Below are 114,301 nucleotides of genomic sequence, written 5' to 3' on the forward strand. Positions count from 1 at the left end.
CCGACGCGGGTGAACTTGATCGCGTTGTCCAGCAGGCACTCCAGGCATTGCGCGAGTTTGGCACTGTCGCCGTGCAGGCGGTCCGGCAGTGTCGGCAGCACGTCGACCTTGAAGTCCAGCGACTTGCTCGCCGCGTTGCCATCGAACTGAATCCGCAACGCCTCGACCACCCCGCGCAGGCTGAAACTGCCCGGCGTCGCCTTGAGCTTGCCGGCCTGCAATTCGGTCAGGGTGAGGATGCCGTTGACCATGCGCATCATGTCCCGCGCGGAACCGGCGGCAGTCTGCTGGTATTGCTCCAGTTCCGGATCGAGCTCGACGGTCTGCATCAGCTCCAGCGAACCGATCACCCCGTTCATCGGTGTGCGGAGTTCGTGGGTCAGGGTCGCGAGAAATTCGTCCTTGAGCTTGTTGCTGTGGGCCAGTTGCTGGTTCAGCACTTCGAGCTTCTGGCCGGCGTCGAACAGGGTCTGCGCCTGTTGTTCACGCATCGCGTTGATGCGGTCGGCCAGGGCCAGCGACAGCAGCGCCACTTCAATGGCCGAACCGATCTGACTGGCGTACATGGTCAGGAACACATTCGGCAGCAAGCCCAGGACCATCATGGTGTTGACGATGCCGCCGATCAGGAACGCCGACCAGGCAATGATGAAATAACGCGCCACCCGCAGGCCGCGCCACCAGGCGAGGATCCCGGCGGCGAAGATCACCACGGTAAAGGTCAGGGCCAGGGTCGTCGCCAGACGCAGGGCCAGGCCATAACTGGTCATCAACGACAGACCGATCACTACGGCACCGAACGCGATCAGGGCGATCAGCAGGCGATCGAGCCAGCGGCTGTGGTTCTTCGTCTGCAGGAAACTGCGGGCGAACTGGCTGCCGAACAGCCCCGCGCAACCAATGAAGAACGGCGTGGCAGCGTTGGCCCACCAAGGGTTGTCCGGCCAGAAATACTCGACCGCCGCACCGTTGACCGACAGCTGATAGAGGCCGAACGAGGCGATATAGAAGATGTAATAGAGGTAACTGGTGTCGCGCACGCTGAGATAGATGAACAGGTTGTAGACCAGCATCCCCAGCAGCACGCCATAAATGATCCCCAACACGTACAGGCGCACTGGCTGATCTTCGAGGTACGCGGTGCTCGACCACAATGTCACCGGCGCCTGGATCGAGCCTTCGCTGGACAACCGCAGATAAACGGTGCGTTGCTGATCCGGCTTGAATGCCAGGTCGAACAGGTAATTGTTCTGGCGGATCTCGCGACTGGCGAACGGCAAGGCGTCGCCGGTCTGCCGCACCAGACGATAGTCACCGGCCGCATCGGGCAAATACAGATCAAGATGATCGAGCGGCGGATACGCCAGCTCCAGCAACCAGCTGCGCTGCGCCGACGCATTGGTCGGGCGGTAATGCAGGTCGATCTTCAGCCAGAACGCCGAGCGCGAATAACCGGCATTGAGCGTGGCTTTGTCATGAGGTTTGAAGTTTCCGGCGGCGGCTTGCGCGCGGACGTCGGCAATGCTCGCCTGACCGCTCGGGTCTTCGAACACTTGCAGGGATCGACCCAGCGGGAGGCTCTGGGTGAACTCATCGAACTCGACGGCGCTTGCCAGGAGGGGCAAGCAGAACAGCAACATCAACAAATAGCGCATTGAAGCCCCAGCGTGGCTTGTCCGGTTGTGTCAGGAAGCCCCCCATTCCCTTTGAGATGACGTAAAACCGGTATTACCTGTTATTGGTTTGGATCCACTCTAGCATAGCCGTTGATGGCCATTGAGCACCATGGAAATTTTTCCTACAAAGGCTCTAGAACGGGCGTTCCAGAGCAGAGCGCCGGGCTAGAGCTGTTTGCTCGGTCAGATTGCGCCAAACGTTACCGATCCCGCTACCCGTGTTATCGGCCGGGCGCTGCGCCACAACACCCGAAAAACAGGTTTGGTGGTAAGCTCGCGCACCATGAATATCTACAGCTCACGCCCCGTTGTCCTCTGTCTCTCCGGCCACGACCCCAGTGGTGGCGCCGGCTTGCAGGCAGATATCGAAGCCCTGCTCGCTCAGGGTTGCCATGCGGCTCCGGCCGTCACCGCCCTGACCGTGCAAGACACCGTCAACGTCACTGACTTTCGCGTCCTCGACCGTGAGTGGGTACTGGCCCAGGCCAATGCCGTGCTCAACGATTCCGAAGTCGCGGCAGTGAAACTGGGCATGCTCGGCTCCCTGGAAATGGTCGACACCGTCGTCGAACTGCTCCAGGCGCACCCGCACTTGCCGGTGGTCTGCGACCCGGTGCTGCGCGCCGGCGGCGGTGGACGCCTGGGCAAGGATGAAGTCGGCTACGCCATGCGCGAACGCCTGCTGCCGCTGTCGATCATCGCCACCCCCAACCTTCCCGAAGCCCGGATCCTCGCCGAACTGCCAGAAGGCACCGCGGACGAGTGCGCTGAAAAACTGTTGCCGTACATCAAGAACCTGCTGATCACCGGCGGTCACGGCGACGAAACCGAAATCCACAATCGCCTGTACAGCCGCGACGGCCTGCGCGAAACCTTCAAGTGCCAGCGTCTGCCGGGCAGCTATCACGGCTCCGGCTGCACCTTGGCCAGCACCCTCGCCGGCCGACTGGCTCAGGGCGAAAACCTTGCCAGCGCCGTGCGTACTGCGCTGGATTACACCTGGCGCACCCTGCGCGATGCCGAACAGCTGGGCAAAGGCCAGTTCGTGCCGCGTCGCCTGCCGCTGGATTTCTGTTCCTGATGTTTCGAGCCTGAGGTCTGCGCGATGAAACTACGTGGCCTGTATGCCATCACCGACAGCCAGTTGCTGGCCGGCAAGTTTCTGTCCTACGTGGAGGCGGCGCTGGAAGGCGGCGTCACCCTGCTGCAATACCGCGACAAAAGCAGCGACGAGGCCCGCCGCCTGCGTGAGGCCGAAGCCCTGCGCGATCTGTGTGAACGCTACAAGACGCAACTGATCATCAACGATGACGCCGAACTGGCCGCACGCCTGAACGTCGGCGTGCACCTGGGCCAGACCGACGGCCCGCTGTCGCCGACCCGCGCCCTGCTCGGTTCCAGGGCGATCATCGGTTCGACCTGCCACGCGCAACTTGAACTCGCCGAACAAGCCGCCAAAGAGGGTGCGAGTTACGTCGCCTTCGGTCGCTTCTTCAATTCCAGTACCAAACCCGGTGCACCGAGTTGCAGCCTCGATCTGCTCGACGAGGCCAAACGCACCCTGCACCTGCCGATCTGCGCGATCGGCGGCATCACCCTCGACAACGCTGCGCCGCTGGTGGCCCACGGCGTCGATCTGCTGGCCGTGGTCCATGGCCTGTTCGGCGCCGACAGCACCGCCGAAGTGACCCGCCGCGCCCGCGCCTTCAATGAATTATTAAAAGTCTGAGAGCCCGATCATGTCTCGTTCCGAAACCCTGTTTGCCAACGCCCAGAAACACATTCCCGGTGGCGTGAACTCGCCGGTGCGCGCGTTCAAGAGCGTTGGTGGCACGCCGCTGTTCTTCAAGCACGCCGAAGGCGCCTACGTCACTGACGAAGACAACAAGCGTTATGTGGATTACGTGGGTTCCTGGGGCCCGATGATCCTTGGCCACAGCCACCCGGACGTACTGGACGCGGTGCGCAACCAGTTGCAGCACGGCCTGTCCTACGGCGCGCCGACCGCGATGGAAACCGAGATGGCCGATCTGGTCTGCTCGCTGGTGCCATCGATGGAGATGGTGCGCATGGTCAGCTCCGGCACCGAAGCGACCATGAGCGCGATCCGTCTGGCCCGTGGTTTCACCGGCCGCGACAGCATCATCAAGTTCGAAGGCTGCTACCACGGTCACTCCGACAGCCTGCTGGTCAAGGCCGGTTCCGGCGCACTGACCCAAGGCGTACCGAGCTCGGCCGGCGTGCCGGCAGCATTCGCCAAACACACTTTGACCCTGCCGTTCAACGACATCGACGCGGTTGAAAAAATGCTCGCTGAAGTCGGTCAGGACGTCGCGTGCATCATCGTCGAGCCAGTGGCCGGCAACATGAACTGCGTACCGCCGGCGCCGGGTTTCCTCGAAGGCCTGCGCAACCTGTGCGACAAGCACGGCGTGGTGCTGATTTTCGACGAAGTGATGACCGGTTTCCGCGTCGCCCTCGGCGGTGCCCAGGCTTACTACGGCGTGACCCCGGATCTGACCACCTTCGGCAAGATCATCGGTGGCGGCATGCCGGTCGGCTGCTTCGGGGGCAAGCGCTCGATCATGGAGCGCATCGCACCGCTGGGCCCGGTCTATCAGGCGGGCACCTTGTCCGGTAACCCGCTGGCGATGGCTGCCGGCCTGACCACCCTGCGCCTGATCAGCCGTCCGGGTTTCCACGCCGAGCTGACCGACTACACCACGCGCCTGCTCGACGGCCTGCAACAGCGCGCCGATGCCGCCGGCATTCCGTTCGTGACCACCCAGGCGGGCGGCATGTTCGGTCTGTACTTCAGTGGTGCCGACGACATTGTTACTTTTGAAGACGTGATGGCCAGCGATGCAGCGCTGTTCGGCCGCTTCTTCCACTTGATGCTGGAAGGTGGCGTGTACCTGGCGCCGAGCGCCTTCGAAGCCGGCTTCACCTCGATCGCCCATGGCGAGGCCGAGCTGAAAATCACCCTCGACGCCGCCGAACGCGCCTTCGCCAAGTTGAAGTAAAACGCTTCGCCGCTGACGTTGGCCATTGCCAGCGTCAGCGTTCTCCTACATCCGCGCGCTTTTTCCGACACTCCTGCCAAAAATCTCCCATAAAGTGGGCGATATATTTCCCGCGCAGCAGAAAATCGAGTAAAGACTTTGTAAGGATGGCCCTGCTTATTTCATAATGCGCGCTTATTGGATCCCTAGACGGGTCCGCGCGCCCTTCAGAGGTAAGTCGATTCCCATGAACCGCACCGGCCGCACCCTTGCCTTGGGCTGCCTGTTGCTCCTTCAGCCGCTGCTCGCACATGCACAAGCAGGCGGCAACTCGTTGTTGATACCGGCGATGGGTCGCTGCACCCTCAATACTCAGCCGCAAGATGTCACGCAGGCCCTCGCCGCCTGCCAAAAGGCAGCGGATGAAGGGGATGCGCAAGCGCAATACGAGTTGGGTGAGTTCTACTATGACGGCAAGAACGCGCCGCGCGACCTCAATCAAGCCCTGAGCTATTTCGAAAAGGCCTCGCTGCAAGGCCACGCCCAGGCGCAATTCAAGCTCGGCACCATGTTCTTCCACGGCGAAGGCGTGCAGGCCAACAACATTCAGGCGTACATCGTGCTGAAGATGGCGGCGGTCAATGGCGCTGAAGACGCGCTCGACACCGCCGACGAAGTGTCCGAAAAAATGTCCCGCGAAGAACTGGAAACCGCAACCCAGGTGCTCGGGCAAATTTTCCGTAAATACCTGATGGAACTGCAGAGCGCCGACGGGCGTACGCCGTTCTCGCCCCTTCCCTGATTTCTCTATAGATTTTTCTGGCCTCTTCGCGAGCAAGCTCGCTCCCACATTGGAATGCATTCCCCTGTGGGAGCGAGCTTGCTCGCGAATGAGGCGACTCGATCTTACGGTTTACTTCTCGGGCATCGGCACCGGGAACGGCATCACGTTGCCGACGCCGCCACGGGCTTCGGTGATCTTCGGTGTCCCCAGCCGCTCCACTTCATCGATGCGCACGATCGAATGCATCGGCACAAAGCTGCGCACCACGCCTTCGAACTGCGCCTTGAGCTTTTCTTCGCTCGGGTCGACGACAACTTGCGTGCGCTCGCCAAAGACGAACTCTTCCACTTCCAGGAAACCCCACAGATCACTTTGATAGATCTGCTTGGCGTACATTTCGAACACCTGGCCCTGGTTGAGGAAAATCACCTTGTAGATTGGAGCTTCGCGTTTGGTCATGGCGGGCGGACAACATCGGGGTAAAAATGAGGGCGCGAACTATAGCATAGCCACCGGACGCACAGCGGTAGGAACCTGGGGACATGTTCCCTATAATGCGCGGTTCTTTGAACCACGTGACGACCCTATTCCATGGCCAAGAAGCTTTACATCGAAACCCACGGTTGCCAGATGAACGAGTACGACAGCTCGCGCATGGTCGATCTGCTGGGCGAACACCAGGCCCTGGAAGTCACGGCGCGCGCCGAAGATGCCGACGTGATTCTGCTCAACACCTGCTCGATCCGCGAACGCGCCCAGGACCGGGTGTATTCTCAGCTCGGCCGCTGGCGCGAACTGAAACTGGCCAATCCGGACATGGTGATTGCCGTCGGCGGTTGCGTGGCCAGCCAGGAAGGCGCGGCGATCCGTGATCGCGCCCCGTACGTCGACGTGGTTTTCGGTCCGCAGACCCTGCACCGTCTGCCGGAAATGATCGACGCCGCGCGTATCAGCAAGCTGCCGCAAGTCGACGTCTCGTTCCCGGAAATCGAAAAGTTCGACCACCTGCCCGAGCCGCGCATCGACGGCCCGAGCGCCTACGTGTCGGTGATGGAAGGCTGCAGCAAGTACTGCACGTTCTGTGTAGTGCCTTACACCCGCGGCGAAGAAGTCAGCCGGCCGTTCGACGACGTGATCGCCGAGATCATTCATTTGGCCGAAAACGGCGTGCGTGAAGTGACCCTGCTGGGCCAAAACGTCAACGGTTATCGCGGGCTGACCCACGACGGTCGCCTGGCCGACCTGGCCGAACTGATCCGCGTGGTCGCGGCAGTCGACGGTATCGACCGCATCCGCTACACCACCTCGCACCCGCTGGAATTCTCCGACAGCCTGATCCAGGCACACGCCGAAGTGCCGGAACTGGTGAAGCACCTGCACTTGCCGGTGCAGTCGGGCTCGGACCGGATCCTGGCCGCGATGAAACGCAACCACACCGCGCTTGAGTACAAATCCAAGCTGCGCAAACTGCGCGCCGCCGTGCCGGGCATCTGCATCAGCTCGGACTTCATCGTCGGTTTCCCGGGGGAAACCGAGAAAGATTTCGAACAGACCATGAAGCTGATTGCCGACGTCGGTTTCGATTTTTCCTACTCGTTCGTCTACAGCCAGCGCCCAGGCACCCCGGCCGCCGATCTGCCCGACGACACCCCGGAAGAACTGAAGAAAGAACGCCTGAACGCCTTGCAGCACCGTTTAAATCAGCAAGGCTTCGAGATCAGCCGACAAATGGTCGGTTCGGTCCAGCGGATTCTGGTGACCGACTATTCGAAGAAAGACCCCGGCGAGTTGCAAGGGCGCACCGAGAATAACCGTATCGTCAACTTCCGCTGCGATAATCCGACCCTGATCGGCCAGTTCGCCGACGTCCACATCGACGCGGCGCAACCGCACTCGCTGCGCGGCTCGCTGATCCAGTAACAGCGCAAGGAGACCGCGCCAGAGGGCTGAATCGGTGCCAGGCTTTTTAAGAGCTTTCGCACCCACGCCGCTGGCGTTATCCTTGATTTCATCCCAATTGCCCCAGGGCGGCTAAATACGACCTTGAACGCACCCATAGAACCTCATCGTTTCATCCTCGAGCCCTTTGAGGCTCGCCGCTTCGCCAATCTGTGCGGGCAGTTCGACGAGCACCTGCGGCTGATCGAACAGCGCCTGGCCATCGAGATCCGCAACCGCGGCAATCAGTTCGAGCTGATCGGCGAACCCAAGCACACCACTTCCGCGGAAAACCTGATTCGCCGCCTGTACCGTGAAACCAAGGGTTCAGAGCTGTCGCCGGATATGGTTCACCTGTTCCTCCAGGAATCGGCCGTCGAGCAACTGGACAACCACGCCCCCGCCGAAGCCTCCGTCGCCCTGCGTACCAAGAAAGGCATGATTCGCCCACGCGGCTTGAATCAATTGCGCTACGTGAAGGAAATCCTCGGCAACGACATCAACTTCGGCATCGGCCCGGCCGGTACCGGCAAGACCTATCTGGCGGTGGCCTGCGCTGTGGATGCGCTGGAACGTGAGCAGATCCGCCGCATCCTGCTGGTGCGTCCGGCGGTCGAAGCGGGTGAAAAACTCGGCTTCCTGCCCGGCGACCTGTCGCAGAAGATCGACCCGTACCTGCGCCCGCTCTACGACGCGCTCTACGAGATGCTCGGCTTCGAATACGTGGCCAAGCTGATCGAACGTCAGGTGATCGAAGTCGCACCGCTGGCCTACATGCGCGGTCGCACGCTGAACAACAGCTTCATCATCCTCGACGAAAGTCAGAACACCACCGTCGAACAGATGAAGATGTTCCTGACCCGGATCGGTTTCGGCTCCACGGCCGTGATCACCGGCGACATTACCCAGGTCGACCTGCCACGCGGCACCAAGTCCGGACTTCATCACGTCATCGAAGTCCTGAAAGATGTGCCGGGCATCAGCTTCACCCACTTCCAGCCCAAAGACGTGGTGCGCCATCCGTTGGTGCAACGCATCGTCGAAGCCTACGAGCGATTCGAGACGCGACTGGCCGATGAAGCGCCAAAGGACACTCGCCACGATGCTTGAGCTTGATCTGCAAATCGCGACCCAAGCGTCTGCGCCGACCGAGGAAGAATTCCGCCAATGGTGCGAACTGGCCCTGCGCCAGCGCACTGCCGACTCGGAAATGACCATTCGTCTGGTCGACGAAGAAGAAGGTCGCGAGCTGAATCACACCTGGCGCCACAAGGATTACGCGACCAACGTCCTGTCCTTCCCCGCCGAAGTGCCCGACGAGTTTCTCGACATCCCGCTGCTGGGCGATCTGGTGATCTGCGTGGCGGTGGTCGAACGCGAAGCCGCCGAGCAAGGCAAGGAACTGAAGGCCCACTGGGCACATCTGGTCATTCACGGCTGCTTGCATCTGCTGGGTTACGACCATATAGATGACGAGGAAGCCGAAGAAATGGAAGCACTGGAACGCGAGTTGCTTGCCGAATTGGGTTATCCCGATCCGTACGCGGACGACGAAACCGAAACATCCCCTACTGTTACAACAAAGGATTCAGAGTAATCGCTATGAGCGAAGATCGATCGAGCAACGGGCAAAAGTCATGGCTGGGTAAACTGACCCAGGCTTTTGCTCACGAGCCGAAGAACCGCCAGGAGCTGCTTGAGCTGCTGCGCGATGCACATCAGAACAAACTGCTGGACAGCGAAGCGCTGGCCATCGTCGAAGGCGCCATCCAGGTGGCTGACCTGCAGGTACGCGACATCATGGTGCCGCGCTCGCAGATGATCAGCATCAAGGCGACCCAGACACCCCGCGAATTTCTCCCTGCCGTGGTCGACTCGGCCCACTCGCGCTACCCGGTCATCGGCGAAAGCCATGACGACGTGATGGGCGTGCTGCTGGCCAAGGATCTGCTGCCGCTGATCCTCAAGGAGAATGGCGACAGCTTCAACATCAAGGACCTGCTGCGCCCGGCCACGTTCGTGCCGGAGTCCAAGCGTCTGAACGTGTTGCTGCGTGAATTCCGCGCCAACCACAACCACATGGCCATCGTCATCGACGAGTACGGCGGTGTGGCGGGTCTGGTGACCATCGAAGACGTGCTTGAGCAAATCGTCGGCGACATCGAAGACGAGCACGACGTCGAAGAAGACAGCTACATCAAGCCGCTGCCCAGCGGTGATTTCCTGATCAAGGCCCTGACGCCGATCGAGAACTTCAACGAGTTCTTCGATAGCGAATTCTCCGACGACGAGTTCGACACCGTCGGCGGGCTGGTGATGAGCGCGTTCGGGCACTTGCCAAAACGCAACGAAATCACTGAAATCGGCGCCTATCGTTTCCGCATCCTGAACGCCGACAGTCGTCGGATTCATTTGCTGCGACTGACGCCAATCGCTCGTTAATTCTAAGGACTGAAATGCGCTGGACAACCCGCCCCGGCTGGCCCGGTAACCTGCTGGCCGTGGCGGCCGGTGCAATCACCACCTTCGCGCTGGCCCCGTTCGATCTCTGGCCGCTGGCCCTGCTGGCGGTCGGCCTGTTCTATGCAGGGCTGCGAGAGCTGAGCCCGCGCCAGGCCTTGGGTCGCGGCTGGTGCTTCGGTTTCGGCCTGTTCGGCGCCGGCACCAGCTGGATCTACTACAGCATCCACCACTTCGGCGGCGCTTCGGTGCTGCTGGCCGGGTTCCTGATGCTGATCTTCACGGCGGCCATTGCCTGGTTCTTCGCCCTGCCCGCCTGGCTCTGGGCGCGCTGGTTGCGGCGTAACGAAGCGCCGGTGGCCGATGCCCTGGCCTTTGCGGCGCTGTGGGTGGGTCAGGAAGCGTTTCGTGGCTGGTTCCTCACCGGTTTCCCGTGGCTGTACTCCGGTTACAGCCAGCTCAATGGTCCGCTGGCCGGGCTCGCGCCGGTGGGCGGCATATGGCTGGTATCGTTTGTCCTGGCGCTGACCGCTGCACTGATCTACAACGCACCGCGCCTGCTGCAAACCCGCCGCAAAGCCTTCATTGCTGCCGGCGTGGTATTGCTGATCGGGCCATGGGCGGTGGGCATTGCCTTGAAAGGCCACGCCTGGACCAGTCCGTCAGGCGCACCGCTGAGCGTTGCCGCCATTCAGGGCAACGTCGCGCAAAGCATGAAATGGGATCCGGCCGAGCTCAACGCGCAACTGGCGCTGTACCGCGACCTGAGTTTCCGCTCCAAACCGGTGGACCTGCTGATCTGGCCGGAAACCGCCGTGCCAGTGCTCAAGGAGTCCGCCGAGGGCTACCTGAACATGATGGGCACCTTCGCCGCCGAGCGTAAATCGGCGCTGATCACCGGCGTACCGATCCGCGAGATGGTCCGTCACGAAAAACGCTTCTTCAACGGCATCACCGTGGTCGGCGAAGGCGATGGCACTTATCTGAAACAGAAACTGGTGCCGTTCGGCGAATACGTACCGTTGCAGGACATCCTGCGCGGGCTGATCGCGTTCTTCGACCTGCCGATGTCCGACTTCGCCCGCGGCCCTGCCGATCAGGCCCTGTTGCAGGCCAAGGGATATCAGATTGCACCGTTCATCTGCTACGAAGTGGTGTATCCGGAATTCGCCGCGGGCCTGGCGGCACGCAGCGATTTGCTGCTGACGATCAGCAACGACACCTGGTTCGGTACGTCGATCGGCCCGTTGCAGCATCTGCAAATGGCGCAGATGCGCGCGCTTGAAGCCGGACGCTGGATGATCCGCGCGACCAACAACGGCGTGACCGGGCTGATCAACCCGTTCGGGCAGATCACCGAACGCATTCCGCAATTCGAACAGGGCGTGCTCTACGGCGAAGTGGTGCCGATGCACAACCTGACGCCGTATCTGCAATGGCGCTCGTGGCCGCTGATCGTCCTGTGCGTGGTGCTGTTCGGCTGGGCGCTGATGACCAACCGGATGTCCAAGACTCTCTGAGAGATCCCCCCGCTCCCACAGGTGAACGCTGTGGGGGCGGGCTTGCTCGCGAAGGCGCCGTCAAGGACACCCCATCAATCGGCGGCGCCACGCCCTCGGTAGAACAGCGAGTAACCGATCTGCCCCACCGCCTCGTTCATCAACTGCCCGCTCTGCCAGATCGACTTGAATTCCGGCAGCCAGCCGCCAAACGGTCGCGCATTGTCAGTGCCAAGGAAACCGACCGGCGCCGGCACCACTTCAAATCCAGCCTGTTGATAACTCCACACCGCTCGCGGCATGTGCCAGGCCTGGGTCACCAGCACGATACGTTTGACGCCTTCCGGCAACAGCATCCTGGCGCTGAATTCGGCGTTTTCCCACGTAGTGCGGCTCTCCCCTTCCTGCCAGCGCACCGTCACACCGAAATCATCGCGCAACGAATCGGCCATCAATTTCGCTTCGGTCGGCGGCGTACCGTAATGCAGGCCACCGCTGGTCAGAATCGGAAGTCCGGACGCCTTGGCCAGTCGCGCCGCGTAACGCTGCCGTTCAAGCCCGACACCGGTCGGCTGATCTTCGCCCCAGGCCACATCGCCGCGCTCGCGACCGGAACCCAGCACCACAATCGCATCGGCGCGCTGTGCCAGATCTGCCCATGCTTCGCGGGCCAGCGGCGGCTCGCGCTCCAGAGCCTTGGCGCCCCATTGCACGACCACCGGCAGACTCATCAGCAAAAACCCGCCAAAACCCAGGGCAAAACACAGCCCGGCCAGTCGCGGCCGCGAACGTCGCAGCCACCAGGCCGCCAGCAACAGCAGCAAAAGAAGGCCGGGCGGCAACAGCAGTTGTTTAATGAAATAACGAAAAGGCATCGAGCATCTCCAAAGATGCCCGAAGCCTAAGTGGGTTGATACAGCGCGACAACCAGTAGGGTCGGATCCTGTTGAAAAAGATCCGCTTTTTGACCTGCCATGCGTTTACTTGGCCTGCAGAGTCCGAACCTTGACGGCGTCTCTGCCGGGCGCCTTGTCCTTGAGCCAGATGACTTTGGCCGTATGGGCTGCATCGAGTTGTTTCACTGCTTGTGACAGGTATCCGTGGGTTTCACGCTCACTGCGATCCAGATAGGCCTTGACCAGTTTGAACTCGGCGGGACTCAAGCCACGCAATTCCAGCTCCAGGGGGCGCTCGTCGCGCAGCCTTCCTGCGGTTTTTGCTGCGTCCAGGGCCATCCCCAGACGATCGATCAACCGCTCGTACAACTCGGGTTTGGTAACGTTTTTTTGCTGTGACTCCACCATCCCTCACCTCATTGAAGATAAGACTCACTCCCCAGTTAGAGCTTAGCTTCGCTGCACAAACCGGCTGCACGCCGCGACCAACGGCCCTCGCCGCGATTTGAGCCGGTCAAACGGCTGCAATCAGGGTTTCCCTAGGCCAAGCGCGGTCATGTATGCTACGGCGCTTCCTGTAACTCCACTTCCAGCTCGTCCGGCACGCCCCGAACGTCGCATTGAAGAGGATTAGGCCACCCCTATCCAGTACAAAAGTAGCCATGCACGAACAATATCAACCCCGTGAAATCGAAGCCGCCGCCCAGTCGTTCTGGGACGAGCAAAAGTCCTTTGAAGTCAGTGAACAGCCAGGCAAGGAGACTTACTACTGCCTGTCGATGTTCCCTTACCCCAGCGGCAAGCTACACATGGGGCACGTGCGCAACTACACCATCGGCGACGTGATCTCCCGCTACCAGCGCATGCTCGGCAAGAACGTTCTGCAACCGATGGGTTGGGACGCCTTCGGCATGCCGGCGGAAAACGCCGCGATGAAGAACAACGTGGCCCCGGCCAAGTGGACCTACGAAAACATCGCCTACATGAAATCCCAGCTGCGCAGCCTGGGCCTGGCGGTGGACTGGTCCCGCGAAGTCACCACCTGCAAACCGGATTACTACCGCTGGGAACAATGGCTGTTCACTCGCCTGTTCGAAAAAGGCGTGATCTACCGCAAGAACGGCACCGTGAACTGGGACCCGATCGACCAGACCGTTCTGGCCAACGAGCAGGTGATCGACGGTCGCGGCTGGCGTTCCGGCGCGCTGATCGAAAAGCGCGAAATCCCGATGTACTACTTCAAGATCACCGCCTACGCGGATGAGCTGCTGGAGAGTCTCGACGAACTGACCGGCTGGCCCGAGCAGGTCAAGACCATGCAGCGCAACTGGATCGGCAAGTCGCGCGGCATGGAAGTGCAGTTCCCGTACAACGTCGAATCGATCGGCGAAAGCGGCACCCTGAAAGTCTTCACCACCCGTCCGGACACCCTGATGGGCGCAACCTACGTTGCCGTGGCAGCCGAACACCACCTGGCGGCTCTCGCCGCGAAGAACAACCCTGAGCTGCAAGCGTTCATCGCCGAATGCAAGGGCGGCAGCGTCGCTGAAGCCGACGTCGCCACTCAAGAGAAGAAAGGCCTGCCGACCGGCCTGTTCGTCGAGCACCCGCTGACGGGCGAAAAACTGCCGGTGTGGGTCGCCAACTACGTGCTGATGCACTACGGCGATGGCGCGGTCATGGCTGTGCCGGCGCACGACGAGCGCGATTTCGAATTCGCCCACAAGTACAACCTGCCGGTCAAATCCGTGGTCCGCACCAGCTCCGGTGAAACCAACCCGGCGCCATGGCAAGACGCCTACGGCGAGCACGGCACGCTGATCAACTCCGGCGAATTCGACGGCCTGGACTTCGCTGGCGCGTTCGACGCCATGGAAGTCGCCCTGATCAAGAAAAACCTCGGCGCCTCGCGCACCCAGTTCCGCCTGCGCGACTGGGGCATCAGCCGTCAACGCTACTGGGGCTGCCCGATCCCGATCATCCACTGCGATGCCTGCGGTGACGTGCCGGTGCCGGAAGATCAACTGCCGGTCGTCCTGCCGGAGGACGTGGTGCCGGACGGCGCCGGTTCGCCGCTGGCGCGCATGCCCGAATTCTACGAGTGCACCTGCCCGAAATGCGGCCAGCCTGCCAAGCGTGAAACCGACACCATGGACACCTTCGTCGAGTCGTCCTGGTACTACGCCCGTTACGCCTCGCCGCACTTCGAAGGCGGTCTGGTGGAAAAATCCGCGGCCGACCACTGGCTGCCGGTAGATCAGTACATCGGCGGTATCGAGCACGCCATTCTTCACCTGCTCTACGCGCGTTTCTTCCACAAGCTGATGCGCGACGAAGGCCTGGTGAGCTCCAACGAGCCGTTCAAGAACCTGCTGACCCAGGGCATGGTGGTCGCCGAGACTTACTATCGTCGCGAAGCCAACGGCGCCTACACCTGGTTCAACCCGGCTGACGTGGAACTCGAGCGCGACAGCAAGGCCAAGGTCATCAGCGCCAGGCTGATTGCCGACGGCCTGCCGGTGGAAATCGGCGGCACCGAGAAGATGGCCAAGTCGAAGAACAACGGCGTCGACCCTCAGTCGATGATCGATCAGTTCGGTGCCGATACCTGCCGTCTGTTCATGATGTTCGCCTCGCCACCTGACATGAGCGCTGAATGGTCCGACTCCGGCGTGGAAGGTTCGCACCGTTTCCTCAAGCGCGTATGGCGTCTGGCTCAGGCCCACGTCACTCAGGGCCTGCCGGGCAAACTGGATATCGCCAGCCTGAATGACGAGCAGAAAGTCATTCGTCGCGCGATCCACCAGGCAATCAAGCAGGCCAGCCATGACGTCGGCCAGAACCACAAATTCAACACCGCCATCGCTCAGGTGATGACGCTGATGAACGTGCTGGAAAAAGCCGCGCAAGCGACCGAGCAGGATCGCGCACTGGTTCAGGAAGGTCTGGAAACCGTGACGCTGCTGCTGGCTCCGATCACACCGCATATCAGCCACGAGTTGTGGAACCGCCTGGGCCACGCCGATCCGGTGATCGACGCCGCCTGGCCGGTGCTGGACGAAAGTGCGCTGGTGCAGGACAGCCTGACTCTGGTGATCCAGGTCAACGGCAAGCTGCGTGGCCAGATCGAAATGCCGGCCGCCGCCACCCGTGAAGAAGTCGAAGCGGCAGCCCGCGCCAACGAAAACGTGCTGCGTTTCGTTGACGGCCTGACGATTCGCAAAGTGATCGTAGTACCCGGGAAACTGGTCAATATCGTCGCCAGCTAATTGGATCGGGCGTCAGGTGAGCCTGACGCCCAGTAAAACCTTTCGGGCCACAGAGTCGGCCCACATGGTTTCAAGGGGAGCAACACAATGATCAAACGCAATCTGCTGGTGATGGGCCTCGCCGTCCTGTTGAGCGCCTGCGGTTTCCAGCTGCGTGGTACCGGCACCAACGAACTGTCGATCAAGGAGCTCGATCTGAGCGCCCGCAACGCCTACGGCGAAACCGTGACGCAACTGCGTCAGGTGCTGGAGGCCAGCGGCGTCAAGATCGTTTCCGGCGCACCGTACAAGCTGTTCCTGGCCGATGAGCAGGAAAACCAGCGCATCCTCAGCTACGCCGGTGCCGGTCGTACTGGTGAGTACCAGGTGAGTACCGTGCTCTCATACGACATCCGTGGCGAAAACAACCTGCTGCTCAAAAGCGACAAGCTTGAAGTGCAGAAGGTGTTCATTCACGACGGCAACAACCTCGTGGGTTCCGACCAGGAAGCCAACGATGCCCGCCGTGAAACACGTCGCGAGCTGGTACAGCGCATGATGCTGCGTCTGCAACAACTGACGCCGGCTCAGCTCGACGCTCTGCAGCAAACCGCCAACGCGCGGGCCAAGGCCGAAGCCGACGCCCTCGAAGCGGCGCAGAAGGCTGAAGCGGAAACCCCGCGTCAGTCGCCGCTCGAACTGCCGCAGCAGTAAGACGTTCGGGGCGCTCAGGCGCCCCGTTCGCCCTCTCTTATGAAACTCGCTCCCGCCCAACTCGGCAAACACCTGCAAGGCGCCCTTGCGCCGGTCTACATCATCAGCGGCGATGACCCGCTGCTGTGCCAGGAAGCCGCCGACGCCATTCGTTCCGCTGCCCGCCAGCAAGGATTCGACGAACGTCAGGTCTTCGCCGCCGACGCCAATTTTGATTGGGGAACGCTGCTGCAGGCCGGCGCCAGCATGTCGCTGTTCGCCGAAAAACGCCTGCTGGAACTGCGCTTGCCTTCCGGCAAGCCTGGTGACAAGGGCGCCGCCGCACTGATCGAATACTGCTCGCGCCCCGCAGAGGACACGGTGCTGTTGATCAGCTTGCCCAAGCTGGACGGCAGCGCGCAGAAGACCAAGTGGGGCAAGGCGCTGGTGGAAGGTCAGCAGACCCAGTTCGTGCAGATCTGGCCGGTGGACGCCAACCAGCTGCCGAGCTGGATTCGTCAGCGTCTGTCTCAGGCCGGCTTGTCTGCCAGCCAGGATGCGGTGGAACTGATTGCCGCGCGGGTCGAAGGCAACCTGCTGGCCGCTGCGCAAGAGATCGAAAAGCTCAAGCTGATGGCCGAGGGCGGGCAAATCACCGTCGAAACCGTGCAGGCGGCCGTCGCCGACAGTGCGCGCTTCGACGTGTTCGGCCTGACCGACGCAGTGCTCAACGGCGAACCGGCTCACGCCCTGCGCATGCTCGAAGGGCTGCGCGGTGAAGGGGTCGAGCCGCCGGTGATCCTTTGGGCTCTGGCCCGGGAATTGCGCCTGCTGGCCAACATCTCATTGCAATACAGCCAGGGAACGCCGCTGGACAAGTGCTTCAGCCAGGCCAAACCGCCCGTCTGGGACAAGCGCAAACCGCTGATGAGCAAGGCCCTGCAACGCTATTCGGCGCAACGCTGGGCGCAATTGCTGCTTGAAGCACAGCGCATCGATGCGCAGATCAAGGGGCAGGCAGCCGGTTCGCCGTGGATGAGCCTGAGCCGGTTGGCGCTGCTGATGGCCGGTCAGCGCCTGACATTGCCTGCCGAATGAAATCCGGGATCGCGCTGCGATCCCGTTTTTTATCAAGTCCGTTTCCTACAGAACATTGCGCCCTCGGTCCTATAGACAGACGCCCGAGATCGGCAGATTATCTGCCGCGCATAACCTCACTCAATCGAGAGCATCCTCATGAGCAAAAAGCCATCGAAACATGGCCACAACAAGGCCAAATCCATCGTCGCCCAACCCCTGTTCCGCAGCCGCCAGGAACGACCCACCAAGGGTAAAGGCAGCTACCGCCGCGAAGCCTTCCAGTCTGACAGCTGGGAGGCTTCTTACTTTCTGGCCGCTTGAAGCGCAGCACCCCTTCCTCATGTTAAGGTCTGCACCTGATTCGTATTCCCTGGACCTGTGCATGCCCCTCAGTCTTTCCCGTCGTTGGCCCTTGCGCCAACTGATCGCTGCCTCCAGCTTCGTACTGCTTGTCGCCTGCGCGGAAAAACCTACCGCCGCCGACGCTCAACCGCTTCAGACCGCTCCCGTTGCCACAGCCCCAGCGGTCATCCCGCCGGTAGTGCCGTCCGGTGACAACCTCGACCTGCAACCGACCCAGACCTTTGCCGAATGGCAAGCGGGTTTCCGCAAGGACGCGCTGGCCGCCGGCATCCGTCCAGACCTGTTCGACCGCGCCTTCGCCAATGTCAGCTTCGACGCCAGCGTGATTCGTGCCGACCGCAGCCAGCCGGAATTCGCCCGGCCGGTCTGGGAGTACCTGGATGGCGCGCTTTCGCCCTTGCGCGTACGCAAAGGCCAGGCGCTGATCAGCCAGTACGCCGACATCCTGCAAAGCATCGAACAGCGCTATGGCGTCGATCGTCAGGCGCTGGTGTCGGTGTGGGGGATGGAAAGTAATTTCGGCCAGTTCCAGGGCAGCAAATCGGTGATCAACTCGCTGGCCACCCTGGCCTATGAAGGTCGCCGTCCGGGCTTTGCCCATGCGCAGCTGATCGCGGCACTGCAGATCCTGCAGCAGGGCGACATCACCCCCGAGAAAATGCTCGGTTCCTGGGCTGGTGCCATGGGCCAGACCCAGTTCATCCCGACCACCTACAACACCCACGCCGTGGATTTCGACGGTGACGGTCGCCGCGATATCTGGGGCAGCCCGGCCGACGCCTTGGCCTCCACCGCGCATTACCTGCAAAGCTCCGGCTGGCAGCGTGGCCAGCCGTGGGGCTTCGAAGTGCAACTGCCGAGTGGTTTCAACTACACCCTGGCCGACGGCGCGATTCGTAAAAGCGTCGCCGAATGGCGGCAACTGGGCGTGATCCTGCCGAACGGCGGCCAGGTGCCGGCCGGCGCCGAGCAACTGTCCGCTGCCCTGCTGCTGCCGGCCGGCTATCGTGGCCCGGCGTTCCTGATCCTCGATAACTTCCGGGCGATCCTCAAGTACAACAATTCGTCGTCCTATGCCTTGGCCGTCAGTCTGTTGTCCGAGCGCTTCAACGGCGCCGGCCTGATCAATGGCACCTGGCCAAAAGATGACCTGCCGTTGAGCCGCACCGAGCGGATCGAACTGCAAAACCTGCTGACCGCGCGCAACTACGACGCCGGTGCGGCGGACGGGATCATCGGCGCCAATACGCGCAAGGCTATCCGCAGTGCGCAGCAGTCATTCGGCTGGCCGGCGGATGGTTACCCGACGCACAAGCTGCTGGAAAGCCTGCGCAACCAGTAAAAGCATCGCGGGCAAGCCCGCTCCCACAGGTTTAGAGGGGTTCGCAGTATCTGCGTACGACCTGAAAACTGTGGGAACGGGCTTGCCCGCGATGACTGACTATCAGGCGATTAATCCCTACGCATTGATCACCACATCCTGCTCCAGCATCAACTCCTTCTTCCCGGCATCCAGTCGAACCAGCGCCCCCAGTGGCAACGTCAGGTTCGGATCGCAGTGCCCGCTACGCCAGCCGGACAGCACCGGAATCCGCAGTGGTTCAAAAGTCTGCTTGAGCAAGCGGTTCAAGGCCTCGACATCCACGCCCGCCACGTCCCCGACCAGCACGCCACGCAATCTGGCCAACTTGCCTGCCAGACGCATTTGCGTCAGCAAACGGTCGATCCGGTACAACGGCTCGTTGATGTCCTCGATGAGCAGAATCACCCCTTCGACGTCGATTTCGTAAGGCGTGCCCAGAGTCGCGGCGATCATCGCCAGATTGCCGCCCTGCAAACGTCCGTGGGCAATGCCCGGCTCCACGGTGGTCAATGGATAAGCTGCCGGATGACTCAGTACACTGCCGGCCTTCAACTGACCGCGCAGCATGGCGAAGAACGACGTCACCGTCGGCGGCTCCTTGTCCCCCAGCAGATCGGCATTCAACAACGGCCCGTGAAAGGTCACGAACCCGGCGTAGCGACTGATGGCTAGGTGCAGCGCGGTGATGTCGCTGTAACCGACGAAGGGCTTGGCATGACGGCTCAACAGATCGTAGTCGATCCGGTCCAGCAACCTTGGCGTGCCGTACCCACCGCGCAGGCAAATGATTGCATCGACCTCTTCGTCAGCAAACGCCGCATGCAGATCATTGAGCCGCACCTCGTCGCTGCCGGCCAGATAACCGTCCTTCTCGTAGACGCCGGGGAACACCCGCAAACCGTAACCCCGGGCGCGCATCCACTGAACGGCCTTTTCGGTATCGAGCGTGCCGGGGCCGGCGGGCGCAATTACGCCTATCAGCCCTTCCGACGGCAGCGCGGGCACAGGCTTGTGCGGAAAAAGGGTATGGGTCGGTCGAACGGTCATCCATGGATCTCCCTGTGTGAAGTCATGCTCACACAGTAGTCAGGAACGGCGACAAACAGAAGAGGCCCGGCCGCGCCGCAGATTGCAGGAAAAGTCAGTAACGAGTGTAAGCCAGACAAAAAAATGCCCGCCGGACGATAAACCCCGGCGGGCATTTTCTCATTCAGCGCTGAATCAGGAACCGAGCAGCTCGGCCTTGACAAGTTTCGCCTGTTCGTCGGCATGGTACGAAGAACGCACCAATGGGCCGGACGCAACGTTTTTGAAGCCCATCTTGTAACCTTCCTCGGCGAACCAGGCGAAGGTGTCCGGGTGTACGAAACGCTGCACCGGCAAATGGCTGCGGGACGGTTGCAGGTACTGGCCCAGGGTCAGCATGTCGATATCGTGTTCGCGCATGCGCTTCATGACTTCGATGACTTCGTCGTCGGTCTCGCCCAGACCCAGCATCAGGCCGGATTTGGTCGGGATGTGCGGCATCATCTGCTTGAAGCGTTGCAGCAGGGTCAGCGACCACTGGTAGTCCGAACCCGGGCGCGCAGCCTTGTACAGGCGCGGTACGGTTTCCAGGTTGTGGTTGAACACATCCGGCGGCTCGGCGGCGGTGATTTCCAGGGCGATGTCCATGCGGCCACGGTAGTCCGGGACCAGGGTCTCGAGTTGCACGTTCGGCGACAGTTTGCGGATTTCGCGGATGCAGTCGGCAAAGTGCTGGGCACCGCCGTCACGCAGGTCGTCGCGGTCAACCGAGGTGATCACCACGTACTTGAGTTTCAGGTCGGCGATGGCGATGGCCAGGCTTTCCGGCTCGTTGACGTCCAGTGGCTTCGGACGACCGTGGCCAACGTCGCAGAACGGGCAGCGACGGGTGCAGATGTCACCCATGATCATGAAGGTCGCGGTGCCGCCGGAGAAGCATTCGCCCAGGTTCGGGCAGGACGCCTCTTCGCAGACGCTGTGCAGCTTGTGTTTGCGCAGCAGGCTCTTGATGCGGTCGACTTCCGGCGAAACCGGGATGCGCACGCGGATCCAGTCGGGTTTCTTCGGCAGTTCGGTGGTCGGAATGATCTTCACCGGGATGCGTGCAACCTTCTCGGCGCCGCGCAGCTTGACGCCGGCTTCAACCTTGGGACGCGGGGCCGGGCGCTCGGTCACGTCGAGCGTCGGGATCATGGTTTGCACTGCATCAGTAGTCATATCAGTCGATTCCGCCCGTCAGGGTCGTCTGCTCAGCATAGTCGAGGTGTTTGACGAGCTGCGCGCGCAGCCGGGCACTTACCTCGGCAAATTCAATCGATCCTGCGTGCTCGCTCAGCTGGGTCATCGCCAGCCCGGCATAGCCGCAGGGATTAATCCGTCGAAACGGTTCCAGGTTCATGTCCACGTTCAGGGCCAGGCCATGAAAGGAACAACCGTGGCGAATCCGCAAACCCAGAGAAGCGATCTTCGCTCCGTCGACGTAGACGCCGGGAGCATCCGGCTTGGCCACGGCGGTCACACCGTAACTGGCCAGCAGTTCGATCAGGCAGCGCTCCATGCGGCTGACCAGATCGCGCACGCCGAAACCGAGTCGGCGCACATCCAGCAGCAGGTACGCCACCAGTTGGCCGGGGCCATGGTAGGTCACCTGACCGCCGCGGTCGACCTGCACCACCGGAATATCTCCCGGCAGCAACAGGTGCTCGGCCTTGCCGGCCTGACCCTGGGTGAACACCGGCGGGTGTTCAACCAGCCAGATTTCATCCGGGGCCGTGGTGCCACGCTCGTTGGTAAAACGTTGCATGGCCTGCCAGACCGGCTCGTAAGCCATCTGGCCGAGTTCGCGAAAGCCCAGCGTGCCCGGCATCACAACACCATGTGTACGAAGCCGGTCGCCCGCAGTTCGCTGTTGATGTTGTACAGCTGATCCTGGTCGGTCGCGACGATGTGCAACTGGATGGTGGTGTACTTGCCGTTGCTGCTTTGACGCTCGTCGACACGCTCATCATTGATGCTGGCGTGTTTCTTGACGATGTCGATGATCTTGTCTTTGTTGCCGACGCCCGTATCGCTGATCACCTTAACCGGATAATCAACCTGGGGAAATTCGATCTTTGGCGCCTTTACTTCGGTATCGGTCATGGCGTAACGGCCTCGTAAGCGTAAGCCCGGTAACGAACAAGGCCCCGCTCCGGACAGGAACGGGGCCATGCAGGTCAACTCAAATCAGTTGAACAAGCCGTAGAAGAATAGACGGATGCTATCCCACATGCGGCGGAAGATACCACCCTCCTCGACAGCGTCCAGAGCGATCAGGTCGGCGCTGTGCACCACCTTGTCGTCCAGTTTCACTTCGACTTTACCGATCACGTCGCCCTTGGCGATTGGCGCGGTCAGTTGCGGGTTCATGGTCATGCTGGCCGCAAGCTTCTTCAGCTGGCCTTTCGGCAGGGTCATGGTCAGGTCTTCAGCCAGGCCGGCCTTGACTTGGCTGGTGGTGCCTTTCCACACCGGAGCCTGAGCCAGTTCGGTGCCCTTCTGGTAGAAGGTCTGGGTTTCGAAGAAGCGGAAACCGTAGGTCAGCAGCTTCTGGGTCTCGGCGGCACGGGCCGCTTCGCTGTTGGTGCCGAACACTACGGCGATCAGGCGCATGCCGTCGCGTACGGCCGAGGACACCATGCAGTAGCCGGCTTCTTCGGTGTGGCCGGTTTTCAGACCGTCGACGGTCTTGTCGCGCCACAGCAGCAGGTTGCGGTTAGGCTGTTTGATGCCGTTCCAGAAGAACTCTTTCTGCGAGTAGATCGCGTAGTGAGCCGGGTCTTCGTGGATGATCGCGCGAGCCAGGATCGCCATGTCGTGAGCCGACGAATAGTGCTCAGGGTTCGGCAGACCGGTCGGGTTCATGAAGTGGGTATTGGTCATGCCCAGATCGGCGACGGTCTTGTTCATCAGGTCGGCGAAGGCGTCTTCGCTGCCGGCGATGTGTTCAGCCACCGCGACGCTGGCGTCGTTGCCGGACTGAATGATGATGCCGTGCAGCAGGTCGCTGACCGTGACCTGCGAGCCGACCTTGATGAACATCCGCGAACCGCCGGTGCGCCAGGCGTTTTCGCTGACGGTCACCGGGTCGTTTTCACCGATCTGGCCGCGACGGATTTCCAGCGTGGCAATGTACGCGGTCATCAGTTTGGTCAGGCTGGCCGGTGGCAGACGCTGGTCACCGTTGTTCTCCACCAGCACGTTGCCGCTGTTGGCATCCATGAGCACGTAGGATTTGGCGGCCAGTTGTGGTGGCGACGGCATCATCTCGGCCGCGAACGCGGCAGGCGAGAGGAGCAGCGGGACTAGCAGACACAGGCGTTTGGCAAAGGTGGTGATGTTCATCCGTCTCTCGAAATCGCTAATGGAAACTGCCCAAGGGCAGAATTTAATCAGATGTCTTTCAGGCTTTGCCCGAAACCTGCCTGCGCGACGATCATGCTGCGTTAAAAACAGATTCGGAATGCTCATGTAGGTCCCCTACACTCCGCTTCCTCACCTGTTTTTGCCTTGCCTGATCGCCGCTCGGCGAGCTTTCGAGCAAACCCTGCGAGCATCGCGTGTTCAGTTGCTCACTCCAGTCACCCTTGCCGGGCTTTTGTTCTTCGACGAGCCAACAACCTGGTTCACCCCCCAATCGCTGGTAAACCGTCAATCAAGTCCTACGTTTACTCGGTGACCACACTTGGCGAACCCAGGTTGGCCAGGCGCACGCTGTTCTGTACCTGGGCAATTTCACCCGGCGAACCGATCGGTCCCAGGCGAACCCGGTGCAGGGTCTGCTGATTGCGCACGATCGAGCTGATGAACACCGGAGCGCTCACCATCCCGCTGAGCTTCGACCTCAGGAGTTCTGCAGCGTCCGGGTTGGCGAACGCGCCCACCTGCAGATACTGGCCAGACGCTGGTGCAGAAGCGTTTTTTTTTGCATCGAGCTGAACTGGCACGACGGCCGCGGCGTGCTGCTGCGGCGGCGGGGTCCATTGTTCGACGGTGCCCGCCGAAGCCGTGATCACCGGGGCGCTATTCTGCGCGACTTGCGGCTCGTTGAGCATCAAGGGCGCCGGACGGCCCTTCGCGGCCCACCACTGCTGCGGGTCGATGCCTTCGACCTTGACCCGCGCGGTGCCGATTTCGGCATAACCGAGCTTCTTGGCGGCGGCGTAGGACAGGTCGATGATCCGGTCCGAATAGAACGGCCCACGGTCATTGACCCGCAGGATCACGCTCCTGTTGTTGTCCAGGTTGGTCACCCGAACGTAACTCGGCAGCGGTAGTGTCTTGTGGGCGGCGCTCATGCCGTACAGATCGTAGACCTCGCCGTTGGCGGTGTTCTGACCATGGAACTTGGTCCCGTACCAGGACGCGGTGCCGGAGGCCACGTAAGTCTTGGATTCCTGCAACGGGAAGTAGGTCTTGCCCAGCACGGTGTAAGGGTTGGCCTTGTACGGTCCGGTGTGCAGGGTCGGCGTGGCGTCCGGGATGCGCGACACATCGACGTCCCACCACGGCGCGCCGTCCTTGTGGGCCCGGTTGATGTCCAGGCCCGGCTGCGAACGCACGGCGGTGGTCGGCTTCTGGCTCGGCGAACGGCTGGTCGAACAACTGGCGACCAACACCGCCAACGCAGCGAAGGCCACCAGTTTCAGGGGTTTATTGATAGGCAATGCCCGCATTACTTGACGCCCCGTGCTTGTACCAGCTGTTCAGACAGTTGATGTACGGCCATGGCGTACATCACGCTGCGGTTATAACGCGTGATCGCGTAGAAATTCTTCAGGCCCATCCAGTATTCCGGACCGTTGTCGCCTTCCAGGCGGAACGCGGTGACCGGCATGTCATCGCGCAGCGCATCATGACTCGACCAGCCCAGCGCTCGCAACTCCCCGACGGTTTTCGTCGGCTCGATGCCGGTGGTCAGGCCTTCATCCACCTGCTCGCCGCGCACATCCGCGCGACTGACCACCGGCTCGCCGGCGACCCAGCCGTGACGCTTGAAATAGCTGGCGACACTGCCGATCGCGTCATCCGGGTTGTTCCAGATATTGATGTGGCCGTCGCCGTCGAAATCCACCGCGTAGGCGCGGAAACTGCTCGGCATGAACTGCGGCAAACCCATCGCCCCGGCGTAGGACCCCTTGAGGGTCAGCGGGTCGACCTGCTCTTCGCGTGCCAGCAGCAGGAACTCACGCAGCTCCTTGCGGAAAAATTCGGCACGGGGAGGATAGTCGAAACCCAGCGTGGACAAGGCATCGATCACCCGGTAATTGCCGGTATTACGTCCGAAAAAGGTCTCAACGCCGATGATCGACACAATTACCTGGGCCGGAACGCCGTATTCCTGCTCGGCGCGGGCCAGGGCGGCCTCGTGCTGACGCCAGAAGTCCACACCGCGGGCAATGCGCGCGTCGGTGATGAACATCGGCCGGTATTCTTTCCACTGTTTGACCCGTTCGGCGGGTTTGGAAATGGCGTCGAGAATCGCCTGCTTGCGTTGGGCTTCGCGGAACACGGCCATCAGCTGTTCGCCGGCGAAACCGTAGTCGCGGGTCATTTCACCGACGAATTCGGCCACCTGGGGCGAGCCTTCGTAATCGCCGGCCAACGCTTCCTGCGCGCTGCCAAGGATGCCTACCAGGCCGAGCCACGGTGCGTATCGTGTCGCCCAGTCACGCATTACTTGCATTGAACTCTTCACCTTATTCAAACCTGTGCGATCCACTTGCGATGGGTATGGATCGACATCAAAACCCCAAACGCTGACAGCAGCGTCACCAGCGAAGTTCCGCCGTAGCTAATGAACGGCAACGGCACCCCCACCACCGGCAACAGGCCACTGACCATACCGATGTTGACGAAAACGTAAACAAAAAACGTCATGGTCAAAGCGCCGGCCAGCAATTTGCCGAACAGCGTCTGCGCCTGGGCGGTAATCACCAGGCCACGACCGATCAGCAACAGATAGATCAGCAACAGTGCGCAGATACCCACCAGCCCGAACTCTTCACCGAGCACGGCGATGATGAAGTCGGTGTGGCTTTCCGGCAGGAAGTCCAGGTGCGACTGGGTGCCCAACAGCCAGCCCTTGCCGAATACACCGCCGGAACCGATGGCGGCTTTCGACTGGATGATGTTCCAGCCGGTGCCCAGCGGATCGCTTTCCGGGTCGAGGAACGTCAGGATCCGTTGCTTCTGGTAGTCGTGCATGATGAAGAACCACATCGCGACCGACACCGGAATCGCCGCCGCCAATACACTGAGAATCCAGCGCCAGCGCAACCCGCCCATGAAAAGTACGAAGGCGCCGCCGGCCAGAATCAGCAGCGAAGTGCCGAGGTCCGGCTGACGCACGATCAGGGCGAACGGCACACCGATCAGCAACAGGCTGATGCCGACATGCTTGAGCTGCGGCGGCAGCGTGCGCTTGGACAGGTACCAGGCGATCGTTGCCGGCATCAGGATCTTCATGAATTCCGAGGGCTGGAAGCGGATCACCCCGGGGATGTTGATCCATCGGGTCGCGCCCATGGCGTTGTGACCCATGATGTCCACCACCAGCAACAGCACCACCCCGATCACATAGCCGAGCGGCACCCAGCGTGCCATGAACCGCGGCTCGAACTGGGCAATGATGATCATCGACACTAGACCGATGCCGAACGACGTAGCCTGTTTGGCCAGCAGATCCCAGCTCTTGCCACTGGCCGAATACAGCACGAACAGGCTGCCGGCCGCCAGGATCAACAACAGCACCAGCAACGGGCCGTCGATATGCAAACGTTGCAACAGCGTCGCCCGGCGACGCATCACATCCTCGCTGGAGAGCATGCGATCGAAATTATTCATCACGGGCCGTAGCCTCCGCACTGATAGGGCTGGCGTATTCGGCTTTCAACCGTCCGTCCTGATCCAGCAGCCAGGCATCCATGACCTGCCGCACCACCGGTGCCGCGACGCCGGAACCGGACTCACCGTTCTCGACCATCACCGACACCACGATTTTCGGGTCATCCGCCGGCGCGAAACCGACGAACAGGGCGTGGTCGCGGTGGCGCTCCTGAACCTTGGAGCGGTCGTATTTCTCACCCTGCTTGATCGCCACGACCTGGGCCGTACCCGACTTGCCGGCGATCCGGTATTGCGCGCCGATCGAGGCCTTGCGCGCGGTGCCTCGGGCACCGTGCATTACCTGCTGCATGCCGTGGTTGACCTTGTTCCAGTCCGACGGGTCGCGCAGGATGATGTCCGGCATCGGATTTTCATCCTTCGGCTTCTCGCCTTCGATGGTCTTGGCCAGATGCGGGCGGTTCCATACGCCTTTGTTGGCCACCAGCGCCGTGGCCTGGGCCAGTTGCAGCGGGGTCGATTGCATGTAGCCCTGGCCGATCCCGAGAATCAGGGTTTCGCCGGGGAACCACGCCTGACGCCGGGTCGCGCGCTTCCACTCGCGGGACGGCATCAGGCCGGGGGATTCTTCGAACATGTCCAGCGAGACCTTCTGGCCGATCCCGAACTTGTTCATGTAGGCCGACAACCGGTCGATGCCCAGCTTGTGCGCCAGATCATAGAAGTAGGTGTCGTTGGACCGCATGATCGCCGTGTCGAGGTCGACGAAGCCGTCCCCGGTGCGGTTCCAGTTGCGGTACTTGTGGTCGTAGTTGGGCAGCATGTAATAACCGGGGTCGAACACCCGGCTCGACGCCGTCACCACGCCCGCGTCGAGACCGGCAATCGCCACTGCCGGTTTGATCGTCGAGCCCGGCGGGTAAAGACCGCGCAGCACGCGGTTGAACAGCGGCCGGTCAATCGAATCGCGCAGCTCGGCGTAAGCCTTGAAGCTGATGCCGGTGACGAACAGGTTCGGGTCGAAGCTCGGTTGACTGACCATCGCCAGCACTTCGCCGGTTTTCGGATCGAGTGCCACCACCGCACCACGTCGACCGCCCAGCGCGGCCTCGGCGGCTTCCTGCAATTTGATGTCGAGGCTCAGGACAATGTCCTTGCCCGGCACCGGATCGGTACGCTTGAGCACACGCAGGACCCGGCCGCGGGCATTGGTCTCGACCTCTTCGTATCCCACCTGACCGTGCAGCTCGGCTTCGTAGAAGCGCTCGATGCCGGTCTTGCCGATGTGGTGGGTGCCGCTGTAATTGACCGGATCGAGGGTCTTCAGCTCTTTCTCGTTGATCCGCCCCATATAACCCACCGAGTGCGCAAAATGCGCGCCCTGCGGGTAGTGACGGACCAGTTGCGCGACCACCTCGACGCCGGGCAGGCGGAACTGATTCACCGCGATCCGGGCGATCTGCTCTTCGGTCAGCTCGAACAGGATCGGCACCGGCTCGAACGGCCGGCGGCCCTGGCGCATGCGCTTTTCGAAGATCACCCGGTCTTCCGGCGTCAGCTCCAGTACCTCGACGATCACGTCGAGCACCTGCTGCCAGTCGCCGGAACGCTCGCGGGTCATGCTCAGGCTGAAGCTCGGACGGTTGTCCGCCACCACCACGCCGTTGCGGTCGAAAATCAGGCCACGGGTCGGCGGGATCGGCTGAACGTGAACCCGATTGTTTTCCGACAGCGTCGAGTGATAGTCGTACTGAATCACCTGCAGGTAATACAGCCGCGCAATCAGCACGCAGATCAGCGCCACCACCGCAATTGCGCCGAACACGACGCGACCACGCACCAGACGGGCGTCTTTTTCGTGGTCCTTGATGCGGATCGGCTGAGACATGAGGGCGGATTACTTGTGGTAAGGGTGGCCGGACAGCACGGTCCAGGCACGATACAACTGCTCGCCGATGAGGATGCGCACCAGCGGGTGCGGCAGCGTCAGCGGCGACAACGACCAGCGCTGATCCGCGCGGGCACAGACTTCCGGCGCCAGCCCTTCCGGGCCACCGACCATGAAGTTGACCGTGCGCGAGTCCAGGCGCCAGCGATCGAGTTCGACCGCCAATTGCTCGGTGCTCCACGGTTTGCCATGAACTTCGAGGGTGACAATCCGCTCGTTCGGCCCGACCTTGGCCAGCATGGCTTCGCCTTCCTGACGGATGAAGCGGGCCACGTCGGCGTTCTTGCCACGGGTATTGAGCGGAATTTCCACCAGTTCCAGCGCCAGCTCGGACGGAAGACGCTTGGCATATTCATGCCAGCCTTCTTCCACCCACTTGGGCATGCGTGAACCGACGGCGATCAGGCGCAGTCGCACAGCAATCCCTTACAGCTGGTCTTTGTTGAGCTTGGTGAAATGCTCGTGGGTGTTTTCCGGGCTGTGGTGCTTGGCGTCCGCCGCACGGCTTTGCTCGGCACCGGCCCACAGGCGCTCCAGGTCGTAGAACTGACGGGCCGAGGCGGTCATCATGTGCACGATCACCAGATCCAGGTCCAGCAGCACCCAGTCGCTGTCGCCCTTGCCTTCTTCGCCCAGCGGCCTGGCACCCTGCTTTTTGACCTCTTCGCGAACCTTGTCCAGCATCGCGTTGATCTGGCGGTTGGAAGTACCGGTGGCGATGATCATGTAGTCGGTGATGCTCTGCTTGTCGCGCACATCAATGATCTGGATGTCCTGAGCCTTGACGTCTTCCAGGGCTGCAACGGCCACCTTGACCAGCTCGTCGCCCTTAAGTGGTTCGTTGGTGTTGACCGGCTCTGGCAGCGGGGCGCTCTTGAATGTGCCTTTGCGCTTTACTTTGGTTTGGTCTTTGTCAGTCATATAAAACTCGTTTTGCTCATATATTCGGCGGCTTGGCGACACGTGGATTCGTATCAGTGAAGCACGCCTTGTTCAGTTCGACGCACGGTACAGACCGTGCGCATCGATGTAGGCCAGGACCGCGTCGGGCACCAGGAAACGTACCGACTTACCGCTGGCCAGCAGTTGACGGATCTGGGTGGCGGAAACCGCGAGCGGTGTCTGCCAGACGAATGCAATCTGTCCGCTCGGCCCCTTCAGGGCCAGCGGGTCGCTCACCGAACGCGCTGCCAGCAGGTTGCGCAAGGCATCCGGCGGTTCGCTGTCGGCGTCCGGGCGCTGTAGCACCAGGATGTGGCAATGCTGGAGCAACTCTTCCCAGCGGTGCCAAGTGGGCAGGCCGCAAAATGCGTCCCAGCCCAGAAGCAGAAAAACCTGGGTCTCGGCGGCCATTTCGGCGCGCAGCGACTCCAGGGTATCGATGGTCCAGGACGGTTTGTCCCGCTGCAATTCGCGGGCGTCCACCACCAGCGGCGGCACACCGGCTACCGCACATTCAACCATTGCCAGCCGGTCCTGCGCCGACACTTGCGGCGTATCGCGGTGCGGCGGCCGGGCGCTGGGCATCATGCGCAGCTCATCGAGCCCCAGCGCTTCGGCGACTTCCAGCGCGCCACGCAAATGGCCGACGTGCACCGGATCGAACGTCCCGCCCAGTACGCCAATGCGCCGGGGACGGGATTTCTTGCCGGTTTTCGGCGCTTTCAGATCGAGGTCGGACAAGTCAGACCATCGCCTGGCCGCGCAACTGGCCATCACCGACCACGATGTACTTCTCGCAGGTCAGTCCTTCCAGGCCCACCGGGCCACGGGCGTGCAGCTTATCAGTAGAAATGCCGATCTCGGCACCCAATCCGTATTCGAATCCGTCGGCGAAGCAGGTCGGGGTGTTGATCATCACCGATGCCGAGTCGACTTCAGCCACGAACTGCCGGGTGTCGGCGAGGTTTTCGCTGACGATCGAGTCGGTATGGTGGGAGCCGAAATGGTTGATGTGTTCGATGGCCTGATCCAGGCCGTCCACCACACGGATCGACAGAATTGGCGCCAGGTACTCGGTGCTCCAGTCTTCTTCGGTCGCCGCTACGGCTTCGATGATCGCCCGGGTACGCTCGCAACCGCGCAGTTCGACGCCCTTTTCGCGGAACTGCTTCGCCATCGGCGGCAGGAAATCCTTCGCAACACTTTGATCGACCAGCAAGGTCTCCATCGCACCGCAGATGCCATAGCGGTAGGTCTTGGCATTGAAGGCGATGCGCTGGGCTTTCGGCAGGTCGGCGTGTTCGCTGACATAGACGTGGCAGATACCGTCCAGGTGCTTGATCACCGGCACCCGGGCGTCGCGGCTGATGCGTTCGATCAGGCCACGGCCACCGCGCGGTACGATCACATCGACGTACTCCGGCATGGTGATCAGCGCGCCAACGGCAGCGCGGTCGGTGGTTTCCACCACTTGCACCACGGCGGCCGGCAGCTCGGCTTCGGCCAGACCGCGCTGGATGCAGGCGGCAATCGCGCGGTTGGAATGAATCGCCTCGGAGCCGCCGCGCAGGATGGTCGCGTTGCCGGACTTCAGGCACAGGCTCGCAGCATCGATGGTCACGTTGGGACGGGATTCGTAGATGATCCCGATCACGCCCAGCGGCACGCGTATCTTGCCGACCTGAATGCCCGACGGACGGAAGCTCATGTCACGGATCGCCCCGACCGGATCCGGCAGCGCTGCAACCTGACGCAGGCCGACGATCATGCCGTCGATGCGCGCCGGGGTGAGTTCCAGACGCTCCAGCAGTGCCGGCTCCAGACCGTTGGCGCGACCGGCGGCCAGGTCCTGCTCATTGGCTGCCGCAAGCTCGGCGCGGGCGGCGTCCAGGGCATTGGCGGCAGCCAGCAAAGCGCGGTTTTTCTGCGCGGTGCTGGCACGGCCGATGACGCGGGAAGCTTCGCGGGCGGCGCGACCCAATCGGGTCATGTAGTCAAGAACGGACTCAGTCATGGTCTGCTGGGGTCTTGGCAAAGAGGAAAGCGGCAGATTATAGCTGTCGCGTCCCGGGACTAACAGCGGTGACGGGCGGATGGTCGAAATGGACGGCGATTTGCCGACGTTCAGCAGAGATTAAGCCGCGAATTGTTATCATCACGGCCTCCCCCGCCTGGATAAACCCTGTTTGCCATGTCCAACCTGACCGTTCGCGCCACCTCCGCGCGCCAGCCTGTCGGCCTTGCGGATGCCTTTTTCGACCGTGACGCCCAGACGCTGGCCCGTGATCTGCTCGGCAAAGTCATCCGCCACCGCGTTGGCGATTTGTGGCTGAGCGCCCGAATCATCGAAACCGAAGCGTATTACTGCGAGGAAAAAGGCAGCCATGCGTCCCTCGGCTACACGGAAAAGCGTAAGGCTTTGTTTCTGGATGGCGGCCACATCTATATGTACTACGCCCGTGGCGGCGACTCACTGAACTTCAGTGCGCAGGGTCCGGGCAATGCGGTGCTGATCAAATCGGCCTATCCGTGGGTCGACGAGATCAGCGGCCCGGCCAGTCTGGCGCAGATGCTGCTGAACAACCCCGATGCTCAGGGTCGCCCGCGCCCCTCGCAGAAACTGTGTGCCGGGCAGACGCTGCTGTGCAAGGCGCTGGGGCTGAAAGTGCCGGTGTGGGATGCCAAGCGCTTCGACCACGAAATCCTGCTGGTGGAAAACACCGGCCCTGCGCCCACTCATGTGATTCAGACCACCCGCCTGGGCATTCCCCATGGCCGTGACGAGCACTTGATGTATCGCTTCGTCGATGCTGCCTATGCCCAGTGGTGCACGCGGAACCCGCTGCGTCGGGGTCAGGTCGAAGGTCGCGATTATTTTCTGCTGTGATTGCACACCCCTGCGGCACGCCGGCCAGGGACATCAATGAAATGGAGTGGTTTGTATGGGCCCATGGCTCGATAGCGTGACCGGATGGCTGGCCGCCAACCCACAATGGCTGGCGGCCGCGGTGCTCATTGTGGCGTTTGTGGAATGTCTGGCGATTGCCGGACTGATCGTGCCCGGCACAGTGCTGCTGTTCGCCGTGGCAGTGCTGGCCGGCAGCGGTGCACTGTCGTTGAGCGAGACCCTGTTGCTGGGCTTTCTCGGCGGGATTCTCGGCGACGTGATTTCGTATTTCCTCGGCCGTCACTTCCACCAGAACATCCGGCGTCTGCCGGGCCTGCGCCATCACCCGGAATGGATGGCCAGCGCGGAAACCTATTTCCAGCGCTACGGCATCGCCAGCCTGTTGGTCGGGCGCTTCATCGGCCCGTTACGCCCGATGTTGCCGATGGTCGCCGGCATGTGCGACATGCCCTTCCCACGCTTCGCCGCCGTCAGTCTGCTGGCAGCAGCAGGCTGGAGCCTCGCGTACCTGTTGCCGGGCTGGGCCACCGGGGCGGCGATTCGCCTGCCCTTGCCGGAAGGTTTCTGGCTACAGGCCGGGATCGTCGCCGGCAGCATCGCCGTCATGGTCGGCCTGAGCGCCAACAGCAGCCTGCGCCGTCATCGCCGGGCGACGATCTGGATCAGCAGCATGAGCCTGCTGATCCTGATCGGCCTGTTCATCGGCTACCCGTATCTGAGCGCCCTCGATCAGGGCGTCATGACCCTGGTGCAGGAACATCGCCGCCCGGCGCTGGATGAAGTGGCGGTGGTGTTCACCCTGATCGGTGAATTCCGCAACATGTTGCTGTTCAGCGCCCTGCTGACTGCGCTGCTGTTGCTGTGCCGTCAGTGGCGCCATGCCATTTTCGTGGGCGGCACCCTGCTCGTCACGGCCCTGGCCAACACCGGGACCAAACTGTTTTTCGCCCGGGTGCGCCCGGAAGTACTGACCGATCCGCTTACCAGCTACAGCATGCCCAGCGGCCATGCGTCCGGCTCGTTCGCGCTGTTCCTGGCCCTGGCCGTACTCGCCGGACGCGGGCAACCGCCAAGGCTGCGACTGACCTGGCTGCTGATCGGCTGCATTCCGGCACTGGCGATTGCCCTGTCGCGGGTATATCTGGGCGCCCACTGGCCGACGGATGTGCTGGCCGGCGCCATGCTCGCAGCCTGCGTATGCGCCGCCGGGCTCTGGCTCAGTCAACGGCAAACGCCGCTCGGCGCCATGCCGCAAAAAGTCTGGTGGCTGGTGCTGCCGGCGCTGGTCGCCCTGTTCGGTTTCTTCGTGCTGCGACACTTGCCGCATACATTGCTGCGCTATTCGTACTAGGCAGCAGAAGAAACCGGCGAAGGGTTGATCCTCAGGATGAACGACACGTTTTCGGCGTCATACGCATTGTGGCCGGTGTCGTTCGGATTCTGATCGAGGAAGTACCGCAGACCTTGCTTCGTTGCATGTTGAAAAAGTCTTTTCTGTTTCTCGACACTGAACAACGCCACGGAAACCGGATTGGAAGGAAAGTCACCAAAGTCTTTCAACTTTCCCGCATAGGTCTCCACTTCGAAGTAACTGCCGACATCCTTGTCCACCACAAGATGCCGGTTTTTCTGGTCCAGGCGTACCCGCCAATCGAAATAACGACCGGCCGTCTTGACGTTGAGGGAGTAGCGCCCCCGAGATTCCGGTACAAACTCGAACAATAGCGGTTCGACATCATCATGGTCCGCGAGCGTCACAATGCGTGATGCAACTTCATCACCCAGAGAAATTTCTGCTTCCAGTCGCTGCCCCGTGGTAATTCGCGAATACTTCAAACGACTTTCCATCACCTGATAATTAATAACCAGAGGAAGACCACCCGAAAAAAGATGCCCCGTAAACTTGATACTTTCCGAATCAGACATATAGCAACTCTCTCACCATAAAAAGTAAATCAAATAACGTCAGCAAGTCATTTGACTGCGGTAGACATAGTGGCACTCAACACACTCTTGACACGTTTGCGCTTGCGCCGCTCAAGGATCATCGAATCCGCGTAATAACCTGCATTCCTGATGATGGTATCGGTGTTCTGATCAACACCAGCGTGCTTGAAAATATACTTTCCGGCGATATCGTCCCAGAAGGCCCACTCATCTTCGTAAATTGTCATTTCGCTCTCCTTTGCGATCTACCCGCCCTGGCGGAAAAATTAAAAACTAGATGAATAGCGACTGACAAACAACCTGCAGCCACTTTCAACACAATACAAAAAACAACAACACAATCCGCAAAACATTAACAACTGAACAGCACTGCACTTCATGTCAGATTCTTTCTGACATTTCACTGAAGAGCATTGATCTTGGCCAAACCTTTCATATCCAGCACAGAAACTATTCTTACAGTCCAACTTACAATTTCCGACATTACTGACACTTCTCTTTCATCTCCCGAAGCGTCGCTCAATACATCGGGAAAATCCCCCACCCTGCGAGACGTGGACAAACTGTTCGGACCACTGCGTTTTGGTGAAATAACGGCCAGTCGCCAGACACTGGCGTCCTTGGGAGCGCAGATCAACGGCCACGCCATCAGCGCGGCCAATACCTACTTCCCCGCGCCTGACCAGTCCTTTACCGACGGACTGGCTTTTGACCCGTTACGGGTTGAGCAGCGAATCAGATCGGTCGACAGCCAGGAGCGCCAGCACGTACCGGAACTGCTCTATGAAATCGTCACGCAGCGCTCACCCGATGCCCCACCGCTGATGCGCGAAATGCCAGCGGGCGATGCAGCAGATCCGATGAACCGGATCAATCGATTGCTGACCGCCACCCAGCGCCTGGACATCCGCCGAAGCCCGTTGACGGAAAACCTGCCGACCTGGATCGACAAAGGCAAAAGTCGCGGAATGACCGGCATGGGCGTCGGAATGCAGGCTTACGGACTGTACAGCGCTTACATGGGTGCCCTTGAGGCAGTCAAAAAAGGAGAGATGGGTGAGTTTTGGCTCAATGTCGGCGGCGGCGTGTCAGAAATTCTCTCCCTTGGAGTCGAATACGCACTTGGCAAAAGCGGCGAAAAAATGATCCGCCTTGGCTATGAGACATTCGAGAAATTCGCCAAGACCTCCACAGGCAAGTGGCTCAGCCGCGGGGCGGGGCTGATCGCCAGCGCGATCACACTGCCCTTCGATATCTATACCGCCATCAAGTCGTTCAACGATGCCGCCAAGGCCAAAGGCAAGGAGGCACAGGATCTTTACGTCGCCGGCGGGTTGAGCGTGTTCAGTGGCGCGTTGTCGCTCGCTCTTGGCTGCGCAGCACTGATGGGCTTCCAGGCTGCCGGCCCGGTGGGAATCGCCGCAGCCGCATTGATGATTGTCGGCGCCAGAGTCTATGGCGCCGCCAGGATGGTCGACGACATCGACGACTACATCGAACTGACCGTGAACGAGCGCTGGCGCGCCGGCTGGTTCGCATTCACCGGCCAGCAGCAGGATCAGGCGATGATGGATCGCTACCTGATCGCCAAGACCACCAGCGACTACGCCAAAGCCCTGAAAACACGCAGTCTCAGCTGGCTCGACAATGAGTTGAAGGAGAGTGTCGATGCCATCGTCGATGGCCGCTACGAAGTCAAGCTGCAACCCACCCGCGTCTATCGCTACCAGTGGGACACCAGCAAGGGCGAAGCGCCCTACAAGATCGAGAACCTGCCGGTTACTCAGGAAATCGACGACACCTACGACGCAAGGAAAGGACTGCCGGTCGCTGACAATCTCATCACCAAGGGCGTCAGCCATCCTGACAAAGGTGTTTTCTGGAGTTTGGGCGGTGGTCACGACACGGTGCAGGGCGTGAAGGACAAGCCGAACTTTTTCAGTTACTCCACCGGCAGAAAAGCCCTGAGCGGCGGTGACAAGAATGACTCGTTTCTTTTTCAGTCGGCATCGGAAAATCTTTCAAGCGATCCGATCAGAGCCAGCGAATTGTCGGGTGGTGAGGGCATCGACCTGCTGTGGCTTCAAGGCAAGCACCGACACGAAGACCATGTAGCAGAGCCACCACGACACAAGGGCTATGACGTCGACCTGAAAAACGGCACGCTGTCCCTGCTGCCCATGAACCCGGCGCAAGAACCCGTACTGCACTCGACACTCAGCTCCATCGAAAAAGTCGAGACCCTTGCCGGCGCGATCAATCGCGTGACGGGCTCCGATCAGGCCGACACCATCGCTGCCAACGGCAATGATCACATCGAAGCCGGCGCCGGGGACGACCTTGTTTCCGTGCGCGGTCTGCGTGCGGTCGTCGATGGAGGCAGCGGCAACGACGTCTACTATCTGGACCCGAGCAGTCTCAAGGTATCCATACGCGAAGACGGCAAGGAACCGAGCAACGTTTATCTGGGCGTGACTCTTGAAGCCATCCAGCGCTGGTTCATCCGCGATGAAAGCATGGTCATCGAATCACTGCGCGCCGATGATTTCCGAACGCCCCTGCGTGAGCTGACATGCGAGGCGGTCTACCGGAACCTCGACGGCAAACGCGCGTTGCAAAATGACAAATGGGTGTTCATCACTCAGGACGGCTACCACCTGCAGCCGATCTGGCCAGAGATGATAGAGGAGTCGGGCGATCTGCCCCTGAGCGTCGTCATCCTCAGCGCCGGCACCGCCAAAGCCTCGCCGGTACAGGTCAACGATCGCCCTTATCGCCTTTCGGACAAACCGCTCTCGAACTACTTCGTCAGCCGCCAGAACCGACACACCATTCTGATGGCGCCACAGAATGACAAACCCGCTCACAGTACGTTGTATGTCGACTACGACAGCACTGAAATCAACGAAGTCCGCGCCATCTATACGGTTACAAAAACGACGCACGGAGCCTTCACGTTTCTTTCCTATACAAACATGCACTTCGACCTCACGTTCAAACAGGGCGGCGGCATGCTTTCACTGCACGGAGCCGTCAGAGAAAGTCCCGGCCGCAAAACCGACAGAGGCGCCGGGATCATGGCCTCCGGCTGGCAACTGAACCATTCTCTGACGCTGGTCATGCGTGACAGCACGTCCTATCGGCTCGACTACCCCTACAACTCATACTTCAATGACGCCCGCCATCCTGGCTATACCAGCGTGCAAAGCCCGACCTCCTTGCGTGAACGAGCGGGCCGCTACATTTTCGTCAGGCCCTCGGTCGAAAAGCGCCAGCTGAAGACAACCGCGCAACGGGTCGAATTCAGGAATGCCGAGCACAACACAACGTACTGGCTGGAGGGACGCTCCTCCACCTACGAGTTGTTGCCTGCCAGCCATACCTCCATTCGCCTGTCGACAGCGCAAGCGGATGCCCGTGTCACGGGGTCTTCCACCTGGCACATTCACACGCAACATCTTCAGGAACAGATCAACCGACGCGACCTTGTCATCAAGGACAATCTGCTGAAGATCGGCAGCATTCAGTTTCATCTGCCGGACAGCAACGATCCGACACTGCCAATTGAAACCATCGAGGTCATGATTTCTTCCGGCAACTGTTATCGCGTCAATGCCTTGTTCGAGCTGATTGGTCTGTATGCCGTCGACGCCCGGAGCTATCCGTCGATTGAAGCGATTGCCCGGGATATTCAGGATCATCACCAACGTGACGAACTTGAAACCATTCAGGTAAAGGTCCGCAACATTCGCCTGCTCGACATGTCTCCCGGCAAGATTATCTACAACCCCGAAACCCGCATCTGGAGTGCAGAAGACGCTCCCTCGCGCTCGATTCCGATCGGGCATCTGATTATTGTCAAGGAATGACACCATGCGACCAAAATCACCCTCCTCGTCCACTCCGCCACGCGTCAACACGTCCTCGGACCCGGACACTCAAGCGCCCCGATTGCGAACGCCGGCACCAGAATTGCACCCGCCACATTCATCGTCCAACCCGACCGTTTCACGAAACATCAACCCGGCAAACACGCCTTCAGGTCCGGCAATGCCCGAACCACCCCGGATCGACATCTCGGATTTATCGGACCTTTCGCGAGCAACGGCGAGCGGACTGAGCAGTTACCTGTTGAAACCGACAATGCTGCGTAACATGCAGCCTGCCAACGAAGAAGGCCTGCGCTACATCGTCGGCCGTAAATTCGTCGATGTGAAAGACAGCGGAACGGTGTATGTGGAGTTCGACACGGACCTGAACACTTACCGGGCCATGGATCTGTACAAAAAGCTTGCGCCCGGTCCGGCCCTCTACAGAAATGCCGGGGAATCGACCTGGAGCCCGTCCAGTCCGCTGGCGCGACCGCATGCGGCAGACACTGCCGGCGATCCGGGAGCAACGCGCAAACAATCTTCTCCCGAACCTCTGCCGGCACAGTGGAGGGCAGCCACCGCTGAATTGCTGAATGGACATTTCATGCGGCTGCATCCACAGATGACTCACGGAGAAAGAGTCATGCTGCTACGTACCTATAATCTTTCACCGCTGCAGCACGTAAGGTTGCGCGACGACCTGAATGCCAATCCGCTAAAGGTTCCCGCCTGGGCGGAAAGTCACAAGCTGCGATCTCTGGATAGCAATGACCCGACCCGCTTCGACGAACTCCATCGGGAAATCGAACCGCTGCTCCTGCCCTTGAGAAACGGCAAGCTCGCACTTTACGATCTGTACGATTTCGATGAAAGTGTCAGCCGCCAGTTTCTCGACGCATTCCTTGGCAAGCTGGGCTATTTACGCAACATCAATGACAGTCTGTATCGCACGGATATCCCTGCGCTGTTCCGGGCTGACGAGCGTACGCCCTTCGAGTTCTACAACGATGGCCGGATGCTGCCCCGTCTGAAGCACCCTCGTGGCGCAACGACGGAAAAACCGATCAGCGCCACGGTCAGCCTCAAGCTGGTCAAGGGATACGCCGGCCGGGGAACCGAATCTCCCGATCCGGAGTACCTGCGCTACAACAGTCAGAGAAACAAATACCCCGGCAAAAAACCTGGCGAGCCGGATGTGGAATCGGGTGAGTCGGACAACGAATGGTCCGACGTCTCGGATATGGATCTGGATGACGAGCGGAACTACGCAACAATCCGGCACAACCAGCAATTCGTCTTTGCCTATATCCTCGACACTCGGAGGATGGAAGTCGTACTGCGAGAAGAAAATCACTTCCTCAATGACGCAGCAACGAGGAAAGGCACCTGGTTTCCCGATGACGAACTTGAAGCACTGATATCGACTTCGAAGCGGGGTATCGATTCGCAGCGCCTGTGGCTGCTCGATTCAACGTTCACTCGGGCAGCGAAGGTCGATGACATTGGCGAGCAGGCAGAATTCGGCAACTCCATTGAAGAGCGCACCCACAGTGGGGCATTCAACCGGCATGAGTATGACGCCCTGATCGACAAGGTTGCCCGTGCAGGCAAACCGATATTGATACTGGATCAGGGCAAGGAGTGGTTCGCCAACGACATCGTCTGGCCCGAATAACCGGGCCGAGTCTCAAGCGAACAACTCGCCCTGCAACTCGTCGAGCAGCGCCTGGATCGCATCCAGTCGCTGCTGCGGGTTGTCGAGTTGCAGCAGGTCGATCTTGTCTTCCTCGGCGAAGGGCAGCAGATAGGCCAACTGATTGGCCAGCGACTGCTGCCCCGCCGCTTCGATGCCCATGTTCAGCGCCTCGACCATCGGGTGTTCGGCCAGGGCCTTGAGCAGCGCCACCAGATCGGCGTCTTCATCCTGCAACGGTTGCTCGGGCTCCTCGTCAAGCCACTCGACCTCGGCGACGATCAACTGATCGCGCTGGACTTCGGTGCGCTGCACGATGAAGCGCCGTCCGCCCTGCACCCGGATGCCCAGCAGTCCGTTGTCCTGCTGCTGGAAATCGGTAATTCGCGCTTCGCAGCCGACCATGGCGAAACCTTCCGGCGCGACGCCGACTTCGCTGCCTTCAAGGATGCACACCACACCGAACCCGCCGCCCTGTTTCATGCAGCGGCCGATCATGTCCAGATAGCGTGCCTCGAAGATCTGCAAATCCAGATTGCAGCCGGGAAACAGCACCGTGTTCAGCGGAAAAAGCGGCAGACTCATAGACATTTCCTTACACCACCATCGACACCGCCAACGGCAGAAACACCGCCGTGGCCACGCCCATCAGACTCATCGCCAGCGCCGCGAAGGCGCCGCACTCATCGCTTTCCTGCAACGCCACCGAGGTGCCGACCGCATGTGCCGTCATGCCCAGCGCCATGCCGCGTGCCTCGGGGCTGTGCACGCCCAGGCGAGTCAGCAGCGCCGGACCGAAGATCGCGCCGATGACCCCGGTGATCAACACAAATACCGCCGCCAGTGCCGCGACACCGCCGATCTGCTCAGCCACCAGCATGGCGATCGGCGAGGTCACCGATTTGGGCGCCATGGTCATCAGGATCATGTGATCGGCACCGAACCACCATCCCAGCGCCACGCCCATGCCCGTGGCGACCACGCCGCCTATCACCAGCGTAGTAAAAATCGGCCAGAACAATTGGCGGATGCGCCGCAGATTCAGATACAGCGGCACCGCCAGCGCGACGGTTGCCGGGCCCAGCAGAATACTGAGGATTTCCGTGCTCTTGCGGTACTCGGCGTAAGTCAGACCGCAACCAACCAGTACGCCAATCACCAACAGCATCGAGACCAGCACCGGTTGCAGAAAGATCCAGCGGGTTTTCTCGAACGCCGCCAGCACCAGTTGATAAGCGCCCAGGGTGATGCCGATGCCGAACAGCGGGTGGTGAATCACCGACGCCCAGGCACCTTGCCAGTCGAACAGCATCAGGATTCCTCCGAATGCGGCGCATGACGCTTGACCAGGCGCTGCATCAGCACGCCAGCAAAGGCCATCGACAGAATCAGCGAGACCACCAGCGCCCCGACGATGGCCCAGAAATCCGCGGCAATCGCCGTGGCATACACCATCACGCCCACCGCTGGCGGCACCAGCAGCAATGGCAGATAACGCAACAGACTGCCGGCGGCAAGATTCAGCGGTTCGCCGACCTCACCGCGCACGATCAGGAATACCAGCAACAGCAAAAGGCCGATGATCGGCCCCGGCAGCACCGGCAACAGCAAATGATTGAGAGCCGTGCCGAGCAATTGAAACAGCACCAGCCACGTCAGGCCGCGTAGCAACATCCGTCATCTCCGTCTTACTTTCCAACCTGCAAGTCGTCGGCATTATAAGCACGCCTGCGCTATGGATCGGCATTCGCCAAAAGCATGGTCGGTTGACCTGAGCAAATCGCCATGATGATCTACAGTGGTTCGCAGGGCGGTCAAATCCCCCACCTGAAAAACTATAAAACCGATGAACCCAAGGAGAGTCTCAATGCCCTATGTTCCAGTTGCAGAGCTCAAAGATTATGTCGGCAAGGAACTCGGACGTTCCGAATGGCTCACCATCGATCAGGAGCGCATCAACCTGTTCGCCGAAGCCACCGGGGATTACCAGTTCATCCATGTCGATCCGGTCAAAGCCGCGCAAACGCCATTTGGCAGCACCATTGCACACGGTTTTCTGTCGTTGTCGCTGATCCCCAAACTGATGGAAGACATCCTGGTCCTGCCGCAAGGCGTGAAGATGGTGGTCAACTACGGTCTGGACAGCGTACGTTTCATCCAGCCGGTCAAGGTCAACTCGAAGGTCCGGCTCAAGGTCGACCTCGGTGAAGTGACCGAGAAAAAACCTGGCCAGTGGCTGCTCAAGGCCACCGCCACCCTGGAGATCGAAGGCTCGGACAAACCGGCCTACATCGCCGAACCGCTGTCGCTCTGCTTCGTTTAAGCGCCTGGATGCGAAGCGGCTCACGCTGTTTCGCATCCGCTCCTCCCCGCCGGCTGTATAAGGTCACATAGCTGCGGCATACTCGGTCGCCTAATTGCCCGGATCCCGCCATGCGCTCATTCGCTCCTCTTGCTCCCCTTGCCTTGACCCTGTTGCTGGCCGCGTGTGGCGACGGCGAATCACTCTTGCCGCCGGATGCGCGTCTGCCCGACGGCGGCCGCTATCGCGGTGAACTGGTCGATGGCTTGCTGCAAGGTCAGGGCCGGGTCGACTACCCCAACGGCAGCTGGTACGCCGGGGCGTTCGACAAGGGGCAATGGCACGGCCAGGGCGAATGGCACGGCAGCAATGGCGAGGTCTATCGCGGCAACTTCCAGCAAGGGCTGTTCGACGGCCAGGGCACGCTGACCACCACGGCCGGCAGCTACACCGGTGGTTTCAAGCTGGGCCGGCGCGACGGCGAAGGCACCCTCAAAGAAAACGCGATGACCTATCGCGGCGAATTCAAGGCCGACCAGTATTCCGGGCTCGGCCGTCTCGAGCTGGATGACGGCAGCTCCTATCAGGGCCAGTTCGCCCACGGCAAACCCAATGGCGAAGGCCAGCGCGGCGATGCCAGCGGCAATCAGTTCACCGGCCACTTCGTCAACGGCCAGCTCGAAGGCAACGGTACATTCAACAGTGCCGACGGCGACATCTATGTCGGCGGCTTCAAAAACAATCAACTGCACGGCAAGGGCCGCTACGAAAACGCCGATGGCGATGTCTGGCTCGGGCAGTTCAAGGAAGGCGCGCTGACCGGAAAGGGCGAACTGATCGGCGCCGACGGCAGCCACTACATCGGCTATTTCAATGACTGGCGCTTCAGCGGTCAGGGCCGGCTGAACCTGGCCGATGGCAGTTTCTACGTCGGCGGGTTCGACAGCGACAGCTATTCGGGACGCGGCACCCTGGTGCTCACCGATGGCAGCGTGCTCAGCGGCACCTGGATCAACGGCCAGCGCGTGCGCGATGCCGACGGCAAGTTGCTGCCCGACACCCTCGAACTCGGCCTGCTGGCCCAGGGTCGCCTGCTCGACGAGGCGCTGGCCAATGTGCCGGCCTCGACCCCGGCAGTGGAGCTGTACACCCTGACCCTCGGCGGCGACGGCAAACAAAGCGTGTTCCTGCGCGAATCCGATTACGTGGCCAACATGCTCACCAGCCGTTTCGGCGCGTTTGGCCAGATTCGCCTGGTCAACCATCGCGACCACCTCGGCGACCGGCCCATGGCCACCCGCGAAAACCTGCGCCGCGCAGCCCAGACCCTGGCCGAACGCAGCGGCCCGGAAGATCTGGTTTTCATCTACCTGAGCAGCCACGGCACCGCCGAACACGAACTGGTGCTCGATCAGCCGCGTATGGAACTGGCCGACCTGCCCGCCGATGAACTTGCCGCCGTGCTGGCGCCGCTAAAGAACCGCGACAAGATCATCGTCATTTCCTCGTGCTATTCCGGGGGTTTCATTCCGGCGCTGAAGGATGAGCGCACGCTGATCATGACCGCCGCGCGCGCCGACCGCGTGTCGTTCGGTTGCTCCGAGGAGGCCAACTTCACCTACTTCGGCGACGCCCTGTTCGCCCAGGCCCTGAACCAGACCGACGACCTGGAGCAAGCCTTCAAACTGGCCAAGGCCACCGTCGCCGAGCGCGAACTGGCGGACAACTTCGAGGCCTCTGAACCGCAGATCTGGGCACCGAAAACCGTGCTGGCACACTGGCAACTGCTGCGCAAACAGCAAGCGAGAAAAGCCTTGCAAAGTTCTGCGTTGAACGACGGAGCAACAAAGAGCAACTAAGCTGAACAGTATCAAGGGAGAGACACTATGTACTTGACGCCTCAGCATGTCCTGCTTGCCGGAGCCACCGGACTGACCGGTGAACATCTGCTCGACCGTCTGCTCAACGAACCGACGATCAGCCGCGTCCTTGCCCCCTCACGCCGGCCGCTGGCTGAACATCCGCATCTGGAAAATCCGGTCGGCGATCCACAGACCTTCCTGCCGCAACTGTCCGGTCGGGTCGATATCGCCTATTGCTGCCTCGGCACCACCATCAAACAGGCCGGCTCCGAAGAGGCGTTCCGCGCCGTGGATCTGGACATGGTGGTGGCATTCGCCAAGCGCGCCCGGGAAATGGGTGCACGCCACCTGATCGTGATCAGTGCCCTGGGGGCCGATCGCCGGTCCTCGGTGTTCTACAACCGGGTCAAAGGCGAGATGGAATACGCATTGCGCGCGCAGGACTGGCCGCAACTGACCATTTGCCGACCTTCCCTGCTGCTCGGCGAACGCAGCGAGCCGCGCCTGGGCGAGCAGCTTGCCGCGCCGTTCTCCAAATTGATTCCCGGCAAATACCGCGGCATCGAAGCCTGCCAACTGGCCCGTGCCATGTGGCGCCTGGCACTGGAAGAGCAGGACGGAGTACGTATCGTCGAATCGGATGAGCTGCGCAAACTCGGCAAGTGAGTTCGCGCATGAAGCAGTTCAACGCAGATCCAGACCATCATCTTTCAATGAAGTCAGAGGATCCGGTGTTGAACTGCTCTCTGAAATGAGCCGAATCGATTCGACAACCGCGCCCTATCTATCTACCACACGCCCTCCCCCTTCATGGATAACGTGCCCTCTGGCACACCTGCATCCGTCATGTCGTCATCGGACGGCCCCCGACAGCAGGTAATCAATGAAAGGACGCCTGATGGCACCCAAAAAGACCACACCGAAAGGCACCCGCGCCCCCGGCACTCCAGCCGATACATCGATCCCCCTGTCGACTCCGCGACTTGAGCGTCCAGGCCAGATCCGGCCTGCGGGGCCGGACGCCAATCCCTCCGGGCAACAGCATTCGACACAGCTGACCTCAAGCGAATCATTGCCCGGGTTACTGATCCAGGACCTGGCTCCCGCAGTCCGGGAGAGTACGTCCTCCGATAGCCTTCGCCCGGCCGAAAACATTCTTGAGTACGCGCTGCCACCACAGGAGCGAACGCTTTTGCCTGCCGTCATGACACAAGGATTGCGTATCTACCGGGGGCGTATTTACGCCGAGGTTCAATACACCTCGACCGGTACCGTGATGGTGGGCTGGGACGACGGCGCCGGAACCTATCGAGCCATGCGACCAAAGGAAGCACACCCCTCCGGCCCGGCGCTGCATTTCGACTCACAAAGCAATACCTGGCGAGTTGGTGAGCCACCCGAAACCGGCGTTCTGATCGAATCTGCGGCCCATCGACCGGCAGTCAGCTCGCAGGACACGTCACAACAGACTCTTGCGCCCCTCACACAATCAAACACGCCACCGGTTTACATCGACACCCGGCATTACGTGTGGGACAGCGCCACGACTCACCACCACGGCTACGTGGTCATGCACCGGAAAATGCGGCTGGACGATTCCGTCGGACCTCGGTCGCACCACGCCTTCCGGGACGATAACGGATCGTTTGTCAGTGTTGAGCGGCCTGCTTATCCCATCGATCAGCCAGCCCGATTGCTGTCCGCCTGGACGGACCGCGACATCTGGAATCTCTACGGACTGCAAGGCACCGATATCACCCGCTTTCGCACCGAAGCCCACAGCACCGGCAAGAAGCCTCAGTGGGCCAGAGTCCGGCCAGACCGGATGGAAAACGTTTATCTGTTTGACGAGCTTCGTCGCTGGCTGGGCCCGGACATGGATCGCGATATGTTCAACCGGCTTCTGGAGCATCAGAAACGCACACCCGCCGAGTGGGTGAAACACCTTGAATCGGTCTCCCTGCACCGCGCTCCAGCTGACCAGCAATCCCCGTTGCCGCAACGGTCGACAACCCAAACACACGTCCAGGAATCGCCGTTGCCACGCCAGCCAGACCCTGACATTTCCGAGACGAGGGACACCCCTGCGACGACGTACGGTGACCAGCGCCACTACACCTGGGATCTCGACAAGTCGAACTTTCACGGTTATGTCGAGATGCAGCGCAAACCTGGCCTGGATGACAGTCACGGACCGCTCACTCAACTGGCGTTTCGTGAAGGTGCCGGACTGATCGTCGTCAAAGCCACCGATTATTCGATCCATCAAGAGACCGTCCTGCGCCCCTTCTGGCGGGACGTCGACATCTGGAATCCTTACAGGATCGAAGGGCCCGACATCGTGCGCTTTCGTCGGGACGTTGCGCTTCATCAGAAACCGCCTGACTGGGTCAAACAACGCAAATACCCTTCCCGGCGCGAGAAACTGATCGACTACCTGAGGCTGTGGACCAATCCTGACTCACCGCTCAAATCACGAGAGCAGGTTCTCGCCCGGTTCCAGCCCTACAACCTCTCCGTCCAGCAACTGGCGAAATTGTGCAAGGAGTTGTCGCCAACCGGGCAGTTCAAGAATCTGATCAATGATGAGCTGCCCGGGTGGGTCAGGACTCATCAAGAACGCACCCGCCGGGTAACCAACGAAAAACTCTTCGATCCGTTTCTGCCGGAAATCCATGCAGAAATCATCCGACTGAGAAATCAGGGAGAAGGCACCAGCCTCTTGAAGGCCAGCCTGACCGATCCCTTCTTTCAAGGGCTGTTGCGCATCAGCGGCTTTAAACGCAACAAGCACAACTACCTGTACAGGACCGATACGCCCGCCATGTTCAAAGTGGATAACCGGACACCTTTCGAAATAGCCCGGCCCGCGGCCATGGTCCCACAGGCAATATCGGCAAGGGGTGCCACAAGCGAGATACCTGTCAGTGCAATGTTCAGCCTGAAGACCGCCATGGGCTTTGCGAATGAAACCATGGGAATAGCAGGCAAGGGAGCGCACCAGCCAGTCAGCGGTACCTCGACGCCCCCTGCTCAGCGCATCCAGTTTTGCTACCTGCTCGATACCCGCAATGTCGAGGTCGTAGCGGGGCAAGACAATCGCGTCTACAACCCGACGCGACTCGAACGAAGCCCTGCGGACGGCACAACGTGGTTCCCGAGCATGAAGATGGAGGGTCATGTTTCGATGTCGTCGATCGGCTTCACGTCGAGGCGCGTCTGGCTGGTCAACTCAAGCATGACTCGCGCGGCGACAGTGGAAGACATCCATCTGCAGGCGCTGACACGCGCCACTGGATCGGATCAGAACGCCGTTGACGCCATCGAGGCACGCACACGGGCAGGGGAATTGAACCGGAATGAATATGACGAGTTGATCGATGACGTGGCGACAGCCGGAAAACGCATTATCGAGTTGCCGGCAGGACAGGACGTTTTCTCCAACCACATCGTCTTTCCGCCCGAAACGATCACGCTGTAGGGCGTTTCAAAGGCTCGACCCTGCGGGGTCGAGCCTTTGATTTTTACAGTCCGCCAGTCGCCTGAAACCCTACACCAATCACCGTCAGCAGCGACAACGGCAACAGCAGCGTATCGAGCAGTGCGCTGGCCGGCAGATCCACTCCGGGATAGCTCGGGGCCTCCGCGCCGAACCGGTCCATCGCACAACAGCCACCGTTCAGGGCGTACAGGTCCAGCCTCGTGCCGGCATACACCACTGGCGCACCGGGTTTGGCGGCATCCAGCGTGCGCACCGTGGCGCAGCCGGTCAGTTGCACTATCAGCAGGATCGCCAGCAGCTTATTCATCGCTGCTCAGATGGTGTTCGCCCCAGCGCGGCAGCATGTCCTGGGGAATACCCAGCAGATTGAGAATCCGCGCCACCACGAAATCGATCAGGTCATCGATGGTCTGCGGCTGATGATAGAAACCCGGCGAGGCCGGCAGGATGGTCACGCCCATGTTCGACAGCTTGAGCATGTGCTCCAGGTGAATGTTCGAATACGGCGCTTCGCGCGGCACCAGAATCAACTGGCGACGCTCCTTCAAGGTGACGTCCGCCGCCCGTTCGATCAAGTTGTTGCAGGCGCCGGTGGCGATGGCCGACAAGGTGCCGGTCGAACACGGCACCACCACCATCGCCGCCGGAGCGCCGGAGCCCGAGGCCACCGGCGACATCCAGTCTTCCTTGCCGTAGACCCGAATCTGTCCGGCGGCCGCGCCGGTGTATTCAGTGAGGAACGCCTGCATCATTTGCGGCTTGGCCGGCAGCGACACATCCGTCTCGGTGGCCATCACCAGTTGCGCGGCCTTGGAGATCAGGAAGTGCACCTCGCGATCCTCGCGCACCAGACAGTCCAGCAGGCGCAAACCGTACTGGGCGCCGGACGCGCCGGTCATCGCCAGCGTGATGCGTTCCGGGCCGCCGTCACGGGAAAAAGTGCTCATTTCAGCGCCTCGGCGAGTTTGCCATGCAGGCCGCCGAAGCCGCCGTTGCTCATGATCACCACATGGGTGCCGGGCTGGGCCTGGCTCTTCACGCGCTCGATGATGCCTTCCAGCGAGTCGCTGACAATCGACGGCACCGTGCACAGCGCGGCGGTGCCGGCCAGATCCCAGCCGAGGTTGGCCGGGGCGTACCAGATCACCTGATCGGCATCGACCACGCTGTCCGGCAGACCGTCACGGTGCGCGCCGAGCTTCATCGAGTTGGAGCGCGGCTCGATGATCGCGATCAGCGGCGCATCGCCGATACGTTTGCGCAGGCCATCAAGGGTGGTGGCAATCGCGGTCGGGTGGTGGGCGAAGTCGTCGTAGATGGTAATGCCGCGCACTTGCGCGACTTTTTCCATCCGGCGCTTCACGCTCTTGAACGCGCTCAACCCGGCGATGCCCATCGACGGCACAACGCCGACGTGACGCGCCGCCGCCAGAGTGGCCAATGCGTTGGCGACGTTGTGCTGGCCGGTCAATTCCCACTCGACCACGCCTTGGGGCACGCCTTCGAACATCACTTCGAACGCCGAGCCGTCGTCTTTCAGTAACTTGACCTGCCACTGACCGCCAGCACCGGTGGTTTGCACCGGGGTCCAGCAGCCCATCTCGATCACACGCTGCAGGGCCGGTTCGGTGGTCGGGTGAATCACCAGGCCTTCGCTGGGGATGGTTCGCACCAAATGGTGGAACTGCCGCTCGATGGCTGGCAAATCAGGGAAAATGTCGGCGTGATCGAACTCAAGGTTGTTGAGGATCGCCGTGCGCGGACGGTAGTGGACGAACTTCGAACGCTTGTCGAAGAACGCGCTGTCGTATTCGTCGGCCTCGATCACGAAGAACGGCGTGCCGCCCAGACGCGCCGACACCGAGAAATTCTGCGGCACGCCGCCGATCAGGAAGCCCGGGCTCATGCCGGCATGTTCAAGCACCCAGGCGAGCATGCTGCTGGTGGTGGTCTTGCCGTGTGTACCGGCAACCGCCAGCACCCAGCGCCCTTGCAGCACATGGTCGGCCAGCCATTGCGGGCCGGAGACGTACGGCAGGCCTTTGTTCAGCACATATTCCACTGCCGGGTTGCCGCGGGACATGGCGTTACCGATCACCACCAGATCCGGTGCCGGATCGAGCTGCGCCGGGTCGTAACCCTGGGTCAGCTCAATGCCCTGGGCTTCGAGCTGAGTGCTCATCGGCGGATAGACGTTGGCATCGGAGCCGGTCACGTGATGGCCCAGCTCTTTGGCCAGAACCGCCATCGAGCCCATGAAAGTCCCGCAGATACCCAGAATATGAATGTGCATAGTCGACCTCGTAAAACATGGCCGCAGGTTAGCGCAGGGAGGGGGAAATGGCACTCTTTAGCTGATCACCCGACATGATCGTTCCCACGCTCTGCGTGGGAATGCAGCGCAGGACGCTCTCGTCCAAAAGCGGACGCGGAGCGTCCGGGGAGGCATTCCCACGCAGAGCGTGGGAACGATCAGCACGAAGATTCAGGCGGTTCGGGCAATCCCGTGCTTGCGCAGCTTTCTATAAAGCGTATTGCGACTGACGCCCAACTGCTGCGCCGTGTGGGTCATGTGCCAGCGGGTGTGCTCCAGGGCATTGAGCAAGGCCGTCCGCTCGGCATCTTCCAGCGGATGCTCGGACGACGACTCATCGACCTTGACCAGGAGCGGCTGCACCTGCCGGAACATCGCGGGCAGATCATCGAGCCCGATCCGACCTTCATCGCACAACGCCGCCAGCGTGCGCAGCACATTGCGCATCTGCCGCACATTGCCCGGCCAGTTGAACCCGAGTAATGCCTGACGCGCCGGCTCTTCGATCAGGATCGTTTCCCCGCCTGCCTCTTCGGCCAGCAGGAAATCCAGCAACTGCGACTTGTCACTGCGCTCGCGCAACGGCGGCAACGCGACTTCCAGCCCGTTGAGCCGGTAGTAAAGGTCTTCACGGAAACTGCCGTCGCCAACCCGCTCCAGCAGATTGCGGTGAGTGGCGCTGATGATCCGCACGTTGACCGCTTCCGGCTCGCCCCCGATCGGCACCACTTGCCGGTCTTCGAGCACTCGCAGCAGTCGGGTCTGCAAGGCCAGCGGCATGTCGCCGATTTCATCGAGGAACAGCGTGCCGCCATCGGCCTGCTGCAACTTGCCGCGCATGCCGTCCTTGCGCGCGCCGGTGAAACTGCCGCCGCGATAGCCGAACAGTTCACTCTCGATCAGGCTTTCGGGAATCGCCGCGCAGTTGAGGGCGACGAACGCCTTGCCGGCGCGCTGACTGGCGTTGTGCACAGCCTTGGCGAATGCCTCTTTGCCGGAGCCGGTTTCGCCGTTGATCAGCAGTGGCACGTCACGTTCGAATACCCGCAGCGACTTGCGAAAATCCGCCTGCAACGCCGCATCACCGAGACAAATACCTGCAAGACGTGGCGCTTGGACAAGCGCGGGAGCCGGCGCGGCCGGCAACGGCCGACGGGTTTCGCCGCGAAGCACCGCAAACAGATGCCGACCGTCACGGGTGCGCAACGGCCAACTGGCGCTGGCATTGGCACTGGCACGCCCGAGCAACTCATCCAGCGAACAATCGAAAAACGCCTCCACCGGTTTGCCCAGCAAACCACCGCGAATATGGCCGAGCAGGTTCAAGGCACTCTGATTGACCGCGCTGATCCGCCCTTCCCCGTCAAACGCCAGCAACCCTTCGCTGAACAGCCCGACAGACTCGGCCTGAAGATGAAAACGCAGCAACCATTGGTTATCGAAACAGCGCAGGAAATAGCAGCTCTCGATCATCTTCGCCGACAGATTGACCAGTGCCATGGTGTGGAACTGGCTCTGGCGCGAGACGTCGTGTCGCGCCGAGGAAACGTCGAGCACCGCCAGCAGTTCGCCATGGGGGTCAAACACCGGGCTCGCCGAGCAGGTCAGGCCGGTGTGGCGGCCGCGAAAGTGTTCGTCTTGATGAATGGTCAGGGCCTGGCGCTCCACCAGGCAGGTGCCGATGCCATTGGTGCCTTCGCAGGCCTCGCTCCAGTCGGACCCCAGCCACAGGCCGGCGCGTTCAAAGATCTTGCGTTCGGCGGGGGCGGTGACGCAGTTGAGGATCACCCCGCGCGCGTCGGTCAGCAGTACCGCGTGGCCGGCGCCGGAGAGCTGTTGATGCAGGCTGCTCATTTCATTGCCGGCGATCTGCAACACCTGTTGCAACCGTTCGCGGCTTTCAAGGACACGACCGTGTTCGAGCACGGTCGGCGCCATGGTCAGGGCCGGGTCGAGGTGATAGTCCTCAAGACAACGCAGCCACGAGCGGGCAATCGACGGGTCGGCACCGGGACCATGCAGGTGCGGTTTGCCCTGGGTGACGGTGAGAACCTGTTGGGCATGGCGACTCAAATGGTTGTCGTGCATTTCTTATTATTCTCCCCGAGGCTCATCGGCCCATGCGTGAAGTGGTGCCCAGCATCCTCCAGCCAACCGGTCTTTGCAATGCTGGCAAGACTGCCCGGTCACGGGTTGTGCCAGAAGCGGTACAAACTGTCACCCAAGCTGTACCGATAGCGTCACAGACGCTTGCCACTTGTCCGACGGGAATCGCGCAAGGCCTTGATTTGCCTGACCTGCACGGCAGTGGCCCGACCTTTGCTCTACGCTTATAGCAAGCGCTCATGCGCGTCTCTCTGATAAATACAACAGCCAAGGAGAACATCATGCGTTACGCTCACCCCGGTACTGACGGCGCCAAAGTCTCGTTCAAGAGCAAGTACGGTAACTACATCGGCGGCGAGTTCGTCGCGCCTGTCAAAGGTCAGTACTTCACCAACACCTCGCCTGTGAATGGCCAACCGATTGCCGAATTCCCGCGCTCCACGGCCGAAGACATCGAAAAAGCCCTGGACGCCGCCCACGCTGCCGCCGATGCCTGGGGTTCCACTTCCGCCCAGGCACGTTCGCTGATCCTGCTGAAAATCGCCGACCGCATCGAGCAGAACCTCGAAACCCTGGCGATCACCGAAACCTGGGATAACGGCAAAGCCATCCGCGAAACCCTCAACGCCGACATCCCGCTGGCGGCCGACCATTTCCGCTATTTCGCCGGGTGCCTGCGCGCCCAGGAAGGCAGCGCCGCCGAGATCGATGGCAACACCGTGGCCTATCACATCCATGAACCACTGGGCGTGGTCGGCCAGATCATCCCGTGGAACTTCCCGATTCTGATGGCCGCGTGGAAACTCGCCCCGGCCCTCGCCGCCGGCAACTGCGTGGTACTCAAGCCTGCCGAGCAAACCCCGCTGGGCATCAGCGTGCTGCTGGAGCTGATCGGCGACCTGCTGCCGCCGGGCGTGCTCAACGTGGTGCAAGGGTTCGGCAAGGAAGCCGGCGAAGCCCTGGCCACCAGCAAGCGCATCGCCAAGATCGCCTTCACCGGCTCGACGCCGGTCGGCTCGCACATCATGAAGTGCGCTGCCGAGAACATCATTCCGTCGACCGTTGAGCTGGGCGGCAAGTCGCCGAACATCTTCTTCGAAGACATCATGCAGGCCGAGCCGAGCTTCATCGAAAAAGCTGCCGAAGGCCTGGTGCTGGCGTTTTTCAACCAGGGCGAAGTCTGCACCTGCCCGTCCCGTGCACTGGTTCAGGAGTCGATCTATCCGCAGTTCATGGAAGCGGTGATGAAAAAGGTCAGCCAGATCAAACGGGGTGACCCACTCGACACCGACACCATGGTCGGCGCCCAGGCGTCCGAGCAGCAATTCGACAAGATCCTTTCGTACCTGGAAATCGCCAAGGGCGAAGGGGCCGAACTGCTGACCGGCGGCAAAGTGGAAAAACTCGAAGGCAACCTGGCCTCCGGTTATTACATCCAGCCAACCCTGCTCAAGGGCACCAACAAAATGCGTGTATTCCAGGAAGAAATCTTCGGACCGGTGGTGAGCATCACCACCTTCAAGGACGAAGCCGAAGCCCTGGCAATTGCCAACGACACCGAGTTCGGCCTGGGTGCCGGCCTCTGGACCCGCGACATCAACCGCGCCTACCGCGTGGGCCGCGCCATCAAGGCCGGTCGCGTGTGGACCAACTGCTACCACCTGTACCCGGCGCATGCCGCGTTCGGCGGGTACAAGAAGTCCGGCGTCGGCCGTGAAACCCACAAGATGATGCTCGACCATTACCAACAGATAAAAAACCTGCTGGTGAGCTACGACATCAACCCGCTGGGCTTCTTCTAAAACCTCGGGGCAATACAGGGAGTCCTGTGTTGCCCTTTAACTGGCCATCGCTGGCAAGCCAGCTCCCACAGGTTTTTGTGCTGCAGGGGCTTGCGCAGATCCTGGTGGGAACCGGCTTGCCGGCGATAGCGTCCTGACTGACACACCCCACATGGCCTGGCCGCTCTGGCACGGGCCTTGCGTACCTGTCATTCAGGATTTGCATGAACACTGCCGCTGCGTGAACAGCATCCACCCACTCAACCGCTGCACCTGAAAGTCCAACAGATCGAACAATAAAAAAGACAGAGAGGACTTATGACTTCCACCACACAGCTCAAACCCACACTCGGCACCCTGCACCTCTGGGGCATTGCCGTCGGCCTGGTGATTTCCGGCGAATACTTCGGCTGGAGTTATGGCTGGGGCACGGCGGGAACCCTGGGTTTCCTGGTCACGGCCCTGATGGTCGCGACCATGTACACCTGTTTCATCTTCAGCTTCACCGAGCTGACCACCGCGATTCCCCATGCGGGCGGGCCGTTTGCCTACAGCTGCCGGGCGTTTGGCGAGAAAGGCGGATTGATCGCCGGGATCGCCACCCTGATCGAATTCGTGTTCGCCCCGCCGGCCATCGCCATGGCCATCGGCGCGTATCTGAATGTGCAATATCCGGGGCTCGACCCCAAACTCGCGGCAGTCGGTGCGTATTTCGTGTTCATGACGTTGAACATCCTTGGCGTCAGCATCGCTGCGACTTTCGAGCTGGTGGTTACCGTGCTCGCCGTCGCCGAACTGCTGGTGTTCATGGGCGTGGTGGCACCGGGCTTCAGCTTCAGCAACTTCGTGCTGAATGGCTGGTCTGGCGCCAATGAGTTCACGATGGGCTCGATTCCCGGCATTTTCGCGGCGATCCCCTTCGCAATCTGGTTCTTCCTCGCCATCGAAGGCGCGGCCATGGCGGCCGAGGAAGCCAAGGACCCGAAACGCACGATTCCACGGGCCTACGTCAGCGGCATCCTGACCTTGGTGTTCCTGGCCATCGGCGTGATGGTGATGGCCGGCGGCGTCGGCGACTGGCGCCAGTTGTCGAACATCAACGACCCGCTGCCGCAGGCGATGAAAGCGGTAGTCGGCAACAATTCGACCTGGATGCACATGCTGGTGTGGATCGGTCTGTTCGGGCTGGTGGCGAGTTTCCACGGGATCATCCTCGGCTACTCGCGGCAGTTCTTCGCCCTGGCCCGGGCCGGTTACCTGCCGAAAGGCCTGGCGAAACTCTCGCGCTTCCAGACCCCGCACCGGGCGATCCTGGCCGGCGGCGTGGTCGGCATCGCGGCGATCTACAGCGACGGACTGGTCAATCTGCAAGGCATGACCCTGACGGCGGCGATGATCACCATGTCGGTGTTCGGCGCCATCGTGATGTACATCATCAGCATGCTCAGCCTGTTCAAACTGCGTAAAACCGAGCCGAATCTGGAGCGCACCTTCCGCGCGCCGGGCTATCCGGTGGTGCCGGCCATCGCGCTGTTCCTGGCGCTGGTGTGCCTGGTGGCGATGGCCTGGTTCAACACGCTGATCGGCTGTGTATTCCTCGGTTTCATGGCCGCCGGTTACCTGTATTTCCAGCTGACCGCCAAACAACGCTCCGAAGCACCGGCAGACGCTATGCTCGAAAGTGTCTGAACGTTATCCGGATTGCACCGGCACCGGGCCTCAGGCTCGGTGCCTGCACTAAAAGCATTCATTCAGGAGGAACGCGCCCAATGGCCGCATTTGCCCATACCGTCGGCGCCCAGACCTACCGCTTCGACAGCCTCAAGGACGTGATGGCCAAGGCCAGTCCGGCACGTTCCGGGGATTTCCTGGCCGGCGTCGCCGCGCTCAACGATGGCGAAAGAGTGGCCGCGCAAATGGCGCTGGCCGACATCCCGCTCACGCATTTCCTGCAGGAAGCGCTGATTCCCTACGAAGCCGATGAAGTCACCCGGCTGATCATCGACAGCCATGACAAACAGGCCTTCGCGGTTGTCAGCCATCTAACGGTTGGCGGCTTTCGCGACTGGCTGTTGAGCGAGGCGGCCGACGAGTCCAGCCTGCGTGCTCTGGCCCCCGGCCTGACACCGGAAATGGTCGCCGCCGTGTCGAAGATCATGCGCGTGCAGGATCTGGTACTGGTGGCGCAGAAGATCCGCGTCGTCACCAAATTTCGCGGAACCCTCGGCCTGCGTGGAAGGTTATCCACAAGGCTGCAACCCAATCACCCGACCGATGAACCGTCCGGCATCGCGGCGAGCATTCTCGACGGCCTGCTGTACGGCAACGGCGACGCCATGATCGGCATCAACCCGGCCACCGACAGCATCGCCTCGATCTGCGCGATGCTGGAAATGCTCGACGCGATCATCCAGCGCTACGACATTCCGACCCAGGCCTGTGTGCTGACCCACGTCACCACTTCTATAGAAGCGATCAACCGTGGCGTGCCGCTGGATCTGGTGTTTCAGTCGATTGCCGGCACCGAAGCGGCCAACGCCAGTTTCGGCATCAACCTGAACATTTTGCAGGAAGGTTATGAAGCGGGCCTGAGCCTCAATCGAGGTACCCTCGGGCAGAACCTGATGTATTTCGAGACCGGTCAGGGCAGCGCGCTGTCGGCCAACGCCCACCACGGCGTCGATCAGCAGACCTGCGAGACAAGGGCCTACGCCGTGGCGCGCCATTTCAAGCCGTTCCTGGTGAACACCGTTGTAGGATTTATCGGCCCGGAATACCTCTACAACGGCAAACAGATCATCCGCGCCGGCCTCGAAGACCATTTCTGCGGCAAGTTGCTCGGTGTGCCGATGGGCTGCGATATCTGCTACACCAACCACGCCGAAGCCGACCAGGACGACATGGACACCCTGCTGACCCTGCTGGGCGTGGCCGGGATCAACTTCATCATGGGCATTCCCGGCTCCGACGACATCATGCTCAACTACCAGACCACTTCGTTCCACGACGCGCTCTACGCGCGTCAGACCCTGGGCCTGAAGCCGGCACCGGAGTTCGAGCAGTGGCTGGCGAACATGGGCATCTTCACCCAGGCGGACGGCAAGGTCCGCTTCGGCAACAACCTGCCGCCGGCTTTCCGCCAGGCCTTGGCGCAACTGGGATGAGTCAGATGGAAAAACCGCCCGTCGATCCGCAAAACCCGTGGCTGGAGCTGCGTCGCCTGACCCCGGCGCGCATCGCCCTCGGTCGCACCGGCACCAGCCTGCCGACCCGCGCACAACTGGATTTCCAATATGCCCACGCGCAGGCCCGGGACGCAGTGCATTTGCCGTTCGATCATGCCGGGCTCAGCGCCCAACTGGCTGAACGCCGGCGCGAAAGTCTGCTGCTGCACAGCGCGGCGGTGGATCGCAACAGCTACCTGCAACGCCCGGATCTGGGGCGCAAATTGAGCGATCAATCCGCCCAGACCCTGCGCGACTACGCCCAGACGCATCCGGGCGGTGTAGATCTGGTAATCGTTGTGGCGGACGGTCTCTCGGCGCTGGCGGTGCATCGGCATACCCTGCCGTTCCTGACCCGACTGGAGGAACAAATGAGCGCCGACCAATGGTCGACCGCGCCGGTGGTGCTGGTGGAACAAGGGCGGGTGGCGATTGGCGATGAAATCGGCCAATTGCTGGGCGCCAAAATGGTCGTGATGCTGATCGGAGAGCGTCCGGGCCTCAGTTCGCCGGACAGCCTGGGTTTATATTTCACCTACAATCCAAAGGTCGGTCTCACGGATGCTTACCGCAATTGCATCTCCAACGTGCGGCTGGAAGGGCTCAGCTACGGTATGGCGGCGCATCGCCTGCTGTACCTGATGCGCGAAGCCTGTCGGCGACAGCTGTCGGGCGTCAATCTGAAGGACGAGGCGCAGGTTCAGACGCTGGAATCGGAAGCCGGTGCAGACATGAAGAGTAATTTCCTGCTCGATCCGCCCCCAGCCTGAACCGTTTCCGCATTGCCTTTCTGCGCAGGTTTGAGGCAGGATCGATTCACGGCCGCCCGGGTTTCCCATCGCCGTCAGAGCACGTGAAGACAGCCACTTGAAGGACGAGACCTACCATGCGGATTATCCAAGCGACCCTCGAACACCTGGATTTGCTGACCCCGTTGTTCGTTAAGTACCGCGAGTTTTACGGCTCCCTGCCCTATCCGGACTCGTCCCGGGCGTTTCTCGAAAAGCGCCTGCGACGCAAGGAATCGGTGATCTACCTGGCGCTGGCCGATGACGACGACAAGAAGCTCATGGGCTTCTGCCAGCTCTATCCGAGCTTTTCCTCCCTGTCGCTCAAGCGCGTGTGGATCCTCAACGACATCTACGTCGCCGAAGACGCCCGCCGCCAACTGGTGGCCGACAACCTGATCCGCACCGCAAAGAAAATGGCCAAGGAAACCCAGGCTGTGCGCATGCGCGTCTCCACCAGTGCCGACAACGAAGTCGCGCAGAAAACCTACGAATCCATCGGGTTCAAGGAAGACACCGAGTTCAAGAACTACGTGCTGCCGATCAGCGACGAGCTCTGATCGCCGGGCGTACGGCGGGGAGGAAGCGAACGCCCTCCCCGAAATAAATTCCAACCCGACATTTGTTCACACCGACATTCCCCGCTACAAAACCAACACGCTTTTCACCCCTCAGCCCGTATAATCCCGATCTTTCCGGCTTGTAAGAAAAACTACACCCGCTTGTAGGCTTACACGAAGTCATCCGCACAGGCTTGCCGAGTCAGGCCATCACCACAGGTGCCTCCATGGATTTCAACCCGCTCGACCTTATCCTGCATCTCGACGTTTACCTCGACCTGCTGGTGAATAATTACGGGCCATGGATCTACGCCATCCTGTTTCTGGTGATCTTCTGCGAGACCGGTCTGGTGGTGATGCCATTCCTGCCGGGTGATTCCCTGTTGTTCATCGCCGGTGCCGTGGCTGCGGGTGGTGGCATGGACCCGGTGTTGCTGGCGGGGCTGCTGATGCTCGCGGCGATCCTGGGCGACAGCACCAACTACGTGATCGGACGAACGGCGGGCGAAAAGCTGTTCAGCAATCCGAACTCGAAGATCTTCCGCCGCGATTACCTGCAACAGACCCACGATTTCTACGACAAGCACGGCGGCAAAACCGTGACCCTGGCGCGCTTCCTGCCGATCATCCGCACCTTTGCACCGTTCGTTGCCGGTGTCGCGAAAATGCCTTACCCGCGTTTCTTCGGTTTCAGCGTGTTCGGCACCGTCCTGTGGGTCGGCGGTCTGGTCACGCTCGGTTACTTCTTCGGCAACGTGCCGTTCATCAAGAAGAACCTGTCGCTGCTGGTGGTCGGCATCATCCTGCTGTCGCTGGTACCGATGATCATCGGCGTGATTCGCAGCCGTTTCGGCGGCGCCAAAGCCCAATCGCACTAAGCCGATGTGGTCGCTGAGCGCCTGGCGCCGCCGGCGCATTCTGGCCAAGCACCCGATTGCCGACGATATGTGGCAGCGGGTGCGTCATCACCTGAGCTTTCTCGATGGCATCACTGCCGCGCAAGACCAGTGGCTGCGCGAAGCCAGCGTGCTGTTCCTCGAAGACAAACACCTGACCGCCCTGCCCGGCGTCGAACTGCATCAGGAACAGCGCCTGCTGCTCGCCGCCCAGGCCCAATTGCCGCTTTTGCATCTCGGCGACCTGAACTGGTATCGGGGTTTCCACGAAATCATCCTCTACCCTGACGACTTTCTCAGCCCCCAACGCCATCGCGATGCCAGCGGCGTCGAGCATGAGTGGGACGGCGAACACAGCGGCGAGGCGTGGCAACAAGGGCCAATCATCCTCGCCTGGCCCGGCGTGATGGCCAGTGGTGGCTGGGAAGGCTATAACCTGGTGATCCACGAACTCGCACACAAACTCGACATGCTCAACGGCGACGCCAACGGCCTGCCACCGCTGCACGCCGATATGCGGGTCAGCGACTGGGCCGAGGTGATGCAGACGGCATACGACGACCTCAATCGCCAGCTCGACCGCAACCCCGATGCCGAAACCGCCATCGACCCGTATGCCGCCGAGAACCCGGCCGAATTCTTCGCCGTCACCAGCGAGTACTTCTTCAGCGCTCCGGATCTGCTGCACGAGGCTTATCCACAGGTGTATGCGCAGTTGCGCCTTTTCTACCGCCAGGATCCGTTGGCCCGCCTGAAGCAACTTCAGGCCACCGACCCGGTCTATCAGGCTCACGAGTAAAGGTCTGCACGACTTCCGGTACGTGGCGTCCACGGCAGAATATGCCTATAATCGCCGCCACTTTTTGGTCAATCCGGCCAAGTGTTTTTGGTCAACTAACGGGGGCAACGCCCAATGAGCTACAGCAAGATTCCGGCTGGCAAAGACCTGCCGAACGACATCTACGTCGCGATCGAGATCCCGGCCAACCACGCGCCGATCAAATACGAAATCGACAAAGACAGCGATTGCCTGTTCGTTGACCGTTTCATGGCCACCCCGATGTTCTACCCGGCCAACTACGGTTACATCCCGAACACCCTGGCTGACGACGGTGATCCCCTCGACGTACTGGTCGTAACCCCTTACCCGGTTGCTCCAGGTTCGGTGATCCGCGCCCGTCCGGTCGGCATCCTGAACATGACCGACGACGGCGGCGGCGATGCCAAAGTCATCGCAGTTCCGCACGACAAGCTGTCCCAGCTGTACGTGGACGTGAAGGAATACACCGACCTGCCAGCCCTGCTGATCCAGCAGATCGAGCACTTCTTCGCGAACTACAAAGATCTCGAAAAAGGCAAATGGGTGAAAATCGAAGGCTGGGACGGTGCAGACGCCGCCCGCGCCGCGATCACCAAGTCGGTTGCTGCCTACAAAGGCTAAGCCTCGCGACCTGCGACACGCTTGAAGAAAACCCCGGTTGATCCGGGGTTTTTTGTGCCTGGCCGCCCAGTGCTTAAACAGCTTGTTTATAGCGGCCTACAGAAAAGTTTTAGTGTGTGTAATTTCCCACAAGGACGCCTTACATCCCGTCGCAAAATTTGCCCTGATTTTGAACGCAAGGTTTATTCAAACCGCTCTAGGCCGGTCGTAGACTCGCGTTTATGAGAAAGAACACTAGCGGTCCAAGATTCAAGGCACTCCTGGAAGCTGCGAACATCACCACCACGGGATTCGCAAAGTTCTGGGGCACGGAAGCCCAAAACGTTCATAACTGGTACACCCGGGGCGTACCCGCGTACCGCCTGGAAGAGGTCGCACGCCTGCTGTCCGTCAACAGCCAATGGCTGAAGACCGGCGAAGGCCCGAAAGAGGCCCCGCACCTGCATACGGACTCGGGCGACATCCTCGATGCCCATGCCATTCGCGGCGTCTACACGGTGCTCGAAACCAACGACATCGAATTGCCGCTCTACAAGGAAGCCCCCACTGCCCCTGGCTCCGACAAGACCCACGTCATCAAAGACCCGGACCAAACCATCCGCCTGCCCCGCAGCCACCTCGAAGCCCTGGAAATCCGCCACTCCGACGCCATCTGCACCCACATGATCGGCAACAGCATGGCCGAGAAAATCGAAGACGGCTCCACCCTCGCCATCGACCGCGGCCTCACCCAGGTGGTGGACGGCGAAATTTACGCCATCGAGCACGACGGCATGCTGCGCATCAAATACCTGCACCGCATGCCCGGCAACGCCCTGCGCCTGCGCAGCCACAACAGCGCCGAATACCCGGACGAAATCTTCCGCGCCGCGCAGATCGAGGAGCAGAGGATTCATGTATTGGGGTGGGTGTTCTGGTGGTCGACGCTGGGCAAGCGGCGACCGGTGGTGCCGTTTCTCTGACCCTCTGTCACTCCCGGCCCTTGGCTAGCCTGCAAAGAGGCCCGGCTACACGGTAAAAATCCCCGCGTCCTGCCGCAGAAATCGCTCTAATCCGCACTTGAGACTGGGAATCCCCAACAAAACTCAGTATCCTGCGCCCCACATTCGCGCATCGACCCGCCAAGCGGCCCAGATGACGCCTGACGCGGCAGACCACTGTCTGACCAAGTCCCACAGCCGGACGCAAGATCCGGATGTACGTTTTGAAGGCTGGCGCGGTTTACCAAAAATAAACCAAGCCAGTCCCCGAGAAGCCGGCCACAAGCCGGCTTTTTAATGCCCGCAAGAAAACCAAATCTAATGCCCCAATATCTTCCTTGTTACCGTAATGGCAAAACTCATTACGGTGCTCCATCACGGACTCCTCAAAAATCCATAATGATGACTGTCAGAAGCCGCAACTCTCAGATAGGGATCAGTTACTGATCAAAGCCCAGTTACGCTGCAAGGAGGATGTGGCGCTTATCGCCGCAGTCCACGAACGTCTTGTCGCTCCTCAGCGAGTCAAGATAAGCCTGGATGAGTTGTAACGTCGAATCCAGCCAAGCCGTAGTTTCGCGAGAATTGGTACCGCAATCGGGCAATAAGCTGCTGCCCAATTCAACTGTGCAACAGCCCGTTGCACAATCCCCTCACGGATAACTAAACGCCTTCACCAACGTCAACTCCCCCACCGCCCGCATCGGCACCAGAAAAGTCTCCATCTTCTCGCTGGGCGTTCCTTCCTCGGTAATCACCGTCACCTGCGCCGTAGTCAGCGGCTGTACCGCCTCTTCCCCACCTTCATCATCCCCGCGATAGCCACCGCCGAAGTAATTCACATACACCAGATACTGCCCCTTGATCGGCGCCGGCATGGCGAAGATTTCCGGGCCGTAGCCGGTGGTCACGTCGACGTCCAAAGCCGCGCCGTTGGGGGCGACGCGATCGCCGTACCAGATGTGTGCGCCGTCGGGTGTGATCAGGTGCAGATCGAGGTCGGTGCCATCACTGTCCCACGCCAGCAACACCCGAAGTTTCGCCGGAGTGGCGCCCCCGCTGGTATTGAGAAATTGCGTGCGATGGCGTTGCTGGCCGTCCGGGCTGCGGACTTCAACGCTGTTGCTGCCGTTGGGGAAGGAGAACGGGCGATCAAAGCGGCCGCTGTCGTCGATTTTCAGGGGCATGCTGACGCCGTTGACGATCAGGCGGCCGGGCTCTTTGTTTTTCGGGGTGGCCTTGATTTCGCCGCTGATGCGCGCGGTGTTGGCCTGGCCGAGGGGGGTGTTCACCGAGGAGGCCGGGTAGTTGACCGCCTGGCGAAAGCTCTCGCCCTCGCCTTCAGGCGCGCCGCTGCGCCAGCCGCCGACCGGGGTGTCGAGTTTGACGCCGTCAGCGGCGATCACCGGCGAAACAGCGGCGAACGCGCAAAGCAACAGCAAGACCTGTGGATAACGGTGTGTCATGGTCTATTCCAGCAAAAGGTGACGGGCGAGCCCTTCGATATAGGTTTCATCCTGGCCGTTGGGGTGTGCTTCAAAGGCCAAGTGCAGGTATTCGTGAGTCAGGTCGAGGCGATCCTGCAACGACAGCACGCCGCGCACGTAGATGCGCTGGCGTTCGCGGTCGACGAAGGGCCGGCCGAAGGCGAGTTTGCAGACGGCGAATGTGCTGACTTCGCTGTAGCCGGTTTCACCTTCCAGCTTCGGACGCCAGCCGCGCCGCTGCTTTTGCAGCCAGTCCTGCGCGGCGGGCAGCGCTTCGCAGGACGCCACCGGGTTGTCCCAACGGCTGAGGCTCGCGCGCGGATAAGCATGCAGCAGGATCGCGTCGTAACGCTGGCCGGCATTGGCTTGTTCGACGGCCTGCTGCCAGGCGAGTTTGTCGGGGCCGGGTTGATCGGAGTGATAGGTGACGGTGCTGCCGGCCAGCACCAGATCCGCCGTCCATGCTGCGATATTGCGCGATTCGGCAGAGGCCGGACGCGGGGCGACACGTTGCCGGGTGCTGCTGTCGTCGATGCTCAGACATTCGCCGTTGCGTGCGGCGTTTTGCAGCAGATACGTGCGGATTGCCACGGCCAATGCTTTGGCGGCTTCGGCTGGTTCGGGTTTGGCTTCACGCTCCAGCACGCGGGCGACGTATTCTTCGCGATCCAGCCGGGCGACCAGCTTGTCGTTGAGCAGAAACAGTTCGCCGTCGCTGTGGATATCCAGCGCATTGCCGTTGGCGAACTCGACGCGGTAATCGCCCTGCAACGGGCCGGAGCCAGCAACGCGCTCACCCGACAGAACCCGCGAAACCGGATAACGCGAAAACAGACCGACCTCGACACATCGCCCCGCTTCCGCCGGCCATGATGCGGGCAACAACGTCGCCAGCGCCGAACCGTAATGCCGCAGAACCATCTGACTGGTGCCCCGGCCACCGGCCCAGATCGGCGATCCATCTGCCGTCCAGCCAGCGAAACCGCCCTGACGTGATTGCGGATCCTGATCGCCGAGCCAGCTCCAGGTCTTCACCCGCAAACGTCCGCCAAGCTCACCGACAACATTGCCGTCCGCCGCGTTCAAGACGACATCAAGAAGCACGCGGCGCATCTGATCCTGAGCCGGCAACCAGGATAAAACCTTCAACAAGTCAGCCACGGACACCCGAGTAGCCGGTTGCACCGATGGCAAATCCAGCAACCACGACGGCGCCGGTCGCGTCTGCCAATAGGCTCTCCAATCGCCAGCGGTTATGCCCAACCGCGCCGGCTCGAAATACAGCCCGCAGGATTTCACCAGCGCCTGATCACGCTCGATCTTGCCGCCCGCTGCGCAGCAATAGACTTCTTCCTTCGACTGCCCGCGGCATTCATACGCCGGTTCCCGTGCGCCGGTATCCACCAGCCACGCGTAAACGAACACCTTCCACAGACTGCCCAGCGGCGTCTCCAGCGACGAAGGCAACGGCTCGCGAGCAGTCATTTGCGCCGTGTTCAGCGACAACAATTCGCCCTTGTACGCCACGCGCAAAGGTTCATCCTGCGCCGTCGCCAGCGCAGGAATCACACACATCAGCAGCCACAGCAGCGGCCGGGTCATGTCAGTTGACCGTGACCTGACCGAGGGCCGCTTTCGCTTCGCGGGCCTGATGCTGCGGTGCGTAGACCTGAGTGAAACGCACCGGTGGCAGGTTGAACTGGCCTTTCTGCGAGAAACGCACCAGATGGCGCAGACGCAATTCACCGCTCAGCGCATCCACCGGCACCGCGTAGGCCAGTTGGCCCGGTTCGAAACGTGCTTTCTCCAGCGCGGTCGGCTCGGTGCCGTCCTTGCCCTGCAACTTGATGCCCCACGTGGTGCGCTCGACATCGGCGCCCGGCGGCAACGGCACTTCGAGCATGCCGTAGCGCAGCGGTTTCGGTGCCTTGCTGGTGAGGATCACTTCGTCCAGATACAGACTGTCGCTGGACAACGGCTTGCTGCCGACCGGTTCCAGTTTGAAGGTGAAGGCTTCGTCACCCGGCACCAGACGCGACAGGCGACGAGTGATAGTCACCGCCATCGGATCGACCGCCGGTTGCTGGGTCTGGAAGCTCAACGCGGCACGCAACGGACGCTCCTGAGTGCCCGACACCGTCAACACGCTCGGCACCGGCGCAGCCCCCTGCCACGTCCAGAACATCTCGCCGGTCGCGCCGTAGTTTTTCCTCCAGCCGTCGCCCGGTGCCAGCGCGATGGTCGGCGACGCCTGGGCGATGCTGCGTTGCAGCCAGGTCAGCGCCAGCGCACGTTCGAGGGTCGATTGCTGCGGCAGCAGGCGCTGCAACAACGCTGTTGCACGGGCCTGATCGAAAGGTTGCAGCGACAGGTTCAATGCTTCGACAAACGGTTGCGAGCTGACGGCCAAACGCTGTTGCGCAGCGCCCAGCTGACGGTTGAACGCGTCCGGCAAAGCGACTTTCGACTGCGTGGCCAGCGATGCAGTCAAGACCCGCGCCGCCGCCAGACCGAGCGCCGAATCCGGATCGCCCATCACCAGACTGTCTTCGCCGTCGTCCATCAGGGTTTCGGCATTGCCTTCCCCGGCCTTGGCCAGATCCTCCAGCAAACCGCTAAGCAGCGTGTTGACCGGCAAGTGCATCTGTTTGGCGAACGACAGGATCAGCGCCCGTTGCAGCAACGGCGTGTTCGGCGCCTGCTTGGCGTAGACCTCCAACACCCGCTGCCAGTGCTCCGGCGGCAAGGTCAGCTCCAACACCTGGCTGGCGTTCCAGTCGGCGTAATAGGCGTAAGCGGTGAGGAACGCATCCGGCTCGCCGTCGAAGCCCCACCAGGTGAAGCTCGCCGACGGCCCGGCCATTTGCACCAGACGCAGACGGCTGTTCTGCATGATCAGGCGCAAGCGGTCGCGGATCTGCGGGCTCGACGCCAGCGACGGATAAGCGATGCTCAGCGGCAGCAAACGGCTGGCGGTCTGTTCGACGCCGCCGTACGGATAGCTGAGCAGATCATCGAGGGCAGAGCGGAACAGCGCCTGCGGGCTGTCATCCAGACGCAGGCGAATGTCAGTGGCGTCTGCCGGCAGGCTCAACGGCGTATCGCCGCTGGCCACGTCGAGGCTCTGGGTCTGGGTCACTTGCCAGCCTTCGCCGGTCGCCGTCAGGCGCACAGCAAGGGCATCGGCGGTTTTGCCGTCCTGCACCAGCTCGGCGGTCCACTCGCCGGTGGCCAATGCGAAGGCCGGCAGCGGCAGGTAGTTGATGCCGTTGTTGAGGGTCACCGGCAGGCGCTGTTCGGCGCCCGCGTAGTGCGTCACCAGTTCAGCCTTGACCGGTTTCTCGGCCTGACTGAAGGCGAACACGCCAAGCTGCGGCTGATCGCCCTTGCGGAATTTGCTAGGCCCGCTCCACTTCAGGTACAGCGGCTTTTCCGAGCGGACAAACTGCTTCTTCTGTCCGACCTGACCGTCATCGGCAATCGCCCGCGCGGTGATGCGCCAGCGGGTCAGCGAGTCCGGCATCTTGAAAGTGAAGCGCGTCTTGCCGTCGGCGTCGGTCAGCAATTCCGGCTGCCATGCAGCGGTGTCGACGTCTTCGCGGCGCGGCCGCTCCAGCACTTTCACCCCACGTTCGCTGCGGTTGGCTTTGCCCGGTGCACCGGGGCTGCCCGGCAATGCCACGTCGTAGCTGATGAACGACAGGCTGGCGCTGGTGCGCACGTTGTTGCGGCGCGGGTGGTAGAAGAACTGGTCGATGGTCGGCGCGACCTCAGGTTGCAGCGCGTAGACCATTTCATCGACCACGCTGACCGTCAGGTGCGCCGGCACAGCCTTGCCGGCGAACTGCGTGGTCAGGTCGACCGTCACGGTATCGCCCGGTTGATAAGTCTCTTTGTCAGTCTTGATCGCCACGTCGATCTGCGGGGCGACGACCTTGATCCCGGCGTTCTGGAAGCTGTACTGACCGCCCTTGGTGTACAGCACCGAGAACGTCAGGTTCGGCGCAAAGTTGTTCTTCACCGGGATGCGCGCGCGGTATTGGGTGTCGCTGAGTTTCTCCAGCTTCAACCAGTCGCCGCCCTTGGCCAGCAGTGCAGTGGCTTCGACCTTGTCACGCTCCAGCGACAGCAGCGCATCGCTGACTGGCTCCGGGAAGGTGATCAGCGCCAGTGCCTCGTCGCCGGCCTTGTACTCGGGCTTGTCGAGGACGATCTCCACGGTGCCCGGCACAGCCTTGACGCCGTCACCGGTGACCGAATGACCGGTCGCGCCAAGCACTCGACCGTGCTGATCTTTCAGCGACAGGTTGTAGGTGCCCGGACGATCAAACGTCACGCTGAAGCCTTTGTCTTTCGCCGCCAGTTTGCCTTCGCCCGTGCTCTGGTCTTCCAGACGTACCCAGCGGTAGCTGCTCGGCACCACGGCCTGCGCCTGTTCGCTGCCACCCTCGTTGGCGTAGCTGAACGCGACCTTGTCACCGACCGCACTGAAACGCTGTGGCGCAGTCAGACGGAAGCTCGCGGCGCCCCGGTCGATGAGGATTTCTTTGGTGGTCTTGACCCGATACGCCGCGCCATCGCTGGCAAACACGGTGAGCATGTAGCGGCTCGGCTTGTCGGCGGCCGGCAGGTCAAGGGTCGCATTGCCCTTGCTGTCGGTGGTCAGTTCGGTGCTGGTCAGCTCCACCGGGAATTGCCCGAGGTATTGCAGCTCGTTGTCGACCATCGACAGTTGCTGGGCGCGCAGGCTCAGGGTCAGTTTGGCGTTGGCCACCGGTTTGCCGTCCGGGTACAGCAGCACCAGGCTGCCCTTCACCGGTTCACCCGTGCGGTAGTCCTGCTTAGCCAGATTCAGCGAAATTTCAAAGTGCGGCTTGATGTACTCCGCTACCCGGAACGCGCTGCTGTAGGCCTGATCCTTGTAGTTGAAACGCAGCTCGTAACCACCGGCCACGGCGTTGTCCGGCAACTGGAAGCGGCCCTGAGTGCCGGCCTTCGAATCGAGCTTCAGATCGAGACGCTGCAACTCGGTGCCCGTCGCATCAAGCACGCTGACATTGACGTCCGCCGCCCCCGGCAATACCGAATCCCGGGCGTTCTTGAATTCGCGGCCAACGATTTTCAGCGACACCCAATCACCCGGGCGATACAGCGGCCGGTCGGTGAAGGCGTAGAGTTTGGTGTCGTAGATTTCGCTGTCGTAATAGAAGTTTTCCGAGACGAATACGCCGCCCTCTTCGTCCTCACCGATGACGAACGAACGCTCCGGGCTGACGTGTTTCAGGCGCAGCAAACCGTCGTTGTCGGTAGCGCCGCTGCTCATCACGCCGAGGCCGTCGGTCCACAGCACATTGACCTTCGGCACCGAGCTGCCTTCGTGTTTGCGCGCGGCCCACACCAGCAATTCATCACCGGCAATCTTGCTCACCGCCACGGTGTTGGAAACGAAAACCATGGTGGTCGCGCGGTACTTGCCGATCAGCGCTTCGACCAGATACAGGCCCGGTTTCAGATTGCCCAGCGGGATGTAGACGTTGCCCGGCGCAACGCTGACGAACTCGCTGGAAGACCCGGCCAGACTCACGCCTGTCGGCGGCTGGATCGGCTTGGCCTGCCACAGCGGATAGCGGAACTGGCTGACCACCGGCAGGCCCGGAATCAGGGCGAACTGCGGCTGCGCGTCGTACGGCGTTGGCGCAGCGATGGCGTTGCCCATCTTCAGCTCCGGCACCTCTTCGGTGACTTGCTGACGCGACTCATAGGAGAACGCACGCTGCATCACCCGACGGGATTTGCGGTACCAGTTGTCCCACAGGTACGCGAGGGTGTTCGACAGGCCTTCGCCCTTGAACTGGCCGTCGCTGACCACGCGGTGCAGGTTTTTCTGGCGCTTGAGGAAGTCCAGCGGCTTGTCGATCTTGTACACCCGAATGTCGGCGCCGCCGTACGGTTCCATACGGAAACGGCGGTAATCACGGCCCGGCGCTTCGAGGCGCACCACCGCCTGCTCGTCGGCGGCGAAACTGCTGTCGGCCAGCAGGAAAAAGCTTTCACCGGAGACCGGCGTGTAGCCGCTTGGCTCCACGGAGTCTTCGGCATTCACGGCCGAAAACGGCAGGACTGACAGCAACAGAAAAGGCAGTAAACGCAGCATGCGGGCACCGGTCATTGGGAGAGAAAGTTCAGTCGATAGACGCCGATGAAGTTGGGGTTGGCTGCGTCGGGTATCCATCGGGTGTCCTTCCATGTCATGAGTTGCTGCAGGCTTGCCGAACGCATGCCGTTGTCGGTTGGGGTGGTCGTGCCGGTGTGATAGGCGATGTAGCGGCCCATCCAGATCATCAGGTGCTGGTCGTCGCCCTGATCGAAAAACATCAGATCGCCGGGCCGTGCCTGGGACACGTCGCGGCCGATCAGATGGCTGTTGAACTGAATCAGTTTGATTGCGTTGACGTAGGGCCCGACCTTGCCGCCGCCCTGCTGCCATTGCTGGGCGAGCTGGCGCTGATCGGCGCTCAGATCCAGCTCCGGCGGCAGGTAGCGATTGGACACGCCATTGCTGCGCAGCCATTTGTCGTCATGGACTTTCAGCGCTTCGTTGGCGGCAAACCGCACCAGCCCGGCGCAGTCCTGCTGATACCAGCGCGGGCTCGGGCCTTTGCTCAACTGTTCCTGGGCGATGCGCACGAACCAGGCGCGAAAAACCTGGGACTGCGCAGGATCGAGTGCCGGCGTTTCGACCGCTCGGGCACCCGCGCTCAGTAACAGCGCGAGCAAGCCGAGGCTGCGGATCAATGTCGTCACAGCGCTTTCCACTCCAGCGGCAGCCATTGCCAGTGGCCGTCGGGCTCACTGCCTTCCGGCAAGGTCAGGGCGTATTTGCCCATGCCGCCGAGGGTGCGCAGTTTCGGGATCAGGTAGGTTTGCGCAGCGTTGTAGAACACCGGCTCCATGTCCTGCGGCAGGCTGTCGAGGGTTTCCTGCTGGATCAGCTGTGCCATTGAATCCGGGCCGAAATAGATTGGCATCAGCACGTCTTTCGGCAGCACATCGGCCATCGGCGGGAAGCGCTTGTCGAGGGTGCCGAGGGCCTTGTCGACCAGTTTGTCGTCGAGGGAAAACAGCAGTGTCGAACCGTGGCGCGCCAGGCTGACTTTCATGAAGGCACGGCCGGTGATTGCATCCGGGTTCTCGGCATCCCTGGCCGCGTACGGGCCAAAGTTGGAGCTGACCTGACGCTGCCAGAGGTGGCTCTGGCCTTCCTGCCTTTCGACCACCGGGAACGCATGCTCGTCGACCTTGCTTTCGTAGGCGCCGACCATCGAATCGAACAATGTGCCGATATCCGCGTCGAGCTTGCCGTTGTCTTCGTCGTTCAGACTGGCCACCAGCAACGGCGTGTACAACCGCGAATCGGCGTACCAGCACAGGCCCGCCGCGCCGGCAACGTGTTCGGTGAGTTTCTGCGCCACTGCCTCTTCGGCACCGAGCTTCACCAGCAACGGTTTCTGCGGCTCGGCAGCGACCGGCAAGGTCACGCAGGCACTGGCGCCCAGCGGCATGGCTTGCCAGACCGGTTTGAAATCGAAGTCCGGCTGGTTGTCCAGTTCATCCATCGCGAGATAGCTGTGCCAGCCCTTGTCGTCCATGTCGAAACGCAGGCCGGCGAAGTTCGGGATGAAGCGCTGGTAACCCATGGCCAGGACGCTGGAGTTGACCGACAGGCGCTGTTTGGTTTCAGGCGTCTTGACCGGTAGCCCGAACGCCTCGGGGAACAGTTTTTCACCGTTGAGCAGCGCCGCGAGGGCTTGCGGCGAGACATGGCCGGACTCTTCGGAAGCGCCGTTTTCCGGATCGTAGAACTTGGCCGGGTTCGACAGCACCACCAGTTTGTCGCCACGGGAGGCGAACAACAGGGATTTGCTGGCGTTGTAGGTCAGTTGATACAGCGGCACTTCGTCACCGCCGACTTTCAGGGTGCTGAACACGCTCAGTTGCGAATCATCCAGAGCGACTTTCGCCAAGGGCTCCAGCAACTTGGCCAACCCGCCGCGATCCATCACCAGCAGGAAATCCTTCAAACGACCATCGGCGCCGCGCCACAGCGCCACGTCCGCCGGTTGATCGAAGAGTTGCTCGATCAGGCTGTCTTGCAGCTTCAGGTCATGCTCGTAGATGATCCGCCGCAGACTGCCAATCAGCCCGAGACGGTCGGCGTGGGTTTCGTAATAAAAGACGAAATCCTCGGTGAGCGTGGCCTTGAGGAACGGCACCGTCAGCAGGTCCTTGGGTAACTGGCTCAGGGAACGGGTTTCCAGCAGTGCGTCCGGGCGGCTCAGGCCGAGCTTGTCGCTGGCCAATTCCGCTGGCGGCGCCTTGGGTTTGTGCATCAGCCAGCCGAGCCCGCCCGCCACGCCGGCCACCAGGCACAGCCCGACCGCCAGCAACGGCCAGCGCCGGGAAGGTTTGGCGGCGGGCGTATCGGTGGCCGGGGTCTCAGTGTTTTCGCTCATCTTCTCGCTCATGTTCCCAAAGCTCGGCAGTTCATCCGTGGTGCGGGATGCTTAATAGTTGAAAGTCTTGACCAGCAGCAGATCACCGATCGCCCGCAGGGGCACGATGAACGTTTCGCGTTTTTCGTCGACGGTGTTTTCGTTGAGTACCAGCGTGATTTGCGAGGTGATGACCTCGTTCTGATTGCTGGCCTCCTCGAAGTTATAGCCGCCGTTACCGAAGTTGCCCCAATAGTTGACGTAAACCAGATAGGTGCCGTGCAGCGGCGCGGTCATGGTGAACATTTCCGGGCCGGGGCCGTCGACGCCGTCCGGATCGAGGCCACCGCCGTTGCTCATCGCCGGACGCGCCCAGAAGGCGTGCTGGCCGTCAGGCGTAATGACGTGCAGGTCGAGTTCGGCTTTAGGATCGTCCCAACCCAGTACCACGCGGATCCGCGCCGGCGTGCGCAAATTGTTGGCTTCGTAGAATTGAACGCGCTTGAGCGACTGGCCGGCAGCGCTGATCACCTCGACGCTGTTGGAACCGGCGCCGAACGCATACGGCCGGGCGAAACGGCCCTGGTCGTCGGTGTACAGATTCAGTGGATTGCCGTTCACCGCCAGGCTGTGGGGCGGACGCAGATGCCCGATGGCCTTGAGCTGGCCCTCGATCATCGTGCGATTGCGCTGGATGCCGCGATCGATGGGCGGCGTCGGATAGGCGACCTGCGGGTTTTCCGTGCGATCAAGCAGCCCGTGATAACGCCAGCCACCCACCGGCTCCGACAGCTCCGCACTCGGCGCCGCCAGCAGCGCGGGCGCGCAGGCCAACCCGATCAGCAGCAAAAAAAGTGAACGCATGTGATGCCTCCTGCCATGCCTGAACGAAACCTTGCACCCGATCCTCGGTACTTCACAGCGCTGAAAACTGCGTTTCGTCTGAAAGACCCGTGACTGTCGGGTCGTAGAAGGCGCGAAGGTTAGCGATTCGGCAGTTTTTTAACAATCGGATACATCTTGAAATGCGGCGGGAATCACGCCCTCGGGTGGACGATGAGCCGAATAGGCGTCATATTCGGCTCACCAAATGAGCCGAATAGCGTTTCTATTCGGCTCACGCACTCAGGAACGGCATTTCATGACAACTCACTGGATCTGGCAGCAGCCCGACTGGCCTGACTTCAACTGGCAGGCAGCGCGTCTCACTGCGCTGTTGCGCGAATGCGTTCAGGCGCAGGGACAATTGATGGGTATGGCGGGATCAGTGGGCAATTCACTGAGCGCTCAGACTGAACTGGACGCGTTGCTGCAAAACATCGTGACCTCTTCGGCCATCGAGGGGGAACAGTTGAATGTTGAATCCGTGCGTTCTTCACTGGCACGACGCCTGGGGCTGGAATCGCCTGATGGCCACAACGTCAGCAAGCGCAGCGAGGGACTGGCACAGCTGATGCTCGATGCCACTCAGCGCTTTGCCGAACCTCTGACGCTGGAACGATTGCTGGAATGGCATTCGTGGCTGTTTCCAGAACCGGAGAGTGGCTTCCTTTCGCGTGCAATCAATGTCGGCGCATTACGCGGCGATGAGCCGATGCAGGTGGTTTCCGGACGAATCGAGCGTCCGACCGTGCACTTCGAGGCGCCACCGCGACAAGGCCTTGAGCGGCAACTCGACAGTTTTCTCAAGTGGTTCGACGCCAGTCGGCAACAGGCAGGCCTCGATCCATTCTTGCGAGCTGGCATCGCACATTTCTGGTTCGTCACCTTGCATCCATTCGACGACGGCAATGGACGCCTGACTCGCACCCTTACCGATCTCGCACTGGCTCAGGGCGAAGCGCAGGCGATTCGTTTTTATGCGATGTCCGCCAGCATCCTCGATGATCGTGCGGGCTATTACCGGATTCTCGAATCGAGCCAGAAAGCCACGCTGGACATTACCGACTGGCTCACATGGTTCCTGCAAACCTTGCTGCGCAGTCTGCAACAGGCCATCGCGCGGATTGAAAGTGTGTTGGGAAAATCCCGCTTCTGGCAGGCGCACCGGGAATCCGGGCTGTCGGCGGATCAGATCAAAGTGCTCAATCGTTTGCTCGACGGTGGTGAGCGCGGTTTCGAGCACGGTATCAGTGCAGCGCAATACCAGAGTGTGGCCAAGGTCTCCAAAGCCACGGCCACCCGACATTTGGCGGAACTGCTGGAAAAGGGCTGCCTGCAACGTCTTCCGGGCGGCGGACGCAGCACTCGGTATCAGATTCAATATCCGGACGAATCGACCGACTGACACCCTTGTCCGTCGGCCCGCTCATTTGCCCATACCCCCCCTATCTGCTAGTGTCGCGCCGGTTTAACGTCAACCGGAATTAGCCGCCATGGCCCGCAAAAAAGCTGCACTGGATTTCGAACAGTCCCTCGCCGACCTGCAAACGCTGGTGGAGCGTCTGGAGAACGGTGAATTGTCGCTGGAAGACTCGCTGACCGCCTTCGAGCAGGGCATCGGCCTGACCCGTGACTGCCAGGCGGCGCTGGCCCAGGCCGAGCAGAAGGTCCAGGTATTGCTGGAGCGCGATGGCGAACTCGCCGAGGAACCCTTCGACGCGGATCAGCCAGAATGATTGCAGCGTATTCGGCTACCAGCCAGGCGCGGGTCAACGCGGCGCTGGAAACCCTGTTCAATGCCCCGTTGCCAGAACTGGCGCGCCTCTATGAAGCCATGCGCTACAGCGTGATGAACGGCGGCAAACGCGTGCGCCCGCTGCTGGCTTACGCCGCCTGCGAAGCCCTCGGCGGCAAGGCCGAGCAGGCCAACGGCGCGGCGAGTGCGGTTGAGCTGATCCATGCGTATTCGCTGGTGCACGACGATTTGCCGGCGATGGACGACGACGATCTGCGTCGCGGCCAGCCGACCACTCACAAGAAATTCGACGAAGCCTGCGCGATCCTTGCCGGTGACGGCCTGCAGAGTCTGGCCTTCAGCGCCCTGCTCGACCCGCGCCTGAGCGACCTGAGCGCAGACATCCGCCTGCAACAGGTCACAGCGCTGGCGCACGCGGCAGGCCCGGCCGGCATGGTCGGCGGTCAGGCCATCGATCTCGGTTCGGTCGGCCTCAAGCTCGACCAGAAAGCTTTGGAACAAATGCACCGGCACAAGACCGGCGCGCTGATCGAGGTCAGCGTCAAACTTGGCGCGCTGGCCAGCGGCCGTGCCGAGAAGGATGAACTGAAGTCGCTGCAGACTTATGCACAGGCCATCGGTCTGGCGTTCCAGGTCCAGGACGACATCCTCGACGTCGAAAGCGATACCGAAACCCTCGGCAAACGCCAGGGTGCCGACATCGCCCGCGACAAGCCGACCTACCCGGCCCTGCTCGGTCTCGACGCCGCCAAGGCTTACGCGCTGGAACTGCGCGATCAGGCCCTGCACGCACTGCGACCGTTTGACGCGGCTGCCGAGCCGTTGCGCGATCTGGCCCGGTATATCGTCGATCGGCGTAACTGAAGGCTAATCAGCCAAAAAAGACCAACGCGTGGGCAGGGGGCGATGCATCAGGTAAACTGCCGCATCTTTTATACCTATAACGATTCGCCTGATGCCCACGACGTTTCATGAGATTCCCCGCAAGCGCCCGACCACGCCCCTGCTCGACCGCGCGAACACGCCGGACGGCCTGCGCCGGTTAGGCGAAGCCGAGCTGGAAACCCTGGCTGATGAGTTGCGCCTGGAATTGCTCTACACGGTCGGCCAGACCGGTGGGCATTTCGGTGCCGGCCTGGGCGTCATCGAGCTGACCATCGCGTTGCATTACGTCTTCGACACCCCGGACGACCGGCTGGTGTGGGACGTCGGTCATCAGGCCTACCCGCACAAGATCCTCACCGGTCGTCGCGAGCGCATGGAAACCCTGCGCCAGAAGGACGGCATCGCCGCCTTCCCGCGTCGCTCCGAGAGCGAGTACGACACCTTTGGCGTCGGCCACTCCAGCACCTCGATCAGTGCCGCGCTGGGCATGGCCATCGCCGCCCGCCTGCAGAACAGCGATCGCAAGGCGATTGCCGTGATCGGTGACGGCGCGCTGACCGCCGGCATGGCTTTCGAGGCGCTGAACCATGCGCCGGAAGTGAACGCCAACATGCTGGTGATCCTCAACGACAACGACATGTCGATCTCGCGTAACGTCGGCGGTCTGTCGAACTACCTGGCGAAGATCCTTTCCAGCCGCACCTACGCAAGCATGCGCGAAGGCAGCAAGAAAGTGCTGTCGCGCCTGCCCGGCGCCTGGGAAATCGCCCGTCGTACCGAAGAATACGCCAAAGGCATGCTGGTTCCCGGCACCCTCTTCGAAGAGCTGGGCTGGAACTACATCGGCCCGATCGATGGCCACGACCTGCCGACCCTGATCGCCACCCTGCGCAACATGCGCGATCTGAAAGGCCCGCAGTTCCTGCACATCGTCACCAAGAAAGGCAAAGGCTTCGCCCCGGCGGAAGTCGACCCGATCGGTTACCACGCCATCACCAAGCTCGAGCCGCTGGACGCCCCGGCCGCTGCACCGAAGAAGGCCGGCGGGCCGAAGTACTCCGGCGTGTTCGGTGAATGGCTGTGCGACATGGCCGCCGCCGACCCGCGTCTGGTGGGCATCACCCCGGCGATGAAGGAAGGCTCGGACCTGGTGGCGTTCAGCGAACGCTTCCCGCTGCGCTACTTCGACGTGGCGATTGCCGAGCAGCACGCCGTGACCCTCGCCGCCGGCATGGCCTGCGAAGGTGCGAAACCGGTGGTGGCGATCTACTCGACGTTCCTGCAACGCGGTTACGACCAGTTGGTGCATGACGTCGCGGTACAAAACCTCGACGTGCTGTTCGCCATCGACCGCGCCGGTCTGGTGGGCGAAGACGGCCCGACCCACGCCGGCAGTTTCGACCTGTCTTACCTGCGTTGCATCCCGGGCATGGTGATCATGACCCCGAGCGATGAAAACGAACTGCGCAAGATGCTCACCACCGGTCACCTGTACAACGGCCCGGCGGCGGTGCGTTACCCGCGCGGTACCGGCCCGAACGCGACCATCGAGAAAGACCTCGAACCGATCGAGATCGGCAAGGGCGTGGTTCGCCGTCAGGGCAGCAAGGTCGCCCTGCTGGTGTTCGGCGTGCAACTGGCCGAAGCGCTGAACGTCGCCGAAACCCTGGACGCCACCGTGGTCGACATGCGTTTCGTCAAACCGATGGACGAAGCGCTGGTGCGCGAAATCGCTAACAGCCACGACCTGCTGGTGACCATCGAAGAGAACGCGATCATGGGCGGTGCCGGTGGCGCGGTCAGCGAATTCCTCGCCCGCGAGAACATCCTCAAGTCGGTGCTGCACCTGGGCTTGCCGGATGTTTACGTCGAGCACGCCAAACCGGCGCAGATGCTGGCCGAGTGCGGGCTGGACGAGGCCGGGATCGAAGCGGCGGTGCGTGAGCGCCTGGAGCTGGTTAACCGCTGACTCGCTGGATAAACGCAAAAACCCATGTGGGAGCGGGCTTGCTCGCGAAGGCGTCGGATCAGTCGATGATGAGTTGACTGACACACCGCTTTCGCGAGCAAGCCCGCTCCCACATTTGATTTGTGTACACCTGAAAGACCTACGGAATACCGATGAACCTCTCGCGCCTCGCCCTGCCCCTCCTGCTGCTGCCATCCGCCAACGCCCTCGCCGACACCTTCGAACGCGATCAGGCCCTGAAGCTGCCGGACGTGCTGATCAGCGCCAACCGTCAGGTGGAAGCGCGCAACGACAGCAGTGCCGCCAACACCGTATTCACCGGCGAAGACATCGAGCGTCTGCAACCAAGCAGCGTCACCGACCTGCTGCAACGGGTACCGGGCGTACAAGTCGCGCAAACCGGCGGGCGCGGCAGCCTGCCGGGAATCTACATTCGTGGCACGCAATCGGCGCAGAGCCTGGTGCTGGTCGACGGCCAGCGCATCGGCAACGCCACCTCCGGCGACAGCAACCTGCAACACCTCAACATCGAACAGATCGAGCGTGTCGAGGTACTGCGCGGATCGCGCTCGGTCATTTACGGCAGCGACGCGATCGGCGGGGTGATCCAGATCTTCACCCGGCGCGGCGGCGAACAGGGTCTGCAGCCGCGGATGCATGTCGGCTTCGGCAGCAATCAGACCTGGGAGCGCAGCGTCGGCCTCTCCGGCGGTGATGAGAAAACCCGCTTCAACCTCGGCGCCAGCCTCGATGAAACCGCCGGCCTCGACCGCACCCACGATTCGTATCCCAGCGACAGCGATCACGATGCCTACCGCAATAAATCCATCAGCCTGAGCCTCAGCCATGCGCTGACCGATGACATCGAAGTCGGCGCCAACCTGCTGGATAACCGTGGCAAAAGCGAATTCGACAACCCGTTCGGGCGCTTCGACCCGGTGACCTTCGACTCCCTCCAGCAGCAGCCCTACAGCGATTTCGCCGTCAGCAGTTTCAGCAGCTACATCGACGCGCGGATCAACGAGCGCTGGAAGTCGCGCCTGGAGCTTGGCCACAGCGAAAACCGCGAAAAAACCTTCGACAAGCTCAGCGACGAACGCTCGGTGTTCAACACCTACCGGGATTCGGTGACCTGGCAGAACGACCTGACGCTGGATTCACGCAACAGCCTGATCCTCGGCGGCGACTGGTACGAAGACCGGATCAACAGCAGCACCGAGTTCGCCGAAGACAGTCGCTGGAACCGCGCCGCGTTCATCCAGCATCGCTTCCAGGCCGACAGTTTTTCCACCGAACTGGGCCTGCGCCGTGACGACAACCAGCAGTTCGGCGGCCAGAACAGCTGGAGCGGCACGCTGACGTTGCCGGTCAACCCGGACAACGACCTGTTGCTCAGCTACAGCGAAGGCTTCCGTGCGCCGACCTTCAACGACCTGTACTACCCGGACTTCAGCAATCCCGACCTGAAACCGGAAACCTCGAAAAGCTACGAACTGCAATGGCGCAGCCAGTTGAGCGACAGCACTCGTCTCGAAGCATCGCTGTATCGGACCGATCTGGAAGACGCGATCATCTTCGGCAGTAACTCACGCCCGGAAAACGTCGCCTCGGCGCGGATCAACGGCTTCGAAGCAGCGCTGAAACAGCAGCTGTTCGGCTGGCAGAGCAATCTGGGCGTGGCGATCATCGATCCCCGCGACCGCGACACCGGCCACACATTGGCGCGGCGTGCCCGCCGCACCTTGAGCTGGGATCTGGATCGGCAGTTCGACCGCCTCGGCCTAGGGGCCAGTTGGCAGGCTGTCAGCAGCAGTTATGACGACCTCAACAATCAACAACCGCTTGGCGGTTACACGCTGCTCGGGCTGCGCAGCAGCTGGGCGCTGAACCGTGAGATCAAGCTGGATTTCAAGGTCGATAACCTGCTGGACAAGGGTTACAGCCGGGCGCTGTACAGCCATGACGGCAGTCAGTATGGCTATCGCGAGGAAGGTCGGGCGTTCATGTTCGGCGTGACCTGGACGCCGCAGCTCTGATCCGGGATTTTCGCTGCCTTGACGGGCCTCATCGTCGGATCGCCGCCCGGAGCAAGCTCGCTCCCACAGGTTCAGCCCGATACTTGTGGGAGCGAGCTTGCTCGCGAATGCAGGCGCTGCGGTCTCAGCGGTCTGGCGCGATCAGTTGGCAAAGCTTGGCGGTCGCTTCGATCATCTGCCCGCTCGGACGCTCCAGACCTTTGTCGGTGACCAACAGCAGCTGCCTGTGCTTCACCGCCGCCACCTGCGGCCAGGCATTCCACGCATTCAGTTGTGGCTGATCGCCGGCCAGAATCACCTCGGGATCACGCTGTAAAACGGCTTCGATGCTCACCTGCGGCGCCGGCAGCGTCAGGTAGGCGAACACATTGCGTGCGCCGCACACTTCAAGCGCATCGCTGATGATCTGCCCGCCGCCGATGGTGTACAGCGGCTTGTCCCAGACCTGATAGAACACCCGCAGAGGCACTTCCCGTCGGTAGCGCTGGCGCAGCCTGTCGAGGTTTTGCCGCAACTCGCGGGCCCGTTCGACCCCGCGCTCAGGACGACCGAGCTGTGTCGCGATGGCTTCGATCTGCGCGGTCAACTGCTCGAAACTGTGGGGTTCGGCAACGAAAGTCGGGATATTCAGGCGCTTGAGCTGATCGCGCTGGGCCGGGCCGACACTGCCGGGCCACAACAGTAACAAGTCAGGCTTGAGGCTGAGCAGCCGTTCCATGTCGAGCTGGCCGTAACGGCCCACCGAAGGCACGTCCTTGATCGCGGATGGCCGCTCACCGGCATCCAGCACCCCGACCAGCAGGTCGGCCGAATCCAGTTCAACCACGATTTCCGACAGGGAGGGCGCAAGGCTGACCACCCGCAGGGCGGCCAGCGTTTCACCGCTGACGGCCAGCAGCAGAACCGCCAGCCAGAGACGCCGCATCAAGCGAGTTGACGCGGGATACGGTAGAGGTAGAACAGCACCGCCGTCGACAGTGCCAGCAACATCAGCGGCACCGCTTCAAGGCCGACGAACACCGCCAGCGCGCCAATCCACGCCGGCAGCGCCGCGACCACAAATGCACGGCGAAGGCAGGCTGCCAAGGCAATCCAGGCAGCGGGTTCTTCAGGGGTATCGAGGGCTTTTTGCGTGGCGATCAGCGCATGTTTGTAGCGCCCGAAAAACTTCAGGCTGACAAACATCGAGGCCACGCCAGCGATAAAGAAAGGCATCGCCAGGACCGGCAGAATCGCCTCGCCCTGGCCAAACACTCCGTTGATCACGAACAGCGGCACCAGCGCCAGCGCCAGGTATTTCCACCACGCGATCGCCAGACGGCGCCGCACTTGTCCGCGGGTCACGCCCGGTCTACCTCGCCCTGATGCTCGTTGCCCATCATGTGGTCGAGCTTGCTGGCCTTGGTCGCCAGATAGAGTTTGTTGTGCGGGTTATGACCGGTGTGCAGCGGCACGCGCTCGGCGACGACGATGCCCATGTCGGTCAAGGCTTTGACCTTGCGCGGGTTGTTGGTCATCAGGCGCAGGGACTTGACGCCCAGATGCTCGAGCATCGGCAGGCACATGGCGTAATCACGCTGGTCGGCGGCAAAGCCCAGGCGCTCGTTGGCTTCAACAGTATCGGCGCCGCCGTCCTGCAATTCGTAGGCACGGATCTTGTTCAAAAGACCGATGCCGCGCCCTTCCTGACGCAGATACAGCAACACGCCACGACCTTCGCGAGCGATGGCCTTGAGGGCGCCTTCGAGTTGCGAACCGCAGTCGCAACGCTGGCTGAACAAGGCATCACCGGTCAGGCATTCGGAGTGCAGACGGCCGAGTACCGGGGCACCGTCGGCAATCTCACCCAGGCTCAGCACAACGTGCTCGCGGCCGGTGGCTTCATCGAGAAAACCGTGCATGGTGAATTGCGCAAAAGGAGTGGGCAGCTTGGAAGCGGCGACAAAAACGACAGGCACCGGTGTGCTCCTGATCTGAAAAGTCCGAGATTCGCTGGGCGGCATTGTAACAGCACGTTCCTACAGGCGCTTAGGCTGAATTATCGGCCATAACGATCAAAAAGTTTGATTACAGGCCCTTCGTTATCGCCCTTACTCGAACGGATACGGCTGTTTCCAGCGCTCGAAGATCGGCTTCAGCTCGCCGCTTTTAACCAGTTGCTCGATGCGCTGGTCGTAGATCGACATCAACGCCCGGGCTTGTGGGGTGTCGGCGAAACCGAGGTACAGCGGCAACTCCGCCAGATGTGAATAACGGTATTGCGAAGGATCGGCGGCGTTTCTGACTACCGCTTCGATTTCCGTCAGCGCATCGATGTAGTAATCCGCCCGCCCCTGCTTGAGCATCGACAGGATCCCGGTGCGGCGCTCGATCTGGTTGAAGCGTTTGACGTTCGGCAGGTAGGTTTCGTAGCGATAGCCGCGTACCCAGGCCAGTCGGTATTTGCCCAGCGTCGCCTGGGTTGGCGACGGATTGCTGGCCAGGCCGAGCGCGTAGATGTGGTCGGAATCGAAATTCCATTTCGGGTACAAGACCTGCTCGGCTTCACCGCGGTAGGAACCGACCAATGCGTCGACTTCCTTCAATTGCACCAGCCCGACGGAACGGGTGTAGGGCACGGTGCGGATGTCCAGGGTTACGCCGGCCGGCTCGAAGACTTTGCGCAACACATCCCAGCCCAGCCCATGGCCATCGGCGGCGGTGTAGTCCTCCCAATCTTCACTGGCCAGATGAATGACCGACGGCGGTGCGTCCTGTGCCTGGGCCATGGCGCCAAGCAAGGTCAAAACCACTATCGCCAACCAGCGTCGAGTCATCCCTGCGTCCCTCATCCACGCCTGGAAATCAGGCGAAAAGCCACACCAGGCCCTGCATCGCCAGCCACGCGAACACGCCGGCCAGCACATCGTCGAGCATGATGCCGACGCCGCCGTGAACATGCCGGTCGATCCAGCGGATCGGCCACGGCTTGAGAATGTCGAAGAAGCGGAACACCAGGAACCCGGCGAGCAACCAGTACCAGCCTTCCGGCACCAGCCACAGGGTGATCCACATCCCGACCATTTCGTCCCAGACGATGCCTTCGTGGTCGTGCACCCGCAGATCGTCAGCCACTTTGCCGCACAGCCAGAAGCCGAACAGCATGGTGATTCCGAGCATCAGCCAGTAACCCCAGTCGGGCAGCATCTGCCACAACGGGATAAAGGGTAGCGCAACTAACGAGCCCCAGGTGCCCGGCGCCTTGGGCAAGGTGCCCGAGCCGAAGCCGAACGCGAGGAAATGCCAGGGATTGCGCCAGACCGACGGCGGAACGAATTCGGCCGGAACCTGTTTCGGGTGATCTGTCACGGTGACTCCTGAAAATGTTGATAGCCCCGGATTTGCGGGGTGATGTCGTGCCCGTCGCGGTCCAGCAGCACCACGCCCTGACCCTGCGTCACGCGGCCGATCACATGGATCGGCCAGCCATCGGCCAGCAGCGCCGGCAACTCGACGGGCGGCAAGGTGAAGGCCAGCACATAATCGTCGCCACCGCTCAACGCCGCGCGTTCGGCGCCGCGCTGACCGAGAAATGCCACCAGCGCATCCGACAATGGAACACGCTCACGCTCGACTTCGAGGCGCACCTGCGAAGCCAGTGCGATGTGACCGCAATCGGCGAGCAGGCCATCGGAGATGTCCAGCGCCGAGGTGGCCTTGCCACGCAGGGCCTGGCCGAGGGCGAGTTGCGGTTGCGGCGACCAGTAATGATCGAGCAGCGGTTGGGCAATATGGGGTTCGGCGTCTCGCTGCCCCAGCACCAGCGGCAAGGCCCCGGCGGCATTGCCCAGTTCGCCGCCGACACACAGCAGATCGCCCGGCTGCGCGCCGCTGCGGGTCAGCGCTTTGCCGGCCGGGACGCGGCCGAACACCGTCACGGTCAGGCTCAACGGCCCGCGCGTCGTGTCGCCGCCGACCAGCGCCACGCCGCAGCCCTGCGCCATGCGGTTCAAACCGCGGGCATAGGCTTGCAGCCAATCGGCGGTCACCGTCGGCAAGGTCAGGGCAAGGGTAAAGGCGACGGGCGTGGCGCCCATGGCAGCGAGGTCGCTGACCGCCACGGCCAGCGAGCGCTGACCGAGCAGAAACGGATCGCAGGGATCGGCGAAATGCACGCCGGCCACCAGCGTATCGGTGGAAACCGCCAGCTGTTCCCCGGAGGGAACTGCCAGCAAGGCGCAGTCATCGCCGATCCCCAGTGCAACGCCTTCGCCGCCCTGCGCACAAGGCGCGGCGGCGAAGAAATTGCGGATCAGCTCAAACTCGCCCATGGCTGAGAAGAAGTATTCAAGCGCCGATCAGCGCTTGAACGCCTTCACTTCAGCTTCACGCAGGCGCGGAGCCAGCTTGTCGAGCACGCCGTTGACGAACTTGTGGCCGTCGGTCGAACCGAACACCTTGGCCAGTTCGATACCTTCGTTGATCACAACACGGTACGGCACGTCGACGCGCTTGAGCAGTTCCCAGGTGGACAGGCGCAGAACCGCCAGTTCAACCGGATCCAGCTCTTCGATCGCCAGGTCCAGGCAAGGCGTGAGCGCGTTGTCGATTTCGGTCTTGAACTGCGGAACCCCGTGCAGGATTTCGCGGAAGTAGGCACCGTCGACATCGGTGAAATCGTTATCGACCCGGAACTGCGCTTCGATCTCGTTCAACGACTGCCGAGCCATATGCCATTGATACAGGGCCTGGGTCGCGAGCTGACGGGCTTCGCGGCGCTTGGCGCTTTTCGATGGTTTGCCGGCATCCGCAGGTTTCGGATCGCGCGGGTTGAAACGATCGCTTTCGTCGCTAATCACTTGGCCTCCAACTGCGCCAGCAGGCTGACCATTTCCAGAGCGGACAGGGCAGCTTCAGCACCTTTGTTGCCGGCCTTGGTGCCGGAACGTTCGATGGCTTGCTCGATGGAATCAACGGTCAGGACGCCGAAAGCGACCGGTACGCCGAATTCCATGGACACCTGGGCCAGGCCCTTGGTGCACTCGCCAGCCACGTATTCGAAGTGCGGAGTGCCGCCACGAATGACCGCGCCCAGGGCAATGATTGCTGCGAACTCGCCTTTCTGGGCGACTTTCTGCGCAACCAGCGGGATTTCGAAGGCGCCAGGTGCGCGGATGATGGTGATGTCGCTTTCGCTCACGCCGTGGCGAACCAGGGCATCAACTGCACCGCTGACCAGGCTTTCAACCACGAAGCTGTTGAAGCGGCCCACTACCAAAGCGTAGCGGCCTTTAGGGGCGATGAAGGTACCTTCGATGGTCTTCAGGGTCATTCGTCAGATCTCTTAAAGAGCCGGGACGCGTCTGTTTCGCGTCCCTCAGTGATTTATTTGCCGCGAATACAGGGCCGGAAACAACCGGTCATTATTCGGAGGGCACGTATTCTACAACTTCCAGATCGAAACCGGATATCGCATTGAACTTCATCGGCGCAGACATCAGGCGCATTTTGCGCACGCCGAGGTCACGCAGGATCTGCGAACCGGCACCGACGATGCTGTAGGTGGTCGGTTTTTTCACCGTCGCCTGATCGCCGGTTTCACGGATGTGCGCCAGCAACACGTCGCCATCCAGCGGGTGACCCAGCAACAACACCACACCGCTGCCGGCCTCGGCAACCGCAGCCATGGCGGCGCGCAGGCTCCAGCGGCCCGGTTGCTTGACCATCAACAGGTCGCGCAGCGGGTCCATGTTGTGCACGCGAACCAGGGTCGGTTCTTCGGCGCAAACGGTGCCCAGGGTCAGTGCCATGTGCACGTCGCCTTCCACGGAATCACGATAGGTCACCAGGTTGAATTGGCCCAGTTCGCTGTCCAGCGGCTGCTCGGCAATCCGCTGAACGGTACGTTCGTGGATCATCCGATAGTGAATCAGGTCGGCGATGGTACCGATCTTGATGTCGTGCTCAGCAGCAAAGGCTTCCAGCTCGGCGCGACGGGACATGGTGCCGTCGTCATTCATCACTTCGCAGATCACGCCGCTTGGCTCGAAACCGGCCATGCGTGCCAGGTCGCAGGCCGCTTCAGTGTGACCGGCTCGGGCCAGGGTGCCACCGGCCTGGGCCATCAGCGGGAAGATGTGGCCCGGGCTGACGATATCTTCAGCCTTGGCGTCTTTCGCAGCCGCCGCTTGCACGGTGCGCGCGCGGTCAGCGGCGGAGATACCGGTGGTCACGCCTTCGGCCGCTTCGATCGAGACGGTGAACTTGGTGCCGAAACCGGAACCGTTGCGTGGCGCCATCAGCGGCAGCTTCAGGGTTTCGCAGCGCTCGCGGCTCATCGGCATGCAGATCAGGCCACGGGCGTACTTGGCCATGAAGTTGATGTGCTCGGCCTTGCAGCACTCGGCGGCCATGATCAGGTCGCCTTCGTTCTCGCGGTCTTCGTCATCCATGAGGATGACCATCTTGCCTTGGCGGATGTCTTCAACCAGTTCTTCGATGCTATTGAGCGCCACAAGGCACCCCCTTCAGTCAGGATTTGAGGTAGCCGTTGGCGGCCAGAAAGCTTTCAGTGATGCCGCCAGACGTTGGCTCTGCAGCCTTGTCGCCCAACAGCAGACGCTCGAGATAACGCGCCAGCAAGTCGACTTCCAGGTTCACCCGGCGACCTGGCTTGTAGGACGCCATGATGGTTTCGCTCAGGGTGTGCGGGATGATCGTCAGCAGGAATTCGGCGCCATCGACCGCGTTCACGGTCAGGCTGGTGCCGTCGACGGTGATCGAGCCTTTGTGGGCGATGTACCTGGCCAGCTCTTTCGGCGCGCGGATGCGAAATTCCACGGCGCGGGCATTGTCGCTGCGCGAGACCACTTCGCCGACACCGTCGACGTGACCGCTGACCAGATGGCCGCCGAGACGGGTGGTCGGGGTCAGGGCTTTCTCCAGGTTGACCGGGCTGCCGCTTTTCAGGTCATTCATGGCAGTGCAGTCGAGGGTTTCGCGACTGACGTCGGCAGCGAAGCCGTTGCCCGGCAGTTCCACGGCGGTCAGGCACACGCCGTTGACCGCGATGCTGTCGCCGAGTTTGACGTCGCTCAGGTCGAGCTTGCCGGTTTCGACATGCACCCGCACATCACCGCCCTTTGGGGTCAATGCGCGGATACTGCCGATGGATTCGATGATGCCGGTAAACATGGGGTTCTCCTTGAGAACGAAGCCAGCGCTAACGCGATGGCCGGGAATTATACGCTCGCTGATCAGACAGGGATTGCAGTGACTCGCCAGTCATCGCCAACCGCGCGAATTTCAGTGATTTTCAGCTCCGGCGCATCCTTCATATAAGCGAGCGGCCAGTCCAGAAGCGGACGCGCCGTGGAGCCGAGGAACTTGCCGGCGATGAAGATCACGAACTCATCGACCAGACCGAGCTGGGCAAATGCGCCGGCCAGTCGCGGGCCGGCCTCGACCAGCACTTCGTTGACACCTCGGTTGGCCAGCTCGATCAGCAACTGATGCAGATCAACCTGACCATCATCGCCAGGCACGATCAGGCATTCCGGGCCGTTGGCGTACTGTTCTTCGATGGCCACGCAGGTGGCGACCAGCGCCGGGCCGGCCTTGAAGAACGGCGCATCCAGCGGCACTCGCAGACGCCCGTCGATCAGTACCCGCAGCGGCGGACGGCTCAGGGCCAGCGCGGTTTGTTCGGCATCCAGCCCCAGCTCGTCGCCGCGCACCGTCAGGCGTGCGCCATCGGCCAGCACCGTGTCGGCACCGGTCAGCACCACGCTGGCCTGGGCGCGCAAACGCTGCACTGCAGAACGCGCGGCCGGGCCGGTGATCCATTGGCTCTCGCCGCTTTCCATTGCCGTGCGGCCGTCGAGGCTCATGGCCAACTTGACCCGCACAAACGGCAAGCCGTGTTCCATGCGTTTCAGAAAACCTTGATTGAGCTTGCGCGCTTCAATTTCCAGTACGCCGCTTTCGGTGGCGATACCGGCATCGGCCAGACGCTGCAGACCGCGTCCGGCGACTTGTGGATTCGGATCACGCATTGCCGCGACCACCCGGCCAACACCGGCGTTCACCAGCGCATCGGCGCACGGCGGCGTGCGGCCGTGGTGGCTGCAAGGTTCGAGGGTGACGTAAGCGGTCGCGCCCCGGGCCAGCTCACCGGCGGCGCGCAGGGCGTGGACTTCGGCGTGCGGTTCGCCGGCGCGTTCATGCCAGCCTTCGCCGACAATCTGCCCGTCGCGCACGATCACGCAGCCGACCCGTGGATTGGGATGAGTCGTGTAATGCCCCTTGCGCGCCAGTTCCAGGGCCCGGGCCATGAAGTGGGCGTCGAGGATGGCCTGCTCGGCGGCGGTGGTCATTCTTTCACCGGTTCACGGGCAAGGCGGTCGATCTCTTCGCGGAATTCGTTGAGGTCCTGGAAGCGGCGGTATACGGATGCGAAACGGATGTAGGCGACTTCATCGAGCTTTTTCAGCTCGGCCATCACCAGTTCGCCGACCACGAGGGATTTGACCTCGCGCTCACCGGTGGCGCGCAGCTTGTGTTTGATATGGACCAGCGAGGATTCGAGGCGCTCGACGCTCACCGGACGTTTCTCCAGGGCGCGTTGCATGCCGGCGCGGAGTTTTTCTTCGTCGAACGGTTGGCGGCTGCCGTCGGTTTTGATCAGGCGCGGCAACACCAGTTCGGCCGTCTCGAACGTCGTGAAACGTTCGCCGCAGGCCAGGCATTCACGCCGGCGGCGCACCTGTTCGCCCTCGGCGACCAGACGCGAGTCGATGACCTTGGTGTCGTTGGCACCGCAGAAGGGACAGTGCATGGTGGCTGGCAACAAAAAAAGGGAGGGCCATGGTAGCGCATCCCGGTGGCAAGACAAGCCATAGGCTTTGCGGTATACAGACTGCCATGATCGTTTGATCCATGGATTTCATTTTGCTGGAGCCGCCAATGTCCTTACGACCGCTCGTTTTGCTCAGTGTTTTCAGCCTGCTGGTGGCCTGTGGCAGCGATGCGCCCAAGCCTCAGCCGCCAACGCCGGGCCCGGCGCCGCAACAGGCGCAGAAAAAAGCCCGGGAAGCCGCCGACCTCGGCCCGCTGCCCGCGTATCAACGGGAACTGAGCGGCACCCTGCAAGGCGTGCCGGCCGGCGCCGAAGTCGAACTGGCGCTGCTGGTGATCGACGCCAAGGATCGCCCGCAACAATTGCTCGCCAGTTCCAGTCTGATCGGCAACAACCAGATTCTGCCGTTCCACCTGCGCTTCAACCCCGACGCTTTCCCGGTCGGCGCGCGGGTTGAATTGCGCGGCCGCGCCAGCCAGTCCGGCCAGTTGATCCTGCACCTGCCGTCGCAGACCATCACTCAGCCGACCACCCAGGCCCTGGGCCAACTGCAATTTGTCAAAGCACCATGAATGCACCGCAAGACCTGCAACAGTCGCTGGGCCAATTGCTCGGCGACGCACGACTGAAAGCCTGTGCGTTGCCGGACACCGATTTGCGGCTGTGGCTGATTGACGGCGACAACATGGCGCGCGAATTCAGTCAGGAAGAAACCCAACGCATCCTGCATGAACCGCCGTACTGGAGTTTCTGCTGGGCTAGTGGTCTGGCAGTGGCGCGGTATCTGGCGGCGTTTCCCGAGTGGGTTCGCGGCAAGCGGGTGCTGGATTTCGGCGCTGGTTCCGGGATCGCCGGGATCGCGGCGGTGAAGGCCGGCGCACTGGAAGTCGTGGCCTGCGACCTGGATCCGCTGGCGATTGCCGCCTGTCGGGCGAATGCCGAACTCAATGATGTGCAGATGAGTTATTCCACGGATTTCTTCGCCGAAGCGGATCGCTTCGATCTGATCCTGGTGGCCGACGTTCTGTATGACAGGGAAAACCTGCCGCTGCTCGACGCCTTCCTGAGCCGTGGCCGCGAAGCGCTGGTGGCGGATTCGCGGGTTCGCGATTTCCGGCATCCGCTGTACCGGCGCATCGAAATGCTCGAAGCCATGACCCTGCCGGATCTGGCCGAGCCCGAAGAGTTTCGCCATGTCAGCCTCTACCATGCGGCCCGCGCCTGACCGTATAGTTGCCCCATTCACGCTTTCACGAGAGACCCCATGAGTCAGCAAACGCCGTACATCTTCGACGCCACGACGGCCGACTTCGACCAGTCGGTGATCGAGGCCTCCTTTCAAAAACCGGTGCTGGTGGATTTCTGGGCCGAATGGTGTGCGCCATGCAAGGCGCTGATGCCGATGTTGCAAGGCATCGCCGAGAGCTATCAGGGCGAGTTGCTGCTGGCCAAGGTCAATTGCGATATCGAGCAGGACATCGTCGCCCGTTTCGGCATCCGCAGCCTGCCGACCGTGGTGCTGTTCAAGGACGGCCAACCGGTGGACGGCTTTGCCGGTGCGCAACCGGAATCCGCGGTGCGCGCCCTGCTTGAACCGCATGTGCAGATGCCGGCACCGTCCGCCGCCGATCCGTTCGAACAGGCTCAGGCACTGTTTGACGAAGGCCGTTACGCCGACGCGGAAGCGACACTGGTGACGCTGCTGGGCGAAGACAACACCAACGCCAAGGCGCTGATTCTCTACGCTCGCTGCCTGACTGAACGCGGTGAACTGGGTGAGGCGCAAACCGTGCTCGACGCGGTCAAGAGCGACGAACACAAGGCTGCACTGGCCGGTGCCAAGGCGCAGATCAAGTTCCTCGGCCTGGCCCGTGACCTGCCGGATGCCGCCGACCTGAAAAGCCGTCTGGCGCAGAACCCGCAGGACGATGAAGCGGTGTATCAACTGGCGATCCAGCAACTGGCCCGTCAGCAATACGAAGCGGCGCTGGACGCACTGCTCAAGCTGTTCATCCGCAACCGCAGCTACAGCGAAGGTCTGCCGCACAAGACCTTGCTGCAAGTCTTCGAGCTGCTGGGCAACGATCACCCGCTGGTGACCGCTTACCGGCGCAAGGTGTTTGCCGCGCTGTACTAAGCGCTTATTCGTTCCAGCTGTAGAGCGGCGTATCACCGCCGCTCAGCACTTTCACATCGGCCGAATGACGCAGGCGCACCAGCAAGCGCTTGCCCGCCGCTGCGCTGCCGGTCAGTCCTTCGAGCTGATCCAGCAACTCCGGCCCGCTGAGTTGCCCGGCCTTGCGCAGCAAATCCCTGGCGACCTGCCACAACGCGTCATCCTGATTCACCGGTTTCGCCGCAGGCGCTGCAGCAGCTTGCGGCTGGGCGGCCTGCACCGGCATACCCAACTGCGCACCGAGCCGCGCCCAGTCGCTTTCATCCAGTTCCAGGGTCAAATCCACCGGCAACGCACCGACGGTTCCGCGTATCCGCACCATAACTTCGCTCCCGCACATTTCTGACCTGCATGCTCCCATGGGACTTGTATAACGCCAAGCGGGCGGGCAAACTCTGCGCACTTTCGTTATAAGATTACATAACAAACTCTTCACTTTACCTCCCGGAGACCGCCATGCGTCGTCTGCTGCTCACTTTGCCGTTTGCCCTGTTGCCGCTGGCCATCGCCCATGCCGCCGATGAGCATGATCACGACCATGAGCACGGCAGCCTCGGTGCCCACGAACATGGCGTCGGTCGTCTGAACGCCGCCCTCGACGGCCAGACCCTGGAGCTGGAGCTGGAAAGCCCGGCGATGAACCTCGTGGGTTTTGAACACGTCGCCACCAGCGATGCCGACAAGGCCAAAGTCGCCGCCGCTCGTGCGCAGCTGGAAAAACCGCTGGCGCTGTTCAGTCTGCCGGCCGCCGCCGGTTGCAAAGTCACCAGCCAGGAACTGGAAAGCCCGCTGTTCGGCGACAAGCCGGATGCCGACGACCACGACGACGAAGAAGAAGCCGGCAAGGATGGTCACGAGCATCATCATGACCACAGTGAAATCCACGCCCACTACCAGTTCAGCTGTGCAGCGCCGGGTGCGTTGAAAACCCTGGATCTGGCAAACCTGTTCAATACCTTCCCGGCCACCCAGAAAATTCAGGTACAACTGATCGGCCCGAGCGGCCAGCAAGGCACGGAAGTGACGGCCAAGGCCGCCGCCCTGAAGTTCTGATACGAAACGGCGCCATGACCCAAGCACTCATCGAACTGTCTGACCTGGGCTTCAACTGGCCCGGTCACCCGCCGCTGCTGGACATCCCGGCATTTCGCCTGGAAGCCGGCGAAACCCTGTTCCTCAAGGGCCCCAGCGGCAGCGGTAAGACCACCCTGCTCGGCCTGCTCGGCGGGGTGCAGAAACCCGGTCGCGGCAGCATTCGGCTGCTCGGCCAGGAGCTGACCGAACTGGGTGCCGGCGCCCGCGATCGTTTTCGCGTCGATCACACCGGCTACATTTTCCAGCAGTTCAACCTGCTGCCGTTTCTCTCGGTGCGCGAGAACGTCGAGCTGCCGTGCCACTTCTCGAAGCTGCGTGCCGAGCGTGCGAAGCAGCGCCACGGCAGCGTCGATCAGGCTGCCGCCACCCTGCTCGCCCATTTGGGCCTGAAGGACGAAAGCATTCTGAGCCGCCGCGCCGATTCGCTGTCGATCGGTCAGCAACAGCGGGTCGCCGCGGCCCGAGCGTTGATCGGTCAGCCGGAACTGGTGATCGCCGACGAACCGACCTCGGCGCTGGATTACGACGCCCGGGAAAACTTCATTCGCCTGCTGTTCGCCGAGTGCCGCGAAGCTGGATCAAGTCTGTTGTTCGTCAGCCACGACCAGAGCCTGGCGCCGCTGTTCGACCGTCATCTGTCCCTGGCCGAACTCAATCGCGCCGCCACGTCTGCCGAGGTCTGAGATGTATCTGTTCCGTCTGGCCATGGCCAGCCTCGCCAACCGGCGTTTCACCGCTCTGCTCACTGCTTTCGCCATCGCGCTTTCCGTCTGCCTACTGCTGGCCGTCGAGCGGGTGCGCACCGAAGCCAAGGCCAGTTTCGCCAGCACCATCAGCGGCACCGACCTGATCGTCGGCGCCCGGTCGGGGTCGGTGAACTTGCTGCTGTACTCGGTATTTCGCATCGGCAACGCCACCAACAACATCCGCTGGGACAGCTTCGAACACTTCGCCAGCAACCCGAAGGTGAAGTGGGCGATCCCGATGTCCCTCGGCGATTCCCATCGCGGTTACCGGGTGATGGGCACCACCCAAGCCTATTTCGAGCATTACCAGTACGGTCGCCAGCAACACCTGGAACTGGCCGACGGCCGCGCCTTCGCCACCGATCCGTTCGAAGTGGTGCTCGGTGCCGAAGTGGCCGAAGCCCTGCATTACAAGCTCGGCGACAAGCTGGTGCTGGCCCACGGCGTGGCGGCGATCAGCCTGGTCAAGCACGACGACAAGCCGTTCACCGTGGTCGGGATTCTTAAGCGCACCGGCACCCCGGTGGATCGCACGTTGCACATCAGCCTCGGCGGCATGGAGGCGATTCACATCGACTGGCACAACGGCGTGCCGGCCCGTGGTAACGGTCGGATCAGCGCCGATCAGGCGCGCAACATGGACCTGACGCCGCAAGCAATCACCGCGTTCATGCTCGGCCTCAACAGCAAAATCTCCACCTTCGCGCTGCAACGGGAAATCAACGAATTCCGTGGCGAGCCGATGCTGGCGATCCTGCCGGGCGTGGCCTTGCAGGAATTGTGGAGCCTGATGAGCACCGCCGAAAAAGCGTTGTTTGTGGTCTCGCTGTTCGTGGTGCTGACTGGACTGATCGGCATGCTCACGGCGATTCTCACCAGCCTCAACGAACGTCGCCGCGAAATGGCGATCCTGCGTTCGGTGGGCGCGCGACCGTGGCATATCGCGAGCCTTTTGGTGCTGGAGGCGTTCGCTCTGGCGCTGACCGGGGTGATCGCCGGGCTGGCGTTGCTGTACCTCGGCATCGCCGCCGCTCAGGGTTATGTGCAGGCCAATTACGGCTTGTATCTGCCGCTGGCATGGCCAAGCGAGTATGAATGGACGCTGCTCGGTGGCATTCTGGCTGCCGCGCTGCTGATGGGCAGCGTGCCGGCCTGGCGCGCGTATCGCCAATCATTGGCCGATGGCCTGTCGATCCGTTTATGAGGATGTTCACCATGCCCCGCGCTGTCCTTGCGCTGCTGATGCTGGTCGCCCTGCCCGTCTGGGCGGCGGCACCGAAAGACCTGACCTGGTCGGAGATGATCCCGCCGGACGCGGCGCCCGAAGTGCCGAACATGACGCCGCTGCATGACCTGTCGAAGATGGGCGATGCGCTGTCGGCCGAGTCCGCGCCAGCGGCGAAACAGGACATGCCCAACGCCCCGGTAGTGCAAAGCCTCGACGGCCAGAACATTCGCCTGCCGGGCTACATCGTGCCGCTGGAAGTCAGCGAAGAAGGTCGCACCACGGACTTCCTGCTGGTGCCGTATTTCGGCGCCTGCATCCACGTGCCGCCACCGCCGTCGAACCAGATCGTGCACGTGAAAAGCGAACTCGGCGTGAAGCTCGATGAGCTGTATCAGCCGTACTGGGTCGAAGGGCCGTTGCAGGTCAAACCGTCCACCAGCGAACTGGCTGACGCCGGGTATCAGATGGAAGCTGACAAGATTTACGTCTATGAGCTGCCGGAGTAAATCCGGTCATTCTGTACTGTTTGGCCCATTGTCTTCGCGAGCAAGCTCGCTCCCACAGTTGACCGAGCTCTAATGTGGGAGCGAGCTTGCTCGCGAAGGGGTCGGCAAAGGTTCCACAAAAAAAACGCCCATCACTGTTTCATTGAGCTGAGTCAAAAGACCGTATCAGACGGATTCGTACCATAGGACATCAAACATTTTTAACGTCCTTTGGGAGCTTCCATGAACAAGTCCTTGCTCAGCGCCTCGCTGTTTGCCCTCGCGCTCGCAGCCCCGCTCGCCCACGCCCACGAAGCCGGCGACATCATCGTTCGCGCCGGTGCGATCACCGTCAACCCGAAGGCCGACAGCTCCAGCGTCAAGGTCGATCAGGGTCCGCTGAGCGGCGCCAACCTGGGCGGCAAGGCGACCATGAGCAGCGACACCCAACTGGGTCTGAACTTCGCCTACATGCTGACCAACAACATCGGTATCGAGCTGTTGGCCGCCTCGCCGTTCGAGCATGACGTGAAGATCAAGGGCACTGCCCTGCCGGCCGCCAATGGCAAGCTCGGCACCCTGAAACACCTGCCGCCGACCCTGAGCGTCGTCTACTACCCGCTGGATGCGAAGTCGGCCTTCCAGCCGTACATCGGCGGCGGCATCAACTACACCTGGATCTACGACGAGCACGTCGGCAGCGAAGCCCAGTCCAACGGCTTCAGCAACTTCAAGGCGAAAAACTCCTGGGGCCTGGCCTGGCAGGTCGGCGCCGACTACATGCTGACTGACAACATCATGCTCAACGCCCAGGTGCGCTACATCGACATCGACACCCGCGCCACCGTCGAGAACAACGCCGTGGCTCCGGGCACCCGTGCACGGGTGAATGTGGACGTTGATCCCTTCATCTACATGGTTGGTCTAGGCTACAAGTTCTGAAGAACGTTCACGTGGTGGTGAATGAGGCTTGGTGGCGGGCAGCTCAGAACTGACGGCGATGTTACGCCATCGACCGGGGAGCAAGCTCCCTCGCTACAGGAAACAGGTTTGAAACCCGAATTCCGGCCGTGAAAAAGGCGCCTGTCAAAAGGCGCCTTTTTCATGTCTGCAAGAAGCTCAGCGGCCGAGCAGACGGGCCAGGCCGACGTTCATCGGCGTTGGTGTCGGGCAGTTGAATCGCTCAAGCAACCGGCGGTTGTTCGCCCGCGAATGGCGGATGTCACCGGAGCGCGCCGGGCCGTAGCTGACGGGCGGCAACTCGCCGACCACCGCTTCGAGCGCGGCCAGCATCTGCTTGAGATTGGTCGCCTGATTCCAGCCGACGTTCACCGCACCGACATCCACTTGCGGCTTTTCGATTGCCTGCACCAGCACATCGACCAGGTCTTCGACGTACATGAAATCCCGGGTCTGCTCGCCATCGCCGAATACGGTGATCGGCAGGCCTTTCTGCGCGCGCTCGCTGAAAATGCTGATCACCCCGGAGTACGGCGAGGACGGATCCTGGCGCGGACCGAAGATGTTGAAGAAGCGGAAGATTGCCGGTTCCAGACCGTGCTGACGGCGGTAGAAATCGAAGTACTGCTCGCCGGCCAGTTTGTCCGACGCGTAAGGCGTCAACGGCGCCTTGGGCGTGTCTTCGTCAATCGACTCGCCTTCGCCATTGTTGCCGTAGACCGCTGCGCTGGAAGCGTACAACACGCGCTTCACACCGGCCTCGCGCATGGCTTCGCAGACGTTCAGCGTGCCGATGAAATTGCTCTGATGAGTCTTCACCGGATCATCCACCGACGCCTGCACCGATGCCACGGCAGCCAGGTGCGCGACTGCGCTGCAACCTTCCATCGCTCTGGCGACCAGCGCCGCATCGGCGACGTCGCCGACGATCAGCTCGACCCTGGGATTGTCCAGCGGCAGATTGCTGCGCTTGCCGGTCGACAGATCATCGAGGATCCGCACCGAATGGCCCTTGGCAAGCAGCGCGTCAGTCAGGTGCGAGCCGATGAAACCGGCACCGCCGGTGATTAAAACAGGGCCTTCAGCCATGACGATAAAACCTATCCAGTAAGCCCGGGAGCGCGGCACGCCAGGCGCGCGGCTTGATCCCGAAGGTGTGCAGAATTTTCTTGCAGGCGAGCACCGCGTGTTGCGGCTCTTCGGCAGCGTCCGGCCGCGCGGCGTGGGCCTGGGCGGTCGGGGATTCGATGGCCAGCGGGTGCAGGCTGCGCGCTTCGGTGAGAATCGCTTGGCCCAGCGCCAGCGGTGTGGTCGCCTCGTGGCCGGCGTAGTGGTAAGTGCCCCACAGCGGCGCGGCGCAATCGAGTTGTTTGAGCACCGAGATGATCACTCGGGCCGCATCGTCGACCGGGGTCGGATTGCCACGACGGTCATCGGCCAGCAGCAATTCTTCCGGCTGTTCGGCCCGGGCCAGGAAGCGCCCGAGGATGCCTTCCGGGCTGTCGTCGAGCAGCCAGCCGAAGCGCAGCAGCACGTGTTGCGGGCAAGTGGCCCGTACGCTTTGCTCGATTCGCCACAACGCCTGACCGCGCAGGCCCAACGGCACCGGCTCGTCCTTTTCGCTGTAGGCGGTGGCGCGGGAACCGTCGAACACCCGATAGCTGGAAGGCTGCACCAGCACAATGTTGTGGTGCTGGCATAGTTCGGCCAGTCGCTCGATGGCGCGTTCCTGCCCGGCCAGACGGGTTTCGCTGACGGTCTCGGCCTGGAACCAGTCGAAATAGTAGGCAAGGTTGATCAATGCATCGGGACGGGTGTCGTCGAGCAATTGGGTCAGGCTCGCGGCATCCCAGCCGTCTTCGGGCGGGCGGGGGGCGAGGAAACCGATGTCTTCCTCTGCACCGAGGCGAATCAGCGCCTGCCCAAGGGCATTTCCGCCGCCCAGTAACATAAGGCGCATTCGCATAGAGTCAGCAGGCCCAGTCTGATTGGAACGATGGCTTTGGCGACGATGCCTGTGGCAGCGTCGTCGATAATTGCCGGAATCGTTGCATTTTGCGGGTTTAGTGCGCAACCGTCACCCGTAAAGTGTAGATCCCGAGCGGTACTTGCAACTTCGCCCGCCCACCCGCATAACTGAAACCATGAATTTGCCCCTTCCCACGGACGCGGCGCTGGCAGGCTTTCACCCCGCCGTCAGCGCCTGGTTCAGCAGCACCTTCCCGACGGTGACGGCCGCCCAGGCCCGCGCATGGCCGTTGATCCGCCAGCGCCGCTCGACGCTGATCGCCGCGCCCACCGGCTCCGGCAAGACCCTCACCGCGTTCCTCGCCGTGCTCGACGATCTGGTCCACCGTGGCCTGGAAACCCCGGACGGTCTGCCGGACGAAACCCTGGTGGTCTACGTTTCGCCGCTCAAGGCGCTGTCCAACGACATCCGCATCAACCTGCAGAACCCGCTGGCCGGGATAACCGAGCAGTTGCGCCAAATGGATCTGCCGCCGCTGGAAATCACCACCGCCGTGCGCACCGGCGACACCCCGCAGAAAGAGCGCGCCGCCATGCGCAAGAGCGCGCCGCACATTCTGGTGACCACCCCGGAATCGCTCTACGTGCTGCTGGGTTCGGATTCGGGGCGAAAGATGCTCGGCACCACGCGCACGGTGATCGTCGATGAAATCCATGCCATCGCTGCCGGTAAACGAGGCAGCCACCTGGCCTTGAGCCTCGAACGCTTGCAGGCCCTGTGCGCCGAACCGCTGACCCGCATCGGCCTGTCGGCCACGCAAAAACCGATCGATGCGGTGGCGCGGTTTCTGGTCGGTCATGAGCGCCCGTGCGAAATCATCGACATCGGCCACGCGCGCCCACGGGATCTGGGCATCGAAGTGCCGCCGGTGCCATTGTCGGCCGTGATGGCCAATGACGTCTGGGAACTGGTTTATGACCGCCTCGCCACACTGGCTCGTGAACACCGCACCACGCTGATTTTCGTCAACACCCGGCGCCTGGCCGAACGCCTGAGCCGGCACCTCAGCGAACGCCTCGGCAAACAGGCGGTGGCCGCGCACCACGGCAGTCTGGCCAAGGAGTTTCGCCTCGATGCGGAACAGCGGCTCAAGCGCGGCGAGCTGCAAGTGCTGATCGCCACCGCGTCGCTGGAACTGGGGATCGACATCGGCGAAGTCGACCTCGTCTGCCAGATCGCCTCTCCGCGCTCGATTGCCGGTTTTCTGCAACGGGTCGGCCGCTCCGGGCACCAAGTCGGCGGCACACCCAAGGGGCGCCTGTTCGCCACCACCCGCGACGACCTGATCGAATGCGCCGCGCTGCTCGACTGCGTGCGCCGGGGTGAACTCGATACGCTGCACATCCCCGAAGCGCCGCTGGATGTGCTGGCGCAGCAGATCATCGCCGAGGTCAGTTGCCAGGAATGGGCCGAGGACGATTTGCTTGCGCTGTTGCGACGGGCCGAGCCCTACGCCCGCCTCGACGAAAAACATTATCAGGCGCTGCTGGCGATGCTCGCCGAGGGCTACAACGGCCGTCAGGGCATGCGCAGCGCCTATCTGCACCACGACGCCGTCAGCCGAACCCTGCGCGGACGACGCGGCGCCCGGCTGACCGCCGTCACCAGCGGCGGCACCATCCCCGACAACGCCGACTACAGCGTATTGCTCGAACCCCAGAGCCTGAACATCGGCAGCGTCAACGAAGACTTCGCCGTGGAGAGCATCGCCGGCGACGTGTTCCAGCTCGGCAACGCCTCCTATCGCATCCTGCGGGTGGAAACCGGCAAGGTACGGGTCGAGGACGCCCAGGGTCAGCCGCCGACCATTCCGTTCTGGCTCGGCGAAGCACCGGGGCGCAGCGATGAATTGTCGGTGGCCGTGGCACGCCTGCAAGCACAGCTCGACGAAATGCTGAGCGCCAGCCCCGGCAATCTGCAACCGGCCCTCGACTGGCTGACCGCAACCCTGGGACTGGATCTAGCCAGTGCCGAACAGCTGGTCGATTACCTGGCCCGTGCCCGCCTCGCCCTCGGCGCCTTACCGTCGCGAGACACGCTGCTGATGGAACGGTTTTTCGACGAGTCCGGCGGCACCCAACTGATCATTCATTCGCCGTTCGGCAGCCGTATCAATCGCGCCTGGGGCCTGGCCTTGCGCAAGCGCTTCTGCCGCACCTTCAACTTCGAATTGCAGGCCGCCGCCAGCGAAGACGCGATCGTGCTGTCGCTATCCACCAGCCACAGTTTCGAACTCGACGAGGTCTGGCGTTACCTGCACAGCAACAGCGCCGAGCACATCCTGATTCAGGCGGTACTGGATGCGCCGCTGTTCGGTGTGCGCTGGCGCTGGAATGCCGGGGTGGCGCTGGCCCTGCCGCGCTACACGGGCGGGCGCAAAGTCGCGCCGCAATTGCAGCGGATGAAAAGCGAAGACCTGATCGCCAGTGTGTTTCCCGATCAGATCGCCTGCCTGGAAAACCTCGCCGGCGAACGGGAAATCCCCGCGCATCCGCTGGTGGAACAGACCCTCGACGATTGCCTGCATGAAGCGATGGACAGTGAAGGCTGGCTCGAACTCCTGCGGCGCATGGAGCGCGGCGAAGTGCGCTTGATCGCCCGCGACCTGCCGGCGCCCTCGCCGCTGGCGGCGGAAATCCTCAGCGCCCGGCCCTACACCTTTCTCGACGATGCGCCGCTGGAAGAACGTCGCACCCAGGCCGTGCTCAACCGCCGCTGGAGCGATCCGCAATCCACCGATGACCTCGGCGCACTGGACGCCGATGCGATCGAAGCCGTGCGCGAAGAGGCGTGGCCGACGCCAGACAGCGCCGATGAAATGCACGAAACATTGATGAGCCTGGCCTGCATCAGCGACCGCGAAGTCGAGGCCAATCCGCCGTGGCGCGGTTGGCTGAATGCTCTGGCCGATACCGGGCGAGCCTGCCAGTTGCAGATCAATCCCAAGCATTCACTGTGGCTGGCGAGAGAACGCCTGACGTGTCTGCAAGCGCTTTATCCACAGGCGCAATCGGCACTCCCCGCATTACCCGGTTTCGACAAAGCATGGACGGCCGATGACGCACTGGTCGAAGTGATCCGCGCGCGGCTCGGCGCATTCGGTCCTTTACCACTGGCGGCGATTGCCAAGCCGCTGGCCTTGATGCCGGCCTCTGTTCATCAAGCCCTCGCTCGACTGGAGCACGAGGGTTATGTGCTGCGGGGCCATTTCACGCCGGGATCGACCGTTGAGGAGTGGTGCGAACGACACCTGCTGGCACGCATTCACCGCTACACGGTCAAGCGTCTGCGCCGGGAAATCGAGCCGGTGGCGTTGCAGGATTTCACGCGGTTTCTGTTCGACTGGCAGCATTTATCCGCGTCCACTCGGGGTCAGGGCAGCACCGTGTTGCCGGCGATTGTCGGTCAGTTCGAAGGCTATCCGGCTGCCGCATCGGCGTGGGATAGCGACATCCTTCCAGCGCGGCTCAAGGACTATTCACCGAGCTGGCTGGACGATCTGTGCCGCAGCGGCAAACTGGTATGGACGCGCCTCAGCGCCCGGCAAAACATCAGCGGCACGGCATTGCGCAGCACACCGATCGTGTTGCTGCCGCGCAGTCAGGTCGGCTTGTGGAGTGCACTGGCCGAACAGACGCCGCTCAGCGAACTGTCGCCCAAGACCCGAAAGGTTTTCGACGCGCTGAGCCAGCACGGCGCGCTGTTCTTCGATGAGCTGATTCATGAAGCGCACCTGCTGCGCACCGAACTGGAAATCGCCTTGCAGGAACTGGTCGGCGCCGGTCTGGTGAATGCCGACAGTTTTGCCGGGTTGCGGGCACTGATCACCCCGGCGAGCAAGCGCCAGCAGCGCAGCAGTCGACGCGGACGGGGGGCATTTGTCGGTGGCATGGACGATGCCGGGCGCTGGGCGCTACTGCGTCGCGGGCCGGTTGTGGAAAACCGTCAAACAGCGTCGCCCGAAACCCTCGAGCACGTCGCCATGACCTTGTTGCGGCGCTATGGCGTGGTGTTCTGGCGCCTGCTGGAGCGCGAGGCCGACTGGTTGCCGAGCTGGCGCGAACTGCTGCGTACATTCCATCGACTGGAAGCACGGGGCGAGATTCGTGGCGGGCGGTTTGTCAGCGGTCTGGCGGGCGAGCAATTCGCCCTGCCCGAGGCGATTCCCCTGTTGCGCGAAGTCCGCCGTCGCCCACATGACGGCAGCCTGGTCGCGGTGTGCGGCGTCGACCCGCTGAACCTCGCCGGCACTTTGCTGCCGGGGGCGAAAGTGCCGGCGCTGGCGAGCAATCGGCTGGTGTATCGCGACGGGTTGCCGGTCGCTGCCGAGGTCGCGGGCAAGCAGCAGTTCTGGGTGGAGCTGGACTTCGCCGCCATGAACGAAATCCGCAACAAGCTGACCCGTCACTGAGTCCGCGCCTGCTCCGGCAACACCACCGATGAATGCGCCGCAGCCACCTCTTCCTCCTGGCGCTTGGGCAACAAAACCTGCTGTGGATAAGTCTGCGCGAAATGCACCCAAGGGCTGTTATCCACAAGCTTTTTCAAACGCTGGTTGAACGCGCGGCTCACCGCGTATTGCCCGCCCGACACCGTGCGGAATTGCGCAGTCAGCACCACGCCGTTCAGGTCCATTTTGTCCACGCCGAACACATCCAGCGGCCCTTGCAGGTTGTACTTGAGGAACGGGTCTTCGCGGATCGAATCCCCCGCCTCGCGGATCAGCTCGATGGCCTTGTCGACATCGGTGTCATAGGTGAACTGCACCGAGAAAAACGCGAACGCAAACTGCCGCGATTGATTGGTCACCGCCTTGATCTGACCGAACGGCACCGAATGCACGAAGCCCTTGCCGTCGCGCAGGCGCAGGGTGCGAATGGTCAGGCCTTCTACCGTGCCGGCGTGCCCGGAATCGAGCACCACCCAATCGCCGATCGACAGGGTGTCTTCGATGATGATGAACAACCCGGTGATGACGTCCTGCACCAGTTGCTGCGAGCCGAAACCGATAGCCAGGCCGACCACCCCGGCGCCGGCCAGCAGTGGCGCGACGTTGATCCCGAGATTGGCCATGGTGGTGATCGCACAGATCACCACCAGGATGATTTTGATCGCATTGCGCAGCAGCGGCAGGATGGTTTTCACCCGGGTGCTGGGCTGGCGCGCCGAGCGCTTGCTGACCGGTGGTTTCAGCGCTTCCTGAATCGCCGTGTCGAGCACCACCCACAGCAGCCACGTCACGAGGAAGATCAGGCCGATGCTGCTCAGGGCATTGCTGATCGCCCGGCCGACCGTGCTGCTCTGCGCGAAGTCGAGCAGCGACACACCCCAGATCCGCCCGAGAATGTCGATGAACACAATCGCGATGACGATCCGCAGCAAAGCGTGCAACAGGCTGAGAAAGCGTTCCTTGTAGGCGCTGCTACGCTGGATCGCCTCGGCCTTGCGCGACTTGAACAGATGCTGGAGGACGGTGCTGAGAAACACCGTGCCGATCAACAGCACGGTGGTGAACAACGCGCAGCGCAGGGCCTTCTGGTTGTCCTCGCCGATGCCGATCAGATTGACCGCCGAGACCAGCACCATCAGCACGATCGGCCAGTACCAGAGCCCGGAAAAAATCCGCAGCGACTCCTGCAGCGACGGCTGTTTCAAGCGCTGGGCCAGCGAGCGATTGCGGATCAGGTGCGCCACCGGCCGACGCAGGCGAATCACCAGCAGACCGAAGATGATCGACGCCAGCAGACCGGTGAACACGGCGATGCTGCTGGTGATGTTGCCGCCCAGTTGCCGGGCGATCTGCGGGCTGGTGAGCGCGTCACTCAATGCGGCGAGAAAGCCGATCAGGAACAGCGGCTTCGGGCAGTAGTCGCGGATGATCTGCACGGCGCGACGTTTGTGGCCGACGTTGAACATCATCACCACGCACAACAGCATCGACGTGGAAAATATCCCGCTGCTGGTGGCATAGGCTAGACACAGCGCCAGCGCCCGGCCGATCGAGGCCGACAGAAAATGGCTGACGTACAGGGTCAACGGCAGGCAGATCAGCGCGGGCAACGTGTAGGGCAACAGGTAACCGATCAGGTCCTGACTGCGTTGCCGGGTGCGCAACCAACGCCCTTCCTGCAGACGCTTGGCCAGCAGGCTGCCGAGCACCGTCAATACGGCAAACGTGCCCAGCCAAACGCCGGAGAGCATCAGGAAATCCCCCGCCACGCCCCAGCCGGAGCGGTTCGAAGGTTGATTGACCAGCCTGTCGACTTCATCTGCCGCCCGGTCGGCGCGCAGGCGCCAGGCGTCGACCAGATGCTCGTTGAGATCGAGTTTGTCCTGCACGTCGTCGATGCTGGAACTGATGGCGCCGAGCAGTCCGCCCTGCACGATCGGTTCCGGTTTGGCCGGCTCTTCACTGGTCGCCGGAACACCCGGCAGGCTGGCGGCTTGCACTGCATTGCCGCCGAACAACAGCAATGCCCCCAATAGAATCGCGATCCTGAACCTGGTCAAAACGCAGAGCTCCCTTGGTTGAACCTGTAAAGAACTGATCGGTTTTGGCCCGGCAAGTTCGGTTTTGATCGTTCCCCCGCCCACTCCCCTTCACTGATCGTTCCCACGCTCCGCGTGGGAATGCAGCGAGAGACGCTCCGCATCTCAAAGAGCGGACGCAGAGCGTCCACGGAGGCATTCCCACGTAGAGCGTGGGAACGAACACCTTTTAGGGGGGATATTTGCGTCGCACGCAAATATCAAATGCCCCTCCCTGTATTTTTCCACCCCCACCAAACCCCGACACTGCGCTCCATTCAATCCCCCATCGGAGTGCCGTCATGCCCATTGCCCTGCTCGCGCTGACTCTCAGCGCTTTCGCCATCGGGACGACCGAGTTCGTCATCGTTGGCCTGCTTCCCACCATCGGCGCCGATCTCGGCGTCAGTCTGCCGTCCGCCGGTCTGCTGGTCAGTCTCTACGCTCTGGGCGTAGCCATCGGTGCGCCGGTGCTGACCGCCCTCACCGGCAAGGTCCCGCGCAAACTGTTGCTGCTGTCGCTGATGGTGCTGTTCACCCTCGGCAATCTGCTGGCCTGGCTGGCGCCGAGTTATGAATCGCTGGTGCTGGCGCGGATCGTCACCGGTCTGGCCCACGGCGTGTTCTTCTCCATCGGTTCGACCATCGCCACCAGCCTGGTCCCCAAGGAAAAAGCCGCCAGTGCGATCGCGATCATGTTCACCGGCCTGACCGTGGCGCTGGTTACCGGCGTGCCGCTGGGCACGTTCATCGGTCAGCATTTCGGCTGGCGTGAAACCTTCCTCGCGGTATCGGCACTCGGCGTGATCGCGTTCATTGGCAGCCTGCTGTATGTGCCGAACAACATCGCCCACAGCAAACCCGCATCGCTGTTGCAGCAATTGCAGGTGCTCAAGCAACCGCGCCTGTTGCTGGTGTACGCCATGACCGCCATCGGTTACGGCGGCTCGTTCATCGCCTTCACGTTCCTGGCGCCGATCCTTCAGGACATCTCCGGTTTCAGCGCCAGCACCGTCAGCCTGGTGTTGCTGGTGTATGGCGTGTCGGTGGCGGTCGGCAACATCTGGGGCGGCAAACTGGCGGACAAACGCGGGCCGATCAGCGCGCTGAAAATCATCTTTGCCCTGCTCGCCGCCGTGCTGTTCGCGCTCACCTTCACCGCCGGCAATCCCTGGCTGGCGCTGGCCACCGTGCTGGTCTGGGGCGCAGTCGCCTTCGGCAACGTGCCGGGCTTGCAGGTGTATGTGGTGCGTCAGGCTGAACATCACACACCGCACGCGGTGGATGTGGCATCGGGCCTGAACATCGCCGCGTTCAACCTCGGAATTGCCGGCGGTGCGTGGGGTGGCGGCTTGATCGTCGAACACATCGGCCTGATCCATACGGCGTGGATCGGCGGCCTGGTGGTGCTGGTGGCATTGGCTCTGACGGCGTTGAGCGGACGCCTCGATCGCCTGGGCCCGGTGTACGCCGAACCGGCAGAAGGCTCGGCCCGGATCGTCACCGGGCATTGATCCGGCACAGCCCGACCGTCCGTAATCCCGTCGAAACTTTCCCGAACCGCCCACAGTCATCCACAGACAGAGGCCGTATGGGGACTTTCGACGGGAGGGCGGCATGGCAACGATTCATATCGGTATTTCAGGCTGGCGTTACGCCCCGTGGCGCGGGGACTTTTACCCGAAGGGGCTGGCGCACAAACGCGAATTGCAGTTCGCCTCACGGGCGGTCAACAGCATCGAAATAAACGGATCGTTCTACGCCCTGCAACGGCCCGAACGCTATGCCCAGTGGTACGCCGAAACACCGGATGACTTCGTGTTCAGCATCAAGGCGCCGCGCTTCATCACCCACATTCGCCGCCTGCGCGATATCGAAAAACCCCTGGCCAATTTCTTCGCCTCCGGGGTGCTGGAACTGAAGGAAAAGTTCGGCCCGATCCTCTGGCAATTCCCGCCCAACTTCACGTTCGACCCCGAACGTTTCGAAGCCTTTCTCGACCAGTTGCCCCACGACACCCAGGCGGCCGCCGAGCTCGCCCGCCAGCACGATTCGCACCTGCACGGCCACGCGAGCATGAAGGCTTACAGCAAAAAACCGCTGCGCCATGCCGTGGAAATCCGCAACGACAGTTTCATCGACCCCGACTTCGTGCGTTTGCTCAAACGCTACAACACCGCGCTGGTGATCGCCGACACCGCCGGGAAATGGCCGTACCGCGAAGACCTCACCAGCGATTTCGTCTACCTGCGCCTGCACGGTGCCGAGGAGCTTTACGCCAGCGGTTACACCGACGCCGCGCTGCAACGCTGGGCCGAGCGGATCAACGCCTGGCACCATGGCCGGCAACCGGACGACGCCCATTTGATCGCGCCGCGTCTGATACCTCGGGCCCGTAAATCCCGTGAGGTTTTCTGCTACTTCGACAACGACATCAAGGTCCGCGCGCCTTTCAATGCCCGCAGCCTGTTGCAGCGTTTCGATCTGGATAAAAACCTCGAAACCATGCCAGGTGAGCCGGCCGCCGAAGGAGTACTCGCATGAGCATTCCCGAGCCGGTCGGCTTCACCGACGAACAGACCACAGTCATCAACACGGTACGCCGTTTCACCGTGCTGACGGTCAACACCCACAAGGGTTTCACCGCACTGAACCGGCGTTTCATCCTGCCGGAATTGCGCGAAGCGGTGCGCAGCGTGTCCGCCGATGTGGTGTTTCTTCAGGAAGTCCACGGCACCCACGAGCATCACCCCAAACGCTACGCAAACTGGCCGACGATGCCGCAGTACGAGTTTCTCGCCGACAGTCTCTGGCCGCAGTTCGCCTACGGGCGTAACGCGGTGTATCCGGACGGCGATCACGGCAATGCCGTGCTGTCGAAATTCCAGATCGTGCGCCATGACAATCTCGACGTTTCGATCAGCGGCCATGAAAACCGGGGGTTGCTGCACTGTGTGCTGCGCCTGCCGGAAGACGACCGTGAAGTGCATGCGATCTGTGTCCATCTGGGCCTGCGCGAAAGCCATCGCAACGATCAGTTGCGCCTGCTGCGAGAGCGCCTGGCCGAGCTGCCTGATGACGCGCCGGTGATCGTCGCCGGCGATTTCAACGACTGGCGCCAGCGCGCCGATGCCTTGCTTGAACCCTGTGGCCTGCGCGAAGTGTTTGCGGCGCATCACGGCAAACCGGCACGCAGTTTCCCCGCCCGCATGCCGTTGCTGCGCCTGGACAGGATCTATGTGCGCAACCTCAAGGCCAGTCAGCCAAAAGTGCTGGCGAACCGTCCCTGGTCTCACCTTTCCGACCACGCACCACTATCGGTGGAGATTGAACTATGAGCAGTGCACCGTTGGAGAAATCCGCCGTGGAGCCGGTCAGCATCACCCCGCCCGTACGCGAGCCGGGCACCGTCGATGTCGAGTATCGCTGGCAGGGCAACAACCGCGTCGAGCTGCTGGAAAACGGCGAGGAATTTTTCCCCCGGGTGTTCGAAGCGATGCGCGCGGCGAAAAGCGAAATCCTGCTGGAGACCTTCATCGTCTTCGAAGACAAGGTCGGCAAGGAGTTGCAGGAAATTCTTATCGATGCCGCCCGGCGCGGCGTGCGCACCACCGTCAGCCTCGACGGCTTCGGTTGTGGCGAACTGAGCGCCGGTTATCTGACCGCGTTGAGCGATGCCGGCGTGCATCTGCAGATCTTCGATCCGGCCCCCAAGCATTTGGGGATTCGCACCAACTGGTTCCGGCGGTTGCATCGCAAGATCGTGGTGGTCGACGGGTTGGTCGCGTTCATTGGCGGGATCAATTTTTCCGGCGATCACCTGGCCGATTTCGGCCCCGAAGCGAAGCAGGATTATTCGGTAGAAGTTCAGGGCCCGGCGGTGACCGACATCCATCATTTCGCCCTGCTGCAAAGCGGCCGACCGGGACGCGCAAGGTTTTGGTGGCAACGGCGTCGGCAGCGTCGCGCGGAAATGGCGTTCGATGATCACGACGGCCAGGTGCGTCTGGTGTTCCGCGACAACGACCAGCACAACACCGATATCGAAGACGTCTATTTGCAGGTGCTGCGCCGCGCCCAACGGCGGGTGGTGATCGCCAACGCCTACTTCTTTCCCGGCTATCGCCTGCTGCGCGAGATCCGCAACGCAGCCCGGCGCGGGGTCGAGGTGCGGCTGATTCTGCAGGGACAGCCGGACATGCTGGTGGCCAAACTCGCCGCGCGCATGACCTACGACTACCTGCTCAAGGCCGGTGTGCAGATTCATGAATATTGCGAGCGGCCGCTGCACGGCAAAGTGGCGCTGGTGGATGAAGAATGGAGCACCGTCGGCTCAAGCAATCTCGACCCGTTGAGCCTGTCGCTGAACCTGGAAGCCAACGTGCTGATTCGCGACCGAGCCTTCAATCGTCTGCTGTTCGAACGCCTCGAAGACCTCAGCCACAACCACTGCAAGGCGATGGACGCCACGAAGTCGCCACGCGGGCGAATCTGGCACATGACCGTGGGCTTTCTGGTGTTTCACTTCCTGCGGCATTTCCCGGCCATGGCCGGCTGGCTGCCGGCACACAAGCCACGACTCAAACCCTTTTTCCAGGCCTCCGGGAGGGATCCTTCATGAGCCATTCCGAAGCCCACGCGGCGGTGCATCCGGCACCGGCGGGCAAGTCCCGCTGGAGTCGCTGGAAACGTCCGCTGACCCTGCTGTTTTTTCTTGCGCTGATCGTCCTGCTGACGATGTTCGCCAGCCGTATCGAATGGGCCGAGGTGCTGCAAACCCTCGCCGACTTCAAGGTGCGCACGCTGATCATCGCCTCCAGCCTGACCTTGCTGAGCTTTCTGGTGTACGCCAGTTTCGACCTGATCGGCCGCACCTACATTCGCCAGGACTTGACCTGGAAACAGATCCTGCCGGTGGGCGTCATCAGCTATGCGTTCAACCTCAACTTGAGCGCATGGGTCGGCGGGATTGCCATGCGCTATCGGCTGTATTCGCGGCTCGGGGTGAGCAAAAGCAACATCGCCAAGATCCTCGGCCTGAGCCTGGCGACCAACTGGTTCGGCTACATGACCATCGCCGGCGTGGTGTTTGCCAGCGGGCTGGTACGCATGCCGCCGGGCTGGAAAGTCAGCAGCGGCGCGTTGCAGGGCATTGGTGTGTTGCTGCTGTTGGTGAGCGCCGGTTATCTGATCGCCTGCCAGTTTTCCCGGCGGCGCGAGTGGTCGATTCGCGGGGTGGAAATCAATCTGCCGTCGCTGCGCATGGCGGTTCTGCAATTGCTGCTCGGGGCGCTGAACTGGTCGCTGATGGCAGCGGTGATTTTCACGTTGCTGCCGAGCAAGCTCGACTACCCGTTGGTGCTCGGGGTGCTGCTGATCAGCGCGATTGCCGGGGTCATCACCCACATTCCTGCCGGGCTCGGCGTGCTCGAAGCAGTGTTCGTGGCGCTGCTGCAACACGAGGCTTCGCGCGGCAGTCTGGTGGCCGGGTTGCTGGCCTATCGGGCCATCTATTTCCTGCTGCCGCTGCTGATCACCGTGCTGATGTACCTGGTGGTGGAAGCCAAGGCCAAGGCGTTACGGATCGAGAAGAAGCCGTCCTGATTTTTTGTAATGGCTGGAGGCCCCTTCGCGAGCAAGCCCGCTCCCACAGGCGCAATGCATTCAAAATGTGGGAGCGCGCTTGCCCGCGAAGGCGTCCGAAGAAACACCACAAATCATGTGGACTGAATAATGCTCAACCGCTCGCCCACCACCATTTCGGTGATCCAGTCGACGAGAATCGAGGTGTAGGCCTGCTGCGAGGTCGGATCGCTCAGGGCGTGGTCGGCGCCGTCGATGATGCGGTGGGTCAGCGAGTGAGTCTGCTGGCACGCGGCGCGATAACTCATGATCGTCGCGTGAGGCACATAGTCGTCAGTTTCCGATTGCACCAGCAGCACATCCCCGGTGAATTGCGAGCAGGCGTGCAAGGCGCGGTTGCTGTCGGCACGCACCAGCGTGCCGCGATAATCGCGCAGGTCGGCCTTGTCCAGATCGCGCTTGGGCGTGTGCCATTGTTCGTCTCGATACAGCGCCGGCACTCGCAGCGCCAGCCAGCGTACCGGCCGCAGCGAGGTCAGGATCGAGGCGAGATAACCGCCGTAGCTGGTGCCCACCACCGCGATGGCCGAGGTGTCCAGCGCCGGATGGGCGAGCAGCCGGTCGTAGGCCGCCATCAAGTCACGCAGGTTGTCTTCGCGGGTGACCCGGCTCAGCGGAATGCCGGTGCCGCCAGTGTGGCCGCGCAAGTCGAACGTCAGGCACACGCAGCCCAGGCCGGCGATGCCTTTGGCCCGTTCCAGATCGCGCTCCTGACTGCCACCCCAGCCGTGCACGAACAACACGCCGGGGACTTTCGATTTGGGACTGAGGAACGTCCCGCTCATCTGTTCATCATCAATGTCGATTTGAATGCTTTCGCTTCTAGCCGTCATAGGATTTGACCGTTACGTATTTGAGGAGAAAGTCGCTGTTCTCGGCCGGGCCGCGATACACCTCGATGGCATCCGCCGGCAGGGCCTGATCGGTATAGGTTTCCACCGACGACACGCGGATCGCGCGCATCGAGGGGTCGTTGACGAAGCTTTGCAGCGCCGCCACTTCCGCGCTGCTGGCACCGCCCATGCGCCAGGACTGTTCGAGCACGCCGCTGCGCGGTCGGCCTTCACTGTCCAGGCCTTGGGCGATGTCGTAATTGCGCCGCGAAGCGTAGAAGCGCGGATAGGCTTCGTCCGCCGCCCGGTCGAACACCTGCGCCTGCCGGATCGCCAGACGCACGTCGTCAGCCAGATCCAGCTTTAGTAAGTCCTCATAGCCACCCTGTACCACCAGCAGGTTCGAGCCGCCGTACACCTCTTCGCCGTGGGCGTCCCTGGTCAAGTATTGATCACCGCAGTAACTCAACACTTTGTCGCCGATGAACGACTGCCCAACGCTGTGGGTGGTTACCTGACTCAAGTCCTGCTCCAGTACCACGCCATCGCGGAACAGTTTTTCAGCGTCAGGTCGGGCGAGAATTTCGTCGAACGCATCCAGGCTCTTGATCACTTCCTGTCCGCGCCCTGCACAGGCGTGAATCGGCTTGAGACGGATCGGCCCGCTGTACAAAAGATGTTCGGCGGCGGGCCGCGCATCTTCCAGCGCAAAGACGCTGAGCCCGTCCAGCACCACGGTGCGCACCCGCTCGGAAAAAAGCGGCGACCAGCCTTGCGGTGCATGAGCCTGATGGCTGCGCAAACCGTGGCTGATGGCTTTGGTGCAGATGAAGTCGTGCTCGACGAAACCGCCCCACAAATCGTCCGGGCCGCTCACGCCCAGTTCGCGAGCCGCCGCGCCGACGAGGGTCTGGGTCGGCAGCAGATAAGTATCCCGGCCGCGATGTTTTTCGGCGTCGTAACTGCCGCCAAACTTCAGGCCGAGGATCTGCGCCAGCCATCGCGCGAGGGCCTTGTTGGTCTGCACTTCATGTTGTGGCGCGCCGGGCCGAATCGAATGGGCGACGACCACTTTCCTGCGGGATGTCGGGGTCATGCGTCCCCCTTCCAACGGCGATTTGAATGTAGGTCAGAGGGTGCAGAGATCAGGCCAACGGGCGTTCAGTGGAAACATTCCGTTAATCAGCCACTTGGACACCCCGTGCTGGCACCGCGCCTGTTTCAATCTGCACGACTGCTCTGTCGGCTCCGGCATTTTGCACGACAGGCGGGTTTACTTCGCGACGGTCGGCGGCGGGCTGACGCCGAATCGCGTGCGGTATTCACTCGGCGCCAGCCCGGTGATTTTCTTGAACGTCGCGCGAAAAGCTCCCGGGTCCTGATAACCCACCGTCCAGGCAATATGGTCGATGGTGCCATTGGTGAACTCGAGCATTTCCCGAGCCTTGCCGACCCGCAGGTGCTGACAGTATTCGGTGGGTTTAAGACCGGTCGCCGCACGAAACCGCCGCAGGAAAGTGCGTTCCTCCAGGCCTGCGCGTTCGGCCATCGCCGTCAGTGAGACATCGGTCGCGCCATTGCCTTGCAGCCAGTGCTGAACCTTGAGAATCGCACCGTCGCCGTGATTGAGAATCGGCGCAAAATTGCTTCCGCACTCGCTTGCGCTGTCGCTGTGCTCCACCACCAGAAACCGCGCAGTGCTGCTGGCGATGCTCGGCCCGAGCAAGCGGTCCACCAGCCGCAAGCCAAGCTCGGACCAGGCCATCAGCCCCGCCGTGGTAATCAGGTCACCATCGTCGACAATCGGCGTGTCGGCCTTGAGCCTGATGTTGGGGTAACACTCGGCGAAGGCCTTGGCCGACGTCCAGTGCGTGGTCGCGCTGCGACCGTCGAGCAAGCCGCTTTCAGCCAGCAACCACGAGCCGACACAGACCCCACCGAGTGTCGCGCCCCGCGCATGTTGCTCACGTAACCAGGGGATCAGACCGGCCGGCATCTGTGCAGCGGAAAAACCGGCGATGGACGGTGGGATCAGTACCGCCAGCAAACCGTTTTCGGCACCGGGAAGGCTGTCGTAAACGCGCACGGGGGGCTGATCACCGTCGACCTGCCAATGACTGATCCGCAGCAGTGGCAGCTGTGCCGTCTGATGCTCGGCAGCGATCCGGTTGGCCACCCCGAACAGATCGGTCAGGCCATGTACCGCCGCCATTTGCGCGCCGGGATAGATCAGCACGCCGAGCTCCGCGACGATCCTTTCAGCAGCCATTGTCAGTTTTCCCCTGTGTATTGTCGGTGCGGCCAATCCTCGAAAACGTGGCCAGCACCAATACTGAATCCACACCCACCCATAACGTCGAGGACACACCCATGGCCAAGCAAGCGCTCATCGTAGTCGATATCCAGAACGACTACTTCCCCCAAGGCAAGTGGCCGCTGGCCGGCGCCGACGCCGCCGCCGACAACGCCGCCCGGTTGATCGCGGCATTCCGCGAGGCCGGCGATTCGGTGGTGCACATCCGCCACGAATTCACCTCGCCCGAGGCGCCGTTTTTCACACCCGGCTCCGAAGGCGCGAAACTGCATCCGAAAGTGCTCAACCGCGCCGACGAGCCGGTAGTACTCAAGCATTTCGTCAACTCGTTCCGCGAAACCGAACTGCAATCGATCCTCGACGAACAAGGCATCAAGGAACTGGTGGTGGTCGGCAGCATGAGCCACATGTGCGTCGACGGCATCACCCGTGCGGCGGCAGATCTGGGTTACACCGTCACGGTAATCCACGACGCCTGCGCCACCCGCGACCTGGAATTCAACGACCTGACCGTGCCTGCCGCCCATGTGCATGCGGCATACATGTCGGCGCTGGGGTTTGCCTATGCCAGCGTGGTATCCACCGACGAGTTCCTCGCCGCCAGCCGCTGAGCCCTGCGCGGACACACCCGGAAAAACCTGCGCCCGCCTCGTTGCGGGCGCTTTTGTTTGTGTGTCACAAAAATCTCACGCGTGAGCCATTGATGGCATTTTGATTTGGCTGTAGTGTCGCTCACGCGTGAGATGTTCATAACGGAGTCATCGCCATGAAAAGCCGCTCCCCCGCCACCAAGTCAGAGAGCCCAAAGGGAGTGCGCTCGACACCGTCCGCGAAAAAACCGTCGAGCTTCTACATGAAGCAGATGCGCGCGGGCCTGGCTGCCGCCGGTTATGTGAAACACGAAACTTGGGTGCTTCCGGAAAACCGGAGCTTGCTCAAGCAAATGGAGCAACAGCTACGCCAACCGATTCTGGCTGGCTCTTTCATGTCGGAGAATTACATGAGCGCAGGCAACAACTGGAACATCGATAGCCTCTACAACGCTTTCAAGGCGCTGGACGAGGTGGCTTCGCAAGAGATCACGCTGTCTCTGATCCAGAGCTCCGAACCCAGCCTCAAGCTGGAAATGAACGAATTCGGCGGTCTGCCGATTCACATCGCCCTCGCCGGTCAGCAGATCATCGTCGACACCGTGCTGGTGGACATCGATTCGATCACCGACGTGCGCGCTTTCAACGACGCCGTGCTGCGCAGCCGGGAAATGTTCCCGCTGTCGTCGATCGGCATCGAGACCATGCCCAACGGCCAGACCGTCTACAACATGTTTGGTGCACTGAGTGCCGATTCGAGCCTGACCAACGTGGTCACCGAGGTGAAAACCCTGGTCGACAACGTGCAGCGCGCCAGCGAAGCCTTCGAACACTTCTTCAAGTAATCAACAGGGAATATCCAATGACTCAGTCCATCTGGAGCAAGTTGTTCACCGCGCTGCGCGGCGGCGCCAACGAAGTCGGCGAAGCGATCGCCGACCAACAGGCCCTGCGCATCCTCGATCAGGAAATCCGTGACGCCGACAGCGCGCTGTCCAACGCCCGTCGCGAACTGGTCACCATCATGGCCAAGCACAAACTGTCTGCCGACCGCGTGAGCGAGTACGAAGCCAAGATCAAGGACCTGGAAGCCAAGGCCGTTTCCGCCCTGAACGCCGGCCGTGAAGATCTGGCACTGGAAGTGGCCGAAGCCATCTCGACCCTGACCAACGACCTGGGCGTCGAGAAAAAACAGAGCGACGAGTTCGGCACCTACGCCGACAACATGCGCAAGGACATCAACAAGGCCGAAGCGCGGATCAAGAGCCTGCGCCAGCAAGTGGACATGGCCAAGGCCCGTGAAAGCGTGCAGAAGGCTCAGGTCAGCGCTTCGATCGCCAGTGGCGGCGCCA

Annotated in this window: 104 protein-coding genes (2 of these 104 cut by a window edge); 53 read left to right on the forward strand and 51 right to left on the reverse strand. The window is 61.8% G+C overall.

From position 1 onward, the window contains the following. Positions 1–1,655, reverse strand: the 5' portion of a protein-coding gene (locus CAF79_RS09515) for a hybrid sensor histidine kinase/response regulator (protein ID WP_085697596.1). It extends 694 nt beyond the left edge of the window; the window shows 1,655 of its 2,349 coding nt (coding positions 1–1,655); it begins with the start codon at positions 1,653–1,655; the stop codon falls past the left edge of the window. A gap of 304 nt (positions 1,656–1,959) precedes the next feature. Between CAF79_RS09515 and CAF79_RS09520 the strand changes: the two genes are divergently transcribed. The 4 genes from CAF79_RS09520 to CAF79_RS09535 all read left to right on the forward strand — a co-directional run bounded on the left by CAF79_RS09520 (position 1,960) and on the right by CAF79_RS09535 (position 5,480). After that, the gene (locus CAF79_RS09520) at positions 1,960–2,757 is read left to right on the forward strand and encodes a hydroxymethylpyrimidine/phosphomethylpyrimidine kinase (protein WP_085697597.1); all 798 of its coding nucleotides are present in this window, start codon (positions 1,960–1,962) and stop codon (positions 2,755–2,757) included. A 24-nt stretch (positions 2,758–2,781) separates the two neighbouring features. Beyond that, positions 2,782–3,405, forward strand: a complete 624-nt coding sequence (gene thiE / locus CAF79_RS09525) for a thiamine phosphate synthase (RefSeq protein ID WP_085697598.1) — start codon at positions 2,782–2,784, stop codon at positions 3,403–3,405. 10 nt (positions 3,406–3,415) lie between these two features. Next, positions 3,416–4,699, forward strand: coding sequence for a glutamate-1-semialdehyde 2,1-aminomutase (gene hemL / locus CAF79_RS09530; RefSeq protein ID WP_085697599.1), 1,284 nt, complete (start codon positions 3,416–3,418; stop codon positions 4,697–4,699). A 226-nt stretch (positions 4,700–4,925) separates the two neighbouring features. Next, positions 4,926–5,480 carry a tetratricopeptide repeat protein gene (locus CAF79_RS09535; RefSeq protein ID WP_085697600.1) on the forward strand — a complete coding sequence of 185 codons (555 nt, stop codon included), beginning with the start codon at positions 4,926–4,928 and terminating at the stop codon, positions 5,478–5,480. A 111-nt stretch (positions 5,481–5,591) separates the two neighbouring features. Here CAF79_RS09535 and CAF79_RS09540 read toward each other — a convergent pair whose 3' ends face one another. Then, the gene (locus tag CAF79_RS09540; RefSeq protein WP_085697601.1) at positions 5,592–5,921 is read right to left on the reverse strand and encodes a DUF1820 family protein; all 330 of its coding nucleotides are present in this window, start codon (positions 5,919–5,921) and stop codon (positions 5,592–5,594) included. A gap of 132 nt (positions 5,922–6,053) precedes the next feature. On the opposite strand from CAF79_RS09540, the gene miaB reads away from it, so the two are divergent. The 5 genes from miaB (at position 6,054) to lnt (ending at position 11,380) form a co-directional block, all read left to right on the forward strand. Next, entirely contained in the window at positions 6,054–7,382 is a 1,329-nt protein-coding gene (miaB, locus tag CAF79_RS09545; protein WP_085697602.1) for a tRNA (N6-isopentenyl adenosine(37)-C2)-methylthiotransferase MiaB, read from the forward strand. Positions 7,383–7,505: 123 nt separating this feature from the next. Then, positions 7,506–8,510, forward strand: coding sequence for a PhoH family protein (locus CAF79_RS09550; RefSeq protein ID WP_085697603.1), 1,005 nt, complete (start codon positions 7,506–7,508; stop codon positions 8,508–8,510). Continuing rightward, positions 8,503–8,997: an rRNA maturation RNase YbeY gene (gene ybeY / locus CAF79_RS09555; protein ID WP_085697604.1), complete on the forward strand. Its 495-nt coding sequence runs from the start codon at positions 8,503–8,505 to the stop codon at positions 8,995–8,997. The genes CAF79_RS09550 and ybeY overlap by 8 nt, the downstream gene beginning before the upstream one ends. 5 nt (positions 8,998–9,002) lie before the next feature. Beyond that, positions 9,003–9,842, forward strand: coding sequence for an HlyC/CorC family transporter (locus tag CAF79_RS09560; RefSeq protein WP_007909641.1), 840 nt, complete (start codon positions 9,003–9,005; stop codon positions 9,840–9,842). A 14-nt stretch (positions 9,843–9,856) separates the two neighbouring features. Next, a complete protein-coding gene (gene lnt, locus CAF79_RS09565; protein WP_085697605.1) occupies positions 9,857–11,380 on the forward strand; it encodes an apolipoprotein N-acyltransferase in 1,524 nt (507 codons plus the stop codon). 74 nt (positions 11,381–11,454) lie between these two features. On the opposite strand, the gene CAF79_RS09570 is transcribed toward lnt, so the two are convergent. Continuing rightward, positions 11,455–12,234 carry a YdcF family protein gene (locus CAF79_RS09570; protein ID WP_085697606.1) on the reverse strand — a complete coding sequence of 260 codons (780 nt, stop codon included), beginning with the start codon at positions 12,232–12,234 and terminating at the stop codon, positions 11,455–11,457. A 105-nt stretch (positions 12,235–12,339) separates the two neighbouring features. Then, positions 12,340–12,663: a hypothetical protein gene (locus CAF79_RS09575; RefSeq protein WP_011336088.1), complete on the reverse strand. Its 324-nt coding sequence runs from the start codon at positions 12,661–12,663 to the stop codon at positions 12,340–12,342. 254 nt (positions 12,664–12,917) lie between these two features. Between CAF79_RS09575 and leuS the strand changes: the two genes are divergently transcribed. From leuS to CAF79_RS09600, 5 genes are all read left to right on the forward strand, one after another. Further along, complete coding sequence (gene leuS / locus CAF79_RS09580) at positions 12,918–15,524, forward strand: leucine--tRNA ligase (protein WP_085697607.1); 2,607 nt, start codon at positions 12,918–12,920, stop codon at positions 15,522–15,524. An 87-nt stretch (positions 15,525–15,611) separates the two neighbouring features. Continuing rightward, positions 15,612–16,217 (forward strand): LPS assembly lipoprotein LptE, encoded by a 606-nt coding sequence (lptE, locus tag CAF79_RS09585; protein WP_085697608.1) that lies wholly within the window; start codon positions 15,612–15,614, stop codon positions 16,215–16,217. A gap of 39 nt (positions 16,218–16,256) precedes the next feature. Continuing rightward, on the forward strand, positions 16,257–17,294 hold the full coding sequence (gene holA, locus CAF79_RS09590) for a DNA polymerase III subunit delta (protein ID WP_007958673.1): 1,038 nt from the start codon (positions 16,257–16,259) through the stop codon (positions 17,292–17,294). A 138-nt stretch (positions 17,295–17,432) separates the two neighbouring features. Next, positions 17,433–17,597, forward strand: coding sequence for an alternative ribosome rescue factor ArfA (arfA, locus tag CAF79_RS09595; RefSeq protein WP_007958672.1), 165 nt, complete (start codon positions 17,433–17,435; stop codon positions 17,595–17,597). Positions 17,598–17,658: 61 nt separating this feature from the next. After that, the gene (locus CAF79_RS09600) at positions 17,659–18,981 is read left to right on the forward strand and encodes a lytic murein transglycosylase (protein ID WP_085697609.1); all 1,323 of its coding nucleotides are present in this window, start codon (positions 17,659–17,661) and stop codon (positions 18,979–18,981) included. 117 nt (positions 18,982–19,098) lie between these two features. Here CAF79_RS09600 and CAF79_RS09605 read toward each other — a convergent pair whose 3' ends face one another. From CAF79_RS09605 to CAF79_RS09665, 13 genes are all read right to left on the reverse strand, one after another. Then, positions 19,099–20,049 carry an LD-carboxypeptidase gene (locus CAF79_RS09605; protein ID WP_085697610.1) on the reverse strand — a complete coding sequence of 317 codons (951 nt, stop codon included), beginning with the start codon at positions 20,047–20,049 and terminating at the stop codon, positions 19,099–19,101. 174 nt (positions 20,050–20,223) lie between these two features. Then, positions 20,224–21,222 carry a lipoyl synthase gene (gene lipA / locus CAF79_RS09610; protein ID WP_162130488.1) on the reverse strand — a complete coding sequence of 333 codons (999 nt, stop codon included), beginning with the start codon at positions 21,220–21,222 and terminating at the stop codon, positions 20,224–20,226. A gap of 25 nt (positions 21,223–21,247) precedes the next feature. Beyond that, positions 21,248–21,895 (reverse strand): lipoyl(octanoyl) transferase LipB, encoded by a 648-nt coding sequence (gene lipB, locus CAF79_RS09615; protein WP_039771855.1) that lies wholly within the window; start codon positions 21,893–21,895, stop codon positions 21,248–21,250. Next, entirely contained in the window at positions 21,895–22,170 is a 276-nt protein-coding gene (locus tag CAF79_RS09620; protein ID WP_064382178.1) for a DUF493 domain-containing protein, read from the reverse strand. Before CAF79_RS09620 ends, lipB begins: the two co-directional genes overlap by 1 nt. A gap of 84 nt (positions 22,171–22,254) precedes the next feature. Then, a complete protein-coding gene (locus tag CAF79_RS09625) occupies positions 22,255–23,412 on the reverse strand; it encodes a D-alanyl-D-alanine carboxypeptidase family protein (RefSeq protein WP_085697611.1) in 1,158 nt (385 codons plus the stop codon). A gap of 323 nt (positions 23,413–23,735) precedes the next feature. Then, on the reverse strand, positions 23,736–24,743 hold the full coding sequence (locus tag CAF79_RS09630; RefSeq protein ID WP_064382179.1) for a septal ring lytic transglycosylase RlpA family protein: 1,008 nt from the start codon (positions 24,741–24,743) through the stop codon (positions 23,736–23,738). Further along, positions 24,743–25,753, reverse strand: coding sequence for a lytic murein transglycosylase B (mltB, locus tag CAF79_RS09635; RefSeq protein ID WP_085687944.1), 1,011 nt, complete (start codon positions 25,751–25,753; stop codon positions 24,743–24,745). The genes CAF79_RS09630 and mltB overlap by 1 nt, the downstream gene beginning before the upstream one ends. A 17-nt stretch (positions 25,754–25,770) precedes the next feature. Then, positions 25,771–26,874, reverse strand: a complete 1,104-nt coding sequence (gene rodA / locus CAF79_RS09640; protein WP_085688090.1) for a rod shape-determining protein RodA — start codon at positions 26,872–26,874, stop codon at positions 25,771–25,773. A gap of 31 nt (positions 26,875–26,905) precedes the next feature. Next, positions 26,906–28,801 carry a penicillin-binding protein 2 gene (gene mrdA, locus CAF79_RS09645; RefSeq protein ID WP_085687946.1) on the reverse strand — a complete coding sequence of 632 codons (1,896 nt, stop codon included), beginning with the start codon at positions 28,799–28,801 and terminating at the stop codon, positions 26,906–26,908. 9 nt (positions 28,802–28,810) lie between these two features. Next, positions 28,811–29,278 (reverse strand): 23S rRNA (pseudouridine(1915)-N(3))-methyltransferase RlmH, encoded by a 468-nt coding sequence (gene rlmH / locus CAF79_RS09650; protein ID WP_003185785.1) that lies wholly within the window; start codon positions 29,276–29,278, stop codon positions 28,811–28,813. A 9-nt stretch (positions 29,279–29,287) separates the two neighbouring features. Continuing rightward, positions 29,288–29,782 (reverse strand): ribosome silencing factor, encoded by a 495-nt coding sequence (gene rsfS / locus CAF79_RS09655; RefSeq protein ID WP_064382180.1) that lies wholly within the window; start codon positions 29,780–29,782, stop codon positions 29,288–29,290. A 72-nt stretch (positions 29,783–29,854) separates the two neighbouring features. After that, complete coding sequence (nadD, locus tag CAF79_RS09660) at positions 29,855–30,577, reverse strand: nicotinate-nucleotide adenylyltransferase (protein ID WP_085697612.1); 723 nt, start codon at positions 30,575–30,577, stop codon at positions 29,855–29,857. Then, the gene (locus CAF79_RS09665) at positions 30,546–31,817 is read right to left on the reverse strand and encodes a glutamate-5-semialdehyde dehydrogenase (RefSeq protein WP_085697613.1); all 1,272 of its coding nucleotides are present in this window, start codon (positions 31,815–31,817) and stop codon (positions 30,546–30,548) included. The genes nadD and CAF79_RS09665 overlap by 32 nt, the downstream gene beginning before the upstream one ends. 177 nt (positions 31,818–31,994) lie before the next feature. Here CAF79_RS09665 and CAF79_RS09670 point away from each other — a divergent pair, with 177 nt between their 5' ends. Together CAF79_RS09670 and CAF79_RS09675 are read left to right on the forward strand one after the other, a co-directional pair. Further along, complete coding sequence (locus CAF79_RS09670; protein ID WP_085697614.1) at positions 31,995–32,690, forward strand: DNA-3-methyladenine glycosylase; 696 nt, start codon at positions 31,995–31,997, stop codon at positions 32,688–32,690. Between the two features lie 55 nt (positions 32,691–32,745). Beyond that, the gene (locus CAF79_RS09675; RefSeq protein ID WP_085697615.1) at positions 32,746–34,062 is read left to right on the forward strand and encodes a bifunctional DedA family/phosphatase PAP2 family protein; all 1,317 of its coding nucleotides are present in this window, start codon (positions 32,746–32,748) and stop codon (positions 34,060–34,062) included. Here CAF79_RS09675 and CAF79_RS09680 read toward each other — a convergent pair. Together CAF79_RS09680 and CAF79_RS09685 are read right to left on the reverse strand one after the other, a co-directional pair. Beyond that, positions 34,059–34,637 (reverse strand): hypothetical protein, encoded by a 579-nt coding sequence (locus CAF79_RS09680; RefSeq protein WP_139832577.1) that lies wholly within the window; start codon positions 34,635–34,637, stop codon positions 34,059–34,061. The two genes, CAF79_RS09675 and CAF79_RS09680, sit on opposite strands and share 4 nt — an antisense overlap. Positions 34,638–34,684: 47 nt before the next feature. Next, positions 34,685–34,885 (reverse strand): hypothetical protein, encoded by a 201-nt coding sequence (locus tag CAF79_RS09685; RefSeq protein WP_085697617.1) that lies wholly within the window; start codon positions 34,883–34,885, stop codon positions 34,685–34,687. Positions 34,886–35,077: 192 nt separating this feature from the next. On the opposite strand from CAF79_RS09685, the gene CAF79_RS09690 reads away from it, so the two are divergent. Both CAF79_RS09690 and CAF79_RS09695 read left to right on the forward strand, forming a co-directional pair. Continuing rightward, the gene (locus tag CAF79_RS09690; protein ID WP_256579249.1) at positions 35,078–38,527 is read left to right on the forward strand and encodes a calcium-binding protein; all 3,450 of its coding nucleotides are present in this window, start codon (positions 35,078–35,080) and stop codon (positions 38,525–38,527) included. A 181-nt stretch (positions 38,528–38,708) separates the two neighbouring features. Next, complete coding sequence (locus CAF79_RS09695) at positions 38,709–40,205, forward strand: hypothetical protein (RefSeq protein ID WP_256579250.1); 1,497 nt, start codon at positions 38,709–38,711, stop codon at positions 40,203–40,205. Between the two features lie 12 nt (positions 40,206–40,217). Here CAF79_RS09695 and CAF79_RS09700 read toward each other — a convergent pair whose 3' ends face one another. From CAF79_RS09700 to CAF79_RS09710, 3 genes are read right to left on the reverse strand one after another with little or no spacing between them, the layout of a single operon-like run. Beyond that, a complete protein-coding gene (locus CAF79_RS09700) occupies positions 40,218–40,808 on the reverse strand; it encodes an LON peptidase substrate-binding domain-containing protein (protein WP_085697619.1) in 591 nt (196 codons plus the stop codon). 10 nt (positions 40,809–40,818) lie between these two features. Beyond that, positions 40,819–41,535 (reverse strand): LrgB family protein, encoded by a 717-nt coding sequence (locus tag CAF79_RS09705; protein ID WP_007958637.1) that lies wholly within the window; start codon positions 41,533–41,535, stop codon positions 40,819–40,821. Continuing rightward, positions 41,535–41,897 (reverse strand): CidA/LrgA family protein, encoded by a 363-nt coding sequence (locus CAF79_RS09710; protein ID WP_085697620.1) that lies wholly within the window; start codon positions 41,895–41,897, stop codon positions 41,535–41,537. Before CAF79_RS09710 ends, CAF79_RS09705 begins: the two co-directional genes overlap by 1 nt. A gap of 193 nt (positions 41,898–42,090) precedes the next feature. Here CAF79_RS09710 and CAF79_RS09715 point away from each other — a divergent pair, with 193 nt between their 5' ends. From CAF79_RS09715 to CAF79_RS09730, 4 genes are all read left to right on the forward strand, one after another. After that, entirely contained in the window at positions 42,091–42,546 is a 456-nt protein-coding gene (locus tag CAF79_RS09715; protein WP_034153755.1) for a MaoC family dehydratase, read from the forward strand. A 110-nt stretch (positions 42,547–42,656) separates the two neighbouring features. Next, complete coding sequence (locus tag CAF79_RS09720; protein ID WP_085697621.1) at positions 42,657–44,384, forward strand: C13 family peptidase; 1,728 nt, start codon at positions 42,657–42,659, stop codon at positions 44,382–44,384. 27 nt (positions 44,385–44,411) lie between these two features. Next, positions 44,412–45,053 carry an oxidoreductase gene (locus CAF79_RS09725; RefSeq protein ID WP_085697622.1) on the forward strand — a complete coding sequence of 214 codons (642 nt, stop codon included), beginning with the start codon at positions 44,412–44,414 and terminating at the stop codon, positions 45,051–45,053. A 217-nt stretch (positions 45,054–45,270) separates the two neighbouring features. Beyond that, entirely contained in the window at positions 45,271–47,868 is a 2,598-nt protein-coding gene (locus CAF79_RS09730; RefSeq protein WP_139832578.1) for a hypothetical protein, read from the forward strand. 43 nt (positions 47,869–47,911) lie between these two features. Here the strand turns inward: CAF79_RS09730 and CAF79_RS09735 are convergent, their stop codons facing one another. From CAF79_RS09735 to CAF79_RS09750, 4 genes are all read right to left on the reverse strand, one after another. Next, entirely contained in the window at positions 47,912–48,196 is a 285-nt protein-coding gene (locus CAF79_RS09735; protein ID WP_085697624.1) for a YceK/YidQ family lipoprotein, read from the reverse strand. Next, complete coding sequence (gene ubiX / locus CAF79_RS09740; protein ID WP_085697625.1) at positions 48,189–48,836, reverse strand: flavin prenyltransferase UbiX; 648 nt, start codon at positions 48,834–48,836, stop codon at positions 48,189–48,191. Before ubiX ends, CAF79_RS09735 begins: the two co-directional genes overlap by 8 nt. Further along, the gene (gene mpl / locus CAF79_RS09745) at positions 48,833–50,182 is read right to left on the reverse strand and encodes a UDP-N-acetylmuramate:L-alanyl-gamma-D-glutamyl-meso-diaminopimelate ligase (protein WP_085697626.1); all 1,350 of its coding nucleotides are present in this window, start codon (positions 50,180–50,182) and stop codon (positions 48,833–48,835) included. The genes ubiX and mpl overlap by 4 nt, the downstream gene beginning before the upstream one ends. A 192-nt stretch (positions 50,183–50,374) precedes the next feature. Next, entirely contained in the window at positions 50,375–52,291 is a 1,917-nt protein-coding gene (locus CAF79_RS09750; RefSeq protein WP_085697627.1) for a sigma-54-dependent Fis family transcriptional regulator, read from the reverse strand. A gap of 299 nt (positions 52,292–52,590) precedes the next feature. Here CAF79_RS09750 and CAF79_RS09755 point away from each other — a divergent pair, with 299 nt between their 5' ends. The 9 genes from CAF79_RS09755 (at position 52,591) to CAF79_RS09795 (ending at position 61,961) form a co-directional block, all read left to right on the forward strand. Next, positions 52,591–54,111 carry an aldehyde dehydrogenase family protein gene (locus tag CAF79_RS09755; RefSeq protein ID WP_085697628.1) on the forward strand — a complete coding sequence of 507 codons (1,521 nt, stop codon included), beginning with the start codon at positions 52,591–52,593 and terminating at the stop codon, positions 54,109–54,111. Between the two features lie 297 nt (positions 54,112–54,408). Next, the gene (gene eat, locus CAF79_RS09760) at positions 54,409–55,779 is read left to right on the forward strand and encodes an ethanolamine permease (RefSeq protein WP_085697629.1); all 1,371 of its coding nucleotides are present in this window, start codon (positions 54,409–54,411) and stop codon (positions 55,777–55,779) included. Between the two features lie 80 nt (positions 55,780–55,859). Further along, positions 55,860–57,254, forward strand: a complete 1,395-nt coding sequence (locus tag CAF79_RS09765) for an ethanolamine ammonia-lyase subunit EutB (protein ID WP_039771886.1) — start codon at positions 55,860–55,862, stop codon at positions 57,252–57,254. After that, on the forward strand, positions 57,251–58,084 hold the full coding sequence (gene eutC, locus CAF79_RS09770; RefSeq protein ID WP_371917917.1) for an ethanolamine ammonia-lyase subunit EutC: 834 nt from the start codon (positions 57,251–57,253) through the stop codon (positions 58,082–58,084). Before CAF79_RS09765 ends, eutC begins: the two co-directional genes overlap by 4 nt. A 116-nt stretch (positions 58,085–58,200) precedes the next feature. Then, complete coding sequence (locus tag CAF79_RS09775; protein WP_007958617.1) at positions 58,201–58,662, forward strand: N-acetyltransferase; 462 nt, start codon at positions 58,201–58,203, stop codon at positions 58,660–58,662. 227 nt (positions 58,663–58,889) lie between these two features. Beyond that, positions 58,890–59,540, forward strand: a complete 651-nt coding sequence (locus tag CAF79_RS09780; RefSeq protein WP_085697631.1) for a DedA family protein — start codon at positions 58,890–58,892, stop codon at positions 59,538–59,540. Between the two features lie 4 nt (positions 59,541–59,544). Next, a complete protein-coding gene (locus tag CAF79_RS09785) occupies positions 59,545–60,357 on the forward strand; it encodes a zinc-dependent peptidase (protein WP_085697632.1) in 813 nt (270 codons plus the stop codon). A gap of 114 nt (positions 60,358–60,471) precedes the next feature. Continuing rightward, complete coding sequence (ppa, locus tag CAF79_RS09790; RefSeq protein ID WP_007933577.1) at positions 60,472–60,999, forward strand: inorganic diphosphatase; 528 nt, start codon at positions 60,472–60,474, stop codon at positions 60,997–60,999. 221 nt (positions 61,000–61,220) lie between these two features. Then, positions 61,221–61,961 carry a helix-turn-helix transcriptional regulator gene (locus CAF79_RS09795; RefSeq protein WP_085697633.1) on the forward strand — a complete coding sequence of 247 codons (741 nt, stop codon included), beginning with the start codon at positions 61,221–61,223 and terminating at the stop codon, positions 61,959–61,961. 671 nt (positions 61,962–62,632) lie between these two features. Here CAF79_RS09795 and CAF79_RS09800 read toward each other — a convergent pair. From CAF79_RS09800 to CAF79_RS09825, 6 genes are read right to left on the reverse strand one after another with little or no spacing between them, the layout of a single operon-like run. Beyond that, positions 62,633–63,445 carry a YfaP family protein gene (locus CAF79_RS09800; RefSeq protein ID WP_085697634.1) on the reverse strand — a complete coding sequence of 271 codons (813 nt, stop codon included), beginning with the start codon at positions 63,443–63,445 and terminating at the stop codon, positions 62,633–62,635. Positions 63,446–63,448: 3 nt separating this feature from the next. After that, positions 63,449–65,068, reverse strand: a complete 1,620-nt coding sequence (locus CAF79_RS09805; protein ID WP_085697635.1) for a DUF2300 domain-containing protein — start codon at positions 65,066–65,068, stop codon at positions 63,449–63,451. Between the two features lies 1 nt (position 65,069). Then, positions 65,070–69,635, reverse strand: coding sequence for an alpha-2-macroglobulin (locus tag CAF79_RS09810; protein ID WP_085697636.1), 4,566 nt, complete (start codon positions 69,633–69,635; stop codon positions 65,070–65,072). Beyond that, positions 69,632–70,297, reverse strand: coding sequence for a DUF1175 domain-containing protein (locus CAF79_RS09815; protein ID WP_085697637.1), 666 nt, complete (start codon positions 70,295–70,297; stop codon positions 69,632–69,634). The genes CAF79_RS09810 and CAF79_RS09815 overlap by 4 nt, the downstream gene beginning before the upstream one ends. Then, the gene (locus CAF79_RS09820; RefSeq protein WP_085697638.1) at positions 70,267–71,979 is read right to left on the reverse strand and encodes a DUF2138 domain-containing protein; all 1,713 of its coding nucleotides are present in this window, start codon (positions 71,977–71,979) and stop codon (positions 70,267–70,269) included. The genes CAF79_RS09815 and CAF79_RS09820 overlap by 31 nt, the downstream gene beginning before the upstream one ends. 51 nt (positions 71,980–72,030) lie before the next feature. Continuing rightward, entirely contained in the window at positions 72,031–72,822 is a 792-nt protein-coding gene (locus CAF79_RS09825; RefSeq protein ID WP_085697639.1) for a YfaP family protein, read from the reverse strand. 277 nt (positions 72,823–73,099) lie between these two features. On the opposite strand from CAF79_RS09825, the gene CAF79_RS09830 reads away from it, so the two are divergent. From CAF79_RS09830 to CAF79_RS09850, 5 genes are all read left to right on the forward strand, one after another. Then, on the forward strand, positions 73,100–74,245 hold the full coding sequence (locus CAF79_RS09830; protein WP_085697640.1) for a Fic family protein: 1,146 nt from the start codon (positions 73,100–73,102) through the stop codon (positions 74,243–74,245). 88 nt (positions 74,246–74,333) lie between these two features. Next, positions 74,334–74,576, forward strand: coding sequence for an exodeoxyribonuclease VII small subunit (locus tag CAF79_RS09835; RefSeq protein ID WP_007894317.1), 243 nt, complete (start codon positions 74,334–74,336; stop codon positions 74,574–74,576). Beyond that, positions 74,573–75,460: a (2E,6E)-farnesyl diphosphate synthase gene (gene ispA, locus CAF79_RS09840; protein ID WP_085697641.1), complete on the forward strand. Its 888-nt coding sequence runs from the start codon at positions 74,573–74,575 to the stop codon at positions 75,458–75,460. The genes CAF79_RS09835 and ispA overlap by 4 nt, the downstream gene beginning before the upstream one ends. Before the next feature lie 91 nt (positions 75,461–75,551). Beyond that, positions 75,552–77,450 carry a 1-deoxy-D-xylulose-5-phosphate synthase gene (dxs, locus tag CAF79_RS09845; protein WP_085697642.1) on the forward strand — a complete coding sequence of 633 codons (1,899 nt, stop codon included), beginning with the start codon at positions 75,552–75,554 and terminating at the stop codon, positions 77,448–77,450. Positions 77,451–77,602: 152 nt separating this feature from the next. Next, positions 77,603–79,486, forward strand: a complete 1,884-nt coding sequence (locus tag CAF79_RS09850; RefSeq protein WP_085697643.1) for a TonB-dependent receptor domain-containing protein — start codon at positions 77,603–77,605, stop codon at positions 79,484–79,486. A 124-nt stretch (positions 79,487–79,610) separates the two neighbouring features. Here the strand turns inward: CAF79_RS09850 and CAF79_RS09855 are convergent, their stop codons facing one another. The 12 genes from CAF79_RS09855 to nrdR all read right to left on the reverse strand — a co-directional run bounded on the left by CAF79_RS09855 (position 79,611) and on the right by nrdR (position 88,301). After that, positions 79,611–80,411, reverse strand: coding sequence for a cobalamin-binding protein (locus CAF79_RS09855; RefSeq protein ID WP_085697644.1), 801 nt, complete (start codon positions 80,409–80,411; stop codon positions 79,611–79,613). Next, positions 80,411–80,830, reverse strand: coding sequence for an MFS transporter (locus CAF79_RS09860; RefSeq protein WP_085697645.1), 420 nt, complete (start codon positions 80,828–80,830; stop codon positions 80,411–80,413). The genes CAF79_RS09855 and CAF79_RS09860 overlap by 1 nt, the downstream gene beginning before the upstream one ends. Next, positions 80,827–81,444 carry a GTP cyclohydrolase II gene (ribA, locus tag CAF79_RS09865; RefSeq protein WP_007955551.1) on the reverse strand — a complete coding sequence of 206 codons (618 nt, stop codon included), beginning with the start codon at positions 81,442–81,444 and terminating at the stop codon, positions 80,827–80,829. The genes CAF79_RS09860 and ribA overlap by 4 nt, the downstream gene beginning before the upstream one ends. 132 nt (positions 81,445–81,576) lie before the next feature. Beyond that, entirely contained in the window at positions 81,577–82,302 is a 726-nt protein-coding gene (locus CAF79_RS09870; RefSeq protein WP_085697646.1) for an ABC transporter substrate-binding protein, read from the reverse strand. A 28-nt stretch (positions 82,303–82,330) separates the two neighbouring features. Continuing rightward, on the reverse strand, positions 82,331–82,834 hold the full coding sequence (locus CAF79_RS09875; protein ID WP_085697647.1) for a phosphatidylglycerophosphatase A: 504 nt from the start codon (positions 82,832–82,834) through the stop codon (positions 82,331–82,333). Continuing rightward, a complete protein-coding gene (gene thiL / locus CAF79_RS09880) occupies positions 82,831–83,796 on the reverse strand; it encodes a thiamine-phosphate kinase (RefSeq protein WP_085697648.1) in 966 nt (321 codons plus the stop codon). The genes CAF79_RS09875 and thiL overlap by 4 nt, the downstream gene beginning before the upstream one ends. A 27-nt stretch (positions 83,797–83,823) precedes the next feature. Continuing rightward, on the reverse strand, positions 83,824–84,324 hold the full coding sequence (gene nusB / locus CAF79_RS09885) for a transcription antitermination factor NusB (RefSeq protein ID WP_007955566.1): 501 nt from the start codon (positions 84,322–84,324) through the stop codon (positions 83,824–83,826). Beyond that, a complete protein-coding gene (ribE, locus tag CAF79_RS09890) occupies positions 84,321–84,797 on the reverse strand; it encodes a 6,7-dimethyl-8-ribityllumazine synthase (RefSeq protein ID WP_003228649.1) in 477 nt (158 codons plus the stop codon). The genes nusB and ribE overlap by 4 nt, the downstream gene beginning before the upstream one ends. A 91-nt stretch (positions 84,798–84,888) precedes the next feature. Next, positions 84,889–85,980: a bifunctional 3,4-dihydroxy-2-butanone-4-phosphate synthase/GTP cyclohydrolase II gene (gene ribBA, locus CAF79_RS09895; RefSeq protein ID WP_085697649.1), complete on the reverse strand. Its 1,092-nt coding sequence runs from the start codon at positions 85,978–85,980 to the stop codon at positions 84,889–84,891. Between the two features lie 16 nt (positions 85,981–85,996). Next, on the reverse strand, positions 85,997–86,659 hold the full coding sequence (locus CAF79_RS09900; protein WP_085697650.1) for a riboflavin synthase: 663 nt from the start codon (positions 86,657–86,659) through the stop codon (positions 85,997–85,999). A 62-nt stretch (positions 86,660–86,721) separates the two neighbouring features. Further along, on the reverse strand, positions 86,722–87,840 hold the full coding sequence (gene ribD, locus CAF79_RS09905) for a bifunctional diaminohydroxyphosphoribosylaminopyrimidine deaminase/5-amino-6-(5-phosphoribosylamino)uracil reductase RibD (protein ID WP_085697651.1): 1,119 nt from the start codon (positions 87,838–87,840) through the stop codon (positions 86,722–86,724). Next, on the reverse strand, positions 87,837–88,301 hold the full coding sequence (gene nrdR, locus CAF79_RS09910; RefSeq protein WP_007906838.1) for a transcriptional regulator NrdR: 465 nt from the start codon (positions 88,299–88,301) through the stop codon (positions 87,837–87,839). The genes ribD and nrdR overlap by 4 nt, the downstream gene beginning before the upstream one ends. 128 nt (positions 88,302–88,429) lie before the next feature. Between nrdR and CAF79_RS09915 the strand changes: the two genes are divergently transcribed. From CAF79_RS09915 to trxA, 3 genes are read left to right on the forward strand one after another with little or no spacing between them, the layout of a single operon-like run. After that, a complete protein-coding gene (locus CAF79_RS09915; RefSeq protein ID WP_007955577.1) occupies positions 88,430–88,894 on the forward strand; it encodes a YbaY family lipoprotein in 465 nt (154 codons plus the stop codon). Then, positions 88,891–89,547: a methyltransferase gene (locus CAF79_RS09920; RefSeq protein WP_085697652.1), complete on the forward strand. Its 657-nt coding sequence runs from the start codon at positions 88,891–88,893 to the stop codon at positions 89,545–89,547. Before CAF79_RS09915 ends, CAF79_RS09920 begins: the two co-directional genes overlap by 4 nt. Before the next feature lie 39 nt (positions 89,548–89,586). Further along, a complete protein-coding gene (gene trxA / locus CAF79_RS09925; protein WP_085697653.1) occupies positions 89,587–90,459 on the forward strand; it encodes a thioredoxin in 873 nt (290 codons plus the stop codon). 4 nt (positions 90,460–90,463) lie between these two features. Here the strand turns inward: trxA and CAF79_RS09930 are convergent, their stop codons facing one another. After that, the gene (locus CAF79_RS09930; protein ID WP_085697654.1) at positions 90,464–90,820 is read right to left on the reverse strand and encodes a hypothetical protein; all 357 of its coding nucleotides are present in this window, start codon (positions 90,818–90,820) and stop codon (positions 90,464–90,466) included. A gap of 134 nt (positions 90,821–90,954) precedes the next feature. Between CAF79_RS09930 and CAF79_RS09935 the strand changes: the two genes are divergently transcribed. From CAF79_RS09935 to CAF79_RS09955, 5 genes are all read left to right on the forward strand, one after another. Then, positions 90,955–91,551 (forward strand): DUF2796 domain-containing protein, encoded by a 597-nt coding sequence (locus CAF79_RS09935; protein WP_085697655.1) that lies wholly within the window; start codon positions 90,955–90,957, stop codon positions 91,549–91,551. Positions 91,552–91,565: 14 nt separating this feature from the next. Further along, the gene (locus CAF79_RS09940) at positions 91,566–92,276 is read left to right on the forward strand and encodes an ABC transporter ATP-binding protein (protein WP_007955587.1); all 711 of its coding nucleotides are present in this window, start codon (positions 91,566–91,568) and stop codon (positions 92,274–92,276) included. A 1-nt stretch (position 92,277) separates the two neighbouring features. Beyond that, on the forward strand, positions 92,278–93,543 hold the full coding sequence (locus CAF79_RS09945; protein ID WP_085697656.1) for an ABC transporter permease: 1,266 nt from the start codon (positions 92,278–92,280) through the stop codon (positions 93,541–93,543). A gap of 11 nt (positions 93,544–93,554) precedes the next feature. Next, entirely contained in the window at positions 93,555–94,073 is a 519-nt protein-coding gene (locus CAF79_RS09950) for a DUF3299 domain-containing protein (protein ID WP_085697691.1), read from the forward strand. Between the two features lie 222 nt (positions 94,074–94,295). Continuing rightward, positions 94,296–94,994 carry an OmpW family protein gene (locus CAF79_RS09955; RefSeq protein ID WP_085697657.1) on the forward strand — a complete coding sequence of 233 codons (699 nt, stop codon included), beginning with the start codon at positions 94,296–94,298 and terminating at the stop codon, positions 94,992–94,994. Positions 94,995–95,171: 177 nt separating this feature from the next. On the opposite strand, the gene CAF79_RS09960 is transcribed toward CAF79_RS09955, so the two are convergent. Together CAF79_RS09960 and CAF79_RS09965 are read right to left on the reverse strand one after the other, a co-directional pair. Next, positions 95,172–96,101 carry an NAD-dependent epimerase/dehydratase family protein gene (locus CAF79_RS09960; protein WP_085697658.1) on the reverse strand — a complete coding sequence of 310 codons (930 nt, stop codon included), beginning with the start codon at positions 96,099–96,101 and terminating at the stop codon, positions 95,172–95,174. Next, complete coding sequence (locus tag CAF79_RS09965; RefSeq protein WP_085697659.1) at positions 96,094–96,978, reverse strand: sugar nucleotide-binding protein; 885 nt, start codon at positions 96,976–96,978, stop codon at positions 96,094–96,096. The genes CAF79_RS09960 and CAF79_RS09965 overlap by 8 nt, the downstream gene beginning before the upstream one ends. Positions 96,979–97,156: 178 nt before the next feature. On the opposite strand from CAF79_RS09965, the gene CAF79_RS09970 reads away from it, so the two are divergent. Further along, a complete protein-coding gene (locus CAF79_RS09970; protein WP_085697660.1) occupies positions 97,157–101,452 on the forward strand; it encodes a DEAD/DEAH box helicase in 4,296 nt (1,431 codons plus the stop codon). Here the strand turns inward: CAF79_RS09970 and CAF79_RS09975 are convergent. After that, positions 101,446–103,551: a mechanosensitive ion channel family protein gene (locus CAF79_RS09975; protein ID WP_085697661.1), complete on the reverse strand. Its 2,106-nt coding sequence runs from the start codon at positions 103,549–103,551 to the stop codon at positions 101,446–101,448. The two genes, CAF79_RS09970 and CAF79_RS09975, sit on opposite strands and share 7 nt — an antisense overlap. Positions 103,552–103,871: 320 nt before the next feature. Here CAF79_RS09975 and CAF79_RS09980 point away from each other — a divergent pair, with 320 nt between their 5' ends. From CAF79_RS09980 to CAF79_RS10000, 5 genes are all read left to right on the forward strand, one after another. Beyond that, positions 103,872–105,083, forward strand: a complete 1,212-nt coding sequence (locus CAF79_RS09980) for an MFS transporter (protein WP_085697662.1) — start codon at positions 103,872–103,874, stop codon at positions 105,081–105,083. Between the two features lie 103 nt (positions 105,084–105,186). Further along, positions 105,187–106,113 (forward strand): DUF72 domain-containing protein, encoded by a 927-nt coding sequence (locus tag CAF79_RS09985; protein ID WP_085697663.1) that lies wholly within the window; start codon positions 105,187–105,189, stop codon positions 106,111–106,113. Next, the gene (locus CAF79_RS09990) at positions 106,110–106,907 is read left to right on the forward strand and encodes an endonuclease/exonuclease/phosphatase family protein (protein WP_085697664.1); all 798 of its coding nucleotides are present in this window, start codon (positions 106,110–106,112) and stop codon (positions 106,905–106,907) included. The genes CAF79_RS09985 and CAF79_RS09990 overlap by 4 nt, the downstream gene beginning before the upstream one ends. Continuing rightward, on the forward strand, positions 106,904–108,190 hold the full coding sequence (gene clsB / locus CAF79_RS09995) for a cardiolipin synthase ClsB (RefSeq protein WP_085697665.1): 1,287 nt from the start codon (positions 106,904–106,906) through the stop codon (positions 108,188–108,190). The genes CAF79_RS09990 and clsB overlap by 4 nt, the downstream gene beginning before the upstream one ends. Next, on the forward strand, positions 108,187–109,173 hold the full coding sequence (locus CAF79_RS10000; RefSeq protein ID WP_085697666.1) for a lysylphosphatidylglycerol synthase domain-containing protein: 987 nt from the start codon (positions 108,187–108,189) through the stop codon (positions 109,171–109,173). The genes clsB and CAF79_RS10000 overlap by 4 nt, the downstream gene beginning before the upstream one ends. A gap of 113 nt (positions 109,174–109,286) precedes the next feature. Here the strand turns inward: CAF79_RS10000 and CAF79_RS10005 are convergent, their stop codons facing one another. The 3 genes from CAF79_RS10005 to CAF79_RS10015 form a co-directional block, all read right to left on the reverse strand. After that, positions 109,287–110,045, reverse strand: a complete 759-nt coding sequence (locus CAF79_RS10005; protein WP_085688042.1) for a S9 family peptidase — start codon at positions 110,043–110,045, stop codon at positions 109,287–109,289. Further along, the gene (locus tag CAF79_RS10010; RefSeq protein WP_085697667.1) at positions 110,035–111,141 is read right to left on the reverse strand and encodes a DUF3182 family protein; all 1,107 of its coding nucleotides are present in this window, start codon (positions 111,139–111,141) and stop codon (positions 110,035–110,037) included. Before CAF79_RS10010 ends, CAF79_RS10005 begins: the two co-directional genes overlap by 11 nt. Positions 111,142–111,318: 177 nt before the next feature. Beyond that, positions 111,319–112,314: a GlxA family transcriptional regulator gene (locus tag CAF79_RS10015; protein WP_085697668.1), complete on the reverse strand. Its 996-nt coding sequence runs from the start codon at positions 112,312–112,314 to the stop codon at positions 111,319–111,321. Positions 112,315–112,415: 101 nt separating this feature from the next. Here CAF79_RS10015 and CAF79_RS10020 point away from each other — a divergent pair, with 101 nt between their 5' ends. The 3 genes from CAF79_RS10020 to CAF79_RS10030 form a co-directional block, all read left to right on the forward strand. After that, positions 112,416–112,970, forward strand: a complete 555-nt coding sequence (locus CAF79_RS10020; RefSeq protein WP_085697669.1) for a cysteine hydrolase family protein — start codon at positions 112,416–112,418, stop codon at positions 112,968–112,970. A gap of 155 nt (positions 112,971–113,125) precedes the next feature. Then, positions 113,126–113,794, forward strand: a complete 669-nt coding sequence (locus CAF79_RS10025; protein ID WP_007955624.1) for a YjfI family protein — start codon at positions 113,126–113,128, stop codon at positions 113,792–113,794. A gap of 17 nt (positions 113,795–113,811) precedes the next feature. Beyond that, on the forward strand, positions 113,812–114,301 hold the 5' portion of the coding sequence (locus CAF79_RS10030; protein WP_007955625.1) for a PspA/IM30 family protein. 209 nt of this gene lie beyond the right edge of the window; the window shows 490 of its 699 coding nt (coding positions 1–490); the start codon lies at positions 113,812–113,814; its stop codon lies off the right edge, out of view.

It is taken from the genome of Pseudomonas sp. B26(2017) (assembly GCF_002113045.1).
Classification (GTDB): Bacteria; Pseudomonadota; Gammaproteobacteria; order Pseudomonadales; family Pseudomonadaceae; genus Aquipseudomonas.

Excerpts from the sequence above, each read along its gene's own strand:
- CAF79_RS09730 (WP_139832578.1), top strand. The coding sequence starts at position 45,271 with ATGAAAGGACGCCTGATGGCACCCAAAAAGACCACACCGAAAGGCACC.
- thiE (WP_085697598.1), top strand. The coding sequence starts at position 2,782 with ATGAAACTACGTGGCCTGTATGCCATCACCGACAGCCAGTTGCTGGCC.
- CAF79_RS09970 (WP_085697660.1), top strand. The coding sequence starts at position 97,157 with ATGAATTTGCCCCTTCCCACGGACGCGGCGCTGGCAGGCTTTCACCCC.
- CAF79_RS09630 (WP_064382179.1), bottom strand. The coding sequence starts at position 24,743 with ATGCGGGCATTGCCTATCAATAAACCCCTGAAACTGGTGGCCTTCGCT.
- CAF79_RS09685 (WP_085697617.1), bottom strand. The coding sequence starts at position 34,885 with ATGACAATTTACGAAGATGAGTGGGCCTTCTGGGACGATATCGCCGGA.
- CAF79_RS09835 (WP_007894317.1), top strand. The coding sequence starts at position 74,334 with ATGGCCCGCAAAAAAGCTGCACTGGATTTCGAACAGTCCCTCGCCGAC.
- trxA (WP_085697653.1), top strand. The coding sequence starts at position 89,587 with ATGAGTCAGCAAACGCCGTACATCTTCGACGCCACGACGGCCGACTTC.
- CAF79_RS10020 (WP_085697669.1), top strand. The coding sequence starts at position 112,416 with ATGGCCAAGCAAGCGCTCATCGTAGTCGATATCCAGAACGACTACTTC.
- CAF79_RS09940 (WP_007955587.1), top strand. The coding sequence starts at position 91,566 with ATGACCCAAGCACTCATCGAACTGTCTGACCTGGGCTTCAACTGGCCC.
- CAF79_RS09625 (WP_085697611.1), bottom strand. The coding sequence starts at position 23,412 with ATGAACATCACCACCTTTGCCAAACGCCTGTGTCTGCTAGTCCCGCTG.
- CAF79_RS09850 (WP_085697643.1), top strand. The coding sequence starts at position 77,603 with ATGAACCTCTCGCGCCTCGCCCTGCCCCTCCTGCTGCTGCCATCCGCC.
- CAF79_RS09735 (WP_085697624.1), bottom strand. The coding sequence starts at position 48,196 with ATGAATAAGCTGCTGGCGATCCTGCTGATAGTGCAACTGACCGGCTGC.
- miaB (WP_085697602.1), top strand. The coding sequence starts at position 6,054 with ATGGCCAAGAAGCTTTACATCGAAACCCACGGTTGCCAGATGAACGAG.
- ispA (WP_085697641.1), top strand. The coding sequence starts at position 74,573 with ATGATTGCAGCGTATTCGGCTACCAGCCAGGCGCGGGTCAACGCGGCG.
- CAF79_RS10015 (WP_085697668.1), bottom strand. The coding sequence starts at position 112,314 with ATGGCTGCTGAAAGGATCGTCGCGGAGCTCGGCGTGCTGATCTATCCC.
- thiL (WP_085697648.1), bottom strand. The coding sequence starts at position 83,796 with ATGGGCGAGTTTGAGCTGATCCGCAATTTCTTCGCCGCCGCGCCTTGT.
- CAF79_RS09600 (WP_085697609.1), top strand. The coding sequence starts at position 17,659 with ATGCCCCTCAGTCTTTCCCGTCGTTGGCCCTTGCGCCAACTGATCGCT.
- CAF79_RS09930 (WP_085697654.1), bottom strand. The coding sequence starts at position 90,820 with ATGGTGCGGATACGCGGAACCGTCGGTGCGTTGCCGGTGGATTTGACC.
- CAF79_RS09965 (WP_085697659.1), bottom strand. The coding sequence starts at position 96,978 with ATGCGAATGCGCCTTATGTTACTGGGCGGCGGAAATGCCCTTGGGCAG.
- lptE (WP_085697608.1), top strand. The coding sequence starts at position 15,612 with ATGATCAAACGCAATCTGCTGGTGATGGGCCTCGCCGTCCTGTTGAGC.
- CAF79_RS09960 (WP_085697658.1), bottom strand. The coding sequence starts at position 96,101 with ATGGCTGAAGGCCCTGTTTTAATCACCGGCGGTGCCGGTTTCATCGGC.
- CAF79_RS09560 (WP_007909641.1), top strand. The coding sequence starts at position 9,003 with ATGAGCGAAGATCGATCGAGCAACGGGCAAAAGTCATGGCTGGGTAAA.
- CAF79_RS09680 (WP_139832577.1), bottom strand. The coding sequence starts at position 34,637 with ATGTCTGATTCGGAAAGTATCAAGTTTACGGGGCATCTTTTTTCGGGT.
- CAF79_RS09520 (WP_085697597.1), top strand. The coding sequence starts at position 1,960 with ATGAATATCTACAGCTCACGCCCCGTTGTCCTCTGTCTCTCCGGCCAC.
- CAF79_RS09870 (WP_085697646.1), bottom strand. The coding sequence starts at position 82,302 with ATGACTCGACGCTGGTTGGCGATAGTGGTTTTGACCTTGCTTGGCGCC.
- hemL (WP_085697599.1), top strand. The coding sequence starts at position 3,416 with ATGTCTCGTTCCGAAACCCTGTTTGCCAACGCCCAGAAACACATTCCC.
- CAF79_RS09810 (WP_085697636.1), bottom strand. The coding sequence starts at position 69,635 with ATGACCGGTGCCCGCATGCTGCGTTTACTGCCTTTTCTGTTGCTGTCA.
- CAF79_RS09920 (WP_085697652.1), top strand. The coding sequence starts at position 88,891 with ATGAATGCACCGCAAGACCTGCAACAGTCGCTGGGCCAATTGCTCGGC.
- ribE (WP_003228649.1), bottom strand. The coding sequence starts at position 84,797 with ATGACCCTGAAGACCATCGAAGGTACCTTCATCGCCCCTAAAGGCCGC.
- arfA (WP_007958672.1), top strand. The coding sequence starts at position 17,433 with ATGAGCAAAAAGCCATCGAAACATGGCCACAACAAGGCCAAATCCATC.
- ribD (WP_085697651.1), bottom strand. The coding sequence starts at position 87,840 with ATGACCACCGCCGCCGAGCAGGCCATCCTCGACGCCCACTTCATGGCC.
- rodA (WP_085688090.1), bottom strand. The coding sequence starts at position 26,874 with ATGCGTCGCCGGGCGACGCTGTTGCAACGTTTGCATATCGACGGCCCG.
- CAF79_RS09620 (WP_064382178.1), bottom strand. The coding sequence starts at position 22,170 with ATGACCGATACCGAAGTAAAGGCGCCAAAGATCGAATTTCCCCAGGTT.
- lipB (WP_039771855.1), bottom strand. The coding sequence starts at position 21,895 with ATGCCGGGCACGCTGGGCTTTCGCGAACTCGGCCAGATGGCTTACGAG.
- CAF79_RS09990 (WP_085697664.1), top strand. The coding sequence starts at position 106,110 with ATGAGCATTCCCGAGCCGGTCGGCTTCACCGACGAACAGACCACAGTC.
- holA (WP_007958673.1), top strand. The coding sequence starts at position 16,257 with ATGAAACTCGCTCCCGCCCAACTCGGCAAACACCTGCAAGGCGCCCTT.
- CAF79_RS09670 (WP_085697614.1), top strand. The coding sequence starts at position 31,995 with ATGTCCAACCTGACCGTTCGCGCCACCTCCGCGCGCCAGCCTGTCGGC.
- CAF79_RS09955 (WP_085697657.1), top strand. The coding sequence starts at position 94,296 with ATGAACAAGTCCTTGCTCAGCGCCTCGCTGTTTGCCCTCGCGCTCGCA.
- CAF79_RS09935 (WP_085697655.1), top strand. The coding sequence starts at position 90,955 with ATGCGTCGTCTGCTGCTCACTTTGCCGTTTGCCCTGTTGCCGCTGGCC.
- CAF79_RS09710 (WP_085697620.1), bottom strand. The coding sequence starts at position 41,897 with ATGTTGCTACGCGGCCTGACGTGGCTGGTGCTGTTTCAATTGCTCGGC.
- mrdA (WP_085687946.1), bottom strand. The coding sequence starts at position 28,801 with ATGTCTCAGCCGATCCGCATCAAGGACCACGAAAAAGACGCCCGTCTG.
- CAF79_RS09815 (WP_085697637.1), bottom strand. The coding sequence starts at position 70,297 with ATGGCTGCCGCTGGAGTGGAAAGCGCTGTGACGACATTGATCCGCAGC.
- CAF79_RS09715 (WP_034153755.1), top strand. The coding sequence starts at position 42,091 with ATGCCCTATGTTCCAGTTGCAGAGCTCAAAGATTATGTCGGCAAGGAA.
- eutC (WP_371917917.1), top strand. The coding sequence starts at position 57,251 with ATGAGTCAGATGGAAAAACCGCCCGTCGATCCGCAAAACCCGTGGCTG.
- CAF79_RS09985 (WP_085697663.1), top strand. The coding sequence starts at position 105,187 with ATGGCAACGATTCATATCGGTATTTCAGGCTGGCGTTACGCCCCGTGG.
- CAF79_RS09775 (WP_007958617.1), top strand. The coding sequence starts at position 58,201 with ATGCGGATTATCCAAGCGACCCTCGAACACCTGGATTTGCTGACCCCG.
- CAF79_RS09695 (WP_256579250.1), top strand. The coding sequence starts at position 38,709 with ATGCCCGAACCACCCCGGATCGACATCTCGGATTTATCGGACCTTTCG.
- ppa (WP_007933577.1), top strand. The coding sequence starts at position 60,472 with ATGAGCTACAGCAAGATTCCGGCTGGCAAAGACCTGCCGAACGACATC.
- mpl (WP_085697626.1), bottom strand. The coding sequence starts at position 50,182 with ATGCACATTCATATTCTGGGTATCTGCGGGACTTTCATGGGCTCGATG.
- lnt (WP_085697605.1), top strand. The coding sequence starts at position 9,857 with ATGCGCTGGACAACCCGCCCCGGCTGGCCCGGTAACCTGCTGGCCGTG.
- CAF79_RS09605 (WP_085697610.1), bottom strand. The coding sequence starts at position 20,049 with ATGACCGTTCGACCGACCCATACCCTTTTTCCGCACAAGCCTGTGCCC.
- ybeY (WP_085697604.1), top strand. The coding sequence starts at position 8,503 with ATGCTTGAGCTTGATCTGCAAATCGCGACCCAAGCGTCTGCGCCGACC.
- CAF79_RS10000 (WP_085697666.1), top strand. The coding sequence starts at position 108,187 with ATGAGCCATTCCGAAGCCCACGCGGCGGTGCATCCGGCACCGGCGGGC.
- CAF79_RS09540 (WP_085697601.1), bottom strand. The coding sequence starts at position 5,921 with ATGACCAAACGCGAAGCTCCAATCTACAAGGTGATTTTCCTCAACCAG.
- CAF79_RS09700 (WP_085697619.1), bottom strand. The coding sequence starts at position 40,808 with ATGAGTCTGCCGCTTTTTCCGCTGAACACGGTGCTGTTTCCCGGCTGC.
- CAF79_RS09855 (WP_085697644.1), bottom strand. The coding sequence starts at position 80,411 with ATGCGGCGTCTCTGGCTGGCGGTTCTGCTGCTGGCCGTCAGCGGTGAA.
- nrdR (WP_007906838.1), bottom strand. The coding sequence starts at position 88,301 with ATGCACTGTCCCTTCTGCGGTGCCAACGACACCAAGGTCATCGACTCG.
- CAF79_RS09720 (WP_085697621.1), top strand. The coding sequence starts at position 42,657 with ATGCGCTCATTCGCTCCTCTTGCTCCCCTTGCCTTGACCCTGTTGCTG.
- ubiX (WP_085697625.1), bottom strand. The coding sequence starts at position 48,836 with ATGAGCACTTTTTCCCGTGACGGCGGCCCGGAACGCATCACGCTGGCG.
- mltB (WP_085687944.1), bottom strand. The coding sequence starts at position 25,753 with ATGCAAGTAATGCGTGACTGGGCGACACGATACGCACCGTGGCTCGGC.
- CAF79_RS09665 (WP_085697613.1), bottom strand. The coding sequence starts at position 31,817 with ATGACTGAGTCCGTTCTTGACTACATGACCCGATTGGGTCGCGCCGCC.
- CAF79_RS09535 (WP_085697600.1), top strand. The coding sequence starts at position 4,926 with ATGAACCGCACCGGCCGCACCCTTGCCTTGGGCTGCCTGTTGCTCCTT.
- CAF79_RS10025 (WP_007955624.1), top strand. The coding sequence starts at position 113,126 with ATGAAAAGCCGCTCCCCCGCCACCAAGTCAGAGAGCCCAAAGGGAGTG.
- CAF79_RS09945 (WP_085697656.1), top strand. The coding sequence starts at position 92,278 with ATGTATCTGTTCCGTCTGGCCATGGCCAGCCTCGCCAACCGGCGTTTC.
- CAF79_RS09795 (WP_085697633.1), top strand. The coding sequence starts at position 61,221 with ATGAGAAAGAACACTAGCGGTCCAAGATTCAAGGCACTCCTGGAAGCT.
- CAF79_RS09785 (WP_085697632.1), top strand. The coding sequence starts at position 59,545 with ATGTGGTCGCTGAGCGCCTGGCGCCGCCGGCGCATTCTGGCCAAGCAC.
- rsfS (WP_064382180.1), bottom strand. The coding sequence starts at position 29,782 with ATGACTGACAAAGACCAAACCAAAGTAAAGCGCAAAGGCACATTCAAG.
- clsB (WP_085697665.1), top strand. The coding sequence starts at position 106,904 with ATGAGCAGTGCACCGTTGGAGAAATCCGCCGTGGAGCCGGTCAGCATC.
- leuS (WP_085697607.1), top strand. The coding sequence starts at position 12,918 with ATGCACGAACAATATCAACCCCGTGAAATCGAAGCCGCCGCCCAGTCG.
- CAF79_RS09805 (WP_085697635.1), bottom strand. The coding sequence starts at position 65,068 with ATGACCCGGCCGCTGCTGTGGCTGCTGATGTGTGTGATTCCTGCGCTG.
- nadD (WP_085697612.1), bottom strand. The coding sequence starts at position 30,577 with ATGGCCAGTTGCGCGGCCAGGCGATGGTCTGACTTGTCCGACCTCGAT.
- CAF79_RS09820 (WP_085697638.1), bottom strand. The coding sequence starts at position 71,979 with ATGAGCGAAAACACTGAGACCCCGGCCACCGATACGCCCGCCGCCAAA.
- CAF79_RS09750 (WP_085697627.1), bottom strand. The coding sequence starts at position 52,291 with ATGCACGACAACCATTTGAGTCGCCATGCCCAACAGGTTCTCACCGTC.
- CAF79_RS09675 (WP_085697615.1), top strand. The coding sequence starts at position 32,746 with ATGGGCCCATGGCTCGATAGCGTGACCGGATGGCTGGCCGCCAACCCA.
- dxs (WP_085697642.1), top strand. The coding sequence starts at position 75,552 with ATGCCCACGACGTTTCATGAGATTCCCCGCAAGCGCCCGACCACGCCC.
- CAF79_RS09570 (WP_085697606.1), bottom strand. The coding sequence starts at position 12,234 with ATGCCTTTTCGTTATTTCATTAAACAACTGCTGTTGCCGCCCGGCCTT.
- lipA (WP_162130488.1), bottom strand. The coding sequence starts at position 21,222 with ATGATCCCGACGCTCGACGTGACCGAGCGCCCGGCCCCGCGTCCCAAG.
- CAF79_RS09830 (WP_085697640.1), top strand. The coding sequence starts at position 73,100 with ATGACAACTCACTGGATCTGGCAGCAGCCCGACTGGCCTGACTTCAAC.
- CAF79_RS09705 (WP_007958637.1), bottom strand. The coding sequence starts at position 41,535 with ATGCTGTTCGACTGGCAAGGTGCCTGGGCGTCGGTGATTCACCACCCG.
- CAF79_RS09980 (WP_085697662.1), top strand. The coding sequence starts at position 103,872 with ATGCCCATTGCCCTGCTCGCGCTGACTCTCAGCGCTTTCGCCATCGGG.
- CAF79_RS09725 (WP_085697622.1), top strand. The coding sequence starts at position 44,412 with ATGTACTTGACGCCTCAGCATGTCCTGCTTGCCGGAGCCACCGGACTG.
- CAF79_RS09900 (WP_085697650.1), bottom strand. The coding sequence starts at position 86,659 with ATGTTTACCGGCATCATCGAATCCATCGGCAGTATCCGCGCATTGACC.
- CAF79_RS10005 (WP_085688042.1), bottom strand. The coding sequence starts at position 110,045 with ATGACGGCTAGAAGCGAAAGCATTCAAATCGACATTGATGATGAACAG.
- CAF79_RS09780 (WP_085697631.1), top strand. The coding sequence starts at position 58,890 with ATGGATTTCAACCCGCTCGACCTTATCCTGCATCTCGACGTTTACCTC.
- CAF79_RS09800 (WP_085697634.1), bottom strand. The coding sequence starts at position 63,445 with ATGACACACCGTTATCCACAGGTCTTGCTGTTGCTTTGCGCGTTCGCC.
- CAF79_RS10010 (WP_085697667.1), bottom strand. The coding sequence starts at position 111,141 with ATGACCCCGACATCCCGCAGGAAAGTGGTCGTCGCCCATTCGATTCGG.
- CAF79_RS09765 (WP_039771886.1), top strand. The coding sequence starts at position 55,860 with ATGGCCGCATTTGCCCATACCGTCGGCGCCCAGACCTACCGCTTCGAC.
- eat (WP_085697629.1), top strand. The coding sequence starts at position 54,409 with ATGACTTCCACCACACAGCTCAAACCCACACTCGGCACCCTGCACCTC.
- CAF79_RS09825 (WP_085697639.1), bottom strand. The coding sequence starts at position 72,822 with ATGCGTTCACTTTTTTTGCTGCTGATCGGGTTGGCCTGCGCGCCCGCG.
- CAF79_RS09950 (WP_085697691.1), top strand. The coding sequence starts at position 93,555 with ATGCCCCGCGCTGTCCTTGCGCTGCTGATGCTGGTCGCCCTGCCCGTC.
- CAF79_RS09575 (WP_011336088.1), bottom strand. The coding sequence starts at position 12,663 with ATGGTGGAGTCACAGCAAAAAAACGTTACCAAACCCGAGTTGTACGAG.
- CAF79_RS09915 (WP_007955577.1), top strand. The coding sequence starts at position 88,430 with ATGTCCTTACGACCGCTCGTTTTGCTCAGTGTTTTCAGCCTGCTGGTG.
- CAF79_RS09755 (WP_085697628.1), top strand. The coding sequence starts at position 52,591 with ATGCGTTACGCTCACCCCGGTACTGACGGCGCCAAAGTCTCGTTCAAG.